The sequence below is a fragment of the Agrobacterium sp. genome (genome assembly GCF_059499945.1).
This window is the reverse complement of record NZ_JCABZP010000005.1, coordinates 1-115,343: the sequence shown is the minus strand read 5'-3', so window position 1 is coordinate 115,343 and position 115,343 is coordinate 1. Positions and strand designations below refer to the sequence as shown.

The following is a 115,343-nucleotide window of genomic DNA, read 5'->3' as shown; positions in this document are numbered from 1 at the left end:
ACTACCGTGAGCTTTCCGTCAGCGTGAACATCTTCGACGTCCAGGAGTAGCCCCTTCGCGCCAGACTGCGTGCTTTCGCCACGGTGGAAATTGAGAGAGGCAACGACATCCTCTGCCGTCAACTCTTTTCCATTGTGGAAGGTTTGACCCGAGTAGAGCTTGAAGCGCCATTCCTTGGCGTCAGGCGATGCCTCCCAGCTTTCTGCCGAGTCCGGCCCAAGCCCGTTAGTATCGGTGACCTCGGTAAGATAGGTGCGACAAATGCGGTTGAGGTGGATAGAAAAAGTACCAGCTGCCGCGCCCGGATCAAGACTGTCGGTTGTGTTGGCATCAGAAACGCCCGCTCGGAAAAATCCGCCGTTCTGAGGTGTAGCGGCCATCACCCGGCTGGACCACATAGTGCCCGCCATTGACGCCCCGACACCCAGCGCGATCGCTCGCTCCATGAACATTCGGCGAGATAGCTTGCCGTTGGCGGCGTCGATGATAGCTTTATCAATATTAATGTCAGTATAAGAGGCCATAGGTATCTCCCACATTCAGAAGTTAATCTTCGCAGTCGGCAACAAATAATTAGATTTATTGCCAATTATACCTTTTTATTATTGAGCATTTCTTTGTTTCGAAGTGCGTACCCTTGATTTTTACTGTATGGCGATTTTTGGATTGTGCAACGATTTTTTTGGTATTTCTCCTTCCTTTTGACTGTCGTCGGTCCCGGAGGACAAGACGCTCGTGCCCCATTCGAAAAGCCTTTCCCGCGCCCGACACGTTGCTCTCAACACCGTGTCAGCTACAGATGCACTTGCTGCCGCTCTTCCTCAGCGTATCCTGAACGGAGAGTTCAAATCCGGCGATTCCATCCGCGAGGTGCAGGTCGCGGAAACCTATGGCGTGGCCAGGCACACTGTCCGGTCAGCCTGCATTCTCCTTTCCAATGCAGGACTGCTCATTCGAGAGCTCAATCGAGGAGTGTTCGTCCCAGAGCTCAGCCAGAAGGACATCGAGGATCTTTTTTGGCTTCGCGCCTGCCTTGAAGTACCGAGTTTCGAAAGGCTTGCAGAAATGCGTCTTCCTTTGAACGAGGCGCAGCAATGCTTGCGATGAATGGAGGAACTCCAAGCGGGCGGCTCTCCGTGGTCCGAAGTTATCGAGGCGGATCTCGCGTTCCATCGCGCCATCATTTCCGCCGCGGGAAGCGATCGCATGGTCCGAATGTTCGAAGGCATCGCGACTGAATTGAGCCTGGCGTTCGTACAGCTCCGGCCGCGCTACGCCGGGACATTCGACCTCGCGCTTGAGCATCGCGCCCTCCTCGCTGTACTTCAGACCGGAGACCCCAAATCGGCAGCCAACGCTATCAAGCAACATCTGGATGCCGGATTGTGGGATATCATCGGCACAACGAAGCGCACGCGAACCAGAAGCTCGGCTGCATGAGCCGATGTACCTTCTGGTGTGAACCGACCCATCGCGGTCGTACATGCGTCTCTGTACCAATTGACTTTTCCTCGGTTGGGTTGGCTCTGGTCCTCTGCGTAGTCAAATATTGCGCCGCCAGTCCGGGCCATCCATGAGCATTTTCTTCATGATGGATTCGAGTGTGCGTCGTTCTTCATAGGATAGCGGCGACATCAGCTCACGCTCGCGCTCCAAGAATACAGGTATGGTCTGATCATAAAGGCGCTGGCCAATCTCGGTCAGAACCAACAACTCCTTGCGACGGTCGTTCTCAACCGCTTTTCCGTGGACTGCGCCTCGGCGCGTCAGGCGATTCACGGCGCGCGAAATGGAGTTCCTCGGTCGACTGTTCAGGGCACAGAGTTCGGTTGCCAGCGACGGGCCTCTAGCTGCTAGTGTCGACAAGACGTTGAATTCATCCCGCTGAACGTCGAACTCCTTCTCGATTATCTTCAAGCACGGCGTGTAAAGAGTGTTGGCAAAAAGACCAAGCAAAACGCTGTCTCGCATGGGCGTTTTCTCGTGGAAATCCAACACTTTATCTAACCAGTCTGTGTGATCACTCATCAATCTTAAATCCCGTCCGGCCAATCCTTTAGGCTGGCTTATCTGATTCTGAGTTCGGCAAAACATCGGGCCGACCTTCGTGGTTATGTTACTATGCTAAGCGGGGTCGCGACTTTCACTTTCATTTCGCTGTTCCTTCCCTCATCGCTTAGCCTCAAATGCCGCGAGCAATTCGTGTTCCATCGAAAATCGCGGCATGGACGTTGCGGGAAAGAACAGCGTCGCCAATTCTGAAGAGCTTGAACGTCCCGTCCGGGTTCCGGTTGATGGTCTGAAGTTCACTCCGGAGGAAGGCGGCCATGTCGAGTTCGCCATGGTTCGTCGAGCGAGGCTTCAGTTCGAAATAAAGATCCTCGACTGGTACGGTTCCCAGTTCGCTGATGACCTGGGTTACCTCACGTTCGAACTCCGAGTTCGAATAGTGTTCGCGAAGCACTGCAATGAGGCTGTTGCCTTCGGTATAGACACGGACAAGGTGATGGCTCTGTGTCATCACGACGTTGCGGGCATAAAGGCGCTTCAGGAAGCTCTTTCTAGCTGAATTGCCGACATCTTCACCAATAACCTGATCAGGCGTAACCAACTCGACTAGACTGCCGCGAGTAGAGCAGAAATCCGCCACCGTCAGGCCCTGATGCATGCCGACTTCGTCGTACACGAGGATGTTTTCACCTGGCTGGACCTCACCGGAGAGAATTTTCCACGCGTCGGTCACGAGTTCGGCGCCAGGAATACGGAATGGAGCCGGCGTCCCTCCTGTCGCAATGATAACCACATCCGGATTCTCGGCTTCAATCAATTCGCGCGTTGCCGCAGTCCCCACCCGAACATCGGCTCCAAGCTTCCGTACCTGGCCGTCGAGCCAACGTACGATCCCGTCCATATTGGCGCGCCAACCGACTTTTGAGGATAGCTTAAGCGCACCGCCAAGCTCGCCGTCCTTTTCGAATAGGACGACGTTGTGGCCTGCTTCGCGTGCACTGCGCGCTGTCTCAAGTCCAGCAGGACCACCGCCAACCACTACGACCTTGCGAGGGGTTGCAGCCTTCGGAACGATATGCGGAAGACTTGCTTCGCGGCCCGTCGAGGCGTTCTGAACACAGGCCATGGGCTTACCCGCGCTCACCCGGTCGAGACAGTAATTTGCACCGATGCACTGGCGAATATCATCCTCGCGGCCGCTGAGGAGTTTTGCAATCATGTGAGGATCGGCGATCTGAGCGCGAGTCATTCCCACGAGATCGATATGCCCGTTCTCCACGGCCCTCGCTGCTGTAGCGAGATCGCGGATACCGCCAGCATGAAGAACGGGGATATCCACCTGCGCCTTGATAGCAGCGGCTAGATACAGGAATGGCGCGCTCTCATAGTCCATGTCCGGGATCATATCGAGGAGGTAGCTTCCATAGTCGCCGCTTCCTTGCGAGATGTTCAGGAAATCGAGAAGTCCGGATTCGGCGAGAGCAACGCAGACCTCGAGTGACTCGCGCTCATCCAGTCCTCCCTTCACAAGGTCGTCGCCAGTTATGCGCACACCAAGGGCGAAATCCGGACCCACTTGCTCGCGGATGGCCTGAAGAATCTCGAGCGGAAAGCGGAGCCGACCTTCTCGGGAGCCGCCATATTTGTCTTTACGTCTGTTCAGCAGAGGCGACATGAAGCTGTCAAAGAGATGGTGCGCGATTCCGGCAACCTCCAAACCATCAAGACCACCATCCTTCACCCGCTTGGCAGCATTTTCGTAATCCCGAAGAACGCGGTCAAAATCGAAGTCCTCCATTTCCTTGCCCCACGAGCGATGCATGGGCTCGCGGTTATGTGAGGGGCTGATAAGGGGAAGGAAGGGGTCGAGATCCCAATGGCCCCGCATGCCCATATGAGAAATCTGTACCATGATTGCCGCACCCTCGGCGTGGACACGGTCCGAAAACTGCCGCAGATAGGGAATGACACTGTCATTGGCGACACTGATCTGACTGAACGTAAGCGGACTGTCTTCAGCCACCGACGAGGAGCCTCCGAACATTGCAAGTCCAATCCCGCCGCGCGCCTTCTCGACATGGTACAATTGGTACCTCTCCTTGGGAGCGCCATCCTCGGCGTAAGCAGGGGCATGGGACGTCCCGAAGATACGGTTACGGATCGTAACCTTGTTGATCTGGACAGGTTTGAAGAGCGCAGAATAATCAGACATGCAATTTGCTTTCGGTTTTGTCGGTCTGGGGCGCACCCATGAATCCGTGAGCTCGCAGATCTTCGATGATCAGTTGCGCCGCAGCCTTTGCATCGAGGTCGACGATTGGCACGCCAGTTGATTTTGGAGAAGATTTTCCCGGTCGAATTCTTGCCCCCCGTTTTCGCGCTGGTCGGGTATCGATAGCGGGAAGCTCAATCGGGGACACGGCAGTCGCCAAAACCTCGATACTGCCGCGGCGGCGGGCAGCCAGGGCGGACATTCGCGGCGAAGCAGCACCCGCTGCGACGGATAGCACCGCCGGACACCGGCCTTCATACTGGCGGCGATGCCCGCCCGCTACAGCCTGCGTCACGCGAAGCGCTTCGGAAGCAGCATCGAACGCGGTGACGTTTGCAATGACAGGCCAGCCGAGGCTTGCGCTGAGCATGTAAGGCACGAGACCTGAGCACCCACCACTCTCGGCGACGGTGCCAGTGAGCACGAGGTCCGGTGCAAGCCTCTTCAGAGCGTCACTCAGAACCGCGACCGCATCGCGATTTTCGCCATCCAGAACGAGAATCTTGGAGAGGCCCATTCCCAGGTAGTCGATCAGAACGGGATCTCTGCTGCTCCCGACGTGAACGGCCTGGACTTCCGCACCACTCCGCAGGGCAAGCTCGAGGGCAGCACGGTCGGAGGGAGCCATCCGGCCACGACCGGAAGCTGGGTGACGGCCCGCGGACAGGCATACGCAGATTTTCATTGGATGCCCTCCTCTGCGAGAAACTGGACAATCGCGGGGATTACTTCGTCCGCATTCGCGACGATCGCTACGTCTGCACGTGCCATGATTGGGGCATGTATGTCCGTGTTGACTGCGACTACACGTTGACAGCCGCGGATGCCCTGCAGATGCTGGGGCGCGCCCGAGATGCCCATTGCGATGTAACATTTGGCCTCGACCAACTGACCCGATGCTCCCACTTGGCGAGCTCTAGGCAGACTGCCCGCATCGCAGACAACACGCGAACCTCCAACCGCGGCGCCGAGCTTGTCGGCTACAGCGAAGAAGGCTGGCCAGTCACCGACCCCTGCCCCAGCCGACAGAATGAGTTCTGCTTCAGCAAGCGGGAGGTCAGTCGCGGCCATCCGCACGAGACCAAGGTCTTTGAACAGAGGCTCCGGTTCGCCGGGCAGTTCGGCCTCGAGGGGTTCTGCTGCAAAAAGCAGTTCACCCTCGTAGGCCGCACAGGTCTTCCTTGGGAGGCAGACGAGATAGGGAGCGGGCTGAGTGGTTTCCAGGCGTCCGCCATCTTGAAGATAGGTGACCTGGCCGGGTTTCTGGGCAACGATGTTGAACGCCCAGTCTCTCCCGGACCGAGCGGCAACGCGCCGAGCGATGTCGGACGAAAAGCCAAGATCACCGAAAACAACATGGGCCGGACGCTTGGCGGCAATCAGCTGCAGGATTGTGTCATCTGAAATGCGCGGAAGCTGGAGAACGAAATCTGCTCCCGTCTCTGACGGATTTCCGTCCACCTTCGTGGTCACAAGACAGATTGCATGGTTCGTGAAAATCTCGCGCGTCGTCCCGAGAAGATCCGCCGTTGCCGCTGTCCAAAGATCATCCGACGGCACAATGACGAGTACGAGGGGCGCATCAGGAGCGGGCCTGTGAACGGCATGAGTGGGTGCTGGTGCCGCTGGATCAGCGACCGATAAGGCGACGCGGGATACCTCCAAGGCGGGAGCTGCCGGACCTCGACTGCGCGAACGCGCGTTATCATGCGGGTTTGGTCGCGAGACTGTTGCCGTCCTTTCAGGCTCGGAGACCGGGGCCATCGCACCTCGGCTGCGCAAGCGTGCGCTTTCGTGCAGACTAGGCCGTGGCACGGCCGTTCGCTTCACAGGCTGAGAGACGGCCGGGCCACGGCGATCGAAAAGGGCATTTTCGTGCGGGTTCACCCTTGTGACTAGCGCTGACTTTTCAGATTCGACAGGCTGTTCAGGCTCTACGCGGCAGGTGCGTGGAATTCCAGTCGTACCCGTCGTGCCTCTGGAGCTGCGTGGATCGATGCGCTTGATCACGAACGACCCTCCACGCAATCAAGGAGCATCTCCGCAACATCACGGACATTCGCCTTTTTGTCGGCGACGCCTTCAAGCATCACCGCACAGCCAGGACATGCTACCGCGACACATTCGGCCCCAGTATCTTCGATTTGGCGCATACGCATATCCGGAATGCGGCGCTCACCCGGGATGTCGAGCAAGGGGGCGGCCCCCCCGCCCCCGCAACAGTGCGAGCGTCGACCGGATCGGTCCATTTCCTTCAGATCGGCACCGATTGCCGAAAGGATCTGCCGGGGTGCAGAGAAGACATCGTTGTAGCGACCGAGATAGCAAGGGTCGTGGTAGGTCACGGAGCATTCAAGCTTCACCTTCGGGACGATACGCTGCTCATCAAGCAGCTGAGCGAGGAGTTCGGTGTGGTGAAGCACACTGAAATTGCCGCCGAGTTCGCGGTATTCATTCTTGAGAACCTGCATCGCATGAGGATCAGCGGTAATGATCGTCCCGAAGTCGAGTTGGGACAGTGTCGCGATGTTTCTGGTCGCCAGCGACTGGAAGGTTTCTTCATCACCCATACGTCGAGCCACGTCACCGCAATCCAACTCGGCCGCACCGAGCACGTGGGGATCCAGCCCTCCCTCGCGCATCAGACGCACAAGCGATCGCAGAGTCCTCTGAGCCATCAGATCGAAGGCGCTCTCGCCGACCCAGAGAATATGTTCGGCGCGCTCACCCGGCTTTGCTTCGGGAAGCCGGAGGTCCGCTGCCCAGTCGAAACGGAATGACGTCTCAACGCCACGCTGTGTATCGGTTTCTCTCAAGGATTCGAGCGTCGCCTGAGCGTTGACCGGAACGGTGCCATCGTTCATCACGAGCGAGCGGCGGATATCGATCATCGCATCGACGTGCTCGATCATCATGGGACAGGAGTCCACACATGCCCGGCATGTTGTGCAGGACCAGATCGTCTCCGGATCAATGCCCACAGTGCCATCGCGAGAGATCAGAAGCGAGGCGCCAGGCACGAATGGCTCACTCTGCCCCGGATGCGGAGCACCCGCGTAGTGGAGCCGACCACCATGCATTGTTGCAGCAAGGTCATTGATGAAGCGCTTCGGATTGAGCGGCTGCCCTGCCGCATATGCCGGACAGACCTGCTCGCAACGGCCGCATTGAACGCAGGCATCGAAGCTTGCAAGCTGTGGGACGCTGAACTCTTCGATGCGCTGCGTGCCAAGATCCGCGCTGTCCAGATCGATCGTCCGCAGTGCGGTGGATCGGCCGCCAAACCGCTCGGGTCGAGGATGCATCACGAGGTTTGCGGTGCCAGCGAACGCATGTCGCATCGGGCCGTCCCCCGCCATCCATGCAAGCGATCCGAGCGAGAGCGTGCCAGCCAATCCCGCCAGAACGCTCAGGCCCATCCCGACGTGACTTGGCAAAAACTGGGCCGCAACCGACGCAGATACGAAAAAGACAACTCCGGCAAACAGGACGTGCAAGCGCGAGTAACGGCCCGTAGAAAGCCCAGCATCGTCGGAGCGACGCCTTGCCACGTTGGTGACGATCCCAAATACGGCCGCCATACAGCAGGCTATGGCAAGGGTCGCAAGAACCACCTGCCTCGGCACAATAAGACAGAGAACGAGAAAAATGAGCGACCCAAGCACGCCCCCGGCGAGGAGTGCGTGCATGCGGGCGTTGCGCGGCTTCCCAGCGACTACGTCGTGGACGTCATGCAGATAACGGCTCGGAAGCTCACGAAGCCCTCCCCATAAATTGAGGGATACGGACCGTCCGCGGCGCCAGTCGCGAGCCATGTTCAGGACTCGGTAGGCGCACAGCGATGCCGCAAAAATGAGCACAAAAACAGTCAAAATGCCTCGCATACGCTCACCCGTTATATTTGTTCTATATGGAACAATATGGAGATTAATCGAATTCCACCAGAGCGCAAGATGGGTTCCGCAGCAGATCCTGCTGTTGTTATAAAAACGCTGTTTATGCTGATATAATTTCTCTTTGGTCATCATTGAGCTGACAAAGAGGTGCAATCATCAGGCGTTATTTTGTTCCATATGGGAGATATTTTCGTCCGCGAGTGGTGTGAAATATGAGGCATACAACGTCACGCTCGAGATGGAGGTTGGCGGACGATTGTGGAAGACTAGATGTCGATGGTGATATGCGGGGAAGCAATGAGCAAGCGGAGCAGCAACGAGCTTACGTCCTCTGCTGACCCCACCTTTCGAGATTTCAGCTCGATCTGTGCCGCGAAGAGCGCGCATTCACGACCCGATGAGATCGCCGCCTTTTCGGAAAGCCGGAGGCGGCGTGCGAATCCATGATGAAGGCGATTGCGCTTCTTCCTGGAAACCTTACCAAGAGCGCTGCGTTTTAGTGAGTATAACGAGCTGGAAGAACAGTTTTACCGCCGCCGGCGACGATGCGCCGACCTTTGATTGTTATGAACAACAACAAAAACCAGCGTTGGGAAGTGCTTTTTGCACTACCAGGCAATCTCCCCGATACGCCGTTTTCATGGTCGGGCAAGATACCTGTCAACCTTGCAAAAGCAGTTGAATGAGGGCTTCGGTGTTCGAGACTTCGTATTTTCTAAGCAGCCGCGTCCTGTAAACGTCCACAGTACGAGGACTGATATCGAGCGCCCTTGCCACTTCCTTGCCTGTTTTCCCTTCAATGAGCAAAGCTGCGATATCCCGTTCTCGAGGCGTCAGCGACGTGCGCAGTGATTGGCCGGGGGTCTCGTTTTTGGCGATCTCAGTGAAGACCCAAAGCGTATGCGAGTGGGCTTTTTCCGGCGTATAGGTAAAGCCACGAACCCGCACCCAAAAAAGGTCGCCATCCAGCCGGCGCATCACACGATCGTCTGAGAAATTCCGGTCCTGAGACAAATAGGCCCCGACGCGCCGCCCCGTTTGCTCGAAATCGGTCTGGGTCGGATACAGGCGCTCGAAGGTCTGCCCAAGCATCTCCTGCACGGTACCACGAAATATTTTCGCGAACATATGGTTGCACGCCATGATCACTCGGTTCTGGCCTACGGCCTGACCCACGGGCGCGTTCTCAAACGCCTGTTTGTAATCAACTTTCATAGTCGCCTCCCGTGGGTCAATCGACCGGTGAACATCACCGAACACTTAAGTATTCAACACCTATAGCATTAAGTGTTTAAGTGTCATACTCTCTTCATACAAAAGTGCAGGCCGATCGATATCGCGGTAGCGCGATCGGACACGAAACAAGAAGAGCTGGCAGAAGCCAGCGGGGAACATCGTGTTAGGAAACCATGAAAACGCCACTGTTGGAGATCCACGATCTCAAGATTAGCTTCGGCGGGATACGCGCGCTCGACGGCGCCTCGTTTCACGTCAACTCAGGAATCACCACGGGCCTGATTGGTCCGAATGGCGCCGGAAAGACCACGCTTTTCAACTGTATTTCAGGTCTTTTGCCCGGTTCCGAAGGTCAGGTGACTTTCGCAGGCAACGAGATCTCGCGGCGATCCCCTGAAGCGATCTCTCGGTCGGGCCTGGTCCGCTCCTTCCAGCTTGCCCGCGGTTGCGAAAATATGACCGTCTTCGAGCATCTGATGCTTTATGGGCCGCGCCAGACCGGCGAAGGACTTATCCGAGGGGTGTTGGGCGGCAAACGCGTTCGTGAACAGGAGGAGGCTTTGAGAGAAGATGCCCTTCAAATGGCGAAACGGCTGAAGCTGTCCCACGTTCTCGATAACCTCGTGACGCGGCTATCGGGTGGTCAAAAAAAGCTTCTTGAAATCGGCCGCGTGCTTCTCGCCAAACCAAAAATGATTCTGTTGGACGAGCCGATGGCCGGGGTCAATCCGACCCTTGTGCAGGAAATTGCCGATCAGCTCATCGAGATTCAAAAAAGCGGCATCTCCATCGTTCTGATCGAACACGAAATGGAGCTGATCGAACGCCTTTGCGACGAAGTCGTCGTCATGGCGGGCGGGCGGTTCCTGACCCGAGGAACCTTTGCGGAAGTGGCGTCCAACCGCGACGTCCAAGAGAGTTATCTGGGAGTGCGTCGCCAATGACCGATTTGTACATTAGCGGCATCCGTGGCGGATACCCAAACGCTGAGGAAATCGTAAAAGGGATCGACCTCTCCGTGGCGGCGGGCGACCTTTCGGTGATCATTGGGCCTAATGGAGCCGGAAAATCGACGTTCCTTAAGCTCGTTGCGGGCCTACTCCAACCTACCGACGGTCAGGTCATGCTTCAAGGCGAGGCGCTGCCTCTCGGAAATGCACAGATCGCGTGCAGCAAGGGCATGAGCTTCGTTCCACAGGAACGCAACGTCTTCCAGAGCCTCACTGTTCGCGAGAACCTTGAAATGGGTGGCTATCTGCTTCGTAAGGGCGTCAAGGACCGCGTCGAGGAACAATTGTCTCGGTTTCCGCTGCTGAAGTCGAAACTGCGGGAAAAGGCCGGCAATCTTTCCGGTGGCCAACGGCAGGTATTGGCTATGGGTGTCGCCCTTATGACCCGGCCGAGCGTGCTGCTGCTTGACGAGCCGACCGCTGGCCTATCGCCCGCGGCGGCCGACGAAATCTTCGAGTTGGTGCAAGGTCTTGCGAAAAGCGGCTTGGCGGTCCTGATGGTCGAGCAGAATGCACTTTTGGCCCTGGAGTTTGGCACCAAAGGCCTTGTCCTCGTGGCCGGACGAAAAGTCCGTGAGGAAACAGCCTCCTCGCTTCTTGCAGACGGTGAGGTTCGCCACCTTTTCCTGGGTCGGCGAGAGCATGAAACAGTGTCAGCAATCTAACCAAAAATGGGGAACACAATGACCAAGTTTAACCGTCGTACTTTCCTTACAGGTGCCGCCGGCGCGGGCTCACTTGCGCTGACCGCCTCCTTTCCGAGGTCGCTCATGGCCCAAGGAGGCGAACCCATCAAGATCGGAATCGTCATTCCCCTGACCGGTGCGACCAGCCAGTTTGGCAAAACGATGAGCGAGGCCGCAAAGATCGCCGTAAAGGACGTGAACGCCGCGGGCGGTGTCAACGGCCGGCCGATCGATGTCATCATCGAGGACGACCAGAGCAACCCGGAGGCCGCGGTACGCGCAGCACGCAAGCTGATCGATGTGGACAAGGTCGTCTCGATCGGCGGCTCGTATGCCTCGGCTGTCACGTCAGCGATCGCGCCGCTCTGCTACGAGAGCAAAACCGCGCTCTTTACGTCTTCGGGCGCTGACAGCATTACAAAGCTGCCCCACAACGGGTTCATTTTTCGGACATCGCCCACGGTCACCCTTCAGGGCACCCGGGTTGGCCAGTACGCGTTGGAACTCGGCGCCAAGAACATGTTCTTCATGGGCCCGCAGACGCCCTTTGCCCAATCCTACATCGACATCATCTCGAAGCTCTTCAAGGATGCCGGCGGAACGGGCCAAGGCCTCATCTACGAGGACAAGCGCGCAAGCTATCGGAGCGAGGTGGATCAGGTTCTCAGAGCCAATCCCGACGTCATCGTTCTCGGCGGATATGTTCCGGATACGTCCGTCGTATTGAAGGATCTTTATCGTGCAGGCTACACCGGCAACAAGATCGGTTTTTCGTTCGGCGTGAATCAAGTGCTCGCCGATGGCGTACCGCAAGACGTTTCGGAAGGCACCGCTTCGCTCGTTCCGTCAGCGTCTGTCGACTCGTCAGCCTACAAGACTTTGATCGACAAGATGGGCCGTCCGGCGCTCGATAGCTACTCGTGCCAAGTCTACGACCACGTCGTCCTCACGGCCTTGTCGTTGGCCCACGCGGCAAGCTCTGAACCCAATGGGATTGTCGTTCATGACAATGTCCGGGCGATTTCCCAGGATGACAAGGGTGAGAAGGTAAGTGACGTCGCCCTTGGCTTGAAACTGATCGGCGAGAAGAAAGCCGTCAATTATGATGGACCGAGCGGACCGCTCTCCTTCGCTCAAAACGGTGACGTCGAAGGCGTCTTCTTCCGCTACGAGCAGGTTCAAAAGGGCAAGATGGCGCTCCTGAAGGTCGCCTGATACTGAAAGGATGGGTGCCGTGCTCACTGAACTCACGCAATATCTCTTGAACGGACTAGTGTTGGGAGCGCTCATCGCCCTCCCCGCACTAGGCCTGACACTGATCTTCTCGGTGCAAGGCTTCGTCAACTTCAGTGTCGCGGCCCAAATGACGGTCGGCGCCTACGCGGCGTGGCTCGCAGGATCCTACTTCGGTTGGTCCCCCATCCCGATGCTCATTTTCGCTTTCGCGATACCCGGCGTGCTGGGTATCGTCGCTGACAAGCTGGCGCTGGCGCCGGTCAGACGGCAATCGGGCGCACACACCGCGCTGATGCTTGCTGTCGTCTCAATCGCGCTCAACCTTGCAATCGAAAACGGCCTTCGGTTCATCTTTGGCAGCGATCTGAACAGTTTCGATGTTCCAATAGAGCGAAACTATCGGTTTATTGGTCTGAGCATCGGCCCGCAGCAGCTGCGTAACCTCATCACCGCTCTTGTGATCGCCGTGGCATTGGCGGCGTTCTTCTCGTTGACGCGATGGGGCAAGGCGATGAGAGCCGTCGCCGACAACACTGATCTGGCTAGGCTCAAAGGCATCGATCCACGCCGTCTGTCAAACCTGGCGACTTTCCTCGGCATGGGTTTGGCCGGAATTGGGGGATCCCTCTTGGCGATGGACACCAGCGTCGATCCTTCAACGGGATCCCGCCTGATCCTTATCATCTTTGCGGCAAGCGTCGTTGGCGGCCTGACCAGTCTCTATGGCGCGGTGTTGGGCGCGTTATTCATCGGCGTTGTTGGCGAAGTCGCCCTGGTGGCTTTGCCGCCTGTCTATCAATCCCTGACGGCGTTCATTGCGATCCTTGTCGTTCTGCTGGTCAAACCGACAGGCCTGTTTGCGGGCGCAGCTGGAGTGAGAAAATGATCTCCTATCTTTTGTTTATAGGCACTCTGACGGCCATTTACGCAATTCTCTCGCTCGGTCTCGTCGTTAGCTGGGGGCAAGCGGGAATGGTGAACCTCGGCCTTGTCGGCTTTTTCGGCATGGGTGCATATGCGTCGGCTCTGCTCACCAGCGCAGGCGTCCCGATGGGCGTCGCGTGGATTGTCGCAACGGGCCTCTCCGCCGCGATCGGCGTTGCGTTCTGCCTTCTGACGCGAACACTCAGGGGCGACTATCTGGCCATCGTCACCTTGGGTTTCGGTGAAGGCCTACGTCTGATCGAGCTTAACGAACGATGGCTCACCGGGGGTAGTGACGGTATTTCGGGCATTCCTGCTCCCCTTAAGCAGGTCCTCGGCGACTTCTATCCATGGTTCTATCTCGGCCTTTCATGGCTTGTGGTCATAGTTACCGTGCTCCTTCTCGCGCGTCTTTTGTCGAGCCCGTTCGGTCGAGCTCTTCGCGCGGTGCGCGATGATGAAAAAGTCGCAGCCGTCGCCGGCAAAAGCGTTCTGCGCCTAAAGTGCCAGGCATTTGGCATTGGCGCAGCTCTGTTTGGCTTGGCTGGCGCACTTTACGCGCATTTCACCAGCTATATTTCGCCCGACAACTTCGTTCTGCAGCTCACAATCTACATTTTCCTTGCCGTCACGGCCGGTGGCTACAGCCGTCTGATTGGCGCAATCCTTGGCTCCTTCACGGTTATGACCATCCTTGAGTCCTCCAGATTTGCGGCGGAATTCATTCCGAGCCTGACGGCGGTCCAGGTCGCCTCGCTTCGCGAGTTTGCGATTGCCGTCGCATTGATCGTCATTATGCAGGTTCGACCGCAAGGGCTCTTTGGTCTCAAAAACCAGCGCGCGGGTACCGACGTGGCGAATGGGTCCAACTCCGAACCTTTGTTTCCTAAAGCCGTGAAGTGGAGAATGTGATCGTGACGGATGCACAAAAGCTCCTGATTGCAGGTGACGAGTTCGCCGCAATGTTTGACGCTTCGGGACTGACCGCTCTTCGTCCGGCGACGGAACGTAACCGCGGCATCGGGCCACATCGCTACATCAAGCTGATCAATGCGCGGATCCTTGATGGGACAGGGGCGCCGCCTTGGGGGCCCGCTGATCTGATCATCGAGAACGGCCGCATTACTGGGCTTGCGAAAGCCGGCAAGGCCAAGCCACAGGATCTGTCGGTGCCGGCGGAAGAGTTCTTGGTGATCGACTGCGCAGGCAAATTTCTGACGCCGGGTTTCGTTGATTGCCATGCCCATATCGGCGCGCCGTTCCATGCAAAAAACGGCCGGCAGCCATCCGCAGACTACGTCTACAAACTCTGGCTGGCGCACGGTGTCACCACTGTACGCGAGACAGGTTGCTTCAACGGTCTAACCTGGACGTTGGAGCAGCAGAAGGCCGCAGAGGAACACCGCATCGATGCCCCTCGAATCCTCGCCTATGCTCCGTTTCCTGCGACCACCGACTATGTAAAGAGCATACACACTGCCGAGCAGGCGGCAGCCTGGGTCCATGCAGTCAAGGAAGCTGGCGGTGACGGGATCAAGTTCTTCGGCGCTCCGCCATCGATCATGAAAGCTGCTCTTGAAAAATGCCTCGAGATCGGGCTTCGCAGCTGCTGCCACCACGCTCAGCTTGCCGTTGGGCGGATGAACCCCTTGCAAACCGCGCAATGGGGATTGAGCAGCACGGAGCACTCTTACGGGATCCCGGAGACGCTTCTCGAGGATCAGACACTACAGGCTTTTCCGGACGACTATGACTACGGGGACGAGTATCTACGTTTTTCTGCGGCCGGGCAGACGTTCATGCAAGCGGCAAGACCGGGCTCAGACAAATGGCGGACGGTTCTGGCTCGCTTCCTGGACGCGGGTCATACCTTCGTGCCGACCTTCAATGTCTATGACGCCAATCGCGACCTGATGCGGACCAGGCGGGCAGACTGGCACGAACGTTTCACGGATCCGACGCTTTGGTCCTATTTCCAGCCACAGCGTGGTGGCCATGGTGCCTACTGGTATCGCTGGTCGACGACGAATGAGATCGAATGGCGCGAGACCTTCCGTCTCTGGATGACCTTCGTCAACGATTACAAGAACATGGGTGGGCGAATTGGCGTCGGAAGCGATTCAGGCTTCATGTTCCAGACCTATGGCTTCGGCTATATCCGCGAACTGGAGCTTCTGCAGGAAGCAGGCTTCAGTCCCCTTGAGGTTCTTCGGGCTGCGACATCATGGGGTGCCCAGCTCCTTGGGATCGGCGATGATACGGGAACGCTGGAGATTGGCAAACGAGCCGATATCCTGGTACACAACAAGAATCCTCTCAAGGACTTCAAATTGCTCTACGGGACCGGGGCGATGCGGCTCAACGACGAGACCAAATCCGTTGATTGGGATCGCAGCCTTGAAACAGTGATCAAAGGCAGCATCATCTACAACGCCGCGGAACTCTTGGACGACGTGGAAGCGATGGTAGCGGACGCGCGGCAGGTGGCTGAATGAGCCATGTGTTGCCGAAACCCGCGCCTCCCGAGTTCGTCCTGCTCACAGGGGCTCTCGGATCCGGCAAGACAACGCTTTTGTCGGATTATCTTACACTCGGTGCACCATCCGATACCGGTGTGATTATCAATGACGCCGGCGAAATCAATGTAGATGGCGTGGTCATCAGGGCCGACAACCGCGATCTTGCGATGGCAACGATTGGCGATGGTTGCATCTGCTGTTCGCTCGGCAATGGTGTTCAGGAGGGAATAGATACGCTGCTGCTTGCACGGGCGGAAAGAGGACTAGCGCCCCTTCGGCGTATTATCTTGGAAACCAGCGGTCTCGCGGAGCCAGCTCCCATTCTGCGCTCGCTGCGTCAAATTCGGCAGATGCGTTTCAACCTCCGCATTGTCACGACGTTCGATGCGTTCCATCCACGCGCCGGTGATGATTTTCTTACTCCCTATGCGGCGCAGCTGGCAGCGGCCCAAACTGTGGTTCTAACTAAGCTCGACCGGTTGTCTGAAGATGACTGGGCATCGGTCGCGGCGCAGGCTCGAAGCTTCAATCCGTTGGCCTTCCAACTGGTCGAGTCGGATCGACAGCGGCGTGCAAAAACTGCCTTCGATAGCGACAGCCATATGGAGCCGCCGAGGGTTTCGCAATTTGCCGCGCGAGCGAGCGAGCCATCCCGCATCAAAATAGGTTTTGCCCGTTGGCATCCCTCCGCGGCTTGGGACGAGATCAGCGTGTGGATCGAAGACATCAGCGGACACCTGGATAGTCGCCTGCTGAGAATGAAAGGGTTCGTGAAGCCCAGTGGTTTGTCGACAGCGCTGTTGATCAACGGGGTCGGCGGGATATTCGCCCCTCCCCGCTCGATCCAGGTGGATGACAACAATGACCTGGGCTTGATGATGATCCTGCGGGACGTAGATGTCGAGGAATTCATCAAAGCGTCGGGGCCAACAAACAAACTGGAATTGAGTTTCAAATGACTACTATGGAAGACATTCAGAATTTTAGTATGGATCTTTCGCGCCTACCAAGCGAGCACGCGGCTTTCGAGCTGTTCGAGGCGCAGTCAAAAACGAATTTCTCCCACATTTTATTCACCGTCCTTCGTTTCGACTATCGCGAAAATACTATGTCCCGTCTTTATTCGAATCGGGAGGATGTTAGCCCTACAGGTGGCACCAAACCGATGCCAATTGGCATATGGGCCGACCGGATCATCGGTGAGGGCCGTGCCTATATTGGCCGAAATCGCGAGGACCTCCGCAACGTGTTTTTTGACTATGAAGCACTTTGGGCTATCGGCTGTGAAAGCGTACTGAACGTTCCAGTTCGCTGGCTGGGGAAAACGGTCGGCTCTATGAACATACTGGGGCGCGAGAACCAGTTCACTGAGGAGGATGGTCGGTGCTTTGCCGTGTTGGCACAATTTGGCGCACCACTTTTTCTCGAGTCTTTTTATCATGCGTACCCCTAGGACCTCTCTTCGAGGGTACGCGCTCGCGGCCTACCGCGCGCATGGAAGCAGCATAAACTGCTGCTTCAACCTGTTCGGCCAGCGGACTTTCAGCGCCTCGGCTCACGCCCTAGGCGCGGAACCCGCTGTTCTGATAAGAGAAATGCCAAGCTAAACAAGAATCCAGCGCATTCATTAATGTGGCATGATATGCCAATTTGACCATCTTCTTCGGCAGGTCATGCTTTTTCGACTTGCGGTTCTATCCGCAACTGTTCTCGGTCAATGGCAAAATCGAAGTGTTCAGAGGAGGTGAGGCAAAATGAACCATCGAGTTGATGTTAGCCGAGCGCCTGCCCTGCAATTTACCATCTCCGACCCAAATGCAGCAATTGTGAGCGCTTAAGGGGGAGGAACCCAAAATACGCTCCCAACCTCGGGATCCATACAACGCAAGCCGTCCCATTTGACAACAAGGACCTACGCCAATGAAACTGACCGACTTCAAAGCCCTGACCTTCGACTGCTACGGCACGCTCATCGACTGGGAATCAGGCATGTTCGAAGGACTCAAGCCACTGACCAGCCGGTTGGCAACCCCGCTGACGAGGGACCAGGTGCTCGAAGCGCACGCGCGCCATGAATCCTCACAGCAGCTTCAAACCCCTGCAAAGAACTATCGTGACTTGCTGCCTATCGTCTACAAGCGTCTGGCCGAAGAATGGGGCCTTTCGGTAACGTGGCCGGAGTGCGTTGCTTATGGCAAGTTCGTCAAGAATTGGCCCGCCTTCACCGACTCCGCTGGCGCTCTTCAGTATCTCAAGCGGCACTACAAGCTCGTCATCCTCTCCAACGTCGACAACGAAAGCTTCGCCGCCAGCAACGAGAAGCTGCAGGTAGAGTTCGATGCGATCTATACCGCCGAGGATGTTGGGTCCTACAAGCCGTCGGACCGAAACTTCGAGTACATGATCAAAAAGCTCGAGACGCTCGGCATTCAAAAGCATGAGATCCTGCACACGGCGGAGAGCATGTTCCACGACCACGGCCCCGCCAATCGCCATGGCCTTGCGTCCTGCTGGATCTATCGTCGCTATGATCAGGAGGGTTTCGGCGCCACGATGCATCCCGGTGACATGCCGAAATACGACTTCCGTTTTAACAGCATGGCTGACCTTGCCAAGGCGCATCAGGAAGCTCTTCGGGGCTGAAGTTAGGAAGGAGCGCGTGAATGGTGGCATTACCAAAACTAGACCGGATCGATATCAATATTCTCGCGCAACTTCAGCAAAATGGTCGCCTCTCAAATGTCGACCTTGCCGATGCAGTGGGCTTGTCGCCAAGCCCCTGCCTTGCCCGCGTAAGGCGACTAGAGGAAGCTGGGTATATCGCTAGTTACAACGCTCGGCTCCAACTGTCGAAACTTGTTGAACATATCACTGTGTTCACGGAAGTGACGTTGAACGACCACAAGCGGGAAGACTTCATCAAATTCGAGTCGGATATCCGTCGAAATGAGGCACTGCAGGAGTGCCATCTCGTCAGCGGAGGTTACGACTATCTCCTCAAATTCGTTATCAAGAACGTTGCACAATATCAGGAACTAATGGAGTCGATTCTCGACCGTAATATCGGTGTCGAAAAGTACTTCAGCTATATCGTCATCAAGACCGTCTTTGACCGCGGCAATGTTCCACTGAGGTCGCTCGTCAGCGACAGCTGATTGAACGACCAATGAATAGAACCGATGTACAACTACCATTTGCTCGTGCAGCGCACCCAGCAGACCTATCGCTCCTATGAACGGAACACACCATGGACAACATCGAACGCGTGCTCTCCGAGCTGCCTCAAGTTATTGTGACGAGAGATCAAGACATCATCTCGGCTTATACCACCGATTTCCGTCGCCAATATACCGGTGTTGCGCGTGCGTTGCTCAGGCCCAGAACGGTTGAGGAGGTCCAAGAAGTGGTGAGTGCATGTTCGGCCTATCACGTTGGTCTCGTTCCGCAAGGTGGTAACACAAGCTATTGTACCGCTGCCACGCCGAGCGACAGGGGTGATGAACTCGTCATCAGCCTTGAAAGAATGAACCGGCTCCGCGATCTCGATGTTGGTAATCTCTCAATTACGGTGGACGCTGGCATGATTCTCAGTGAATTGCAGCAAATTGCCGCCGATACTGATTTATTGCTGCCGCTTTCTCTCGGCTCTCAACAGTCATGCAGAATTGGTGGCAATCTATCGACAAATGCCGGTGGAGTTAACGTCGTCCGATACGGAATGGCACGCGATTTGGTTTTGGGTCTAGAAGTCGTCCTCCCCGACGGCTCACTCTACAGCGAACTTAGTCCGCTGCGCAAAAACAATTCCGGATACGACATTAAGCAAATTTTCCTAGGCGCCGAGGGGACCCTTGGCATCATTACAGGTGTGTCGCTTAAACTTGTCCGCAAACCTCGACAGACGGTAACTGCGTTCCTTGCAATAAACGACATAGCAAGCCTCGCTGCCATCCTTGACGCGGCACAAATCCAGTCGGGTGAAGCCATCACATCGTTTGAGTACCTGTCGCATTCCTCGCTCCAGTTGCTTCTCAATTCCAAAACCGGTTTGCGCCACCCACTTCAAGAAAGGAGCGAGCATTACGTTCTCCTCGAGGTCGCAACAGCATCTCCAGTGCTGAACCTCGAAGATGCTGTGAATGGTCTCTTAACCGAACTCTTCGAAACCGGTTTGATCACCGATGGAACGATCGCGGCAAGCGAACAACAACGCGCAGATTTTTGGAATCTGCGAGAAAGCATTCCTGAAGCCGAAGTGCACCATGGCGGATCCGTGAAGCATGATATCGCGGTAAGAACGTCAGGTTTAGCGACTTTTATTTTTGCGGCCTCGGAGATCGTAAGACTTAATGCCCCAGAAGCGGTTCTTTCAATTTATGGCCATGTGGGTGATGGCAACGTACATTTTAATGTCGTGCCTTCTGCACAGTCGAACTTAACGCAATTCAAGTCTGCGTTTGAACGGGAGGTATCTCCAAAAATCTACGCCCTCGCATCAAAGATGGGAGGCACGTTCAGTGCGGAATACGGTATAGGACGGGTGAAAATGGATTTGCTTGAGCACTATGGGGCTCGTGGCAAGGTCGATTTGATGCGTCGTATCAAGTCAGCGTTGGATCCGCTTGGAATTATGAACCCGGGCAAAGTGATCCCTCCGATATCGGAGTAGCTGAGTGGCACCTATCGAGATCGCTCCAACCCCAAAGAATTTGAATGATATCGATTTTGAGCTCTCAAAAACTAGCAACGAGATCAGTGCGTCTCGGCGCAAGACCGCTGTCGCTTTATCCTTGAACTTTAACTATGACAAATGCAATGAGGCAAAAACATCTGACAATAAGGTGCTCGCCAAGAGAAGGGTGAATGGATGCGAGTTCGTTGACTATCTCCTACAACAAGGAATCCAGAGCTCTGCCATGGTGCTTTATGAAGCCGTCGCAGCAGTTGCGATGCAGAGTGTTTCCGATTTTTATCCTATGCTAAGCGTACGCGGCTGGGGCGTGGGATTGAGCGAACGGCGACAAAACGGTCTTATAGAGGACGAAAATGGCTCGTCTTCATTTGAGGTAGATCGTATCGAATTGCGCAGCCGATCTTCCACACGGCCGTTCCTACTATCGTTGGCATTCTTGGAAAATGTAGTGCGCGCAAAATCGGTTCGAAACCATGCGGGTAGCTATTGGATCAAACATATCGCAGAGCACTATTCCTACCGTTTTCCGTGTGGTGAATCCCTTGGTCCAATGAATGTTCCAAATGGGGTTCTAATTGCTGCTGCCATATATGCCGGGTTCGACTTTAAGACGCACAAAAATGGCTCTGGGGATGAGCTTCGAAACGTCACATTCAATATATCCCGCTCATCACTCATCCAACTGGAAAAAGATTTAAATCCAGCTGCATCTTGTTGGCGTTACACAGGTGTTTAGTCTTATCGATTGCCTCAACAGGTAGCTTCTGACGTGCCCCCGTTAAATTGGGCCATTTAGAACTGGAATTTTCCACTTATGATCCCTGGTGGGAAAAAGAGGAGAATTCGATGAAGGCCTCGAAGTTTTCGGAAGCGCAGATTGCATTCGTGTTGAAGCAGGCAGAGGATGGCACGCCGATCGGCGAGGTCTGCCGCAAGGCAGGAATTTCGGACGCGACGTTTTACAATTGGCGCAAAAAATACGCGGGCTTGATGCCCTCGGAGATGAAGCGGCTGCGACAGCTTGAGGAAGAGAATGCCAAGCTGAAGCGGATTGTTGCCGACTTGTCACTGGACAAGGCCATGCTGCAGGATGTGCTTTCAAAAAAGCTTTGAGGCCTGCCCGCAAGCGCAAGCTTGTCGACACGATCAAGGCTGACTGGAAGGTTTCGATCCGGCGTGCATGCTCGGTATTGAAAGTCGACCGGTCGCTCTATGTCTACAAGTCCAGGCGTGGCGAGCAGGCCGAGTTGAAGCTCAAGATCAAGGACATCTGCCAGACGCGGGTACGCTACGGCTACAGGCGTGTGCATATCCTTATCAAGCGTGAAGGCTGGCCCGTGAACCCGAAGCGAATCTATCGTCTTTACAAAGAGATGGACCTCCAGCTCCGCAACAAGGTTCCCAAGCGCCGGGTCAAGGCGAAGCTGCGGGCTGACCGCACGGAGCCGACCCATTCCAACCATGTTTGGGCGATGGATTTCGTTCATGACCAACTGGCCACTGGTCGCAAGATCAGGGTTCTGACGGTCGTCGACACTTACTCGCGCTTCTCGCCGGCAGTCGATGCCCGCTTCAGTTACAAGGGGGAGGATGTCGTTCAGACACTAGAGCGGGTCTGCCGCCAGGTCGGATATCCGACGACCATTCGCGTCGATAACGGCAGCGAGTTCATCTCTCGAGACCTTGATCTTTGGGCCTATCACAAGGGTGTCGTGCTCGACTTCTCCCGGCCAGGCAAGCCGACCGACAACAGCTACATCGAGAGTTTCAATGGCAAGTTCCGCGCCGAGTGCCTGAACGCTCACTGGTTCATGACCCTTGACGACGCGCGGGCAAAGATGGAGGATTGGCGTAGAGACTATAACGAATTCCGGCCACACAGCGCGATAGGCAACAAAGTGCCGATTTCGCTCATGAACGGCTCATCGGCACCACCGTCGCACTGAGTCTTAACCCCGGAAAATTCCAGCTCCCGCTGGCCCAAATTCGGGGAGCACCTCAAAATGGGCCAGAGCTTACTTCAAAATGGACTATTTCAACGGGGCAAGGTCAAACCCTGCCCCGCACCAACGCGCCTTCCAGTAGATAGGAAAAGTACTCAGCGTTCCCTTGGTCTGATTGAACATCCCGGCCCTGATACAGAATGATTGTTCCGAAGGAGTCGATGGACGTCCGACTTGTAGTGAACAAAGATGCACGTGTGGAGTCCATGTTTTGAAGCTCGCAAGCTGACATTGGTCAGCAGCCAGCCACGAAAACTGTCTTCCCCTTCGAGTGCGTAATTGATGTATGCATCGAAGACCGAGCAGAGCTTTTGCGACGACAACGTCTCCTGTGAGAGCCACTTGATAATAGCAACACTATCATGCGCTGCCGCCCGATCTAGGCTTCAACCAAATCTGCTTTCGACGCGAAGTTTTTGTAGAGGCTCATCTTCACGACCTCGGCATGTCGGGTGATTATGCCGATACCCTGCCTGTATCGGTGGCTGCAAGCACAAAATCCCTTGCGGGTACTTTTCGGCTGAGGTGTGCCTCATGTTTCTGCTCGATCTTATCCCGCGGACACGGGCGATGTAGTTGATCGCGACGGGGGGCTACATATTGGCGTAAACCGGCCCTTCGCCGCCCTGCGGCGGCACCCAGTTGATGTTCTGGTTGGGGTCCTTGATATCGCAGGTCTTGCAGTGCACGCAGTTCTGCGCGTTGATGACGTAGACCTCCTGGCCGTCCTTCTCCACCCACTCATAAACACCGGCCGGACAATAACGCGTGGAGGGGCCGGCAAAGACGTCGTGTTCGGAGCGCTTCTGCAGCTCCATGTCCTTCACCTGAAGGTGGACCGGCTGGTCTTCCTCATGGTTGGTGGAGGACAGGAACACCGAGGACAGGCGGTCGAAGGTCAGGACGCCATCCGGCTTCGGATAGGCGATCGGCTTGTGCTTCGAAGCCGGTTCCAGGCTTTGCGCATCCGTCTTGCCGTGCTTCAGCGTGCCGAAGAAGGAGAAGCCGAACAGCTGGTTCGTCCACATGTCGAGACCGCCAAGGCCGACACCGACGAGCGTGCCGAATTTCGACCACAGCGGCTTGACGTTGCGGACCCGCTTCAGGTCCTTGCCGATATCGCCTTCGCGCCATTCGGCCTCGATCTCGGCCACCTCGTCATGGGCGCGGCCGGCGGCAATCGCCACGGCGATCTTCTCCGCCGCCAGCATGCCCGACAGCACCGCATTGTGGCTGCCCTTGATGCGCGGCACGTTGACGAAACCGGCCGAACAGCCGATCAGCGCGCCGCCCGGGAAGGTGAGCTTCGGCACCGACTGGTAGCCACCTTCGGTGATGGCGCGTGCGCCATAGGAAATGCGCTTGCCGCCCTCGAAGGTATCGCGGATGGCCGGATGTGTCTTGAAGCGCTGGAATTCCTCGAAAGGATAAAGATAGGGGTTCTTGTAATTGAGGTGCACCACGAAGCCGACGGCGACGAGGTTGTCCTCCAGATGATACAGGAACGAGCCGCCACCGGTCTTGAAACCGAGCGGCCAGCCGAAGGAATGCTGCACGAGGCCCTGTTTGTGGTGTTCCGGCTTGACCTGCCAGAGCTCCTTGATGCCGATGCCGAATTTCTGTGGCTCGCGATCTTTCGAGAGGTCGAATTTGGAAATCAGCTCCTTGGCGAGCGATCCACGCACGCCCTCTCCAACAAGCACATATTTGCCGTGCAGCTCCATACCGCGGGTGAAGGCGGGACCAGGCTCGCCATTCTTCTCGATGCCCATATCGCCGGTGGCGACGCCGATGACGGCGCCTTCGTCATTATAGAGCACTTCCGTGGCGGCAAAGCCCGGATAGATCTCGACGCCGAGCCCTTCCGCCTTTTCCGCCAGCCATCGACAGACCAGCCCGAGCGAGACGATGTAGTTGCCATGATTGTTCATCAAGGGCGGCATCATGAAATTCGGCAGGCGGATGGAGCCGGCCGGGCCCAAGAACATGAACTGGTCGTCCTTGACCTCGGTCTTGAAGGGATGCCCCTCCTCTTCGCGCCAGCCGGGCAGAAGACGGTCGATGCCGATGGGATCGACCACCGCGCCCGAGAGGATGTGCGCACCGACTTCCGCGCCTTTTTCCAGAACGACGACCGAGAGCTCGGGCTCCACCTGCTTCAGGCGGATCGCGGCGGCAAGACCCGCAGGACCCGCGCCAACGATCACAACGTCGAATTCCATCGCTTCGCGTTCGGGCAGTTCAATCATTTCAGTCATGGGCGTCCTCTGGGCCGGCGCCCGGAGGCGGACGCCAGCTCGTTATGTTGATAGATCAGATACCAATCGCTTGGTATGCATCCGCGATCTTTCTAATCGCGATCACATAAGCCGCAGTTCGGAACGTCTTCATTTTCGAAGAGGATCGCTTCAACTCGGCCATCTTGTCATAGGCGCTTCGCATAACGTCCTCGAGGCCCGACCTCACCAAGTCGATCTCCGCACCGCCTTCCAGGAAATCATCCCGAATATCAGTGGGGAAAGGTCGCTCCGTCATTGCCTCAAGAGCGTGGGTCAGCTGGAGATTGCGTCGTTCGCGACGCCGACGCTCCATTAAGCCGAATGGGATGTGAGTGATGTTCTTGACCCATTCGAAATAGCTGACGACCACGCCGCCGGCGTTCACGAACAGATCGGGCAGGATAACGACGCCTCTATCTGCAAGATAATCTTCAGCCTCGAAACTGATGGGGCCGTTTGCCCCCTCAGCAATCAGTTTCGCCTTGATCCGGGAAGCGTTGCGGGCGGTGATCGCATTTTCCATCGCTGCCGGAATGAGAATATCACATTGAAGCTCTAGGCCCCCGCCAGAATCCTCGATGCTCGTGGCCCCCGGAAAGCCCAGAATGGTGCCGTTGGCCAGTTGATACTGTTTCACTGCTTCAATCGGGAGGCCATCTGGATTCGTGATGTATCCGTCCCGTTCGACAATACCAATGATCTTGGCCCCGTCGTTTTCACTCAGAAATTTAGCCGCGTGGTAGCCGACATTCCCCAACCCCTGCACGACGATGGTCATGGAGCTTAGCTCGCGACGGCCATCGATGCCGTTTTCATGGGGATCACGCAGGTAGCTTTGTATCGCGTATTGTATGCCCCTGCCGGTGGCTTCCGTCCGCCCGGCGATGCCCCCACGAGCAAGCGGCTTTCCCGTGACGCACGCGTTGGCATTTACGACATCTGATGGACCTGTACGCTTGTATTCGTCAGCCATCCAGGCCATTTCCCGCTCCCCGGTGCCCATGTCCGGCGCAGGCACGTTCCGACCGGGGCAAATGAGGTTGCGTTTTGCGAGTTCCTGCGTGAAACGACGGGTAATTCGCTCGAGTTCATGCGGCTCCCACTGAGCGGGATCAATCTTCAAGGCTCCTTTCGATCCGCCGAAAGGTACGTCAACGACAGCGCATTTAAGGCTCATCAGCGCGGCCAGCGCTTCGACCTCTTCCTGATCGGACAGGAGAGAATATCTGATACCGCCCTTTGCCGGTTCCACATGCTCGCTATGGACAGACCGCCAGCCGGTGAAGCTGTACGTCCGACCGCGGAGCCGTACCCCAAAGCGGACAGTGTAGGTTGAGTTGCAGGCTTTGATCCGTTCAGCGAGACCTTCCGATAGATCCAAGTGCTCCATTGCGCGGTCGATATACGCGTCGACACTTTCAAGGAAGGGCGTGTTGGAACTTATCGGCGAGAGGTTTTGTTGATCCATTCTACGGCTCCGGTAAAACAGGTTGCGAGAAGTTACCCCCTTCTCCGGCGTGGCGAAGGGGCTAAGAATTGGTATTCGGCTTCTATCGGCGCTTTAGGCGTTGATACACAGCGTCATCAGTGGCAGCGCCGCACAGCGCATCGTAAATCGACGGCTTTGTGGATAGAGACCGTCGAACCGGCCCGCTCGCTGAAACAGTCGCCGCCATTGGGCTGAAACTAGCCTTCAGACAAGCGACGGGCGCTCCGCAATGCGGGCAAGGAGGCCACCCACAGTGAGACTAGGACCGAGAAACAGATCCATGCAAACGCGAATGTAGAAATTGCCAAAGCAGACATATCATCGTTTCCGGCTAACCAATGGCCTCGGAAAGTTCCGGCAAGGCTTCGAACAGATCGGCGACGAGGCCGTAATCCGCAACCTGGAAGATCGGCGCTTCTTCATCCTTGTTGATGGCGACGATAACCTTCGAGTCCTTCATGCCGGCCAGATGCTGGATGGCGCCCGAAATGCCTGCGGCGATGTAAAGCTGCGGGGCAACCACCTTGCCGGTCTGGCCCACCTGCCAGTCGTTCGGCGCATAACCGGCATCGACGGCTGCGCGCGATGCGCCAACGGCTGCACCGAGCTTGTCGGCGACTGGAAGGATGACTTCCCTGAACTTCTCGGAAGAACCAAGCGCGCGGCCGCCCGAGATGATGATCTTCGCAGAGGTCAGTTCCGGACGGTCGGACGACGCCAGGGCATCGGAAACGAAGCTGGAAAGGCCGGGGTTTGCGGCCGCGCCGATGGTTTCGACCGCTGCCGAACCGCCTTCTGCCGCTGCCGCAAAGGCGGTCGGACGCACGGTGATGACCTTCTTGGCGTCGGTTGCCTGCACCGTCTGGATGGCGTTGCCGGCATAGATCGGGCGCTTGAAGGTATCAGGGCTGACGACCTCGATGATTTCCGAGACCTGGGCCACGTCGAGAAGGGCCGCAACGCGCGGCGTCACGTTCTTGGCGGATGCCGTCGCCGGGGCGATGATGACGTCATAGGAGGGGCTGAGCGAAACAACCAGCGCCGCCAGCGGCTCGGCGAGCGCGTTGGCATAGGATGCGTCTTCGGCAAGCAGCACCTTGGACACACCGGAGAGTTTCGCGGCAGCGTCGGCAGCGCCCTTGGCATTGGCGCCGGCAACCAGCACATGGACGTCGCCGCCAATCTGCGCTGCCGCCGTCAGCGTCTTCGCCGTCAGGTCGGAAAGGGTTGCGTTGTCGTGTTCTGCCAGAAGAAGAATGGCCATAAGAATATCTCCCTTTTCCGAAACCTTAGAGGACGCCGTCGGCTTTAAGCTTTTCGACCAGCTCGGCAACCGAGCCAACCTTGATGCCGGCCTTGCGGCCCGCAGGTTCTTCGGTCTTCAGCACCTTCAGGCGCGGCGAAACATCGACGCCGAAATCGGCCGGAGCCTTCTTGTCGAGCGGCTTCTTTTTCGCCTTCATGATGTTCGGCAGCGAGGCGTAACGCGGCTCGTTCAGGCGCAGGTCGGTGGTGACGACGGCGGGAAGTTTCAGCTCGATCGTCTGCAAACCGCCATCGACTTCGCGGGTGACCGCGACCTTGCCATCTGATGGTACGACCTTGGAGGCAAACGTGCCCTGGCCCCAGCCGAGAAGGGCGGCCAGCATCTGGCCGGTCTGGTTGCTGTCGTCGTCGATCGCCTGCTTGCCGACGATGACGAGACCGGGCTGTTCAGCCTCAGCGACACCCTTCAGCAGCTTGGCGACGGCGAGCGGCTCAACCGTTTCGTCGGTCTCGATGAGGATGGCGCGGTCGGCACCCATGGCGAGCGCGGTGCGCAGCGTTTCTTCCGCCTTGGCCGGGCCGATGGAGACGACCACGACTTCTTCGGCCTTGCCGGCTTCCTTCAAGCGAAGGGCCTCTTCCACCGAGATTTCGTCGAACGGGTTCATCGACATCTTCACATTGGCAAGCTCAACGCCAGAACCATCCGATTTCACGCGGATCTTCACGTTGTAATCGACGACTCGTTTAACGGGGACAAGGATTTTCATTTTGCGGTTCCCATGTTTGTATTCAGTTTAAGCAGGTGCCAAGCGGCTGCCTTACTGGCACAGTTGAGCTACAAGCCTGTCATATGCCTTGAGCGTCCTGTTCCAGAGCTCGGCATAGGCCGCGTCGGTCATGTAGGCTGCGTGGGCTGTCAGAGTAGTGTTCGCGCGCTGCGTATAAGGGTTGGGTGCCCGAAGCGGTTCTTCAGGAAACACGTCCAGAGCCACGTGGCCGACCTGTCCGCCCGAAAGCCCTTCAAGGAGAGCATATTCATCCACGAGCGCGGCGCGCGCCGTGTTCACGAGAATAAAACCCCTAGCCGGAAGCATGATCCGGCGAGAATCGATGATCCCACGCGTCTCATCGCTCAGAGAAAGATGGAGCGAGACGACGCTCGCGCCGTCGAGCGCCTCGTCAAGATCTGCGACAAAGTGCGGATTGTCCTTGTGAGTCCGGTTCCAGGCCGACACCCGCATACCGACCGAGCTTGCCAAATCGGCCATCGTCGCGCCGATCCCGCCAAGTCCGATCACGGCAATCTTCAGATTTTCGAGCTGCAGCCCGCCTAGCGGTTTCCACTCACCAGCGCGCAGTTCGCGATCCATCGTCGCGATGTTGCGGGCGGCTGCAAGCATCAGTGCGAAGGCGTGTTCCGCAACAGCTCGATCGCCGTAGCCAGGCGTAGTCAGCACATCAACCCCCCGTTGGACGGCGTCATCGAGATCGAGATAGGTTCCTGCTCCCGTTCCCATGAAGATCACGGCACGGACCGACGGGCATGCCGCGAGGACAGAGCTGGGGACCACCGTGTGTTCGACAAAAAGCACGTCCCTGTCCGAGCACAGTTCGATCAGCTCGGCTTCCGTCGGTGTGCCGTAGTTGATCCGTACAGAACTTGGGACGTGTAGGCGCTGCAATTCGATCACTCGCCGAAGTTCCTCAGTGCAATCAGCAAAGACTGCGCGCATCGCACAATTCCTCCTCTGGCACCCAAGGGCATGGCCCTGCCGCGCCGATCCTCAAAAGGATGCCCGGCAGGAACGCTGCCGGGCAATGAGATACTGACTTTACGCTGCCGACGACAGGCGCTCGCCCTCGATGGCATCCCGCACGATCCGTAGTGCCTCCTCAAGATCAGTATCCGACAGCACGATCGGAGCCAGAAACCGGACGATGTTGCGATACACGCCGCACTTGATGACTAGGAGACCGCCCTCCCGAGCGCGTTCCATGACGCGCTGAGCGCGGTCCGGATCCGGCCGCTTCGACGTTGAATCCGTCACAAACTCGATTGCCTGCATAAAGCCGCGACCGCGAACAACGCCGATGAAGTCATGTGTGGACTGAAGTTCTTCCAACGCGGCGTGGAGCGTGTTGCCGAGTGTCTTTGAGCGTTCCAGCAGGCCGTCCTGCTCGAAGGCATCAAGAACGGCGAGTGCGGCCGCGCAGGCAATGGCGTTGCCGCCATATGTGCCGCCGAGGCCGCCTGGTGTCGGAGCATCCATGATCTCCGCCTTGCCGACTACACCGGAGATGGGGAAGCCGCCAGCGAGGCTTTTTGCCACTGTCACGAGATCTGGCTGGATGCCCGAATGCTCGAAGCCGAACATCGTGCCGGTTCGGCCAAAGCCGGTCTGGATTTCGTCCGCGATCAAAACGATACCATGGCGTTCGGTAATCGCTCGAAGCTGTTGCAGGAACTCGACCGGAGCGGCAAGGAAGCCACCGTCGCCCTGAACAGGTTCGATAATAATCGCGGCGACGCGATCCGGCGCAATTTCCGTTGCAAACACTTCTTCGAGCGCTGCGATCGCCCCTTCAGTCGTCACACCACGATAAGCGTCTGGATAGGCCGTGTGGAATACTTCCCCCGCGAACGGGCCGAAGTTCTGCTTGTAGGGCTGGCCAAAGCCGGTGAGCGTGACGCCGAGCAGGGTTCGGCCGTGGAACCCGCCACGGAAAGAAATGATGCCGGGACGATTGGTGTAACCGCGAGCGATCTTGACGGCATTTTCGACTGCTTCGGCCCCGGTGGTCAAGAAGACGCTCTTGTAGGCTGCCCCCTTGCCGACCAGCTTGTTGAGGCGCTCGGCGAGCTCGATGTAAGGCTCGTAGGCGGCAACCTGGAAGGCCGTGTGGGTGACACGCTTCAACTGCTCCTGGACGGCAGCCACGACACGCGGGTGGTTGTGCCCGACGTTCAGCACGCCGATGCCGCCGACGAAGTCGAGATATCGCTGACCTTCCGTGTCCCAGATGTAGGCGCCTTCGGCACGTTCAACGAGGATCGGATGGGCGGTTAGAATACCCCTCGGGATATTGTTCTGGCGGGCGGCGAGAAGCTCTTCCTTGCTGCGCTTTGTCATAATGATTTCCTTTCTGCGTGATTGTTCTGGACAGACAGCGTTACGAGGTCGTCTTGGGACCGCCTATTGATTAGCGATCCCTTGCTCAGAGAAATGAATGGTCAGGCGAATGCGTCGAGCGTACCGACGACGGGCTTCTCGCCACTTGTGTCGACGACACATGATCGGGCCGGCGATACGTTCTCTTCGGTGATGCCCAATGCGGCTATGTCGGCGGGGATCTCAGCGCCGACGGCGAAGCTCGCTGCAAGCCGTGCGGCAGCTGCGCCGCCCATCACACCGTTGCCGCCCTGCCCCGCCAACCAGATGAAACTCTGCTCCTCGGGATCGCGGCCGATGACCGGCTCATGGTCCGATGCGAAAGTCCTGAGACCGCCCCACTTGTGCTTGACGCTCTTCACCTCCATCGTTGTGAACGTGTGGATGCGATCGATCGCGATTGCGACCTCGAGCTCGTCGGCCTGTGCATCGCAGGGCTCGGACGGTGCCATGTCGACCGGGGAAACCATGATGCGCCCGGCTTCCGGCTTGAAGTAGAAGGTTTCGGCCACATCGAACGTCATCGGCCATGTCTGGATCGAGCTGCCGGCCGGCGGGTCGAAAACAACCGCGGTACGGCGGAACGGGATGACATTGCGGTAGGAAAGTCCCGCGAGTGTCGCAACTTCCTGTACCCAGCCACCCGCCGCGTTGATCACGACTGGCGCTTCGAACGAGCCGGCAGGCGTGGATATGCGCCAGACACCATCCGTCCGCTTCAAGATCTCGACCCTTGCATTCGTGACCACTCGTCCACCACGAGCGCGGAGCATTTTCAGATAGCCGCTCAACAGCGCGTCCGTGTCGATGTCCATGCAGTCCGGCTCATAGAGGGCCGAGACAAACTCGCTTGACTTGATGACCGGGCAGAACCGCAAAGCTTCTTCGGACGATGTCAGTTCGATCGTCGCCCCTCGGCGAACAAGCTCTTCAGCCTGGGCTTTCAATTGCGCCTGCTCGCCGTCGCGGGCCAAAAACAAGGCACCACGCGGCGTGACGAGTGGCACGTCGGTAAAGCCGTCCGGAGGCGTCTCAAGGAATGAGCGCGACGCCGTAACCAGTCGGCTCCACAATGCCGGTCCGTAATTCTCTGACATCACAGCCGCCGAGCGTCCGGTCGAATGATATCCGGGGGAGGATTCCGTCTCGAGAACGATAACCTTGCCATTCCCGCTTAGTTCATAAGCGACGGATGCGCCTGCAATCCCCGCACCAATAACAATAAAGTCAGCCGTTTCCATTTTCCGTTCCCATTTATAAGCGCTCGCGCTCCGTTTCAGAAGACAGCTTCGCCGATTTCGATGTCATGCGTTGGCCGCAGGAGCTTGACGTTGCCGTTCGTGTCCTTGGCGCCCAGTATCAAGATTTCCGACTGGAAGCCTGCGATGTTGCGCGGCGGCATGTTCACCACGCAGGTCACTATCTGGCCGATCAGCTCTTCGGCGCTGTAGCTGGTGATCTGGGCGCTCGACCATCTGCGGCCGAGATCGCCGAAATCCACCTCAACCTTGTATGCCGGGTGACGTGCCCGCTCGAACGGCTGTACCGTCAGGACACGCCCGATACGGATATCCACCTTCGCGAAGTCGTCATAAACAATCTGAGCCTTTTCCATTACCAACCTCATTTTCTAAGTTTGGACCATTGTGCACCTGATCGTGCAGTGGCTTACGATGATTGACGGGGGCAATTTTGGTCGTTGCTATCAACGTTGCGGTTCGTTTCGGCAGATTGTGCCGCACAACCTGGAGAATGATGTCTCAAACACTTGGAGAACATCATGACCATAGCGCAGCAGCTGAAAGATCCGGCCCTTTTTACCGAACTCTGCTACATCGGCGGAAACTGGGTGGGTGCCGCGAGCAAAGCCACATTTGCAGTCGACAACCCTGCCACGGGTGAGATCATCGGGCATGTACCCGAATTGGGGGCACCAGAAACTGACAGCGCTATTGCTGCGGCGGATGCAGCATTCAAATCCTGGCGCAAAAAAACCGCTGGAGAACGTGGAGCGCTGCTCGAGCGCTGGTTCGATCTCATGATCGAGAATGCGGACGACCTTGCGCGGATCATGACGCTGGAACAAGGAAAGCCGCTTTCCGAGGCTCGTGGAGAAATCACCTACGGCGCGTCCTTCGTAAAGTGGTTCGCCGAAGAGGCGCGCAGGATCTATGGCGAAACCATTCCCGCTGCATCGGCTGACGGCCGGATCATCGTTCAGAAGCATCCAATCGGCGTCGTCGCTGCGATTACCCCGTGGAATTTTCCGAACGCTATGATCACACGCAAGGCTGCCCCGGCTCTTGCCGCGGGCTGCACAATTGTAATCAAGCCAGCCGAAGCAACGCCGTTTTCCGCGCTCGCTCTTGGCGTTCTCGCCGAGCGTGCGGGAATTCCCAAGGGCGTCATCAACATTGTAACCGGGAAACCCGCCGAGATTGGCGGCGCTTTGACCCGCAGCTCAATCGTCAGAAAGTTGACGTTCACCGGTTCGACCCGAGTCGGAAAACTGTTGATGGAACAATGCGCTTCAACCGTTAAGCGAGTTGGATTGGAGCTCGGAGGCAATGCGCCATTCATCATCTTCGATGATGCCGACCTCGATGCTGCGGTGACCGGTGTGATGGCAAGCAAGTTCCGCAATGGCGGCCAGACTTGCGTTTGCGCCAACCGCATCTTTGTACAGGAGGGCGTCTACGAGGCATTCGCCGGCAAATTGGTCGCGGCAACCAATAAGCTCGTTGTCGGCGACGGCCTAGCGGAAGCAACAACAATCGGCCCGATGATCAATCGCGCAGCGATCACGAAGATCCAGGAGCATGTCGACGACGCGACCGCGCATGGCGCGTTGGTCGTTACCGGCGGCAAGTTTAGGTCGGGGCTGTTCTACGAGCCGACTGTTTTGATTAATACCACAGTCGATATGAGGATCGCACAGGAAGAAACTTTCGGCCCGGTAGCGCCTCTCTTCCGCTTCAACACGGAGGACGAAGCGGTCAAATGGTCGAACGATACGCCGTTTGGTCTCGCTTCCTATCTCTACACACGCGATATCTCGCGCGCGTTCCGCGTCGCCGAGGCGCTTGAATTCGGCATGGTTGGCATCAATGCTGGATCTGTGTCTACGACGGCAGCTCCGTTCGGCGGCATCAAGGAATCCGGTCTGGGTCGCGAAGGTTCGCATCACGGGCTTGAGGAGTTCCTAGAACTCAAAACCCTTCACCTCGGCGGCATCTAAAGAGATCAATGCTATGGAACAGCGGATATGCCTCCCGAACCTCGAAGATCCCCGGAGGCTAGATCCGCGTCTACAACGGGGGGCGGCTCGCATTTATCGTCTTTGCCCTCGCCTGCGGCGCACTCGTGGTGTGGGCCCAGACCTGAATCATCACCTGTAGACGATGGAGCCCGGCGATTGACCGGGCTTCTTTTTTTCCCACTGCAGCCGGATTCGCCGAGGCGCGACACTCTTCGCACGGATCTCGCAAGCGGGATCGTCAGCTGCCGCGACCGCCCGAAAAACATCGCGGCAGATATGGATAGGTAGGCCCTGCACTTCGGCAAATGCCGCCAAGTCGATAGATTTGAACGATATAAAATGCCGAGGAGTCGCCCTAACCTTTGTGTGGCGCGCCTTGGGAGCGGTACTCCGCGAGGACGCGTCATAACGCCAATTTAGGGGAACTTTGGAACATGACGACAATCAAACATATGGGTTGGGCGCTTGTCGCTGCATCTCTGACATTCGGAATGGCGAGCACAGCTCATGCCGATAAACTGGACGACGTCCTTAGCGAAGGCAAGGTACGCTGCGCCGTCGTTCTCGATTTTCCGCCGATGGGCTTTCGGGATGCCGATAACAATCCGACCGGCCTTGATGTCGACGTTTGCAAAGATCTCGCCAAGGCACTTGGAATCGAAGCGGAGATCGTCGGCGTCACCTGGGCCGAGCGAATCCCTTCCTTGATCTCCGGCAAGACGGACGTGGTCATCGCATCGTCTTCGGACACGCTGGAGCGCGCAAAGACCGTCGGATTGAGCATCCCGTATATGGTGACCTATTTCCAGGCACTTCTTCCCGCGGATTCAAAGATCACCAAATGGGACGAGCTCAAGGACGCCAAAGTCGGTGCCGCCGTGGGCACGACCTACGAAAGCAATTTTACCGACTACAAGACGCAGCACTGGCCCGATTCCAAGGGTGAGTTCATTACGTTCCAGAGCGAAAATGAGAGCTTCATGGCTGTGGGACAAGGCCGTGTGGATGCAACTATCGGCTCCGATACGTCGATCGCAAACATCGTGAAATCCGGCAAATTCGGGAAAGTGAAACTCGGACCGATCGCACCCTTTGGAAAGGACGTGACCGCGTTCATGACGTTGCGGGAGGAGTATGGTTGGCTGAACTACCTCAATCTGTTCATCAACCATGAACATCGCAACGGCCGACTGCAGGAACTCTACGGGAAGTATGTCGGCGGCACCATGCCTGATCTGACCACTCCCGGCGTCTATCGCTAATTAATCATCGAGAGCGCGTGCAAGCGCAGCCTGCGCGCGCTTTCGGTTTGGAGACGACGCTATGAACTATCATTTTCTATGGCCCCCGGTCATCAAGGCGCTTCCTCATCTGTTGGAAGCGGCGCTCGTAACACTTCAAGTTACAGTCATCTCGATGATTCTGGGAATGATATTTGCCCTTTTGCTAGCCTACGGAAGGATGTCAAATGCGTTTCTGCCGCGAGCGTTGGCGGGGACTTGGATTGAAATCGCACGAAACACGCCGGTTTTGTTTCAGATATTTTTCTTCTATTGGGGCCTTGGCGAGTTCGGAATTTTTCTTGGCTCGTTTACCGCTGTCGTGACCGCCCTGACCTTCAACACTGCCGGCTACATGGCGGAAACTTTCCGTGGCGGTTTCAACTCTGTTGCACCAACGCAGGTTCGAGCCGCGAGATCGCTCGGCATGACAGCCTATCACGCACAGCGCTACGTGATCCTGCCGCAGGTTCTCCGGGCCATCTACTATCCAATGACTAACCAGTTCATCTGGGTCCTTCTCATGAGTTCTCTCGGTATGCTCGCCGGACTTCGCGAACTTGCGGGCGAGACACAATTCTACAACTCGCGGACCTTCAGGACCTTCGAGTTCTTCGCAGCAGCGGCGGTCATTTATTATATACTCGCAAAGCTCATCATGCTGTTGGCTCGACTCGTCGGCTGGCGATTGTTTCGGGGGCAAGCGCAACGATGAATGATCAGGCTCAATTTTTCACAAGCCTTCGTTGGGACGATCTGTGGTTCCTCGCCGAGGCGGCATTACGAACGCTCATCATATCAATCACGGCAATAACCGCCGGTACCCTGATCGGTGTCGTGTTTGGCTGGTTGCTGACGCTCAGAAACCTCTTACTGAACGCCGGCATCATGTCTGTCCTTGACGTCTTCCGAAGCGTGCCTTTGCTCATCCAACTCATCTTATTCGACAGTTTCGTGGCGATCGCAGGGTTTCCGATGACTGCATTCTGGTCGGGGACCGTTGTTCTTTCGCTCTATACCGCAGGTCTTGTCGCAATGGTCGCGAAGTCCGGTATCGAGGCTGTCAGCCCGCCGATGCGCAGAGCCGCTCGTTCTCTTGGGATGACGTATTTCCAAGACATGCGCTACGTCGTTTGGCCCATCGGGTTGCGGTCTGTTCTACCCTCCTGGATCGGGGTGGCGCTGTCAGTCGTAAAAGACTCCGCGCTGGTATCGGCAATTGGCTACGTGGAGTTGCTGCGTGCATCCCAGATCCTGACGACGAGGACACAGGAGTCGTTCAAGATCATGCTCCTTATCGGCCTGTTTTACTTCCTGCTCTCCTATCCGATCGCGCGTGCCGGAGACCTTATCGAAAAGAAGTGGAAGCGATGATTACACTTGAAAACGTACGCAAGTCTTTCGGGACGCATGAGGTTCTGAAGGGTATTAACCTTGAGGTCTCCCAGGGCGAAGTGCTCTCGATTATTGGCGCTTCCGGGTCAGGAAAATCCACACTGCTCTACTGCGTGAATGGGCTCGAACCCATCCAAGGCGGGCGGATTAGCGTGGATGGAACCGACGTTCATAGCAAGACCACGAATCTGAACAAGCTTCGTGAGAAGATTGGAATGGTATTTCAGCAATGGAATTCCTTCCCGCACCTGACGACCTTGGAGAATGTCGCGTTGGCCCCGCGCATTGTCAAAAAATGGAGCAAGGCCGATGCCCAGGCGATGGCGGAGAAGCAACTAAAACACGTCGGCCTCGGTGATAAACTCGATGCCTTTCCGCTTGAGTTGTCTGGTGGTCAGCAGCAGCGCCTCGCCATCGCTCGCGCGCTTGCTATGGAACCTAGCTACATGCTGTTCGACGAGGCCACGTCGGCGTTGGATCCCGAATTGGTGGGCGAAGTGCTCGATACCATGCGCATGCTTGCGTCAGAGGGAATGACAATGATTGTGGTCACCCACGAAATGGGGTTTGCAAGAGACGTTTCTGATCGGGTCGCTTTCTTCCACCAAGGGGTGATGGAGGAGATCGGACCGGCGAAGGACGTTATGACAAACCCCACGAGTGAGCATCTGCAGCGTTTCCTTGCCAAGGTGCGGTAGTCACCTTTGTTACGAAACGATAGATGAAAATGGTGGGGTCTGGAAAGCGGGCCCTACCACAACCGCGCGCGTGCTTACTCACCTGCCCTCGGTCGCTTCCTCCAGACCGGTCCCACCGTCTCCGGCGAACATTACCCGTCAGCAATTCAACGTGTCGATACTCGTTAGACATAAGCCTGTCCTCAAGCCTGTGCTTGAGCCTTCCTGCTTATGCCGACTGTCCGGTCGAAATGGGGGGCAGTTCACATCGAGGTGCATACACTGCTCGATCAACCGTCGCAAACCAGCGCCTATTTATTGGGTTTGGAGCCTAACATTACTTTGGTAGAATTTATTCCGGGATGATTTGGAACCGGATACGGCAGTGTGGACATCGTTGTGGCGGATGGTAGTTTGAGAGCACGGCTATGACGGCGCGTCGGATAGCTGGCAGTATCGGTTTAGGCGGGCCGTGTCTGTTCCTTTTTTTCCCGCTTTGCCTTGTATGGGCGCTGATGTTGCAGGAAGGCATATGCGATCATGGTCATCAACGTGTGTCGGTGTAGGCCTTGCCATGATCGACCTTCGAAGTGATCGAGGCCGAATTTTTCCTTCATTTGCTGATGAGCCTGCTCGCAGACCCAACGAGCTTTAATGGCCGCTGCCAACTGTCTTAATGTCGCTTCTGCTGGAAGATTGGACAGGTAGTATTTGCGTTCGTCGTTTGAGCGCCTCTCGCCAACCAGCCAGGCTTCCTCGCCTGGCATATGCTGCTGTCCCTTGTCGAGGAGGCGTTGGGGGCTGCCATCCGCAATTCGAATGCGTAGGGCAGCAAAGCGCGAGGTCAATCGGCCTTGGGTGCCACGCCGCCAGCTGAGTTTCGTCCACGTCGAGGCCGCCAGCGTATCGGGGATGGAATACTTGCGCGGTTGTCCACGGCCCGCGACAGGAAAGATCAATGCGACATCATGGGGATAAACCTTCTGATGCTTGGGAACGCCGACGGCCCAGGTGAGACCCCGCGCACTCAACCCCTGACGAAAGGCGGCCGACAGACCGTAATCTGCATCCGCGAGCACAGTACCAAACCGGACACCTGCGGCAATCAGCCGATCGATCTCGTCGAGCGCAATCTCCGGCTTGGTGCGCGATACGCGCGACAGCTCGGGAACGCCCGCTTTTGCCATTCTGTCCTGATCACAGGTCCAACTCTCGGGCAGGAACAGCCGCAAACCCAACGTGACAGGGACCTCGTCGCGTACCAGCGTCAGTGACACCAGCGTCTGGCAATTGGCGCGCTTGCCCAGCATCGACGCATATTGCGGCGCGACCCCTACCGAGTGGTCGCCCTTCTTCGGAAGGACCGTATCGTGGATCACCAGAAATGCATCTGGAGCTCCGGCTATTCTGTCCGCCTGCACCGCCAATTCCGCCTCAAGCGGACCGGCGTCCCAAGTACTATCCGAGATGAAATGATGCAGGCGGTCGTAGCGATCAGGCGCAAGGCGCTCCGACATCGACCCGATACTCTTGCGATCTCCCGGCCCGATCAGGCCCGAAACATAGATCGGGCACATCTCCCGCCGCTTCTTGTGACCAAGTTTCTCAACGAAAGGCCTCAGCCATTCCGTCAGTACAACTCCCTGCTCTGCCATCCTTCGCACCCCTGTTGGAATGCCAAAGATGGCCGATTAGCCTTAACCTAGGATTAATCTGCCAAAGTAGCGTTAGGGCGCGCCATGGTAGATCGGGCTGCGGAGCTTTCAGCATTTTTGCATCCATTCTACATAGGCTTCGACATAGGAAGCAAAGACAAATATCCCGCTTTTTAGGAGACGAAACTCTCAATCGCCTCTCAGATCAATCCAGTAGTCCTGCCAGCGCCCGCCGTTGTAGAAGAATTTTTTGAGTAGTGCTTAGTCAAGCCAACTGGTCATTTCCGGCCGATCCGTTGAGATAGCCCAACAAGCCAATGGGCTAGCTCTCTGGCCAAAATTTGCTTTTTAGCTCAAGGTGAGCTCGGAACCTCTGTAGTTCCGAGAAGCTCACCTACTCAGCCGCGTCTACCTAAATCTCGAAAGGGAGGCGAAAGCCTGTCTCTTCCCAGTCCACCGCTATAAGCAAGCCGATTCCAGAGAGTGTTATGAATGCCGTCTTCAGGTCGTTGCCGCCGAAGCAAATATTGGTGGTGAAAGGATCGCCGAAGGCGACACGGCGTTTGACCTCACCGGTTGGCCTGATAACGATCACTTCCCCGGTCATCGTAGCCGCGACATGGATGTTGCCCTCTGCATCCACCGCAAGGCTATCGAATCCCTGGTAACCAGGGAGACCGCAAATGCAACGCCCCCCATAAGGCGAGGGGAACGATTCCTTACGGACGACCCCCGGCTCGATGATATCGAAGGCAATAATTCGCGAGGGTTCCATGTCAGCGACGTAGAGTATTTTCTCGTCCGGAGACAGGCCGATGCCATTTGGCGTCAGTACAGGAAACGCTATCTCGACGATTGACGATCCGTCTGCCCGCGCATAGAAAACACCTCCGTGGTCGCGATCTTTTTCTCTGGTCTTGCCGAGATCGGTGAAATAGAAGCCGCCGGCGGAATCGAAGACGATATCGTTGGGTCCGCTCAAACGATGATCGCCGCAACGATCATAAAGGCGGATGACCTCACCCGTTTCTGGATCGACACGGTCGATGCTCCCGGTCGCATAGCTTGTCGCCTGGCCTGTCGGATGGAGAATGCCGTCACGCTCCTCCCATGTGAACCCGCCGTTGTTACACACATAAAATGCGCCGTCCGGACCAACGGCAAGCCCGTTGGGGCCGCCCGGCACCTTTGCGATAACGCTGACATGTCCGTTCATGTCGACCCGGCTCACCGTCTCGCGTTCGATTTCCACGATGGCAATCGAACCATCTTTCATCAGCGTGGGGCCTTCAGGAAATTTCAATCCCGTCGCGATAACCCGCCCAGGCACTTTGTCCACTGGTATCAGTACACTCATTCCCATCCTCCAGAATAGAGTTAAGAAGGGCAACGTTGCCCTTCCCGAAAAGCAGCGTCAGCCACCATATTGCTTGAGGATCGCAATAGCTTCAGCATCGTCCTTACGAAGCTTTGCCAGTGTCTCTGCTGCCTGATCGCGCGTGATGGCCCTGACCGGCGTTCGGAAAACGTCGTTGGGAACATTTTCTCCACGGCCCAGCGCCAATGCTAACTGAGCGGTTTTTTCACCGACAATATCCCAGGGAGTATCCGTGCTGAATGCGATCGGACTTTCCGGACGAGCCATTTCCTCTAGCAGTTGCTCAGAGAAATAGTGATTGGCAATCATGATATTGGTGCGGTTCATCTGGTTCAAACCCTGAACCGCACCGATGGACAGGGGCCACCACCAGGAGATAATGGCATTGATGCTTGCAGGGTCCGGGTTTGCCTGCAAAAGCGACAGGACGTTTTCGCGCCCTTTCGATATCTGGTCGCTGCCGGACGTGCTGCCCGACATGAACGGGAGAACCTTCATGCGCGGCTCGAAGCTGGTCATCATCTCGAGTTGGGCTGCTTCCATATCGAACGGTTGGAAAAAGCCCTTATCCTCGGCGGTTTGAACGATATTGCCCTGTCGTTTCAGCGCATTCTGCACAAAATAGCCAAGCGCGGTGGCCAAGCCCCATGTGTCTTCGACAACAGACGGAGAATCTTTCACGGTCACCTGAAATCCAACCGTCTTGATGCCGCGGCGATGAGCGTCCTCGGCGATGTAAGCGGTCTCGGACTCTGTCGCGTAATTGCCCATGCAAAGCACGTCGATTCCACGATCGAGAAGCTGGCGCATAGCGTCGAGTTCGCTCTGTTTTGTCGGCTCGCCGCGAATGGTGACCACTTCGCCGCCATTATCGAGAACGGTCTTTACCATCGTACCCATGCCGCGCCGCCAAGGCTGGTTGAACGGGCCGTAGGTCAGAGGAATGCCGACTTTCACCTTCTTCCCGCCGCTAGATACCGGAATGTTTTCCGCACTGGCGATCGACGCGACACCGGCACCTGCGGCAAGTACTGCGCCACCCAGTGCCAACGACTGTATCAACGAACGCCGGCTGAACTCGACGTGTTCAAAAATCTCTTGAATATGTGGAATCTTCGTCATGCTACACACCTCCTCTGTGTTTATTTTATAGTTGTTATGCGATCGCTTTCCTGACGGCCTGCCCGGACATGACAAGCGAGAGCACCTGATCGTAGGTGCAGTCACGCGTCGGCCCTTCAAAAATCCTCTGCCCTTTGCGGATAACCATCGTGGTTTCGCTCAGGGACAGAATTTCGTTGAGCGAGGACGATATGACGATGATTGCAGCCCCATGCTCCGCGAGCCCCAGAATCGTCGCATAAATCTCCGGGATTGCTCCGACGTCCACACCGGAAGTCGGCTCGACGAAGATATAAATACCGGATTTCGACGACATCCATTTCCCGATCACGGCCTTCTGCTGATTGCCTCCGGACAAGAACTTCATTGTGCGTTCGGGCACGCGCGGATTGATATTGAGCTGGTTCATGGTTGCCTGTGCAAAAGCCAGTTTGTGACCTGACCGGACCCAGGAAAGGCGACCGAAACGCCTTAGCACCGGCATCGCGATGTTATCCGCGACGCTCAGGTTCGGAAACAGCGCCTGCTTGCGGCGATCTTCCGGGATGAGAGCGATGCCGCTCTGTTGTGCAAGAGCGGGCGAACCAAGTTTACGTAGAGCGCCCGAGACCAGAACCTCGCCAGCATAGCCGGTCAATCCGCCCAGAATTTTTTCGACCTGCTCCATGCCCCCGCCGACAGGACCGGTGATGCCCAGCACTTCTCCAGCACGAATGGAAAAAGACAGAGACGACAATCGCGCATTGGATAGATTCCGAACCTCGAGAGCGACAGTTTGCCGGGCCAGTCCTTTGTTTCGAACTTCCAGATTTTTCTTCGACCGATCCACCATGAGTTCGGTCACACGCTCTTCGGTAATCTCTGATCGACCGAGTGTCGCAGAAACTCTCCCGCCACGAAGGATTGTGGCGCGGTCGCAGATTTTTTTCACCTCGTCCAACCTGTGTGAAATGTAGACGATCGTGATGCCTTGCGCCTTGAACCGCTCAATCAGCGTAAACAGAAGATCGACCTCGTTACCAGAAAGCCGCGCTGTAGGTTCATCAAGAATAATGAGTTTGTATCGCCGGTGAAAAAGCATCGCCAGCGTGACGAGTTGCATCTGGGCGGCGGTCAGATTGCGCGCCATCTCGTGAACATCCAGATCAAGACCGATCGTATCGACGATCTCCTGTGCCTTGCGGAATATGCCGGGGCGATCGATGAACACCCCGCCCGGCTCGTTGCCGAGCAGGATGTTTTCGGCAACGGTCAGACCGGTGACCATTTCCGCATCCTGATAGACCGCGCCCAGACCATATCCGTGGGCATCAATGGGGCCGCGAATGGACGCCACCTCCCCGTTGACCATGATTGTTCCGGCTGTCTGGGAATAAATGCCCGTCAAGATTTTGATAAGCGTCGATTTTCCAGCTCCGTTTTCGCCCAGAAGGCCGTGCACTTCAGCTCTTTCGAAACTTAGATCGACACCTTTTAGAACTGGAACTCCGCTGAAGTCCTTGGTCAATTGCCGAATTTCGACAATCGCGTTGCTCTGCGTTGCAGACATCACAGTGCTCCCTCAGATAAACTTGAGATGGATTTCTTCACGGTTGAGAAGAGCGTTGGCACCGACCGCCAGGATCAGAATCAGGCCGTTGGCAAGCTGGCGCGCTGCGAAGGGTATGCCCAGCATATTCATGCCGGCGCTCAGCATGTAGAGGAAGAAAACGCCGATCAAAGTTCCAAGAATGTGAGGTTTGCCCTTTCCGTAAATCGTCGCGCCCAGATAGACTGCTGCAAAGGATTCAAGCAGATATCCTTGTCCACCGACAGGCTGTGCCGAGGAGGAGATCGACGTGAGCAAAACACCGCCCATACCGGCAAAAACAGCAGACAGAATGAAGGCGGTGATGATCCAGAAATAGACCTTGATACCGGAATAATAAGCCGCCATCGGATTGTCGCCCACTGCAGTGATGTAATATCCCGCGCGCGTCTTCGTCGCCAGCAGATGGCCGAAGGCTGCGAGTATAAGCATGATGATGACGGGAAAAGCGATCCAGCCCACTCGACCCTGACCGATGAACCGGAAAGCAGTCTCACTGTAATCGACGGCGACTTGATAGCCGCCCGTTATGAACAAATTCATTCCACCGAGAACGAAGCTTACTCCGAGTGTGACAACGATGCCGGAAAGACGCCCGTAGGTAACGAGCAGGCCGTTTATAAGACCGATCAGACCGCTGACCAGAAGTGCCACAAGGATTGCCGCCGCCGGACCTGCAATCGGGATCATCAACGCAGTCACGATCGAGGCTGTGGTAACGGTCAGACCGATAGACAGATCGAAACTGCCCGCGACCACCACATAGGTGAGACCGATGGAGACGAGCGCGCTCACGATCATCGAAAATAGGATATTGTTGAAGTTTGCCACCGTGAAAAACCACGGGGACATGACCGAGAAAATGATGGCGACGGCGATGATAACGGTCAAAGTGCCCCATTTTCTCAAGAACCTCAGGATTAATCCTTCCTGCGATTTTTGATCATGTCTTTTCGGAGCCGTGTTCGCGCCAGACTTTTCCGATGCCGTAATGATCGACATATTATTCCTCCGCTTTTTTTCAGATTTCCGGCCCTATGCGCCTCGTATTACGACGAAGCTCAACCTCCAGTGGACTATAGAAATCTCTCGTAATAAGATGGATGTCCGCAATATTGTCAACAATAATTTCAGACAATATTGCGGACAATGATCCTTCGCTTTATCGCAGTGCCGAAAACCGGGTGGGCTCCAGCACCATATTGGTGATGGATGTGACGATAGGGCCTTCACGCTCGCTTTCCTTTCGCTTGGCGGTCCAGTCCGGATCCGCCATGAAAGCATTCCAGATCTTCTGACGATGATCCATGCTGTCCCACGCGAGAATGTAATGCAGATCATGATTGGAAGGGCCAACCGCAACTGTCCAGAAGCCGACCTGCCGGATACCGTAGGTGTCCCAGAATGCCAGCGTTGTTTCCTCGAACCGCTTAAGCAGATCCGGCAGCTTGCCCGGAGCGCAGTGATAAATCCGCATCTCGTAAATCACGATGCAATCTCCTTGGAAACGCTGAATTCCAGCTCCATCGCTCGGCGGAATTTATAAGTTTCGTCGGCCTCGTCGATTTCCACATCATCCCATGTCAAGGCGGCGCCTTTTGCCACGGGCCGGGTTAGTTTGAGATGGCTTGCCAGCCCGATCGGCAGGCCGCCGATACTGAGACTGTCTGCGGCGGGCATAAGGCGCCCCCAAACCATAAAGCCACCTTCCCCATCGAGAACATCTCCCGGCCGGAGATCTTTTTTCGCCGTGGCCACGACATCGGCGACGAAAGCAGTGGGTTTACCCGTTGCTTCACCGCGGAAAAAGGCAGCGAAAATCGAAACGTTCAGTTCCAGTCCGATAAGGTGGAAAGGACGGTGGAGCGCGGCATATTCGCCACTCTTGTCGGTCGTAACGCCATATTCCTTGAAGCAGCGCTTTGTGTATTCATTCGGGGCCTTGAAGACCACGTAGACACCCCATCGGATGTTGTTAGGTATCACCGACCCGTCGCGATAGACGCTAGAAACAACCTCCACCTGACCGTGGTGGTGCAAGCCTCCCTCATGGCTGCCGACCTGTAGGGTCTCCGCCAGCTCCTCGGCAGAGCAAGGCGGGAAGAACAGCCCCTCCGGCGAAGGACGCAGCCCGGTCGCATTGGAGACAGCCGCCATTTCGATGCCGGATTTCGTGCCGTCGATGAAAGAATTGAACATCTGGGCGTTCATGCCGCCCTTCTTGGCATCCTCTACCGCGACCCCCCGATTGGCCCAAACTGTGTCCGGTGTGGATTCGTGGAACGACGGAAGATAGCGCGTGCCTTTGCCAGCCGCCGCGATGTCAAATCCGCAGCTGCGTGCCCAGTCAACCATTTCGCATATGAGTGCCGGCTGATCGCCGTAGGCAAGCGAGTAAACCACGCCTTTGTCGTCGGCAAGCTTTGCCAGTAGCGGCCCCGCAAGCACATCCGCTTCGACATTGACCATCACAATGTGTTTGCCAGCGGCGATTGCCTTGCGGGCATGATAAACTCCGGCCGCCGGGTTGCCTGTAGCCTCGACCACGACGTCGATCTCATCAAGCGACGGCAGGTTATCCCAGCCTTCGACAAATGCGGTTCGAGCGATATCGTCCTCGTCCCATCCCACATTTCTGCAGGCCGTCTTCGCGCGCTCTGGCGAAAGATCTACGATGCAGACCACATCGATGCCTTCCGTCGTCGGCACCTGAGACAGGAACATCGATCCAAACTTGCCGGCACCAATCAGGCAGACACGCACAGGTGCGCCATTGGCAGCCGCATTGCGGGCCATTGCGGATAAATTCACGATATATTCCTCTGTTCTGAAAGTTAAGGGTTTCGCATCAGGGTCCGTAGACCGTAGCGGTCTATCCAAGCGAGACCTGCCACTGTTTTTTCAGCGGGCCGGTACTCACAGCCAACCCAGCCGGAATAGTCAGTTGCTTTGAGGCAGTCGAAAATTGCCTCAAAATCGAGCTCCCCGCTACCCGGTTCGGACCGCCTTGGCGTATCGGCAACCTGCACGTGCGCCACAAGTGGACGCAATGTCACAAATGTCTCGATCTCGTTTTCACCGGACCGGCGACAATGATAGAAGTCAAACTGAAGCCGAACGAATGGCGAATTCACACGTTGAACGATATCGGCCGCCTGTCTCTGCGTACTGATATAGTAGCCCGGAACGTCATGGGAATTGAGTGCTTCAAGAGTAAGCGTCAGTCCGGCTGACCTCGCCAGCCCGGCAGCCCATGACAGATTCTCCAGCAGAATGTCTTCAACCGCTTCGCGAGGCAAATCGGGATCTGGAACTCCGGTGAGCAGATGCACAAAACGGACGCCCAGCGGAAGAGCATAACTCAGCGCCTCATCCACACTTCGGCGAAACTCGTCTTGCCGTCCGGCGAGGCACGCTAAACCCTTCTCGTTTCTAGTTGGTTCGCCCACGGGCGAATTTACCAAAATCAGGTCGAGATTGTTGTCGTCCAACTGCTGCCTGATCTCGCTGATATCCAGACCGTAAGGGTAAAGGAGTTCAACCGCCCCAAACCCTGCCTGGCGTGCCGCAGCAAACCTTTCCATGAAGCCGTACTCTGTAAACATCATGGAAACGTTCGCGCACAGGCCAAACGACCGCCCTCCTCCCGCGCGCCGCTCCACTTATTTCGGAGCCTCACCCATGAGGTCTTTGGCAGACAGGTGTTCCACCTCTTCATCACTTCCGGCGAAGGTTCGCGTTACTTTTGCCGAGCTGTAGATCCACAAGATCCGCATGGGCGCATCGCCAGTGTTGCGGAAAGCATGAACCAGACCCGCAGGGATATAAGTGCTGTCGTAGGGGACCAGCGGAGTGATCTTTCCATCAACTTCGACCTCTCCAATCCCTTCGAGTAACGTCACTTGCTCATCGCAGTTGTGGATATGAAGTGGCGCTCCTCGGCCTTTGGGATAGACACTCATACCGGTGGTAAAAAGCGCACCGGGCGAACTCATGTGCGTCACCAGTGGCGTCGTCTCTATTCCGCTTCCGCGCTGGATGCGCTTGATATCGTCCACCTTTAGAATGGTAACATTAGCTCCCACGTTTTCCTCCAGATATTCAAGATAAGATGTGTGGTTTTCAGCGACCCCAACCGCCATGGGCTGCCCGGAAGGCATCAAGCGCCGGCTGCATGTGCGCTATGCACAAGCGCGTAAACTCTGCCCTGTCGCCAGCCTGCAATGCATCGATCATGGCCGTGTGCTCGTCGATCGAATTTCTCGCCAGGTTAGGCAGACCTATAGCGTAACAGTGGATTGATGCGGTCTTTTGCCAGTAATTTTCAATATCGGCGGCAAGAAAGCGGTTCCCGCAAGCTCCAAACAGCGTGGCATGGAACTTGTCGTTTTCAGATGCCGCACCGGCAAGGTCTCCAGCTTCGATACAGCGCAAATAGCCGTCGTTGATTTCCTTCAATCTGGAAACGAGATCTTCGCTTCCTGGCATGGGAATGCGCTGGGCAGCAGCCGTCTGAAGAAGCGTGCGCATTGCATACAGCTCGTCCACCTCATCGACACCGTAATCCGAGATTACGACGCCGCGATTAGGACGCTGCTGCACAAGGCCAAGCCGCGCAAGATCGTCAAGCGCTGCGCGTATGACGTAACGTCCCACGCCAAACCGCTCCGTGAGCTCACCTTCCAGCAATCGCTCACGCGGACGAAGTCGCCCAAAGATAATATCAAGCCGCAGAGCTTCGAACACGTCTTCCCGTCCGACGTCAGCCTCGTTCGAGTTTTTCATTTCTCTCATGTCTGGCCCATCTTTCATGTCAGTTTCCAATCAATAATGGCAGCCAACATCTATGTCAATTATTTTGTTGACATTGATGTTGGCGTTATCCATTTTCACTTTATCGGAACGGGATCGTGCCGATTTCCTACTCAATAGCCTAGAATATTGTCTCCGGGGAGTTACCGTGACTGTTTTCGATTTCTGCGTGATTGGAGGCGGCATCGTCGGGTTGGCGACAGCCCATGAGCTTCTTAGTCGCACCAATGGTGCCAAAGTCATCGTTATTGAAAAGGAAACCGTGCTGGGATTCCACCAGACCGGACACAATAGCGGCGTGATTCATGCCGGCGTCTACTACAAGACAGGCAGCCTGAAGGCGCAACTATGCGTTCAGGGCGCCAAGGCCACCAAGGATTTCTGTCTCGAGTACGGTATTCCGTTTGCAACACCAGGAAAACTGATCGTCGCCACGGACAAGCTCGAGCTGGAGAGGATGAGAGCGTTGAAAATAAACGCTGAAGGGAACGGAACGGTGGTGGAGGAACTTGACACCGTCGCTCTCAGACAATGCGAGCCTGAGATTGCGGGCGTTGCGGCTCTAAGGGTCAAATCGAGCGGTATCGTCGACTACCAGAAAATCTGCATTCAGCTTAGCAATTTAATCAGGCAGGCAGGTGGAGAGATAGTTTTTGGCGACGAGGTGACCGCCCTTAGAGAAACCTCTGACGAAGTGGAAGTCGTTTGCCGCAACAAAACCTATCGTTCGCGAAAAGTCATTGCCTGTGCCGGGTTACAAGCAGACAGGATCGCGCGGCTGTCTGGCGTAGGCGGCAGTTTCCGTATCGTCCCCTTTCGCGGTGAATACTATAGAGTCCGGGAGGAAAAGAAGATCGGTGTCACCCACATGATCTATCCCGTTCCAGACCCCGCATTACCTTTTCTCGGCATTCACCTGACGCCCACCATCCATGGCGAAATGACGGTAGGACCGAACGCCGTTCTGGGCTTTTCAAGAGAAGGGTACCAAAAGCTATCCTTCAACCTTCGCGATGCACTCTCGATAGCATCTTTCAGCGGATTCTGGGGCGTGGCGCGCAAGAACTGGCGAACAGGGCTGGAAGAATTCAGCAACTCCATGTCCAAAGCGAAGTACATGCAAAAATGTCAGAAATATTATCCAGATCTCGTGTTGGAAGATCTGGTCCCCTATCGCGCAGGCATTCGCGCGCAGGCAATCACCGCGAAGGGCGATCTCCTTCATGACTTTTTGTTTCTCAACACGAAACGGACGCTGCATGTGGGTAACGCTCCCTCCCCCGCAGCAACTTCGGCTATTCCGATTGCCCGAATGATCGCCGAGCGAATTACCAACTGAGATATAGTGCCGGGAAGAATCCCTTCGGTACGGCATAGACAGCAGAGGAGGAAGAGCGATGACAGCCGAGGCAGCGCAAGAATCGTTCGATTACATTATCATTGGTGGAGGATCGGCGGGATCGTTGCTGGCGGAGCGGCTTTCGGAGGATGGTCGCTCTCGAGTGTGTGTGCTGGAATCCGGCCCGACGGACTGGCATCCTTTTGTCAGCATCCCGGCAGGATACATAAAGATCCTTTTCGACCCCAAGATGACATGGGGGTTTCCGACCGAAGCAAGCGCCGGGACCAACAGCCGCTCGATCGTTCTTCCGCAGGGACGTATGCTTGGCGGGTCAAGCAGCATAAATGGTATGGTCTATAGCCGCGGGCAACCGGGTGACTTTGACGAATGGGCAAGGCGCGGGAATGCAGGATGGGGCTATGATGACATACTGCCCTACTTCAAGCGCACCGAGAGACGTATCGGCGATGGTGATGACAGGTATCGAGGTCGTACGGGAGCGTTGCCGGTTACCGACCTGGATGGCGACTATCCATTGTGCGAAATTTTTGCAGACGGGGCGGAAACGCTGGGTTTACCACGCAACCGCGACTACAATGGCGCAACACAGTTTGGCACCGGATATTCGCAGCGTGTCATTTACCGCGGCAGGCGCGTCAATGCCGCAACCGCTTTCCTCAAGAAAGCTCGCAAACGGCCAAACGTCGAAATCCGCACGCACACCCATGTCACACGTATTCTTTTAACCGGTAAACGCGCAACGGGCGTGCGGTATCTGAAAGGTGGCGAGGGAGGGCAGCCTGTGGATATCCACGCCACACGCGAAATCATTCTCAGCGCCGGAGCGATCAACTCCCCGAAAGTTCTGCAACTTTCGGGCATTGGCGAAGCAGGATTGCTGAACGGCCTCGGCATTTCCGTCACGCATGACCTGCCGGGTGTTGGCGAAAACTTCCGTGATCACTATGCTGCGCGACTGGTCGCCCGCGTCAAGAATATCCCGACCCTCAACAGTCGTGCCAGAGGCATTCCGCTTGGCTTGGAAATCCTGAAATGGGCGCTGGGTAGGCCAAGCATCATTTCCGTCACGCCTGCAATGTTCTACGCCTTTGGCAAATCCTCGCCGGAACTCGATGCACCTGACATTCAATGCTCGTTTACGCCAGCGAGCTACAAAGAGGGTTATCTGGGCGTTCTCGAAGATTACCCCGGCGTTACCTGCGGGCCGTATCAACAGCGACCGGAAAGCCAGGGTTACGTTCGCATTCGCGCCACCGAGCCATTCGAAAAGCCTGTCGTTCAACCGAATTATCTCGCCGATCCTCTCGACCAAAGAGTAATCGTGGCCGGGATCAGGATTGCGCGAAAGCTTTTAACATCCCCCGCCATGCGGCCCTATTTCGACTGCGAGGAAATCCCTGGACCGGATTGCCAAACCGACGAGGAACTTCTGGATTTTGCCCGGAGCAAGGGATCGACCGCTTACCATCTGATCGGAACTTGCCGCATGGGCAAGGCCGATGACCGTTTGGCCGTCGTAGACGATCAGTTGCGGGTGCATGGCATTTCTGGACTTCGGGTCGTCGACGCCTCCGTCATGCCGACAATGCCATCCGCCAATACCTACGCCAGCACCCTTATGATTGCGGAAAAAGCCGCCGACATGATCCGCGGACGCGCGCCGTTGTCCCCCGTTATCTAGTTCCAATCCGATTTCATGCCTATACAAAGGAAAAACCCGTGACCCACGTATACAACCAACCCTCTTTGTTCATCGACGGAGAGTGGATTGAAGGCGGCGACCGCGAACTCTCCGCTGTCGTCAACCCAACCGATGGCTCGGAGCTGGCACGTATGCCCAGAGCCACTGCCGCCGATCTCGACCGCGCACTGGAAAGCTCGCAAAAGGCCTACAAACTCTGGCGTCATGTGTCGGCCTACGACCGGGCAAAAATCCTCCGCAAAACGGCGGAACTCATCCGCGAGCGCCGCGACGATATCGCCGTACAGATGACGCTTGAGCAGGGCAAGGTCAATGCGGAGGCCCGAATGGAGGTCGATGCCGCAGCCGATTTCTTCGAATGGTATGCCGAAGAGGGCCGCCGCGCTTATGGCCGCATCATTCCGCCGAGGGTTAAAGGCGCGCGCCACGTCGTCCTGCGTGAACCTGTGGGGCCCGTTGCGGCATTCTCTCCCTGGAATTTCCCGGCTGTTGCCCCTGCCCGCAAGATCGCGGCGGCTCTCGCCGCTGGCTGCACGTGCATTGTAAAACCATCGGAAGAAACACCGAATACGGCTCTGGCGATTGCCCGCGCTCTGGCGGACGCCGGACTTCCCGCAGGCGTGCTCAACGTGGTGTTCGGAAACGCGGCGATGATTTCGGAAACATTGATCCGCTCGCCAATCATCAAGAAAGTAACGTTCACCGGCTCGACTGGCATTGGACGTCATATCGCGCATCTTGCCGCCGAGGGGGTAAAGAAAATCTCTCTGGAGCTTGGAGGGCATGCGCCGGTCATCATCTTTAATGACGCGAACCCCAATGCGGTCGCATTGTCGGTCACTTCCAAAATTCGCAATGCGGGCCAGGTTTGCGTGTCTCCTACCCGATTTATCGTGCAGGAAGATCGATACAAGGAATTTGCAGCAACGTTGTCCGAACGTATCGAAAGCATCAACGTCGGCAATGGTCTTGACGAGAACACCCAGATGGGGCCGGTCGCCAACGATCGCCGCCTTCAGTCTATGGAGGATCTGGTGTCCGATGCGAGAGCGAAAGGCGGAAAAGTTGCGGCTGGCGGCAAGCGGATTGGCAATCAGGGCTACCATTTTTCCCCGACTGTCCTGACCGACCTCCCGGCCGATGCCAGAATTCTGTCCGAAGAGCCCTTTGGCCCCATCGCCACCGTCACACCGTTCAGGCATTTCGATGAAGCAATCGCGGAGGCTAACCGCCTTCCATTCGGCTTGGCCTCCTATGCGTTCACAAGCTCGGTTGCAACGGCCACGGATGTCGCGGACTCCATCGAGAGCGGCATGATCGGTATCAATAGCTTTGCAATCTCGATGGCTGAAACGCCGTTCGGAGGTGTAAAGGACAGCGGCTATGGATCAGAAGGCGGCCCGGAAGGGCTTGATGCCTATCTGACAACCAAATTCATCGCTCAGCACCCGTGAAGTGTCGGGTGGACGGCTTTCATATCCGCCCTCCCTGACAACTATTCGGCGCCCCCCGATGACCATGAAGCACGATTTCAATGCTGAACTCCATGCCAGGCCGTCGATCTATTTTGTCGGCCCGGCACTGGTGGAGCATATCGCCATAATGCCCGCGGCTCCATCAAGGCCATTGCCTTGTGTTATCCAGGAGCAGATTGCCGGAAGTCCCGACGTGCGGACCCAAGTGGAACATCACACCGAATTCGTGACCGTAACACGCGTTATCCAATTGGCTTCAGTACCTGAGACATGGCCCGAACTCACACTCACGGAACAGGAAGCCCTGAAGATTATAGGGTTGGACAGGGGAACGCTTGTTAATCGTCTCGCGCTGCTGGTGCTGGAAAATGGACCGGCTGAACTGGGCATGACCCTGAAAGCCTTCGGTCTGGGCGATACGGCCGCATCCGAGGTCGGGAACGGAGACGCCAGAATTTGCTCCAACTTTCGTGTCCAGCCCGACAATTCCAGCCGTATTATTCTCTTCAACGCCCAACTCAACGCATACCGGTTGGGACGGATGGTAAGGCGTCTGTGCGAGATCGAAACCTACCGCGCGATGGCATTACTTGCGCTACCTGAGGCGCGGTTGCTTGGTCCCATGCTGGCGTCCTACGACACGCAGTTGACGGCGTTGGCCAATCACAATGCGACAGTCGGAAGCGATGGCCACCGCGCGCTGCTGGACGACATCTCGCGCCTCTCCGCACAAATCATCTCGGCCGCGGCCCGCACCCGCCATCGGTTCGGAGCAACGGCTGCATACGCCAAAATCGTGGAAGAGCGGATCAAGGAACTCCGAGAGAGCCATGTTCCCGGTTTTCAGAGATTTGGTATTTTCGTTGATCGCCGCTTCAAGCCGGCTATCAGGACCTGTGACGCAACAGCCCTGCGGCTGGATCAACTGTCCCACGCCACTATGCACCTCATCGATCTGCTCCAGACGAAAATCCAGGTCGAGGTCGAGTATCAGAATGCCGTCCAGATCAAAGCAATGGCTGAACGTGCTGCTGTTCAGCTGAAAATCCAGCGTGCTGTCGAGGGATTTTCGATTATTGCGATTACCTATTACATAATTGCCTTGTCAAAGGTCATAATCGAGGCGCTGGAACATGCAGGATTGCATCTCCATCCAATGGCGTTCCTGACTTTCATTCCCGTTGCCTTGTGCGCGGTTGCCCTTGCGATATTCCGTGTCAAAAAGGCTTTGAAAGACTGATACATATGCCGCTTGCAACCCGCGGACAGAGGTCGACTGAACACCTCTAAATAGTACGCGCCCAAGCAATCATCCTCATATCTGCCATCATACCGCTCGCTTGAAGCGGAGAAATCCCGCTCAGGGGTAACCTGACCGGGATTTCCTTTCAGCTTGTTTTCAGGGCGCTTCGTTGTTTACATCCACAACATCTTGCGGCGAAGGTCGATATCGTTGGCGATCTTGCTGGAGGCAACCTCATGCAACACACGGCCCATTTCCAGCACGATCGTTCTGTCCGACAAGGCAAGTGCCAGATCGAGATTATGATCGACGATCACGATCGACAACACGTCCCTTAGTTTGTCGAAGGTGATGAAGAGCTGCTCAACGACAGCAGGTGCAAGACCTTCAAAGGGCTCATCGAGCAGGAGGATGCGGGTATCGCCCGAAAGTGCACGCGCGACGGCGGCCATCTGCTGCTCCCCGCCGGACAGACGGTCAGCGGCCGTATCCAGACGTTCGCCAAGGCGCGGAAAATATTCGAGGATCTGTTCCATCGACCAGTGGTTCCCCTCACCCGTCTGACGGCGAATTCTGCCCAGTTCCAGATTTTCGCGGACAGTCATGCCAGCGAACAATCCGCGACCCTGCGGCACATAACCAACTCCTTTTCGCGAAATTTGCGCGGATGAAAGGCCCGCCAGTTCACTGCCAAGCAGGCGGATGGACCCCAAAGACGGTTTGACGATACCGGTCAGTGCCTTCAGCAGAGTGGACTTTCCAGCCCCGTTTCGGCCCAGCAATGCAAGGATTTCTCCTTTATGGACATCGAGCGAGATATCGTGCAGGATGTGGCTCTTGCCGTAATGAACATTGACCTTCTCGAACTGTAGCATCAGATCGGTTCCGGCCTGTCCCTGCCGGGAAAGGGCGGCCACCGCGGACGTTCCGGAGCCAATATAGATCTCCTGAACCTTCTTTGAACTCCGCGCGTCCTCAACGCTGCCATCCAGAAGTACCTGCCCCTCGGCCATCACGGTTACGTGGTCGGCAAGTTCGAAAACGCGATCAATATCGTGTTCCACGAGCAGGACGGGAATGTTTTGCGACACCTCCTTGATAAGATTGCCCACCCGTTCACGTTCGGCGACGGAAAGGCCTGCGAGCGGCTCGTCCGCCAGCAGTATGCGCGGTTCGGTTGCCAGCGCCAGTCCGAGATCCAGTAGGCGTTGCCCTCCATAGGACAGTGATCCCGCCGTTGCTTCCTCCATGCCTGCGAGGCCGACCCAGGTGAGAATCTCTCCGGTCTTGGCATTGACCTTCGATAGCCCATCGCGATCCGCAATCAGACCGAACCTTTCCTCACTGTGTGCCTGCACCGCAAGACGCATGTTTTCGAAGACGGATAGCTCTGGAAAAAGGTTTGTGATCTGGAACGAACGGCCAAGGCCCAAATGCGCGATTTGGTTAGGCGATTTGCCCGATATCTCCTGCCCCATCAAAAGCACCTTGCCTGCCGTGGCTGGTAAAATGCCGGTCAGCAAATTGAATGCTGTCGTCTTGCCCGCCCCATTAGGGCCGATGAGAGCATGGAGCGTGCGGTCCCGAACGGCGACGGAGACACGATCGACCGCCTTGAACCCTCCAAACCTCTTCACGATACTGTCTGCTTCAAGAACCGCACCCTCGGCAGTCGACTGCGGCTTTAGCCCGGCTGGAAGGGGATGTTTCTCCGCTCGCCGTCCGGCCATTGCAGCAACGCCATCCGGTTCGGGGAAAAATCGAGCCCGGACCTGCGCTCCTATACCGATGATCCCGCCCCGTGCCCCAAGCACGAAGGACAGAAAGATCGCGCCGAACCAGAAAAGCCAGTTTTCCGTATATATCGACAGATATTCCCTGAATATAATATAGAAACAGGCACCGATAGCTGGCCCGAGAAACCCGCGCATCCCGCCGATGACGACCATTGCAAGCAACTCGCCAGAGAAAACGATAGACATCGGCTCGGCCGATGTGAACCGATTCTGGTAAAGCAGCAGTACACCGGCAAGTCCCGTGATGCTTGCCGATATCATGAACGCGATCAGCTTGTAGCGAAACACGTCATAGCCGAGAGCTTGGGCGCGCGCCTCATTTTCACGGATGGCAACGAGAACCGATCCCACGGGGGAGCGGATAAACCGAAGCACAAAGGCCAGCCCCAGCCAGGCGATAACCGCCACGGCGATGTAATAGCTGCTGTTGCTTTCCAGAAAAGCCGGACGCTCGATTCCGCCAAGGCCGTTCTCTCCGCCCGTGACATCCGTCCACCGGTAGGCGAGTTGAAACGACATCGCCGACAATGCGAGCGTCATCAGAGAAAAGTAGACGCCTCTTCTGCGAAGCATAAGGGTGCCGACCAGCAGTGCGAGCAGTGCAGTGCACCCTATGGCGAGAACGGCGGACGCCAGCATGCTGCCGTTGTTCATCGACAAAGCCGCAAGGCCTGCGACATAAGCGGAAAGCCCGAACCATGTTCCATGGCCGAATGAGACCAGCCCGGTATATCCGGCCAGAATATTCAAGCCGGTTGCAGCAAGTGCAAAAATGACAAGTTCTGTGGCCGAGTTGGTTCCGAGCCCGAGAAACTCCATGACAAACGGCAGCACGAGGAGCATCGCCGCGAACGTGGCGAGAAGTTTGTTGTTGTGCATTGGAAAATACCTATTCGAATCTGGTGATGCGTTCGCCCATCAGCCCACGCGGACGGATGAGAAGAACCAGGAACATCAGAAGATAGATCGCCAGCATCGAGTATTGGGAAAGCCCGATAGCGATCATGAAACCCTTGACAATGCCCACGAGCAGCGCCGCGATAACGACACCCCAGAACGAGCCGAGGCCACCGATCACAACGACGACGAAGGCCGCTGTGCCAACCTCTGCCCCCATGAGCGGATGGACTGGCTGGATAGGGGCCAGCATAACGCCCGCAAGGCCTGCGATACCGATTGCGATCGCCGATACACTTGTGAGATACGGTCTGAGCGATATGCCGAGGGTGCCGAGAATATCAGGGTTCTGGACCCCCGCCTTTACAATGCGGCCAAACGCGGTCTTGTTCAGCAGCACCCAGACGAGTGCGACCATCATCAGCGCAACGCAGATCAGGAACGTCCGGTAGCGTGAATAAACGAAGTCACCGAGGAAAAACTGGCCGCGCAAAGCGTCTGGAATGGAGTATGCGTGCGGCGCAGAGCCGAAATACCATCGTAACGATTGTTCGATCATCATCGACAGACCGAACGTCAGGAGCAATGAGTAAAGTGGATCGATGCGATAGAAACGTTTGAAGAGCAGGCGTTCGACGAGAGCACCCAGAGCGGCCACCAACAGCGGCGCCACGATGAGGGCACCAAAAAATCCGAGATAGGGCGTCAAGACCAGCGCCAGATAAGCACCGATGGCAAAAAACGCGCCGTGGGCAAGATTGACGATGCCTCCAAGTGAGAAGATTAACGACAATCCCAGCGCGATCAGCAGGTAGTAAACGCCATCGAGAAGGCCATTCAAAAGCTGAGACACGAAAAGTAGTACGGACATTACAAACCCCGCTTGCAAGAGACTACCGCAGCGAACGAACATTCGCGGCGGTAGCAAAAACTCTCGACATTCCTGATCAGGTAAACTGGCAAACACCACCGACCGCGTCATGACGCAAATCGGCCAAGTCGTCATTGGGACCTGGAACAGGGTCGGACGTCGTAAAAATGTCCCACTCATTTTTTGCGCTCTTTGGATCGACCGCCGTTACCGTGTACATTTCTTGCAAAAGTTGATGCGAGCCGGGGTCGAAACGCCCCTTTCGCGCCTTCAGGATATCGAACTCCGTTGCCGGGTTCTCGAAATAGGCTATCAGGGTCTCGGTATCGGTTCCGCCAGTCGCCTTGATTGCCTGTGCGGCGATATGGGTTGCGATGTAGTCCGTATACGCTTGGTTTTCCGGTGGTTTTCCGTAACGATCCTTAAAGGCCTTCACGAAGGCCTGCGAACCTTCCGTTTTAATCTGATGCGTCCAGATGCAGGGCCAAGTGCCCTTGAAGTTTTCGATGCCGGCAGCCCAGGCGAAAGCGCTGTTGTAGTCGAACCCACCCAACGGGATATCCATCCCGAATTCGCCGTATTGCTTAAAGAAAGTTGCGGCGCCTGCCCCGGCGAGGTTCAAGATAATCAGATCAGGTTTCGCTGCGCGGATTTTCAGAAGGTAGGACGAGTAATCCGTTGTATCCGTGGGAATCAGCTCATCGCCGATCGTTGCGCCGCCGTTCCGCTTCAAAAACGCCATGGCTCCATTGCGCAGATCGTGCCCGAAAGAATAATCGGCGCTGAGCATGTACCACTTCTTGCCCTTTACCATGTCGTGGTCGAGGAAGTACTGGCCAACAGCGTTGACGTTCATAATGTTATGAATTTCGGTATGGAACATGATGCGCTTGCAATCCTTCCCGCGAAGGAAGTCGGAGTTAGCGCCGGTGTTGATGAAAATCTTGTTCGCCCGCTGGCAGACCTGCGAGATGGACAAGGCCGACGCCGACGAAGCTTCGCCAATGATCATCACCGCCTTGTCACGCTCGATTAACCGCTCCGCCTTCGTTGTCGCGGTCTGAGGATTCATGGAGTCCTCTTTGATAAGTTTGATTTGGCGTCCGCTCACCCCGCCTGCCACATTGATCTGCTCGACTGCGAGATCCTGAGCCATAACGGCAAGGTCTCCAAGAGGACCAAGGGGACCTGTTCGCGGGGTCAAATGACCGATGATAATAGGATCGGAAGCCGCTCTCAGGAGAGAAGGCGTCGCCAACGCTCCAACTGTTACGACCGCACTTGTCCGCAGAAAATCCCTGCGGCCTAGAAAAATTTTGCCCACTTATTCTCCTCCCAGAGCCAGCATTGTGCAATATTTGCACATAAAATGACTATGACGAACCGGAGTGAATTGTCAACATTTTAATAGACATTATCGTTGACGTCGCGAATGATGCGTCTCGCATCTCTGATGTGTGCTGCCTCTGTGAAGGCCCACTAGGGCCATAACAGTTGACCGAGCTACGATTGACAGCTCAATCGGCGGCGTCGATCCAGGTCCATTCACCAGCAGCGTGACGCGGTCACCTTGCTTCAGTCTTCCGCCGGCCTTCATTGTGTCCAGGAGAAGCCTGGCAAGTTCGTCTGCAGAGGCGAATGCATTCTCCGAACGCCCTGCTCACCATGGATACCAAGGCTCAGTTTGGCAATCTTGGCTTCGATCTCGCCGACGCGAGCAAGCGTCTTATTCCAGTGCGCTTCGAGCTCCGACGTCACCAGCCTGTTCTCCGGATCAGACGCGTCGTATTGTCTGAATGCCCGCTCAGTGGCATAGCGCGCTGTCTCGAGGTCGTGTAGAAGGGCATCCTGAACCTGGTCGCGTTGGCTGGCCATATTGCGTTCTGCTTCGATGGCGGCGGTGCCGGCTCCTGGTTCGACCACGCCGAGCAGTGCCTCTTCGATCGCGTCATCGACCCGCAGTCCGCCGAAAGCAATGCACCGGGGCTCGCCATTTTCGAGCAGACCACGCCAGCAGGAATAGCGCGGAATATTATGATTGTTTCCGGTGTACCGAACCGTCAGCTTTCGATCGCACCTTTTGCAACGGAAAAGGCCGGCAAGCAGAGCGTAAGCATGCTTCGGCGCTCCATGATCGCGACTGGCCGGTACATTGTCGCTGACCATCTTGCGGATCTCCTCCGCCCGTTCCCAACGGATGTAACCTTCGTGCGCATCCGGGATCAGGGCAAGCCATTCATCACGCGCCTTGCGGCGAATTCCAGATCAGCCATCATATCCCGGCACGGAGCGACTCTTACCATAAGCGTAGGCTCCGCCGTAGATCGGATTCACAATCATCCGGTGAATGGTAGCATAATTTGGCCTGCGCCAGATGACCTCGCCATTGGCGTACCTGACCGGCAGGTCCAACCCCTGTTCGAGGAACCATAGCAGAGCTTGCCGTGCACTGCCGAGTTCATCGACCTAGTTGAAGACGAGTGCAATGGCCTTCTGGATGCGTTGATCTGAACCTGGAAAATTCCAGTTCAAAATGGCCTAATTTATTGGGGGCACGTCAATGCCAGTCCAACTCCTCCACCACAGTGTTTGCAGGGGACTACATTCTCAAAAACTGCTCATTTTATCGAAAACCGATCAAAAACGGCGGGAGTACAATATTGAAATTTTGAAATACTTTGAGCCGGCGAGCAAATGAAATAGGCTATTTAATAAACATGTGTTGGTTTCGTCGATGGTGGCAATCGTGCATCATGTTGTTTGATATAAATCGCAGCACCGTTCTTGGGGACGCTATTCCAGGCTGATGGCCGGGGACTGGGCGTGTCGGGTGAAAGGACTTAGATGAGGCCCTTCTTGTTCATGTCGACCTCTGTGACGTGTCGGACTCGAGTGCTTTGGGCCCTGCGTTAGCGCAGAGCATCGCTAGAGGAAACCAGACGTCTAACAGGCTGTACGGCGTCACACACCCTATCATAAATATCTCGTGACGCGACTGATACGTTTTCGGTGAACGTTATTTCTATGCGTACCTCACGGTTTCCGCAGCGAAAGCGAGCGGCGTCACCACGCTGGCTTGCCCTGCCACATGTTGACCAGGGTGCCGTTCGCAATGGTTCCTGCCGGTTCTGCTGCTTGTCGGCTCGCCAATGCGCACCAGCCTGAAACAGAAATAACTAACAATCAAACATTCAGACGAGGATATATAAATAGTTTTTTGAAAAAAGGGGTATACATGGAGCAACGGAAGAAAACTGGTGAGCAACTCTCTCGCATTTTACAATCTAAAACTTTCCAAAATTCAGATAGACTAAGAAAGTTCTTGAATTATGTTGTTACCGAGACAATTGAAGGACGTGAGAACAAAATAAAATCCTACTCGATAGGAATAGAAGTCCTTAACCGAAGCAGTGATTTCGATACCGCCCATGATGGGATCGTACGCACGACGGCAAACCGGTTGCGGGCCGCACTCGAAAAATATTATCAAACAGAAGGTCGCGATGATCCGATTGTCATCTCCTTGCCAAGAGGACGATACCTTCCGGTTTTCATCGACAAACGTTCTGCCCCAGAAAACAAATCGGACGACGTCGAGCCAGTTTCCGGAACGGCACCCTCAATGGATGCCGAGGCCGGTAACATGGAGAGAACGGTTCACCATTTTCTGGCCTATATCGCCGCAGGCATTTCACTCGCCGTTCTAGCCCTGCTTCTGGGATGGTTGCTGCTTTTTGGGAATGCCCCTCCATCCCGCCAGCCTCCCATTATTCTCATTCAGGCGACAACAGCACTGACCGACGACGAGCGTACGGTCACGTTCGCACGCGGCTTCCCCGTTCGTCTCTCAAGCGCTATGTCATTTTATGACGTGAACAGCGTTGTCAGGACCAGCGACTTTGCTGAAGCTCATAGCTATGCGGCTGGGATCACGAGCCTGCAAAGTGTATATGTTGTCACGAGCGAGGCTGGCGCAGAGGCCGACGGTCTTGCGCTGCATTGGCAGTTGGTCGATGCTAGAACCGGCGTCGTGCTTTGGTCCTCGAGAATCGCAGGGCAAAGCGATGGACGGTCCCTGGATATTCTGGTGCAGGAACTCGTGGGTGAAAATGCAGCGATCCGGTCTGCTGAGCAACGCAACTTGCCGACTGAACCGGTCGCGGGTTACGTCTGCGTAACCCATAGTCTCAATAAACTCACAACGATGACGGATAGGGACCGTCTATGGATGTCCAAATGTTTGACCGATACGGTGGGTGCACAACCCGACTATGCTGGGGCATGGGCCTTGCTTGCCCTTGTTCGTATCGAAGACAGTATTGCAGAAGCTGATCAAAACAACCGGGTAAGGAGCCAACTTCTCCTTGAAGAGGCCCGGAAATCCTATCAGAACTCTCAAAGACTTGCTCCTGGGTCATGGATGACACTCCGCGCAAAAACGATGCTGGAATTTCAGCTAGAGGATACAAGGGGCTTTGAGACGTCGGCAATCAGGGCCTTCGCGGTACTCCCCGAAAATGCCCGGGAGCGCGTGACAATCGCAAGCCGGCTCTTTGCGTTAGGGGCTTATGGTCAGGCAGACGCCATGCTCAGGAAAACCATTGGGCTTATGACTGTTCCGCAGCCGTCCGATTACACCTTTCTGGCAGCCGGTTTGTACTGGCGCGGGGCATATGACGATGCCTTGAAGCTGCTGCGGGATCAACCGGTTCCTGATAGCCCATTCTATTGGTGCCTGTTGACCGCGGTCGCCGGCCAGATCAACGATACACAGACAGCAAAAACTGCGCTGCATTCACTGGAGAAGACGAGCCCGCAGTTTTCAAACATCCTGGAGGTTGATCTGCGCAACCGGCACTTTCGTAGCGACTTCATTAGCAAAATTCTGTCAGGGTTCAACAAGGCCGTAAAAATTGCAGGTTAAAGGCTAATCGCATTAGTTTAAGATCGGCAGCATTCATGACCACGAATGCCGACTTATTCCTGCAAACTCTCCCTCCTCAACTCGCCCGGGGTTATCGACCAAGACTGGCGCATAGCTGCGGTCATGTGACTCTGGCTCGAAAAGCCTGTACGCCGCGCCACTTCGCTGAGCGGCATATTACCGCTTGTTACCAGTCGTTCAATTTCGCGCAATCGGAGGCTAAGGATGAACTCATGGGGGGCCTGACCTGTGCTCTGACGGAAAGCACGAGTAAAGTGGCTTGGTGAAAACCCAGCGACCGTGGCCAGTTCGACCAGATTGATTTTCTCAGCCATGTGCGCGTGAATGAAGTCGATCACCCGCGCCAGGACCTTTGGAGGAAATCCGCCTTGCCTTCGTGGTATTTTCTGCCGGCCGAGAGGAGAATAGTTGCGTAGCAGATGGGTTGCAAAGACTGTGATCAATGAATCTACATAGAGTTCGTTTGGAGCTGAATGTCGTATTCGTGTGAATTCGCTGTCGAGCATCTTGGCGAGCCGCAAGGCGCTGTGATCGACATGGCCCGGTCCGGGCAACTCCAGATCGACAGTTTGCTGATCAAACTCGGCGATCGCCAGTTGCTGCAACCTTTCAGGCGACAGAGCGAAGAGAAAATTCTCCTTGGGCGTCTCCCACCTGGCGAAAAGCTCGGACTTAACAGGTACGAGTTCAAGTGTTCCCGCGGTCGCAGTAAACGTCTTGCGGCTGTCACTGTTGAGGCCGACGATCCGTCGCGGTTGGGCGCTCAACATGACGATGGCGAAATGGCTCGGCGCCATGAACGAAATTTGGCTGGGACCGGTTCGCGTCCGCGTAACGCTGCCGGCAGCAGAATGAAGCTTGGGTCCCCAACCGTCCGGCACCATGCTAAGCATCGATTTTCACCGCCATCCGCAGCCCCCCAAACATGACATGCCCTGATATATTCAGTTTTGTCTCGACCCTGGCCGGCAACGCAGCCGCATACAAACAAAATACGACGAACGCTGATGCTCTTGCGTTGAATAAGCCTCTAGCACAGATTGTCCATCAAGCGAATTTAGCGAACACCGTCCACCTTGCGACAACGGTTTCCAATGCTGCGGCTACATTAGTGCATAATGGGCGTCTCATTAACAGAGCATCGACGCTCCATGCGTGCCTTTATCGCTCAATTCGGTCGGACGCCCTGTTCCTGATCGGCATAAATGCGGCGCACAGTCCGAAAATTCCGCAAGCAACTGCTGCAAAGAGCGGGAGGCCGTGCAAAGTCATCTCCATGGCTATACCGGACAAGAACGGTCCGGTAAAAGCGCCCACTCCCCATGCCACCGAGAGCAGCGCATAAATGCCAACAAGCTCGCTCCCTTCGTAAAGATCGCCGAGCATCACAACCGTCGTTGTGTAGATTCCAACGAATACGCCGCCCCATACGAACAGCAGTGGATAGGCAAGCCATGCATGCGCGAGCGCCATTGGCCAGAACGCCGCTCCGACGGTCGCTAGCAGTGCCAGCAACGCCAGAAGCTTCGATCGTGGCATTCGATCACCCAGCCAGCCGATGGGCAATTGCAAAGTGATCGAACCGATAAGAAGCACGGTTAGAAGGAGCGTCGCTGATTGCTCCGGCCATCCGAGGCTCACTGCATAAATCGGCAGAAGGCTAAGCCCCGCTGCTTCCAGGGCTGCGTTGAGCGCCGCGGACGCCACGGCAACCGGCGCCAGCCCGAGATATCGAAAGGGATTGCCAATATCTTCATGTTCCGCCTTCGGCTCTTGCGGCCTGCCGAAAACAAGGACAATGCAGGCGGCAAATGTCATGAGGCCGCCTATGACAAACGCCCAAAGCTCATGCCTGCCAACAAAAGCGAGAATGGTGGGGCCGAGGGCTGTCCCACACGAGAGCGCGGTCATGTATATGGCGATCAGACGCCCGCGTGACGCTTCGCTTGCCAAGTGGTTGAGCCAGGTTTCCGAAACGACGAACAGGGTCTCGGATACGGCGCCAAGAGCTGCGCGCAGCGGAAACCATATCCAGATGAAGGGAGCGGCAGGGAACAGGAGAAGTATGCTGCCCGCTCCGAGAAGGGCGCTTTTCGCGAGGCGTCCAAAGCCAAACCGACCGAACAGGCGCGGCATGAAGGGGGCAGCCAGCAAGACACCAACGGCATACATGGCACCATTCGCGCCGATGAAACTTTCAGAATATCCTGCCTCGGCGAGCTCGAGCGCAATCAGGGGCGCACTCAGGCCATAAGTCAGGCCGAAAATCGTCGCCGTCACGGTGATGACCACAGCGGTTCGAGTGGCCTGGTTCATGGTTGCCTCGTCACGCCTTCGGCGCGCTCGTCTTGATGCGCAAACGTTTGGCGTGTCTGTAGCGCCCGACGAAGCTTCCTGCGCCAGCGACCCTGATTGTTTTCAAGCACAGCGAGCAGCAGGCGTGAATAGTCAAGCACCAGCCCCGGCGTCCAGGTCATGGTCTCCGCACGACCGCGGACAAGGCGCAACAGCCAGAACTGAGGATTGGTCAGAAGCTTGAAGAGATCACGCCAGACGTGACCGCTATGGCTGCTCCCTTCCAGAGCCGCATCCAGTGCCTGGATGACGGTCGTCGAGCAGTTGCGCGCGGTCAGATTGTAGGTGTTGTCCTTAGAATAAGCGGCCCAGAAGCGGCGCAGCGCTTCCGGCTTGAAACGCCGGAATGTCACTCTTTGATCCGGCATGCACCAATTGGCCACCTCCCACTCGAGCGACGGGTTGAACCGACCAGGCACGTCGTTCTCGTGACCTGCCCGAAGCAGAGCCCGAAAATCGTCGGGGTTATGGTCAATATCGTCTGCGGGATAATGGCTGACATAGAGATCCGGCGGCATTTCGAGTGCAGCGTGTCCGGTGGAAATCACCCCATTCTTGTCGACCGCCGCGACATACCGGTCGATTAGCACCCTTCGCTCAGGGCTTCCGATCGCGCCGGCCGCTGTCCAGACATGGATGTTGAGAAGCTCATCACCCGAACTCCAGACGTCCTCGTCGGGTGGAACGACCGGGCGCGTCACACCGCCTTGCCAGTTACGGGCGGCATAGAGCGGAAGAGCGGTCACAGATCCGCCTTCGGGGAGCTCACGCAGCGGCAGAGCCATTCGCACAATGGCGTATCCCGAGGTCAGCAGCAAAAGCGCGAAGCAGAACGGCACGGTCAAAAGATGAGGAATAGGCCATGACATCAATATGGCCACTGCGAGACACGTCTCGATCAATCCCGCGACGATACCGACGCGCCAGCGTGAGCTGTGGACGACAAACGCCGTAGCGATCCGAAAAAGCCCATCTACCAGAAATGCGAAGCCGAACACAATCGCGGCCCCGATATTTCCATCCCAGGGGACGTTGAACACGAGAAAGGCCGCGATCAGGAAGGCGACACCACGGAACGCATCAATCCAATGCTGCCGAACACCGATCGAAAAAGCGGCTGCCAGTTCGATCAGTCCTTCAACGATGAGGAAGATGGCGAACGTGTCGAGCAGCAGGAACAGTTTGCCGTCGCTCAGATCGAACAGGATGGCAATGCCAAGCGTCATCCAGGTGACCCCGGCGGTTACCAACACTTTCCAGGCAGGTTTGAGCGCCTGGGCTCCGAGAAGCAAAAAAACAAGTTGTATCATGATAATCCACCTGGAAGAGTTCTGCCCTCTTCAGGGTCGGCTTTGAGGGGTCTTATCGGCAGGATGCTGCCGAATGGTCCGATAAATTCCAAGGATCAGAACCAATCCCGGAGGGTGCCTTAGCTAGTTGCGTCGGCGATATTGGAATGAGGCGACCATCGATATGCCGTGAAGGAAACCTGACCCGCTACTGGCTGAAGCCTTTCGCCTTCATGCAATCCCCGACCAGTTTTTCCCTGTCCAGTTCCTGCTCTATTCCATTGGCAATACCGGCCTCTATTGCGCTGCCATAACTTTTGTAGTGGCCACCGCCCGACCCTATCGTGATGGTGGCCGCCTCAGCCTGGTACTTGCACTCCGCCATGGCCTGTTCGGCTTCGGACTGAGGAACGTCGCTTTTGACCCATGGCTTCTTGCTGCTGTTGCAACCAGCCAGAAGAATTGAAGCGGAAAGTAGAATAACTGAGTTTCTGATCAACACTGTAATTTGTCCCTCGATCATTGTTGCTCACCATCGTGCAAAAGCTGACGGTGCTGTCTATTGCCCTTCAAAAACAACGAAGCCGATGTCCTCTGTGGGTGTGAAGTCTTTTCGCCTTATCTCGAAGGCCGTCGGCCCGGACTTGTTGAGGCCGCTCATGCACAATGACAGGACGGCATGGGGCTTCTCCTTGTCGATCGTCAGATGAAAATCCCCGATCGGCCCCTTCCAGTTCGCCCCCGTAGTCAACACGTAGCTCACTTCGTTAGGTGCAATTCCAAACGGCTTTTCCGGATCGGCTTTCGCAGCCGCCCGGGCCTGCTTCAGGAGATGCCGCACCCCCGCCTTGCCCTGCTCGTCCAGGCAGTAGCTCGCATAGTCCTTGAACTGCACTTCATCCGCGAAAATCGAAGCTCCGCCGACGATGGGCTCGTAGCGATGGTCTATGACGACGCTTTTCTCAGCCGGAAAAATCTGTTCCCAGTGAAAGGTCGCGCGCAGGCTCCAGTTAACAGTGAAGTCGCCCGATCGGTCGGACGGGTTCTCCTCTTCAATAAGCCCCTGCGCTACAAGCTCTCGCCAGACCTTCTCCGGCAAGCCGCGCGCCTTGCCTTCCCATCCTGGCAGCCTCGCATTGACCGGCAACCCTGCTTTCTCGATCACGGCTGTCACGTCGGTGCCATCGTCGGTAAATGCCTTCTGCTCCAGTTTGGGATGGATGGTCTTACCGTCCGCGCTCACCTTGAAGCCAACGAAATTCTCCTGATCTTCGACCGGCAGGAATACCGTTGCGAAGGCGCTTTGATCGATGTCCGGCAGGGGAAAGGCGACCGTTGTAGTGATGTCCCGGTCGCATTCATTGCGAAAGACGTAATGTATGCGGACCTCGCTCGGCGACAGATAGAGATCTTCACTCGCCATTGCGATATGGTCCGAAGTCGTCAGCGACAGCCCGCCGGCACCCAGCACCGCACTCGTATCGTTGGCATGGACCGGGGTGGACATCAGCGAGGCTACAGACAGCGACGCGAATAGTGCTTTAACCAGGACATGGTTGGCATCGATGGTTGCTTGCCCTCTCATATCACGTAGCGTCGCCTGGATCATCGATGAGGCAGCCGGGGCAAAGGCAGCCCTGGTAGTTGCCATGCACCTCGAAGTTCGGTTCTTCCTGTCAAATTGCGACCTCGTATCGATGGCCTCTGCCGGAGCGACCATTGTAGCCGTCGTCGCGGCGGTAGTTGCTTGTGGTATGCCATCAATTGCACCTGCCATCAGCCATCCTCTCGATGAGCGCGCCTAAGATGGCGCGCCAACGACAACCGCGCCGACATCATGACCGCGATGGTCATACATGCGGGCATTTGGATCGAAAGTGTCGTCACGGCCACGATGGCAGCTTCCGAAGTCGGCGAAAATGCCCGAGCAGCCCTGAGCAACCCGGATGTATTTGCTGCATGAATTGTCGCGCCAGGTCCGGTTCAGAATGCATGGACTGCCGGAAGTCTGAAGAGTAAGCTGCGATTTGCTCAGCGACCCTGTCCAGCATTCACCATACTGATTGTGCCTCGATTGGCATTCGACGGTCGATTGCGCGCGGGCGTCAGAAATTGCCCACGACGAGCCGAGAACGAGCGAAGCGATGAACACGTTTCTTAGCATCAGGCCCCCTCAGAATGGTCGATGATCGGTTGGGCTGGTATCCCCGGAAACGATCCTGACCCGTCAGATGTCAATCGTTGATCGCAGTGATCTTGATAGTATGGCCGTTCCCCACGCCAGAAAACCAGACCTCGCCATCGCCAATCGACACTCCTTGCCAATTGACGAACAAGGTTGAGTAGGTTTGCCTGACGATGGCCTGCTTGACCTTCATCGCCTTGCCGTCGATCCGGGCGAGGAACGGGTAGTCAACCATCGATGCGACAGTACGCTTATCGCTGATGCTGACAGCTTCTTGCAGCTTGCCAAAAAAATGCTGGTAGGGCGCGTGGCTCCCGAACAGCGTGTCAAGTGTTCTGTTTGTTTCGACGGCCGTTTGCGCCGCAGCAGAGCCTGCAACGCACCAGCTCAATAGAACGGCAGAAACCAGCATGAAAAGGAATCTCTTCAATATTATCTCTTTCGTCTGTAATACTTAGGTACCCGAATAGCAGATCAGCCTTGTTTTTCGAATGCCACAGATGTTGCTGTGAGTTGGCGTCAGCAAAAACGCCAACGACATCTCGTCGATAACAGGTCGGTCACATAGAAGACCCGTTGATCCAGTCTATTTCATCGCCCCGGCACCTTAAAGCATTGCGAGTATTTAGTGCGTGCCCCCCTGTCGATTCTGGTCGGATTTCAACATAAAGACCGAATTATGACATGCCGTGTTGCTGCGAATTGGCTTTGTATGCGGCGTCAATCGCTTCGCCAAAAAACAGACTGAGAAAAGGCGGCAGGTATTTGTGTTTATTGGATTTTGGAGCAATCCTGGCGCAAAGCATTGGAGGCGCCGTCAGCGGTACCCCGGCGTGGCAAGGTTATCAAGGATGAGGATCTTGGTAACACCGGCGACCTCATCGTCGGCGTGATTGTTGGTTTTGGCGGCGGCTCGCTGCTGTATTCGGTCCCTCGGGCGACGACAGGCGACGCTTCAACGGTCTCGACATCGTAGCCGTGTTGGCCAACTGGTCGACGGTGGTGTGGACAGAAAAGTCGTCCAAATCGTCGGTGGCTTAGTCAAGAACAGGCCCGCCGGCGGACGTTAACGCTCTACCAGACCTCAGAGTTTTCTGAGCTGGGCAATTTGGCTGGCGCACCCCAGCAAAAAGGAAATAGCAGATGTATAAATTCGAAGTTTATCAGGATAGAACGGGTGAATACCGCTTTCGTGCCTCGAGCGGTGAGACAATGTTCAGTTCCGAGAGTTATGTCTGCGTTGAAGTCGATCGAGTCATTGAAGAAGAATGTTCCAGCGGCCGCAATCGAAGACCAGACGACAGCCACTGCCTGAACGAAGAGGAAAGGCGGGCAGGCTGATCTCTGCCTGCCATCCCGGAAATGTCAATGTAGATCACGGGTGTAGACAAATTTCGGCATGCTCCAGTTAAAGCGCAGCGCAAGCAGGCGTAGCAGCAAACCTACCGCCATTGCGATGAGCATAACAGCGTCGTGATTGAACCCGGCACGCAGGCCAGCGACGTAAATGCCACCGGCGACAACCGAAACGGCGGCGTAAAGCTCGCTACGAAAGAGCAACGGAACATCAGCGCAAAGGATGTCACGGAGTACGCCTCCCACACACCCGGTGATCATGCCGGAGGCTATGATGATCAAGACAGGAAGGTCAAGCGCCAGCGCAACATTGCAGCCGATCACCGTAAAGACGACGAGCCCAATCGCGTCCAGAAGCAGAAACAGCCTGCGCAGGTGGTGAACGAAACGAGCGATTGCGATCGTTGCAAGTGCTGCGCCGCCCGTAATCAGTAAATAGGATGGATGTTCGATCCAGGACAACGGATGATGCCCGAGAAGGACGTCACGGGCAGAGCCACCACCAAGGGCTGTCACGCAGCCCAGCAGCCCGACGCCGACCCAGTCCATGCTGCGTCGGCCTGCAGCGAGTGCGGCTGTCATGGCTTCGGCGACAATTGCAATCAGATACAGCGAATGCATCAAGAGGGGAAGTTCTGCTGAAAGAGTCATGGCGAATATTCACCTCAATTTGACTACAGTAAGGACGATTTCTATGACAGTTTGCATGGTGTCAAACGCCGAGGAGCTAGCGGTGCAATTTCAAACGTTGAGTTCGTATTTCAAGACGTTGATTTCCTCAAGCAACCAAGCCCCGGAGACGCAGGCGGCGCCTGAACCCTTTCTCCTCCTTGACGCTGAAATGCGCCAGATGAGGGACTGGAAAGCTCAGAGTACGCCACCTTTCTCTTCGCTGGACAATACAGTCTCTGGGAGCATCTGGAGGGAAATTCCCGGGGGGCATAAATGGCTCGACTACTTTGATGTTTACGACAGTGAGTTTTCTCGCTTCCGCAATCAGCGCCCAAGGGTTTTAGAAATTGGGGTGTACAAAGGAGCTTCACTCAAACTTTGGAAAGAGTTTTTCGGCGATGGGGCTACAATTGTTGGTGTGGATATCGACCCAAATTGTCGCACATATCATTCTCCCGAAAACGATATTTTTGTTGAGATTGGTTCCCAAGATGAGGGCGCCTTTTTACAGAAGGTGATAGCTGACTATGGCCCGTTTGATCTGATCATTGACGACGGGAGCCACATTGCATCCCATCAGATAGCATCCTTTAATGCTCTGTTCCCAACAGGCCTGAAAGATGGCGGTGTGTATTTCGTTGAGGATCTGGAGTGCATGTATTGGAGCAATACCAATGAATATCGCGATCAGACAACCACCTCGGTTGGCTTTTTCAAGATGCTGATCGACGTTCAAAACAGCATATTTTCTGACTATGAATATAACGACTTCGCTATCCATGCGGGAACCGTTCGCGACAATTATCTTGCTATCAATGTGGCCCAAAGCATAGCGGCAATTAAGTTCTATCGTGGTATCGCACTCGTCGAGAAAAAGAAGCAACTCCCCCCGTTAACATTGCATCTTTAAAACCGTAACATTCCAGAGCCACTCATTATCGGTCCCGCTCAGGCATTTAGCCTGTCAAATGCAGCTTTCCAGAATGCCTCATCTCTCGCGAGCGCCATCAGACGCTTGGACTTTCGCGTTTTCTCACTCTGCCGTGCAGCAAGAACCAAGCGTGACGCCGTTATCCCCGCTGTATCTGAATGCGACAAACCAGCCAGCAGACGCAGTTCATCCGGAGTTGGGTTGTTTACCAGCCTCTCAAAGGGGATGGACCATGCAGTATGGCTCAGAAGCAGTGGGCTGAAATAATCGAGCAAATATTTATTGTCCGCAACAAATTTTTGTATGCCTGTCTGCACCTTCATTGCCTTCTCCCGATAAGATGCCTCCTCGGGAAGTAATTCTTCAAGAACAGGCAAGATATTGCCCGCACCATCCTCTTTGAAGCCAAGCGTCGTGCCGTGATCAGCAGTCAGTGCAAACTCCAACAACTCGACACCGCCGGATTGTAAGTAATCCTGCACGTGTGGAAGGCGTCCGAAGTTTGACACCCATCCCTCCATAACCAGCCCTCGGTCTCTGTTTGAATGCGCCGATGAATGTAGTCCCAGGTAAAGTCCTAAAAATTGATCCTTCGAATAGCGACCATCAAGCGCACCGATAAGGTATCGCTGAATGTTTCCATTCCAGCCTATGTCGACCAATCCGATTTTTTCGTCGGGTGAAAAATGTGCGTCAAAGAACCTCTTGAATTTTTCACGCTGCGCGGTCGCAGCTCTTAAACCATGATTGAACGTGGTAGTGGCGAGTAAGTGCGCACCCGATCGCCTGCTTTCGTTGACGGGAGAGCCGACCTCAAAGCCAAACCGCTCAAGCAAAGGGCGCATAGATTTTGCGTCATAACCGAGCGTGGCCAAGCACTCTTCGATCGGCCTGGGGACTTTGCCGCCGAACGCCATCCACAACTGGTCGACATCCCATTCCTTCAGGCCAAGCTGAAGGCCGGCTCGCCTGGAGAAATGTACATATGAGCTGGAAACATTACTCAGCCCGGCCTGATTTTTTAACGTTTCAAAAAGCTGATGCGGCAACCATCCGTCTCGCGCGATGAATGCCAGCCTATCTAGCTTCGCTTCTTTAGTTCGCGCGATGACCCACATCATGAAACCGAAAATTAACGGGCCAAACACTTTGTAGCCAATGCTGGCGTACTCATCATCCGGCAAGAAATGGCGAGACTGGGGCAGATCGACAAAGTCAACAATACTTCTGATCAGATATTCTCTCTGCGGAGAGTCTGTAACGACTCGGCGGTTATCGACCTTCGCCCAATCTGCAAATCTTGTACTTATCGAGTGCTGGCGCGCTTTCTCTATATCCGAGTGGGGATTATCGCCAATATGCAGCCACGCAGCGGAGGGCGTCACACCAAGAGAGCGCGCGACTTCGTGATAGAGAGTTCCACGATGCTTGCTTTTCCGGTGCTCTCCAGAAACAAAAATTGGCAACTCCGAAGCACCCTCAAATCCTTTTTCTTCTAACATTGTACGCAACCAGTCGCTGGGCAGATACATGTCTGAAATGAATGCGAGCCGTTCGGCTGACTGCTTCATTTCATGAAAAATCTTCAATCCACTATCGCTCGCAAACAGGAATGCCCTTTCGAGCTCCAGTTCCTTGGTCTCAAGCAGTCGCCTTAAGTCTGGTCCACAATCGGTAATTTCTTCATAACGGTCGTAAATTTCTGCGAAATTGACCTCCCCCTCCCCTCCTATGGTTTTTTCCAGGCGCTCACGAGCTTCCGATTCAGCTTGAATCCGGTCATGGGTAAATGATGCTAAAACGTCGTGCTTAAGAAGTGCAATTTTGCTCTGCATGACGGACAGCCGCACGGCCTCAAAGACATCAACAGGTGCGCGAAGCCGACGATGAACCAGCGTGTCGAAAATATCAAAGGTGACCAGCTTGTATTTCATTGTTCAGTTACCCCGCCTCAGTACAAAATTACGAACGCGCCGAAAACCCGTTGAGAGTTTTCTACGCCACTTCGGCCGTTCGACCTTCCTGTTATTGATTGCCCACTCCAATTGTCCCAACTTCCAGAGAATGTGGTTAAACTCGTTTTGAGTTAACTCTTGGATTTCACTGGGAATAGTTACGCTAAATCTGTAGTGACCATCTTCGCCAACCGCTTTTCGGATCAGTTCATTGCGGATTTGTTGGCTATAAAGCCGGTGACGATTTTGGCCGGCATGCACAGTATTACCAAGTGCACCGGAGGCTGATACCCGATGATGATAAAAACTAAGATATTCAGGCAGTATCCAAATATCGTGTTTTAGAATAAAACGCGCATGAAAGTCCCAGTCACCAAGGACAGGCAAGCTTTCGTTGAATAATCCCAAAGATCGTGCTTCTGACAGATCAAACATAAAGGCGATCGGTGGGAATTGATTTCTGACGAGCATCTTCTGCGCGCTCAGGAACCCTTCTTCTAGAGTATCTGAGTGCCAAGACCGCCAAGGCTCAACACGATCGGTTATGATTTCGTTTCCGTAAACCGTCTCGTAAACATTGTTGACGCGACATGCGATTCCTTTAATCGACGGAAATATCGAGATTTTTTGGTTGATCGAGGTGATCATGGAAGACATGAATTCCGGTGACCAACTGTCGTCGTCGTCGTGGATGACTGCATACTGGGTATCAAGCATCGCGATACCGGCATTGGAGGCGGCTTCCATACCCAAGGAAATCGAATGATGGACGACTTGAACCCTCGCATCCCCTGCAAAAATTTTGCTTACGAGCCAATCGACGTCTTCTGTGTCGCCCCCGTCATTTACAACGACAAGTTTCCAGTTTTGGTGGGTTTGATGCTGCACGCTTTCCAGCGCCCGTCGTAACAGAACCGCCCGATCCTTGGTTCTCATCACAACGCCGACACTACCAAATTGATTACGCATTCCCAAACGCTCCAGATATTTTATCATAACCGCCGACAACCAGAGCACCGGCGATGCCCAGAATGCCGATTGCGATCATCAGTGCCGTGAGTTTCACAATCCGCATTCGCTTCTGCCGGCGAAGAACACGTTCGCCGGTCCAATCGTACGGTCTCCGACGTCTCATTGGTACCTGAACTCGCCTTCAAGAATCGCGCGATCAAGGATGTGGGGGGCTGCTATCGATAGCAACGCATAGACCACTTGATCGCGACTCCAGCCCGCATCAATCGCGAGTTCAATCAGCCTGGTCACGGACGGCTCCAAGGCGAATTGGCACTCCTTCTGGTATTTTAGGCTTTTGTCGGACGTTCCACTGGGTCCGTTAATTCTGACGGTCTTCATCATTGCTAAGTGCCTTCAAGTATCAAAACCGCTCTAGATTCGGTAAGGTTCGTCGTGTTTATTTGAACGACAGCCACTTCTGTCGGTCGAAAACCGCGTAGGGGTAAGACCAGACAAGCAGATGTCACTGCCTTGGGGATGCGCGTGTGTTGAAATCACCGGATTGAATGGAGTGAAACGCTAAGTCGCCTCTATTCCATAGACTGTTTGTGCCTGATCTCCGCAGAACAACCGAATGTCATGATTTCTCTCGGGTCGCATGTGACACACTAAAGAACGCATTTTCCGACAGCTTCCCGTGGGTTAGCTTTTGCCGAAAAACGGTCGGCGGTCGGGCTAGGTCGCAGTCGTCACAAGCTCTCGCAATCTTCACAGCTGCAGCGCAATAGGACTTCGCCAGTTGCGCCATCAGCTGAGACCAGTCCATGCAGGCTCGTCCGGCTTGCCTTCCCCGTCCCTGCGCCCATACAAGTTCCGTTCGGTCTGTTTGATTCAGGAGTTCTTCGAATTCGTGGCGAGCATCCATGAATCAGGTGCAGACCCATTCCCGGATGTGGCATTGGCCACCATTCGTCTCGCAGGCTTTCAGCGCCAAATCCTCAGCCTGCTTTCTGGTCTCTGCTGATTTCGCACCCCAGATGGACATGCTGGCACCTTTGCGATCGGCAACCGCCAAAGCGGCACAATGATTGTACGGAAAACCGGTCCCGTCATCATCGTTCCAGTGCCGGTGGTTCCGGAACACGGTAACAACCGCGCAGGAGCGGCCACCCGCTTTCTCGCAATGCCGAAGGGCCGCGTGTTCAGCCTCTGGCCGCTTGTCAGCCCCCCAGAAGAATCCGTGCTTGCCGTCGGCCTTGGAATAAGCGATCGCAGCCCATATTCCCTTTTGGTCAGCACTTTCGACAACCGCAGGCGGTGTGGGCGTATCTGGATCGGAAGTGGCAAAATCAGCGGCAAAGCCGTTTGATACGCTCAGCATTAACCCGACCACAGTGACGATCATCCTTACCGCGTTCATAGTTGAGACTCCCTTTCTTGAATGTTCGGCGGACGTTCCGTCGGCCTGCAGCGAATGCGCACGATGTTGCATTCGCGGCAATGCTGCGACACCAGCACTTCACCTCTCGATTGATTGTTCGCCAGTACGGCTTCTTCCTGATCGGGCGCCGCTGTGGTGCCGCTCGGATACAATGCGGCCAACACCAACAACAAGAGAACCAAGGCGGCATCCAGTGACCGACCTGATGCTTTACTCGCGCACGAACAACGAAATGTTCTCATTGCATCACCCGGCCGCCTGGGTAACGGAGATCACGATACAAGACTGGTCTGACGGCAGCAGAAGAACCTGCCCACCGTTGTTCGCGATGTTATAGACAGGGATGGGACCCAAGGTGCTGGAGAGCGTGCTTCCTGACGGTAGCGCCGCAGGCATGTCGGCACACTTGCGCGGGAAAGGTGCGATCCGGACCATCGATCCCTCGCAAGCTGCCCCATTCGGAGCGGCGAAGACAAAACCTGCTGCCGGGCCGGAATAAGCGGAGGTCGCATATTTCATGCCGACAAGCGCTTGCACGGTATGCTTGTCGGGCTCCGTATTGTGCCATTGTGACTGCACATTGTATTCTGTCCCGTCTGCGACCAGTTGGCCAAGAACCGGGAAAACTGTGCCGCAGGTTTTGATTCCGGCTTGCTTGACATGCGTGAGAAATGGGGTTGAGGGCAGCCCGGGACTAGCCTTGGTCTCCGTGGGCGTCCCTTGTGCGAATACGCTGACCACCGCTGGAAACTGAAATGCGGCCAGCCCTATCGCTCCCACGCCCAGGATCACCAATCCGCTGGTAAGCGCTATCCGCCCCCATTTCTTTCTCGGGGCAAGGGGCGGTTCAGCCGTTCCGGCGTCCCCGCCTTGTGCGGCATCTCTGGTCATTATCCGGTCATGAATGGATTGCTGCGTCATCTTGGTGCTCGATTCAATTGATTGCGGACAAGGCCGTCGCCAGCCCTTTGAGGGACGCCGTCACGGAGATGCTCTCTCCTGACGTCGTCGAATAGGAAATTTGTGGATCTGATTGCTTAGCGATCTGCTCGCGAAGGATCGGACCGACAGGCAGTTTCCCAACGCAGACGACCGTATTGCAGCCGTCAAGCACGATATCGACGGGGGTCGCCCGGCCAGGAAATCTCAAGGAAATCTTCCCGTCGGACCGCGCGTTGGGTGATGTACGAAAGATCATGAAGGGCTTGCCATCCTGCGTGGCGGCAAGCGACCAGCTGAAAACCAACTTGTCAGCCTGATCGACAATAACCTGACTGATGTTGCACACCCTTTGCTTTGCATGGAGGTTCTCGTCGCAAATCAGTGTCCAACTTCCGAACGGCTGAATGCTGCGACGATACTGGCCCATGGGAACATTTGCAGGAATTGCAACCTCGGAGGACTTGATCCGATAGCTGACCGAAACAGGCGGCGAAACCTCCTGTCCGACAGCGGGCGGGCTGCCGGACAGGAGAAGACAAGCCACGATTAAAGCGGTGGGTGTGACTTGCCTAAGCATTGCGACCTCAATTCAGTGTAAAGCTCAAACCAGCGCCAACACCCCAGTTCCCGTCAGTAACAGTACCGGACAGGTTACTACGCAACCGACCATCCTCGCTGGTATAGCCGGCGCCGAATGCAAGAGCTCCCTCGCCGCGCCAGAAGCCGCCACCCATTGCCACGCTCGCCTTGCCCGGGCGGTCGTCATAGCGAAGGGATGCCGCGGCAAGGCCGATAGCTGCTGCCTGACGGGCTTCTGTGCGGACGTTTCCTATCTCTTGGTTCAACTGACCGAATTTATAATCGGTGTAGTTGTTGGCCTGGTTGAGTGTCGTAACTGCCTTCTGGTCGGTATAGGTATTGGCCGTCTCGACCGCGTAGTTAACGCGATTGTCGGTATAGGTGTTGGCCGACTTGATGCCATCGTTGAGCTGACTGACATTCACTGCATCGGTTGGCGCCTTGCCTGCGGCGACATTCGAGATCAAGACCGGCGCATTCGGATCCCCGCCTTCAAGCGTGACGGTGTTGAACTTTGTCGTGCCGTCGTTGTCGTACTTGACCGCGAATTTATCGAGCTCGCCGATACCCGTATCGAGGTCTTCAATCGCCTGATTGGTCGCATGAAGCTGCGAGCCGTTGACCGCATCCGTCGAGGTCTCGTCCAGCCGTCCAGCAGCAACGTTGGTGATCGTGCGCTCTTCGTCCGCGGAGCCGACGGAAACCGTTCCTGTCGGAGAGGCACCCGCAAAGGCATAGTACTTGTCTTTGATCGTGGTTCCGGCTGTGCCGGCAGCCGCCGCAGTGACCGAACCCGCACCCAGCGCCACGCTGTTGGCGTTCGAGGCGGTTGCCCCTTCGCCGATTGCGACGCTGCTCGCGGCCGAAGCCGTCGCGCTGCTGCCGATTGCCGTGCTCGAGGCCCCGCTTGCTACCGCATTCACGCCCGCCGCCATGGCGTTGAACCCGGAGGCGCCGTTGTTGGCGTAGTTGCCGCCGATCACGCCGCCGTCGTTGACGCTGTAGTAATGCGTCTGGCCGGCCACGACGAAGCTCTGAAGGCCCTTCAGCTGGCTGACGTTCACCGCGTCGCTGTCGAAGGTGCCAGCAGCGACGCCGGTAATCTGGCGAAGCTGGCCATTCGCCGCATCCCCGATGGAAAGCGCCGCCAAGGTGCTGGTCGTGGCGTTGATCGCCGTGGCGTCCGCCCCAGCCGGGACATAACCGGCGACGCCCGCCGCCCTATCCGCCACTGAGAACGAGCCGAGGGCTATGGAGTCTGCTTCGAGAGCCAAACTCATATAACCTGACGCTATGCTGAAATCTCCAACAGCCGTGCTGTAGAACCCGATTGCACTGCTGCCCAAACCTGAAGCGATATTGTTTACACCAACAGCGGAACTTCCAACACCGGTCGCAGCATTGACCAATCCAAGCGCGACGCTTTGATTCGCGATGGCCGCGTTTCCTGCACCGAAGGCGACCGAAGATAGACCTTGTGCAACGTTACCGAAACCGAATGCACTGCTACCTTCGCCAAGCGCCTGGTTCACGTTGCCGACCGCGCTGCTGCCGCCAGCCGACGCGATATTCTCACGGCCCAGAGCGCTGCTATAATCTCCTGTTGCTTGATTATGATAACCGACGGACGTGCTTTCAATCCCACTTGCCACAGCCTCAACGCCGGCCGCCATGGAGTTAAGGCCCGTCGCACCGTCATTATTGTAATTGCCGCTGGCAGTGCCACCGTCGTTGACGCTGTAGTAATGCGTCGCGGAGGCGTCGACATAATCACCAAGTGATTTGAGCTGGGCCACATTTACTGCATCGCTGTCAGCGGTACCGGCTGCAACACCGGTGATCTGACGGTACTGGCCATTAGCCGCATCACCGATCGAAAGTGCGGCCAAAGTGCTGGTCGTGGCATTGATGGCGGTCGGATCTGCACCGATAGGAACATAACCAGCGATCCCGGCAGCTGTATTCGCGACCGAGCCTGCACCGAGCGCCACGCCGCCCTCTGTGGAAACACTCGTGTTCATACCAAGAGCAATGGCATAGTTCGCGTCAGCCCGGGCCAGGGCGCCAAGCGCCGTAGAGAACATGCCCGTTGCCGAGCTACGGAAACCACCCGCAAAGCTTGCCATTCCGGAAGCAGTGTTCTCACTACCCACAGCGGTACTGCCCAGCGCGGACGCAGTGTTGAACAGGCCAATAGCGTTACTTTGTTCTCCGACTGCCTGGTTGGCGAAACCGATCGCGGACGCAACGGCACCAGAAGCGTTATTTGCCGAACCAATGGCGCTGCTACTGTCACCCGCTGCGGTGTTGTTCGTTCCAAATGCCGCGCTTCCTGACCCTGATGCAGTATTGTTTTGTCCATAGGCCATGGCACCAGGGCCTGAGGCCTTGTTGAAACCGCCAAAGGCTTGGCTATTCTGGCCTGTCGCCTCGTTGTATCCACCTACAGCATAGGCGGCCACCTCGGTTGCCTTGTTGTTGTAGCCGACGGCAACGCTTGCATCCCCCGATGCTTCGTTCATGTTGCCGACCGCGGTGCTTGACCAGGCAGAGGCCGTGTTGCCGAAGCCGACCGCAGTCGACCGCTCTGCGCTTGCTACGGCATTGACGCCGGCGGCGAGTGAGTTCAGGCCCGTCGCGCCATCGTTATTGTAGTTGCCGCCAGCTGTTCCGCCATCGTTGACGCTGAAATAGTGCGTGGCTGATGCATCAACATATTTGCCGAGGGCTTTGAGCTGAGCCACATTCGCCGCATCGGTATCCGTCGTTCCTGCAGCAACGTTCGTGATTTGTCGTGTCACGCCATTTGTCGCGTCGCCGACACTCACTGCACTTGAGGTGCTCTGCCACGTCGCCGACGTATCGGTCGAGGCCAGACCCGTCATCGGATCGTAGCCAGTAACGCCGGCTGCCGTGTTGGCGATCGAGCCGGAACCGAGAGCAATGGAGCCATCTATCCTCGCCGCGGAATTAGTGCCCAGCGAGACAGTATCACTGGCCGTCACGAAGCCGTTGGCATTCACCCCGAGCGCGACATTTCGCGAGCCATTGGCAGCAAACCCGGCGGTTTGGCCGACATAGGTATTGCCCGAACCGACTGCGCCAATGCCTGCAAGAAGTCCAATTGCAGTGTTATTGTCCCCAGTTACATTGCCACCCGCCAGGTTACCGAAGAAAGCATTGTTGTTACCGTCCGATTGACTGCCTGCTCCCAACCCGGTGAAGACATTGCTGCTGCCGGTACTCGCAAAACCTGCTTGATAGCCAAAGGCTGTCGTTGACGAACCGTTTGCTTCGCTAAACGCGCCAACAGCAATCGAGAAATCACCATTAGCAAGTCCACCACCAAGAGATATGCTGCTCAGCCCTGATGCACTGCCTCCACCTATAGCAATAGAGTTGATACCAGATGCATTGGCACTGAAGCCCAGAGCTACACTTTGCTGACCGCTCGCCTCCGCACCGACGCCGCCTGCAAGGCTATTTACACCCGTCGCACCGTCATTGTTGTAGTTGCCACCGATGACGCCACCGTCATTGACGCTGTAGTAGTGGTTCTTGTTTGCATCCACGACATCACCGAGGGCCGCCAGCTGCGCGACGTTCACCGCGTCGGTATCTTGCGTACCGGCCGCCACGTTGGTGATCTGGCGGGTCTGGCCGTTGCCACCGACAGAAACTGCAGCAAGTGTGCTCCGCCAGGTGGAAGACGTGTCGGTCGAGGCGAGACCGGTTACCGGATCATAGCCAGAGACCCCGGCTGCCGTATCGGCAACTGAGCCGGAACCAAGAGCAACACTGTTCTCGATGGTCGCTTGGCTATTCTGCCCCAGCGCAGTGGCCCCTACCGCCGTCGCACTGGCCAATTGACCAATGGCCGTCGCGTTCGCGCTACTTGCCATGGACGAGTGACCCACGGCAACAGAGTTGGCGTCCAGTGCCTTGCTGAATTGCCCCAAGGCAGTTGAATTCTCACCCTTCGCCTCGGCGGCCTGTCCAAGCGCCGTGGCGTAGGCGGCATCAGCCACACTATACTGACCAATAGCGGTGCTATAGGTGCCTGTGGCCTCCGCGTGCTGGCCGACGGCGGTGGTGTTCTCACCCGATGCAATGGAGCCTTCACCCACTGCGGTCGTCCAGATATTCGTTGCCTTGCTATTCTGGCCCAATGCCGTGGAATGGTCCCCCGATGCTTCGGCGACCTGGCCCACGGCCGTGCTGGCCAGACCGCTGGCCACTGTGCCCATACCTACGGCGACCGACGTTTCTCCGGTCGATTGGGCTTCCTGACCCAGCGCCGTGGAGAAGTTACCGTCCGAACGCGAAGCCATGCCCACGGCTGTCGAGCGCTCACCAATGGACTGGCTGAACTGGCCCACGGCGGTGGAATAAACTCCCGTGGCCTGAGCGGCCTGTCCCACAGCGGTGGTGTTGTAGTTGTTGGCGAGCGAGCCCTCGCCTACCGCAGTCGAATATTCCTGCGTGGCCTGGCTGAACTGGCCCAGTGCCGTGGCGTAACTGGCCGTCGCATGGCTGTCCTGCCCCACGGCAGTTGTATACGACCCCGTGGCCTCGCTGAGCTGGCCCAGAGCAGTCGATGCCCCGCCTGCTGCGTTGGCTTGTTGCCCCAGCGCCGTATCCCCAGTGCTTGCGGCCATAGAACCCTGACCTACCGCGGTCGATTGATAACCGGCGGCACGGCTGAACTGGCCCAACGCCGTGGCGTGATCGTAGGCCCAGCTGGCTGATCCCACAGCCGTACCCAGCTCGCCATAGACGGCCGAGGCTTCGCCAAGCGCGGTCGATGCAAATCCCAGCGCCTGCGCGCCTCGACCGATAGCGGTCGCGGCCACATCCCCTGCATAAGCATCCGTGCCGACCGCCGTACCACCCCACATGCTGGCACCGGAGCGTGTACCCACAGCCGTCGAGACATCGCCACTCGCCTGGGCGTCAAGCCCGGCCGCCAGCGCGTCCACGCCCGTCGCACCGTCGTTGTTGTAATTTCCGCCGGCTACGCCGCCGTCATTGACGCTGTAGTAATGCGTCTGGTTGTCCGCGACGTAATCGGACAGCGACTTCAGCTGCGCAACGTTGACCGCATCCGTATCCACTGTACCGGCCGCAACGCTGGTAATCTGGCGCGTCATGCCAAAGCCAGCGTCCCCGACTGAGACCGCCGCCCTGCCGCTGCGCCAAGCACCGTCGAGATCGGTGTCGGTTGCGGCCAGACCCGTCGCTGGATCGAAGCCAAAAACACCCGACGCCGTGTTGGCCAAGGATCCCGAACCGAGTGCGACGCCACCCTCGACGGTCACGCTGGCCCCATTGCCAACGACAAACGCATCACTGGCGATTCCTTGACTGCTATTACCTATGACGTAGGTGCCAGTCGCTGAGGCTTCAATTGTATTGTTGAAGCCGAATACACCCGCCCTGTCCGCCCAGACCCAGTTGCTGTCGCCAACGGCCGTGCTGCCCGCGCCGGACACATGGTTGCCCGCGCCAAGCGCGTTGCTCCTGTTGCCCGAAATCTCGTTCCCGCCGCCGATGGCAACAGAAGTCTCACCAGATACCTGATTGAGCGCTCCAACTGCAGTTGCGGTAAAGCCCGACACTATGTTCTCATCACCGACTGCGACTGCCAGTCCGCCCGACGCATTGGCGCCGTTTCCGATCGCCGTGCTGCCTATTCCGGACGCGTAGGCGGCGCTACCGACCGCCAGCGCGTTCTGGCCCGCAGCACGCGCACCCAAACCAACTGCCGTGGCGCCTTCACTTGTGGCATCTGCCCCATCGCCGATGGCAAGTGCGCTTCGAGCTGCCGCCAAGCTAAAACTGCCAATAGCAATTGCTTGGTCCTCTGCCACGTAGCTGCCGTTGCCGATTGCAACCGTATTATTCAACGAGGCGAGCGTTTGGTTGGCAGGATCGGTTACCAGCACGCCGTTACTATCAGTCATCGCACCGGTGGCAACGTCGATGGAAAAGCCTGTGCCGGCGCCGGCGCCAAGAGCAATGTTGCCGCTACCGCTCGTGAACGCACCTGCGGCTCTGCCACTAGAAACGTTGTTTTCACCCTGACTGTAAAACCCTGCAGCCGTGCCGCTACCCACGTTGTTGTCGCCCTGAACACCCGCCAATGCCATGAGGCCGCTGCCCGCGTTATAGCTACCGCGAAGTCCCGCACCCGATGACGTTCCGAGCGTTAAATTCAAATCGCCATTTACCCCCGCCCCGGCAAAGCCGCCCATCGCAGTATTGCCCGTGCCTGTCGCGCCGACGCCGGCTTGATAGCCGACAGCAAGCGCTTGATCACCGTTCGCCGATGCACCAGATCCGATTGCCACTGCGCCCATGCCAGGCCCGCCCGTCCCAGCGCTCAACCCACCTGCCTGCGTGTTCACCCCAATAGCGATTGAATCGAATCCATCTGAGTTAGCGTTCGCGCCTGCAGCAAAGGAATTCAGTTCGCTCGCCCTTGCCCCGACACCCGCCGCCACGGCATAGGCGCCGGTCGCTCCATCATTGTTGTAGTTGCCGCCGGCCGTGCCGCCGTCATTGACGCTGTAATAATGTGTCGCGGACGCGTCCACCACTTCACCCAGTGCCTTGAGCTGCGCCAGATTGACGGCATCGCTGTCGATACTGCCCGCCGCGACATTGGTAATTTGGCGGGTGTTACCCGCCGAGCCTACGGAAACAGCCGCCAGCGTACTCTGCGTTGCATTGATCGCGGCGGCGTTGGCGCCACTTGGCACATAGCCAGCGCTTCCTGCTGCCGTACTCGCAATCGCGCCAGAGCCCAGTGCGACGCCGTCCGCTACGGTCACAGAGGCATTTGTGCCAAGCGCCGTTCCGCCTGAAATATCGGCAATGGCGTTCTTGCCAACCGCCGTGCCGGCGACTGTGCCAGCGGCGGTCGCGCCGCCAAGATAGGTCGCAATCGCGCCGTCGCCGAAGGCCGAGCCACCATTGCCGGCGCGAGCAACCGCACCCATCGCAACCGATCCGGTGGCGATGGCCTCGCGGCCAATAGCGATGGAGTCGACGCCGGTGGCCTGCGCGCTCGTGCCTATGGCGATGGCGTCATCCTTCAACGCCAGCGCAGACGTACCGATGGCCACGGTGTCGTTAACGGCCAGATTTGCGCCACCGAGCCCAAGCGTACCCGCCATGCTGCCCAGGGCGACGTTGTTGTCGCCAGACACGCCAAGGCCGGCCATGTAACCGGAAACATTGTTGAAGTTGCCGGTCATCGAATAACCCGCCATCGGGCCCGTGGCGACGTTGTAGTCACCGGTCACGCCAGCGCCGGCCATCCCGCCCGTAGCGGTGTTGCCAGAACCAGAAACAAGAACGCCCGCCCCGGCGCCCGTGGCCGTGTTAGAATCACCCGTGACGTTTCGTCCGGCACCGCTGCCCGTGGCGGTGTTGCTGTAACCGCTGACGGAACGGCCCGCCCCGCTGCCGCCGGCGAAGTTGTTGTCGCCGGTCACGTCTCGACCTGCCTGTGCACCGGTGGCGGTGTTGCTGGAGCCGCTGACGGTATGGCCCGCGAAGTTGCCGCCGGCAACGTTGTTGTCACCGGTCACGTAGCGGCCCGCGTTAGACCCCGTGGCGGCGTTTCTCGAGCCAGTCGAGTTGCCACCGGCGGTATAGCCCAAGCCGGTGTTTTCGTTACCGGTAACGCTACTGCCTCCACCCCAGCCGACGCCCGTGTTGTGGCTGCCCGTCACAACGTTTCCGGCCGCAGTACCGAAAGCAGAGTTGTTGTCCCCAGAGACACCGAAGCCAGTGAGGAACCCTACGCTCGTGTTGCCCGCACCCGTGCTACCATTGCCCGAACCGGAGCCGATGGACACGCTGCCTTGGCCTTGGGCCATCGTCCCCCTGCCAATGGCAACGGCATAACCACCAGTGGCGCCATCATTGTTGTAGTTGCCGTTGCCGATGCTACCGATGCCGTTCGGATTGACGCTGACATAGTGCGTCTGGCCAGCCTTCAACTGCGCCACGTTCACCGCATCCGTATCCGTCGCGCCGGCTGCAACACCGGTGAGGCGGCGAGATCCGAAATTCGCTTCACCTTGAGCGCTTCCACCAACCAGATAGGCCTGAGCGCCGAGCGTAGTGCCTGTCGCCGCAGAGTTCGCGCCAACAGCAACGCTACCCGCATGGCTGACAGTGGCGTTCTGACCAATGGCCGTGCCACGGTCGGCACCGGCTTGAACCGTAGCGTTCTCACCAATCGCGGTGCTGTTGTTGCCTTGAGTTCGCGCCGCCTTGCCCAGGGCTGTCGATGATTGTCCGCCAGCTCGAGACCCTGATCCCAGAGCCGTACTCTCGTTCCCGGTAGCCTGAGAATCGTTGCCGAGCGCTGTGCTGCGATCCGTGGTCGCCTGGGCAGATGTGCCGATTGCAACCGTACTTGTCCCAGGTGCCTTCGCACTGACACCAATAGCAACAGCGTTCTGTCCGGCCGCCGAGGTGGACATATCTCCGATTGCTACCGCACCGGTACCGAGATTTGCGGCTGTCCAGGCATTCAACGTGGCCAAGTCAACGCCAGGTCCGCCATCGGAGGGGACCCCGCTAATTGTAGCATGACCACCACCGGCCTTCGGCACGTTACAGGTCCACGAACCAGATCCGCCAAAGCCAGGTCTCGAACAAAGCCCGCTGGGGGTAACGGCAACATCTGCCAGCGCCGGAGCAACAGCGCCGAAACCTATCGCGACGGCAACTCCCGCGCCCAATGAACCGAGACCGAGCCGTTTCCGGCCTAAACCCAGTGACAGGCATGACAGTCGCAATATCGCAAAAAGCCTTCGGCGCAGCGACCGGGAATCCGGCGCGCCCGCCACCCAACTGCGAACAAACCCGCAGCGGCCGTTCGAATCATTGAACTCATTGTCAATAAAAATATTAGTCATGCTGATCCTCCCGCATCATGCCCGGCGTCAGCTCGAACATGCTCAATTTCTGGTGTGTTTTCTGATGCTGTTCGAGCAGATCGCGCCCGTCTTTCATTCCAAGCTGCTCGATCTGGCCGAAAGCCTTTTCGACCCATGGCTGAGTGGCGGCCGGCACCCTGCGTAGGGCACGCTGCACCCGGGTGTCCTCGAAAGTAAGCAACAGCAGCTTCTGGCAAGTCTCAAGGCGATATTGCGGGTTGTCGTGGCCAATAAACGGCTCGGTCAACCCCAACACGAACAACGCCAGCAAATGATCAAGCTCATCGAGCGTTATCTGGGATCCGCACTTGGCATCAAGCGTCTTCCAGACACTTACCACCTTATGCTCAAGGGACGTGACCAGATCAGTAGTCATGATTGGAAGGAGGGCGACATTCATGCCTGCCCTCCTTCCTGCCCAGTGCCCTGCCAGTAGCTTCTGAGCCTATTTCTGATTGTTCGCAGCGAGATACCAAGCATCTCGGACGCCCGTGTCCGGTTGCCGCGGCAAAAACGCAGTGTTTGAAGGATGACTCGGCGCTCGACGTCCGCAAGTGTCTCCCCGACAAGCATCTCAGCCGCCTTGTTGGCCGCCTCCGAGCCCGACATTTTTCCACTCGCTGCCAGATGGCAAACGACATGATCAACGAGCCGTTCGTCACTAGCGGTCACGACGATCAAGCCGGCATGCGTAGCGAACTCGTTGAACACGAGGTATCCCGTTTCTCCGTCGATTGTGACGACAGCGCTATCCCCGACCAGCAGGCGCGGCACCTCCCTGTCGAATTCCAACGCAAACGGTAGGGCATCTCTTGGAAAAGCCCTATCTTCGAACAGGACCAGCAGTTCCGAATATAAAAAGGAAAGCCGCGCCTCCTGGAGAGACACGCTTCGACCCGGCTGCTGTGCGCGCTTCCCAAAAACAGCTTCAGCACCGCTGCCGACCGACGATTGGGCACCATTGTTACGTCTTCCAAACAGCAGCAACGCGGAGCGCACGCCATAAGAACCAAACAGGGAACTACGATCCGTCATTGAGCCCCCTTGCCCACCAACCAACCCAACCGGCCAACAGAACTGAAACCAACAGGAGGGCGCTGGCGTAGATATTCCCCGCCACGAGAAACCCGACGACTGCGCCAGAGATGGCGGAACAATTGGCAAGCACCAGAGTCGACGACGCCGGCTCCTCGCTGTCGGTAACCTTTGCGCAACCTGGACCAATCTGGGATGCCGGTGGAGATTTTTCGCGAAGGCTCATGAAACCTCTGCGTTGCGAGGCGCGGCAACAATACGTGCAAGCGGCGTAGCAAAGAAATGACCTTGAATGTGCGTAGCGCCAGCTGCTCGCGCGGTATCAACGTGCACCGCGGACTCAACGCCTTCCACAACCACGGCGGGGGCAAAACACGATGCAAATGCCACGATATGACGTAAGCTGCTGGAGCCTTCCGACGAAGGGCGAATATCGTGGATGAACGCCTTGTCGATTTTCACGATGTCGAAATCGATCAGTTGGACAAGCCGTGGCGAAGCAAACCCCACACCAAAATCATCGAGCGCAACACGACAACCCAGATTCTGGACGTCGGCAATTTTTCGAGCGCTGAAGGATAGGTCCGCGATGGCGCTCGACTCGGTAACCTCCAGTATCAGCCGCGGCGCGAGGTACGCGCGACATTGGATCTGCTGCAGCACACCGCCCCACGCAGTCGCATCTGCAAAGTTGTCTGCAGATATGTTGCAGCCGAGCACCGCCATCGGGTCCGCCTCAAGACGATCCAGGACCAGCTTGAGCATATGGCGGTCAAGCATGGGCGCGGCGCCACGCGCCTCAAGGCGCGAAACGAACGCGCCTGCCGCGACCACTTCTCCGTCGAGATCAATCATCCGCGCGAGGCATTCACCGTATAAGACGTCTTCAGGGACGTTCAGGGACCAGACCGTCTGAACGACACAGCCGATGCGCTGGTCGGCAATGGCGCTCGCAACTATTTCGATGCACGTCTCATCGTGCATGCCAAACTGCTCAAACATTCGCGCCCCCGATATCCTCGCCGAATTGGCCGCGGCAAAGCCGTCGGCCAGAAGTCAAAACAGTCTAGACAGTCCTGATGATGGCGCATGCGCTTACAAAAACACGACTGGGTAATTTGAGGATTAAATTGATCAGGAAAGGGGCAGCCGCAGTAGGTTACAAACGGTTCGGAGAACGGGATACGCGACGATACAAACAGATACGGCGAGAGATTTAGGTGTTGCGCGACCGTTTGACGGCAAGCAAATCTTCGACAGCGAAAACATAAATATTCCGGTGATTACCCCGCGAAATTTATACTTTGTGATCCTGTATAACGAGGATGTCATGGAACGTCATAAACAGACGCGGGCACAACTTGCTCGTATTCTAGAATCGAAAACATTTGAAAATTCGGAAAGACTGAGAAAGTTCCTGAGTTACGTCGTCACAGAAACGATCGAAGGGCGCGAAGATAAAATAAAATCTTATTCGATTGGCATAGAAGTGCTCAACCGCAGCAGTGATTTTGATACCGCGCATGATGGCATCGTACGGACAACGGCAAACAGGTTGCGGGCGGCCCTGGAAAAATACTACCGGAGCGAAGGGCGCAATGATCCGACAATCATATCATTGCCAAAAGGACGGTACGTCCCCACCTTCACGGACAACGTTTCTGAGCGCGACAAAGCCTCACCTGATGACGACGAGCCTGCCGTTGGCGTTGCCGGCCCAAGTGGAAACAAAAAGCCCGGCGTACCGTCAAACGTGGTCCGCGTCGCTTATCGCCGGACTGCCGGAGTTTTGTTCGTCGCCTTGATCCTGCTGGCGGGATGGTTATTTTTCGCCGGACATACCGCCGCCGTTCGCGAGCCGCCCATCATCCTTATTCTGGAGACGACGGCGCTGACCGACGATGGGCCTGCCGTCATCTTCGCGCGCGGCCTTCCTGTGCGTCTGTCAAGCGCCATGGCATATTATGACGTAAACGGCGTTGTGCGAACAAAAGATTTTGCCGAGGCACACCGTTATGCTGCCGGTGTTTCAAACCTGCACAGCGTTTACGTCGTTACGAGTGAAGTTGGTGCGGAGGCACAGGGGCTCGCCGTACATTGGCAGTTGGTCAATGCCAGGACCGGCGTCGTACTCTGGTCATCAAGAATTGTGGGGAAGAGCGAAGAACGGTTCGTTGACACCATGGTGCAAGAACTCGTCGGCGAGAATGCCGCAATTCGCTCTGCCGAACAGCGCAGCCTCCCAGTCGAGCCGGTGACCGGTTATGTCTGCGTAACTCACAGTCTCAACAAGCTGACGACGATGTCCGATGCTGATCGGCAATGGATGTCGGATTGTTTGGCCGACACCGTTGGAACGCAACCTGATTATGCCGGTGCATGGGCCTTGCTGGCCCTTGTCGCGATTGAGGACAGCGTTGCGGCCGCTGACCGTGGTGATCGCAAGGGCAGTCAGCTTAAGCTCGAAGAAGCGTGGCGTGGATACCAGAATGCTCAAAGACTTGCGCCTGCGTCCTGGCTTACGCTTCGGGCCAGAACAATGGTTGAATTTCAGGCCGAGGACGAGAAGGGCTTTCAGGCGTCGGCCGCAAAAGCACTCGCGGTGCTTCCTGAAAATGCACGGGAAAGGGTCTTGATTGCCAGCCGGCTCTTTGCTGTCGGAGACTATGAGCAGGCAGAAGCGATCACCAAAACAACAATCGCACTGATGGCAGTTCCGCAACCGTCCGACTACACGTTTCTCGCGGCCAGTTTCTACCAGCGCGGTGCTTTTGATGACGCATTGAAGATGCTGCAGGATCAGCAGGTTGCCGACAGCGCATTCTACTGGTGCCTTCTGGCGGCCATCGCCGGTCAGCGCGACGATGCATCACTGGCAAAAATGGCGCTTCAATCACTTGAGCGGACACACCCGGGTTTTTCGCATATCTTGGAAACGGATCTCCGGAACCGGCACTTTCGTAACGAGTTCATCACCAAACTGCTGTCCGACTTTAACAAGGCCCAGCGGATTTCGAGCTTTAGGCATCCTGAATATTAAAGAGAACGGATATACGGGTGGATGGATCAGAGAGTGAGCGGGATGGCCCGGGATCCGTTTTCGCCGATGGCTAGCTTATCCTCCCAGAGGTGGGTGATCAGATCGGCGGCAGCGCACGTTCGTTTAGCTGCTTTTACCGCGGCAGTCTGGATGAGTTCATCCCAGCTGGTGACGGCCGAAACTGCTTCATTTGGGGAAAGCCCGGTTTCCCTCTGGCGGCGATGGCATAGCCGAAGCTCGCGAAGAAATCGAAGCCAGAGGATGCAATCATGGCGGTTTCTAGCATCTTTTGGTCACGCAATGATTCCGCCTGACTGAAGCTCTTGCCGATCAATGTCTCGAACATGGCGATCGTCGCATCGGTGAGCGCGATCCCCCTTTCGAGCAGAAAGGCGCCAAGTCTCACATGCCTGCGACCGAGTTCACGTCTGTTCGAAGTTCTGTGTCACGAGGCGGCCGCTTTCCTGTGCCATCTGTCGGGGGTGGTGCGTCAGGACCGCCTGAAGCACTTGGCCGGATATACAGATATGTCGCACGGCCACCATCCGATCTATCAGTATTCACATAGACGAAGCCCCGGCCTTTCCGGGGCACAGCCGGGATATATCGCTTTGCCGGTGTCGAGGCCTCATGCCGAGTAGTGCTTCCATCCGAACGACGAGATCGGGTGCCAAGCATCTGGCTGTTGATTGCCACTGAGAACTGACCCGGTAGCACAGGATATTTCCATCGAGAATTGACCCATATTTGAACCGGGTCAGTTCTCAGTGAAAATCAACACTAAGCGGTTCATTATCCTTTGTGTCGCTGCTGAACGCATCGATCGACTCGTAAACACGGATTTCGGCGTCACGGATCTTTCCGTCAAGCTTCTTATCTTCAGTAACGAAGAACGAATAAACGTAGTTCTTGTTCAATAAACCGACACCCATTACGACGTCCGTTGCATGGCCTGCCACCGTGTCTTTGGTCGAGAAATAGTAGTCATCCGCTTCAAAATAGAGTTCTGCGGGCTTCGTGCCGACCACATACGTATAATAATGGCTTTTCAGGCTCTTGTGACTTTCAGGATCTGCAATTTCGCAAAACTCGGCACGGGTGCTCTAACCCGATATGTCGCAAGCAAACAATTTCTGATGCAACTAGAAGAGATTCCGGCATTCGTCGATGATGTCATCAAGGCCGGATGCGACATTTGTGCGATAGGTCATGACGGGCACGTGATAGGAGACATCCAGAGCGCAGCGGCCTGACGGTCAATTTCTCCGAATTTTCGATCGGATCGGAAATCACCGCTGACCTTCACGATCTAAGCTGAGAAGGCCGTGATCCGAGCTTCAACGTCCCGATCTACGCCAACATCGTCGGACGACGAGGAAGTCGACACCTCTACTCGCTGATATGGTCACGGCCTAACGGGCGGCGCGACGCCACCCGCAGAAGGCCACCGGCCGATCAGGCCTAGGCCTTTTTCAACTTGACCTCGCGGATGTCGTTCAGCGGCAGCGCGTGTATAGCACCGGCTTGCCCATGCCAAACCCCTCGGGGTTGTAGATCATCTGATCCTTGTCGGAGGCATACTCGAAATTGTCGACGTTTCCCTCCTGCACATAGTGGATAGCTCCGTACCCACGTGGGCTTTCCTTCGGCGTGAAATACACCGCCTCGGGTTTTTCACCCTTGTACTGGAGCGTGTTGGCAGTGAAGGTCACGGTCGAACCGTGGCACTTGCCGCCTTCAGCCCACACCCCTTGCGCTGCATGTGGAACCTTGGCGTCCTCAGCGAAAGCGGCGCTGGAGACAAAAGCCAGGCCGAGCAGTCCCGCAGTGATGAAAGAGCGTTGCATTCTTTACTCCTGTGTAAGATCCGTTGGTTGAAATCCACCTGATGTGAATGCGCCGTTGAGGCGCGAGGTATAGATCCAAGTCAGATCAGGTGCCGACGTGATCAATATTCGTCGAGGGCTTCGAGCACGAGTTCCGCCGTCAGCCCGCTGCTGTATTGCTGCTGCCCGGTAATCAGGCGCCCGTCGCGAATGGCGAACGGCTCATTGGCGCTACGGCACAGGAAGCTCGTACCCTCGATCCCGGCAGCCTCGCTCTGGATGGTGTAGTCGTTCAGCGTCATGCCGAAGGCAACATTGACCTCTTCCTCCTCTTCATCAGTGAAGCCCGTCCATTTCTTGCCCTCGGCCAACAGCTTTCCGTTGGACAGGCGGGTCCACAAAAGCAGCGAGGACCCGTGGCAGATCAGCGTGACGATCTTGCCCTGCTCGTAGAAGGCCGCGATCAGGGCATGAAGCGCGGTATCGTCCTTGAACGTCAAAAGAGGGCCGCCGCCGCCGGCGACCCAGACCGCGTCATAGTCGTTGACCGAGACGGTGCTGATCGGAAGGGTGTCCTTCAGGAGCGCCCCGAATTTCGCGTGTTGGACGAAGCCGAGACTGATCAAATCGTCGGCATAGGCGCCGCCGGGTGTGCGCGGATCGCTATGGGTGTCGAACATCACCTCGCCGCCCTTTGGGGAGACAAGATCCACCCGGTGCCCGGCTTCGGTGAACATCAGGAAGGCCCGCGTCATTTCCTCGGCGAAAAAACCGACCGGAAAGCCCTTGAGCTCGGTCGTATTGGAGACGATCGAAAGAATGCGGCGCGGCTTGCGCTTTACGCCGATCCGGGTTTCGACCTTGATATCCGATGCTGCCATTTTTTTATTGCTCCTTGTTGCTGCGTCGGCGGAGCGAACATTCGGCTCCCGCCGTCACTGATGTCTTTCCTAGTCCTGGAAGCCGCCTCCCCTGAGATAGGCCTCCTCTTCCGGGAAAGTGGCCCGGCCGAGTATGGGATTGCGGTGCGGGAAACGACCAAAGCGGCGGATGATGTCGCGGTGGCCTTCAACATGGTCCAGCCAGGGCTGGCCCAGTTCGGCGTTGAGCCTCACAGACAGCTCCTGATCGGCCATATCCTCTGAATGGGCGAGGGGCAGACAGAAGAACAGCCGCAGGTCCGGTTCGACGCGCGCCCGGTGCCCTGCATCCAGCGCTTGCCGGGCATAGTGACGGGCGAGCAGGTCGGTGGCGAACATATGCGCCGTGCCGCGAAAGGCATTGCGCGGGAACTGATCGGTCAGGATCAGCAGCGCGAGCGCGCCATGCGAGCGTTTCCATCCAGTCGTTGTATCGACGCGCAGCGATGGCCATGTGGAGATCGAGAAAGCGGTCACGGAGCGCCGCATCGAAGGCGGCGTCCTTTTCGAACCATCGGTGGGAAGATGCCCTCCAGAACGCCACGACATCGTCGGGCGCGGTGTGCCTACCGGCGTTAGGCCGCCAGTTGCCGAATATCCGCATCGCTCCGCCCCTCAATTCGTAGCCTCCGGCTTGCCTGTTTCCCGCCGCCTGCGGACCAGCCGGCCTTCCCAGAAGCCGGCTGCCAGCATGACGATCGTCGTCAGCCAGCCCATGGTTAGCAGATCGGTGTTCTGCGCAACCGCAATAAGGGCGAGAAGCACGACGACTCCTATAATGTGCGAAACCGGCAGGACGCCATAAACCACCTTCTTGTAGATGGCGCTGCCGAGAAGATAGAGCACCGGTCCACCCGAAAGTATCAGTGCATAGGCCGTTTTCAGCCCGTCATGGGGATGCGCGAGCACCAGATCGTTTCCGACTGCTGTCGCGATGATCCCGCCCACCAGAATGGCATGGACGTAGTGAAAATAGGCGCCGATTCGGCCGGGATCGTCGGAATGGGTAATGGCATCGGTCGCGTCCTTGCTCGACGTCCCGAAATACAGCCACCACATGGCAAGCGTCCCCAGAAACGTCGCCAGCAGTGCCGAAAGTATGGCCAAGTCCCATGTCTCAGCCCCGGCCAAGGTTGCACCGGTCGCCAGAAGCGTCTCGCCGAGTGCGACGATGCAGAAGAGCTGGCAGCGCTCGGCGAGATGCCCGCCTTCGATCGTCCAGTCGCTCGTCCTGGACCGGCCGAGGCCGGGAACAGGAAAGCCGAACATCGGCGAGACATATTCGCAGGCGACCGCGATTGCCCACAGGCCCATGCGTGTTTCATGCGATGCGAACGCGCCGGCGATCCAGAAGACGGCAGAGATCGAGACCCAGCCGAGCATACGCCGGTAATTGGCCGAAAGCGGATGATCTGGCCCCAGCTCCCAGACGATATAGGCCGTGCGCCCGACCTGGATTGCGACATAGGCAATCGCAAAGATGAGCGCCCGTTCGCCGAAAGCACCCGGGATTGCCGAGGCCATGATCAGGCCAGCCAGCATGACGGCAAAGATCAGCCCGCGAATGCGGGGGGCCTCGGGGTCGAACCAGTTGGTGACCCAGCAGGTATATTGCCAGCCAAGCCAGACTGCAAACCACAGGATCAGGGTCTCAACGACGCCGGTCAAGGTCAGATTGTGCAGCAACTCGTGGCTCAACTGTGTAACGGCAAAGACATAAACGAGATCGAAGAACAGTTCCTCGAAGGTGACGCGGGCGTGGTGGCCGTCACGGCGACGCAGGAGGGGATGATGCTGAATGGGCTGTTCGGTCATGTTTCTCAGGTCCTTACCGTGCAAGTCGCCAGATTACCACGCCGGCGAGTGCCGCGGGAACCGCGAAGACGACGAAGAGGATTGGTAGTTCCTCGCGCACGGAATAACCGGCTTTCGCCACGCCGATCCAGAGATTGACGGTCGCTATGACGAGCCAGACCGGAATGAAGACCCTCGCAGCCAATGCAACGCCCGTGAAATCGCCGCTCCACAACTTCCCGAGAAGGGAAAACACACAGAGAAGCAAAGCCCCTGCCAGAATCATGAGAACCATATGCATTCGTGTCCCGCTCCGTTCTTTTTTACTGCGTCAATCCCGGCTCCAGGCCGGCTTCCTTCGTTGCTTTCAGCATCGTTTCAGCGGCTGCGACCGCAGGCAATCCCATCCCTTCGCGAACCGTTACCGCGTTGGAGGCAAGCTGCACGCCCGCTGCCTTGAGAGCCACAAGCAACTTCTTCATGCCTTCGCGTTTCAAGAGGCTGGGATTGCCCGGTTTCGAGGTGAACTTGAACCGGACGACCATCGAGGTCTCAGTGATATCCTGAATGCCCTGCATCTTGAGGGGAACAAGAAATTCATCGGCGAATTCGGGGTCATCAAGCATGGCAAGCCCGATCTTCTTGGCTGTCTTTCGAATGATCTCGGCATCGGCATCGCGGTCGAAGCGCAATTCAAACTTGGTGGTTCCCCAGTCGCGGCTGTAATTGGTCACTGAACTGATCTGGCCGAACGGGATCGTATGAACCGGGCCGTTGTGATGGCGCAGCCGGATGGACCGCAGATTGATCCGCTCGACCGTTCCCTTGAGTTTACCGCTGTCGATATATTCTCCGACGCGGAATGCATCGTCGGCAATGAAGAAAATGCCCGAAACGATATCCTTGACCAGCGTCTGCGACCCGAAGGATAGCGCAAGGCCAAGCACGCCGAAACCTGCAAGCAGCGGCGCGACATCGACGCCGATCGACGACAACACCACCAGCCCGGCAATCGCAAGCACAGCGCCCAGCGTCAGATTGCGCACGACAGGCATGACCGTGGAGAGGCGGCTGGCCTGCTTGTTCTCCACTTCACCATCCTCCTGCCCCGGCAAGGCGATCACGGGGGCGGGTGCCACCGCCTCGAAATAGCGCCAGACCAGCGTGCAGAATGTCCAGCTTACGACGATGGCAAGGCTGATGCGCTCCAGCCACAGGAGTGGCCATGTCACAATCGCGAGCTGGCCGGACATAAGCGGCTGCCACAGGGACACGATGAGGTGCAGCCCGACAAGCCAGACAGCACCCGATGTTGCCATGCGCGCACCCCACAACAGCGCGGTGACCATATCCGCAGCACCTGCTGCCTGCCGACTGCCGGCAAGCTGACCCATCATCGCCCACATTCCGAAGGCCGCCGCCGGAACGACGACGAGAACGATCTGCGTCGTTCCGGCGGCAAAGCTCCATGCCGCGCTCTCAGGCCTTCCGGCCACCAGAAAACCGGCAAACCAGATGAGAAGGGCCGACAATGCGTAAAATTCCGGCAGGACATATCCAACCAGTCTGCGAACGATACCCGGCGAAGAACCGGTGAACACGTCCCTGATGTCCTTCGCCCCTCCAATGAACCACCATAACTTCAATATCGTCAGTACAGTCGTGCAAATAAGGAACCATCCTTCGATTGCGCCCTTGTCCAGACCGCGGGCACTCCCGAACCTGACGGTTTCGCCGGTAACGGAGCCTATGGTGCCATAAGCGACCAGCATGGCGAGATGCCAACGGGCGTGCGCGATGTCGATAAGCGGCCGGCTATTGGGAAGTGATGCGAGAAGGAAACGACCGAAGGATGCGTAAAGGGCCATGACCACCGCAATGGTGATCACTGCCCTTGTCAATTGGAGGGACAACGTGCCGGCCTCCAGCATAAGGGTCGGAAGGACATAACCGCACACAGCCAGGAGGCCGGTGGAAAGCAGGTCAACGACAAGACGCCGAAATGCCGCACGAGCTTTCGAGAAGATATCAGTATCCTCATGGCGTGCGGCCGGGCGGCCCTTCCCCATGCGACGGAACAGGGCAGCTGCCATGAGACCAATGGCGATTGCCATGCCGGAAAGCGCGATGACGGAAAGCGGGCTCCTTCCCTCGTTGGCCAGCATCGCAATGATATTGGCACCGAGACCGGCGATGCCCGACAGGCCTTCGAGAGCAAGCCGGGCTCCACGCATAAATGCATCCCAGAGGCCACCCAGTCCCGGTTCTGCAGCCTCCGTCATGGGAGTAGCAACGTCGGAGGCGGGTTGGGCTGCTTCTTCACTGTCGCGCCACTCCACCAGCACTTCTCGGCCCGATTGTGTGGCCGCGCCGATGATACGGCCGATATCGGCATCGCTTTGTCCAGGATGAACGACAATCCGTACGGGTGCCTCCTGCGCGGCAACCAGCGGCCACGCCAGCAGGGTAAAGATAGCTGTGACAATCGCGAGAGATACGGCCCTCATGAAAACACACTCAGATTCTTCGCGATGTCCTTGCCGGCATAGGGCGGGAAGACATCGAGATCGAGATCGGGATTGCCGACCAACATCGCCTTGGTGTTGCTGAGCGCGTCGAACCCGGCCTTGCCGTAATATTTGCCCATGCCGCTGTTGCCGACGCCGCCGAACGGCAGGCTGTCGATCCAGCAATGAAGATTGGTCTGGTTGATGCAGCCGCCACCGAACGAAAGCGATCCGAGCACGAAGTCGATCGCCGCCTGGTCCTTGCTGAAGATATAGGCAGCCAGGGGCTTCGACTTGCGCTTGATTATGTTCACGATCTCCCTGAGGTCGGAATAGGCCATCACCGGCAACACAGGGCCGAACACCTCCTGCTGAAGCGCCGGATCGTTCCAGGTCGAGGGGTAGAGCAGCGTCGGCTCGACATAACGCGCCTTGACGTCGTAGCGCCCGCCATGGACGACCTTTTCGGGCAGGATGTAGGAGGCGACCCGCTCCGCGTCGTGTTCGCTGATCATCCGCGCAAAATCCGGGCTTTTGCTTGGATCCTCGCCGTACATCCTGACGATCGATGCCTTGAGCTTGGCGATGAAAACGTCAGCGATGCTCTCATGAACACAGACATAGCCCGGTGCGATGCACCATTGCCCGGAAATGGCGTTGTGGCCCCAGGCGATGCGGTCAGCGGCGATGTCGAGATTGGCGGTGGCGTCGACGATGGTCGGGTTCTGGCCGCCAAGTTCGAGAATGACGGGCGTCAGGTTCTCGGCCGCCGCGCGCATCACCACCTTGCCGACGGTGGACGAGCCGGTGAAGAAGATGAAGTCGAAGGGCAATGCCAGGAGTTCGCCAATCTCCTCGCGCCCGCCGGTCACGACCGTCACGTTCTCTCGTGCGAAATAGCGCGGCACCAACTGGCTCAACAGCGCTGCCGTCGCCGGCGTCGTGTTCGCGGGTTTGAGGATTACCGGGTTGCCGGCGGCGAGCGCCGCGATCGCCGGATCGAGCAGTAGCAGGATCGGCGCGTTGAACGGGCCGATCACCAGCGTCACGCCATACGGTTCCTTATAGATGACCCCCCTGTTGCCGGTCGCTTCCAGCCCGGACGGAATGGGTGTGGGCTGCGGCATCATCAGAGATTGCAGGTTCTCGCGATAATATTTGATCACGCCACAAGGCACGGTGATCTCAAAGAGCTGCTCGAAGGGCGGCTTGCCGAAATCCTGATAGAGCGCGGCGCAGAGCGCATCCCTGTTATCGAGCAATAGACGCTCCATGCGGTCGAGCTGATCGATCCGCCATTCGTAGCTTTTGGTCGCGTCACTCAGGAAATGCTCTCGCTGCACGTCGAAGAGAGGCTGAAAACGGTTGGTCATGACGGGACTCCCGGAGCTGCGACTCGACGTGGGCTCCAAATGGGCTGGGGCGGAAACGGGAGCGGCCGGGTGTTTGCCCAACCGCGCCACAAATTACTTCGTCGTGTAGCCGCCGTTCACGAGAATGGTCTGGCCGGTCATCCACCAGCCATCCGAGACGAGGAAGCGGATGAAAGGGACGATGTCTTCGATGTCGGTAAGGCCGGTCTTGGAAAAATTCGACAATGCCGCCGCTGTCTTGTGATAAGCAACCGCATCAGCACCCTCGGCCGGATAGAAGAACGGCGTGTCCATCGGGCCGGGACCGATCGCCGTCACAGAGACGCCGCGCTCGCCGAATTCCTTTGAGGCCGCCCGCGTGAAATGCTCCACCGGAGCCTTGGTACCGGCATAGGCGGCATAGAAGGGCGTATAAGCGCCAAGCAGCGAGGTGACCAGGGTGCAGACCTTGCCGTTGTCACTGACGTGTTTGCCGGCCTCTTTCAGGAAGAAGAAAGCGGACTTCGAATTGACGGCGGTCATCTCGTCATATTCGGCTTCCGAGATCTCGACCATCGGCTTTTTCAACACCTTGCCGACCGTATTGATGGCGATATCGATTCCACCCATCGCCGCCTTGGCGTCGGTGAATAATTTCTCGGTGGCGCCCGCTGTGGTGAGGTCGGCCTGAAACGCGAAGGCCTGCGAGCCCGTCGCCTTGATCGCCGCCACCGTCTCGTCAGCCGCCGGCTTCGTGGCGCTGGTATTGTAGTGAACGGCGACCGCTTTTGCGCCCTGCGCGGCGAGGTCGCGTGCGAGCAATCCGCCGAGGTTCTTCGCGCCACCGGCGATGAGAACGGTTTTTCCGTTTATGCTGTGATCGGTCATTGATGTCGGCTCCTGGTTGCCTTGCGGTCGGTCGGACGACCGCTTCCTGAAACGCACCATATAGGCTATGGTAACGTCATAAAGCTGCCGGTTCTGACATCACCTGTCAGAAATAACGAACAATCAATAGGGTTGATTTCCTTGGACCGTATCGATCTTTTCCGTGCCTTCACCCGTGTCGTCGAATGCGCGAGCTTCACTCGCGCTGCCGACACGCTCGGGTTGCCGCGTTCGTCAGTATCGGCCGCCGTAATCGATCTCGAAGCGCGGGTCGGAGCCCGCCTTCTGCATCGCACTACCCGAAAAGTCTCACCGACCCAAGACGGCGCCGCCTTCTACGAGCGCTGCCTGCGGCTGATCGCCGACGTCGAGGAGACCGAGGACTTATTCCGACAGACATCGATCGGGCCGAGTGGGAAGCTCCGCATCGACATGCCGGGCCGAATCGGCCGGCTGATCATCGCGCCCTACCTACCAGAGTTTCTTGCCCATCACCCTCAACTCGACATAGAGTTACGGGTTACCGATCGGTCGGTCAACCTCGTGGAAGAAAGCGTCGACTGCGTGCTGCGTGTCGGCCCCTTGAGCGATTCCGGCCTCATCGCCCGCAAGATCGGCGATCTCCCTCTGATCAATGTCGCCAGTCCGGATTATCTTGCCTTATATGGCACACCCCACGCCCCGGACGATCTCAGCAAGCATCTGGCGGTCAACTATGCCTCGCCATCAACCGGCCGTATTGAGGAGTGGGAATGGATCGAGGATGGCGAAATGCATACACTTCCCATGCGCGCGCGCGTCACCGTCAACAGCGCCGAAGCCTATATCGCCTGCTGTCTTTCAGGTCTCGGGCTTATCCAGATCCCGGCCTATGACGTCAAACAACACCTCGACGCCGGCGAACTCGTCGAGGTCATGCCCGGTCATCGCGCCGCGCCGATGCCGATGACGCTGCTTTATCCACACCGTCAGCATCTTTCGCGAAGGCTTCAGGTCTTTGCGGATTGGCTGGATGAATTGTTAAAACGCGAGATTCTGTAGAGACAATCCAGAGCAGAAGGTCGTTCTCGATCGAAACGCCTCACGTTTTTAGTGCGGTAGATGGATTAGACCTGCGGCAGCCATTAGAGGGATGTTACCGTTCCCGCGATAGTCCCGACGACTTCTGCATTTATCACAGTCTTCTCCATTCAGCGTACCGGCCTGCAACATACGTGATTCTGTCGCGATCCTGCGCGGATCAGGCACCGGCGCCCCCTCCGCTCATGCCCCTTCCCGTCCAATTATTCGATTGAACCGCAGTATGCCCGAACGCTATGTTCCGCGAACCACCTGCTACAACCGATTCATACGATGGCGGAAAGCAGGCGTCTGGGACCGAATGATGGACGCCATCACTGCTGCCCATGATGGCGACATCCAGATGATCGACAGCACTTCCGTTCGCGCCCACCAACAGGCTGCGACGGCAAAAAGGGGGATCGAGATCATTGTCTCGGCCGTTCCCGAGGCGGGCTCACGACCAAAATCCACGCGGTCGTCGATGGGCAAGGTCTCCCGATCAGGCTGAGCCTAACCGCTGGGCAAAGCCACGACGGGCAAGCGGCTGACGGTTTGCTTGACCATGTGGGTGCCGGAACCATCGTGCTCGCTGACAAGGCCTATGATGCCGATCGCATCCGGGCGTCTCTCCGCGAGAAGGGGGCGTTCGCCAATATTCCGCCCAAGGCAAACCGTAGGTCAAAACCGTACTTCAGCACATGGCTATATCGCGAACGGAACCTGATCGAGCGGTTCTTCTCCAAGCTGAAGCATTTCCGTCGGGTCGCTACCCGCTACGACGAGCTGGCGGAAAACTTCCTCGCCATGGTCCAGTTGGCGTCAATGCGCCTGTGGCTGCGGGCTTATGAGTCTACGGTCTAGGAAATCAGCATCTGGGCGACATTGCTTCAGTCGTAATATTGCCTTCAATAAGCCTTGCCGGGGACGAAGCCTGAACACCCTCCGTACAGGCCCGGCAAGCATACTTTGGGCGGCGCACGAAAAGAACGCGGAATTGGGCGGGCACAAGGTCCGGCTTCTCGCTGCCATCGTCGGCGATGCGATGCAGGTCGTTGTGGCAGCAAGGACAGGCGTGGTCATCAGTAGCGACCACGATTTCGATTCCCGGCAGATGGGCTGGCACCTCAAAGCAACCCTTAGCAAGAATCGCCCCGTTGCCCGGGGCGGTAAAGCAGTCTTAACACCGCAGGGCGCTTATTCACCCGCTCGGCTGGTATCGTAACCACCAAGGCCTGGCTTGTAGCTCTTCTCGTCGATGAACTGGCGGATGCCTTCTTTCCGGCCACCGGCATCGAACGAGTTCGCGGCCTCCTGTGCACGCACGAGGAAATCCTCGGCGTTGTCGTAGGTCATTTCGCCAACACGGCGCACTGCGTCCTTTGTGGCCTTCAGAGCCGTCGCGTTCTTGCTAGTCAAAATCTTCGCAACTTCCTCGACGCGATCGCGTAGCTTTTCCAGCGGCACGCTCTCATTGACCAGTTTCCATTCTGCCGCCTTGCGGCCGTCGATCAGTTCGCCGGTCAGGGCATGATACATCGCGTCGCGCATAGAAAGCAGTTCGACAACCACTTTGGTTGCGCCACCGCCGGGCAAGATGCCCCAGTTGATTTCAGACAAGGCAAACTGAGCTTCGTCGGCCGCAAACGCCAGATCGCATGAGAAGAGCGGGCCGTATCCTCCGCCAAAGCACCAGCCGTTGACCATCGCGATGGTCGGTTTCTGATACCAGCGAAGCTTGCGCCACCAACCGTAGCTTTCGGCCTGCGCCTGACGAACAGCGCCAAGGCCTTTGGCCTCAGTTTCGCGGAAGTACTCCTTCAAATCCATACCGGCAGAGAAAGCAGCCCCCTCGCCCGTCAAAACAAGGACCTTCACGTCATCTCGAAATTCCAGATCGGTGAGAGCTTCCATCATACCCCGATTCAAAGCCGGGTTCATGCAGTTGCGCTTTTCAGGGCGATTGAACCGGAGCCAGGCGATGCCATCCTTCACATCGTATGCAACAGGTCCGCTCGTAGCAGTCGTCTCGGTCATGAGTTTTCCTCCTTAGGAATAAGGCGCGCACAGGCGCAGAAGATCGTTCCAAGAAACACCGTTTCTCGTTTGATGGATCGTTGTTTGGGTCGATATTTCCGGTTTAGCTTGCGGCCTTGTTCACAACCGTATCGAACATGGGTAATTGACTGAACGGGGCTTCTTTGAGGGCTGCCTTGCGGATTTTATTCGATGGCGTCCGAGGAAATCCCTCAACGAAAGCGAAGTAGCGGGGCCGTTTAAATGTTGCCAGCCTGTCTTTGTAATGGTCGGCAAGTATGTCGATGACCTCCTGACCTGAGGGAGCGCCATCTTTCATCTGGATGAAGATTTTCACTTCTTCGCCACGCGCATCGTCCGGTATTGGAACAACCGCAGCATCTTCGATGCATTCCAGCTCTCGGGTGACTTCCTCGACTTCCTTCGCGGAAATGTTCTCATTGCTGCGACGAACAATGTCTTTGAGCCGACCGACGAAATAGAGATATCCATCATCACCGACACGAACCAGGTCGCCGGTCCGGAACCATTCACCAACGAACACCTCTGCCGTGGCTTCTGGCCTGCCGAAATATTGCGTCGTCATGGAAGGTCCAGCGACCCACAATTCACCAGATTCCCCTGATTGAACTTCTTTACCGGTTTCGTCCCGGACAGATACAGCCCGGCCAAGCATGGGAACTCCTAGCCGGCCTGATCCGACAAAGCTGGCGTCCCTGCTGTCACCGGCAAGAACCGCTCCGATCTCGGTCATTCCGTAGAGCTCCCAGGAAATTACACCGAAGCGACGTTCAACTTCGCGATGGGCATCTGCGGACATGGCGCTTACGGCCACTTCCTTCAGAGTAGTTTTGCGATCGTTGGGCCGTTCAGGCTGCTTAAGAATGAGCTGGGGAAACAGCGTGAAATCAATCGACTGCTCGTCAATCCATCCCAGGAACCGGGTCGAACTGATGCGCCGGGCAAGAAACAGCGCAGCGCCTCGCTCCATTGCTGTCAACAGGAGGTTCCGACCATTCATGTAATTGAACGGATTCGGCGAAAGGATGCGACCGATGTCTGATCGGATCACCGCACCGAGCGAGCGACCAAGCAACATCCAGTAGTCTTGCGATACGACGCAGCCCTTGGGCGATCCAGTAGTTCCAGAGGTGTACTGCAGGCCGACCGGGTCATCCGGGCCGATGTTCTCCAGCGACAGGGGCTCGGAAGTCTCGATCAAAATCGAATGCCAATCCCGGTACTTGTCCGTCGCAGGGCTGTTGCGGACGACGATCCGGCTCGCCGGAACAAGGGTCGAGCAGTCAGAAATATGTTCGAAAAGCGAAAGAAAATCCTTGTCGATAACCAGATAGGTCGCCTGGGAGTCGCGGATGATGAATTCAAGTTCGCTGTGAGTGTAGGTTGTCGGCACCGGGACCATCAGCGCACCAAGTTTGGCGATTGCCACCCAGACCAAAGGGTATTCGGCCCGGTTCGGCAACATCACTGCCACCCGATCGCCTTTGGAGACCCCCATCGCTGCCAAGCCCCGCGCCGCATGATCAGACAGCGTTTCCAACTCGCGGTAGGACAGAGTTTCATTGTCCTCGAAACAACTCAGGACAAGCCGGTCTTCGAACTTGTCGGCCATCGCGCGCACAAAAGCGCCTATGCTCGGAAATTGCGGCTCAATCGTCGTGCCCGGAAATTGGGCCAGGTCAACGTTTTGATACTTACTGCTCATGCAGATCTCCTAGATGTGAGCCAAATGCTCACAAGCACAAGAATTGTCAGGAAAAGGAGGAAGGTGGTGGAAACAGCCGCCAGAAGCGGCGTGAAACCAAGCGTCGCATTCTCCCACATCATTTTCGGCAAAGTTGACGCCAAACCACCGGACGTGAAGAGCGCAATGTTCAATTCATCAAGCGAGATGATGAACGCGAATAACGATGCTGAAATTAGTCCCGTCATAATCAAGGGCAGGGTAACGTAACGAAGGGTTTTCCAGGGCGAAGCGCCGAGCGACGCTGCAGCATGGTCGAGTCGCTTGTCGTAGGTCCGCAGGACCGCGAGGGTCGAGATGAAGAAGAACGGCAGTGCGACAACGATATGGCCCAGCACGAGTCCAGCGTCCGTTCCGACAAGACCTATCTTTGCGTAAAGATAGAACAGTCCTACCGCGATGATCATTTTAGGGAGGATCATTGGTGAAATCACCAGAACGAACAGGGCACCAGCGGTCTTGCCAGACATCCGCATCGCTGCGAGAGCAGTCGGCACTCCGAGAACGAAGCAACCTGCAGCAGTCAATAACGCCACCCGGAAGGAGCGGAACGTAGCGTCCAGCCACATGGGATCGGTGAAATACTCGCCGTACCAGCGTATACTGAAACCGGTTGACGGCCAGACAACGAAGCTGCCATCAGCCACCGAAACCGGGACGAGGAAGAGAACAGGAACGTTCAGCGTGAACAAGACGATGAATGCAAAGACCTTGGTCGAACGTCCAGCGCCGAGACCATAACCACGACGCGCCCTGATCCTTTTCAGGGGTGCCGCGATCACATCCCCGATCAAGCCAACAGCATCCCGCAAGAACTTGGAAGCAAGACCTGTTTCTTTGGCCCCTTGCTGCCTGGGCTCTCCAACCAGAGATGACAGACCGACCGTGTAGTTGAAGATCGCGAAGACGACGACCGTCGCAAGGAAAAGCACACAGCACAGAACGGCTGCAAATGGCCAGTTCGCGAGGTCGATCACCTGCTGGATAATCGGTTGTGCCATCATCGTTTCGCGTTCGGAGCCGAGCAGCGCTGGCGTGATGAAGAACCCGAGCGACGTGATGAATACCAGCAACGATGCCGCGGTCACGCCGGGCATGGACAGTGGAAGAAAGACCCGGAAAAAGCCCTGCACAGGGTGCGCGCCCATGGACTGCGCCGCCGAGATCAACCGTGGATCGATCCGTTCCATCACGCCGATCATCGTGAGGATCGCAAATGGCGTCAGAACGTTGGTGATGCCAAACAGAACGGACCCGTAGCTGTAGAGAAAGGTCACGGGACTTTCAGATAGACCGAGCTTCAGAACGAGGTCGTTGAGAGGCCCGTTTCTCCCAAGCATGACGATGACTGCGAAAGTCCTCACCAGAAAGCTCGACCAGAAAGGCAGCAGCACAAACAAGGCCCAGTACGACTTTGAAGATCGATCCGCACGAGCCAGCACGTACGCCACAGGATAAGCGACAATGATCGTGATGACCGTGACCCAGAAAGATATCTTCAAGGTCTGCCACATGACGGTTAGGTATGACGTATTCGCCATGAGGCGCTCGATATTCGCGAGTGTCAGACTTCCGTCGTTTGCTTGAAATGCCCGAAAAAGGAACTGTATGGTCGGAATAACGAAAAGGAACGCTAAAAGGACCACGACCGGGAGCACCATCAAGGTGGTTTCGGCCCGCTTTGACATCCGCCGCGGCGCAGGAGCGTGTTTTGTGTCCTGGACGATGGTCATGCTGCTTCGCTCGTCTTTTCTGAGAGAGAAATAGGGACCACATCGCTCGTATCGATGGACAATCGAACGCGGTCACCTGGCCATACAGGCATAGCGCTTTGACCAAGAGCGGAGACCTTGACTTCCTTCCCGTTGGAAAGCACGCATGTAATGCGGTACAGGCCACCAAGATTGATGATACCCTTAACTTCCGCGTCAAGTTCAGCGCCAACGGCAATCGATGCGGCCGGGACAATTCCGATTCGCTCTGGACGAACGAGCAGTGTTTGCCTGCCAGTCGTCGAGGAGGGCGCGCCGTGCGAAGACCAAAGCGTGGGACCGTTTTCAGAAAGACTGAACGCAGTTTTTCCATCTTGAGACAGCTGCACGGTCGCATCGAACAAGTTCGACTCGCCGATAAATTCAGCCGCAAAAGTGGATTGCGGTCGATTATAAAGGTCCGATGGACTGTCGATTTGGACGATCGCCGCGTCATTCATGAGACAGATCCGGTCAGACAGCATCATCGCTTCGTCCTGATCATGCGTGACATATATAACCGTGGTGCCTAGCTCACGATGCAGGCGGCGAATTTCTCCCTTCAACTCGTCACGCAGCTTCTTGTCCAATGCCGCGAGCGGCTCGTCCATGAGAACAAGCGAAGGCTTGAACACGATAGCCCTGGCAAACGCAACGCGCTGCTGCTGCCCACCTGATAGTTCCAACGGCTTGCGTTGCGCGAGATGTTCAAGCCGAACGATGGCCAAAGCGTCGGCGACCGCGCTCTTGATCTGACTGCCGTTCAATCCTCGCATCTTCAAGGGAAACGCAATGTTTTCCTCCACGGTCATGTGAGGAAACAAAGCGTAATTCTGGAAAACCATGCCTAGATTTCGCTGATAGGCCGGACGGTCGGTTATGTCCACTCCGTCTAGCCTGATGTTCCCCCCGCTCGGTTCGGTGAGGCCCGCGATCATCATAAGAAGTGTAGTTTTCCCTGAACCGGATGGGCCGAGAAGGGTGAGAAACTCACCCATCTTGACCGTCAGATCAGTTGCTTTGAGGGCGTGGATGACACGGTAGTCTTTTCGAAGACCGACGGTCTCCAGTTGCACTTGCTGAGAATTCACTTCGACCTCCGTATTATGTTGCCATCAGCCAAGGAGCCACTGATTGAACCGATCAATTGCCGGATCGCGGGCCTTGAGCCAGAAGCGGTAGTCGATCACGGCCACGCTCTTTGCATGGTCGGGATGCGTCGGCAGCTTTGTGGCGACTTCCGGGCGGATGAATTTCAGGGCATCAGGGTGCGTGTAACCCAAGCCGGTCGCGTTCGAGTAGGCGGCTTGCTGCTCGGGCTGAATGCAGAACTTGATGAACTCCCGGCAAATATCGGCCTTCGGGCTGCCCTTCAGGATTATGAAGCCACTACCGCCCCATAGCGACTGGTTCCACATGATCTTGACCGGCAGGCCACCATCGATAAGAGGCTGAACGCGACCGTTCCAGGAATTGATGTAGTCGACCTCGCCGGATTGCAGAAGCTGCGCGGTCTGCGCCCCGGACGTCCACCAGACACCGATATCCTTCTTGATACGGTCCAAAGCCTTGAATGCGCGGTCGATATCGCAGGGGTACAGGTCCTTGATATCCACGCCGTCCGCCAGAAGCGCAAACTCGATGACTTCCTGAGGGTTCTTGCGGAAACCTCGAATTCCTTTAAAATCACTGACGTTGAAGAAATCAGCCCATGATGTCGGCTCTTTCACCTTGGTGCTATAGCCCATGATGGAAGCGACGACATTTGTCGCAACAAAGTGTTCGGTTTTGAAATCGTCGCTGATTTTATTCCAGCTCGCGTCATTTGAAATATTCAATGGGTCGCAGAAACCGCCGTCTTGGGCGAGTTGGAAAGCCGGACCATCCTGAAGGCCGCTCGCCATGTCCCAGGTGTAAGACTTGGTTTCGACCATTTGCTTGATAAGGCCGGTGGGCTCGGTCTGACTGACGACCGGAACCACCTCGATACCAGTGGCTTTCTTGAAGGGTCCGGCCCAGGCATCCTGGAAGCTGGTACCTATCCCGGCGTCGCGGCAGACAATTCGCTTGTCCTGCGCGTTCGCCGAGATGACGAATGGCGAGAATAAAGATGTCGCGCCTGCAGCCACGACGGTTTTCAAAGCATTTCGACGGCTAATCGTAAATTGTGTCACGAGCAAACTCCCTCTAGTGACGGGTCCCCCGCTCTCTTTCTTGCTATTATTGGCGGCAAGCAGAAAGTTGACGCATATTTGACAATCTGTCAACTCTGTGTTTAAATTTTCTCGAAAGACTCGACGGCAAGCATCTCCGGCGATAGGCCTGGATGCACAGGCATAGGAGCAGGCACATTCTTCCTTTAAGAGATTTTTCTGCATCACAGGGCACGGATCAGGATTTCGACAGCATGGCCACCCCTCAAGCTTATTCCACCAGCTACAGCGATTGGCTGCTGCAACAGAGTAACGACCCATCGGTGCAGAAAAGCGACCGCACACGATATACGTTGCTTGCGGCTGCGGCTGCCGCGCTACAGGAAAAGAACCTGAACGAGGTTTCCGTCGCGGAGATTGTTGCGCGCGCAGGGACGTCGAGACCAAGCTTCTACACGTATTTTACTGACCTAAACGAAATACTAAAAGTCCTGCTGCTCGAATTTTCTCAATTAAAATGGTATGATAGATCGTATATAGATCCGCACCCACAGACAGTTATTGAAGGAATCAGGCAGGCAAACATTAGATATTGCCGCATGTACGAGCAAAATTCTCGCCTGTGCGGGACACTTGCTTATTTTGCATTGAACAGTGATGAGGTCCTCAGCAACAACATGCAGCTAAACGCTCGGTTCGCACATCGCACAATCGAACGCATGGTTCGCAGCGGCATCGCCATGACGGACGAAGACGCCCTGCGATACGAGGCTTCAGTGCTGATGCTGATTGCCATGACTGAGGGCACACTCCGGCTACGGTACATTTACAACGACCCTACCCTCGCCAAAGCCTTTCCAACACCGGAAGCAATTGCGGCCTCGATCAACGAAATCTGGCACAAAACGCTTTCGGTCAGAATGATTGCCCTCTGAACTTTTATTGACATCTTGTCAAAAAAGACGCATCCCTTTGCTACAGTACCGACTACCGGGAGATGCGCGAGTGCCGATTAAATTTGAGCGAGTTGAAAACATCGCGGTGATTACCATCGATAATGGGCCACTGAACCTCCTTACTCCTGAACTCCATCGCGACCTCTACAAGTCCCTGCGAGTTCTGGAAGAGGATCAGTCTCTGCAAGTGGGTGTTCTACAAGGGAACGGTTCTCGCGCATTTTGCGCTGGAGACGATATCAAATCACCCCGCCCTACACTAAATCCTGAGCAACAGGTTCGCCGCGACCTGTTTCCGCGCCAGGGTGACGTCACAGACTATGAGCAAGCCCCATGGGAACGCGACATCATGGCCATGCCGCGCATGAAGCCGATCATCGCTGGAATTCGTGGCTGGTGCATTGGCCAGGGTTTCATTTACGCCAGCCATCTCTGTGATATCCGCATCGCTTCAACGGAATCGAAGTTTGGCTTGCCAGAAATCGCATACGGGATGTCCGGCGCTGCCGCCATCTCTGGCGTCTTGAGACACTTCCCACGATCGGCTGCAATGCAGCTTGCGCTGACAGGTGATCCTATCGATGCACACACAGCGCTTCGTATATTTTATCTAAACGAAGTCGTTGACGACGAAACTGTCCCGAATCGGGCAATGGAAATCGCAAAAAGCATAGCACGCCATCCGCCTTTGGCGTTGCGTGCCGAGATGGAGTCTCTTCAGCGGTCGGAATTCCTCGACCCTCAGGCCACCTATTCCGTCGCTCGATCCCTTGATCGACTTCAGCGGCTGGTCGCGCCGATAGAACAGTCATCAGTTTCGTTCGTTTATTCGACCAAGAAATCACAGTGAAGGAGCGCGGCAGTTTTACATGATGCTGCGACACATACCTACGTTAGGAGGATACGTTGGAAAATATTGCTCTCATCATCAATAATAAAAGTCGGCCCGCGAAATCCGGGAAGACATTTGATCGGATCGACCCAGTCAACGGTGAGATTGCGACACGAGCTGCAGCTGGAAACGTCGTAGATGCAATTGCGGCATGCGATGCAGCAGCGGCTGCTTTTCCGAGTTGGTCGTCGACCACGCCGACCGCCAGAAGAGCCCTTTTGCTGAAAGCAGCAGACGTAATGGCTTCGAAAGCAGGAGCGTTTGCGGCATTTATGACAGATGAGACAGGGGCCACAGGTCCTTGGGGTGAATTTAATGCCATGCTGGCATCGAATATTCTCCGTGAAGCCGCATCCATGACCACGCAGATCGCCGGTGAGGTCATTCCATCTGACAAGCCCGGCACCTTATCGATGGCCATTCGCCAACCGGCAGGCGTATGCGTAGGTATCGCCCCATGGAACGCACCTGTCATCCTCGGCGCGCGAGCGATAGCAATGCCGCTTGCATGCGGGAATACCGTAGTCCTGAAGTCCTCGGAACTTTGCCCTGCTACGCACCACCTGATCGTCGATGTCATGCGCGAAGCCGGTTTCCCTGACGGTGTCGTCAACGTCATTTCGAATGCGCCAGCGGACGCACCGGCCGTGGTCGAGGCCTTGGTCGCACATCCCGCCGTTAAGCGAATCAACTTCACGGGGTCGACCCGCGTCGGAAAAATTATCGCGAAGCTCGCCGCTGAGCACCTGAAGCCTGTCGTGCTTGAACTGGGGGGCAAGGCACCATTGATCGTTCTCGATGATGCCGATTTGGACGGTGCCGTGAACGCGGCGGCATTCGGTGCATTCATGAACCAAGGCCAGATTTGCATGTCGACAGAGCGGATCATCGTCCAGGAATCGATTGCAGACGAGTTTGTGGCCAGGCTCTCGGCCAAGGCAGCCGCTCTCCCTGCTGGCAATCCGCGCGATCATGTCGTTCTCGGGTCCATGGTCACGGTGGAAGCCGCCGAAAAGATATCGCAGCTGGTTAATGATGCCGTCTCGAAAGGTGCCAAGGTCACCGCAGGTGGCAGGCGTAACGGTGCTATTGTCGAGGCAACGCTTCTGGACCAGGTCAATGCTGACATGCGGATTTACTCCGAGGAGTCCTTCGGTCCCGCAAAAAGCATCATCCGGGTGAAAGATGACGAAGAAGCGATCCGTGTTGCTAACGATACGGAGTACGGTCTTTCGTCGGCGGTATTCAGCAGTGATATTCAGCGTGCGATGGCTGTCGCTCGCCGCATCGAGGCTGGTATTTGCCACATCAACGGACCAACGGTTCAGGACGAAGCCCAGATGCCGTTCGGGGGTGTCAAATCGTCGGGTTATGGCCGTTTTGGTGGCCGTGCGGCGATCAACGAATTCACAGACCTTCGCTGGATCACGGTTGAAGACCCGCAGCAGCACTACCCATTCTGATTTTGTAAGGAAAGGCTTCGGCAAGGAGCCATCTCCTCTTTCAACCAATCGTAACTCAAGCGGCCCCGGCCGCTTGAGTGCGATGGCGTACGTCCGCACATGCGACGTTAGGCCATCAACATTTTATTATTCGAAAGGACGCCCAGGTGCGAACAAAGGTAGTTATTGTCGGATCAGTGTTGATTTCCACTGAGAGCTGACCCGGTGCAGCCCGATATTTCCATTGAGAATTGCCCCGTGTTTCAACCGTCCCTCGCATGTTTTCAGCGGGGGCCCTGGAGTGATCGACATGGCGTTACTGAGCGTGATCCGACGCTGGCATTTTCGAGAGCATCTATCGATCCGGGAGATTTGCCGCAGAACCAGCCTATCCCGGAATACCATCCGCAAATACCTGCGTGCTGGCGGCGTGGAGCCAAAGTTCAAGGTGCCAGAGAGACCGAGCAAGCTTGATCCGTTTACGGATCGGTTGTCGGCCTGGCTGAAGACGGAATCGGAGAAGGGCCGCAAGCAGAAGCGGACGACCATGCTGACTTGATGAGCCTCGGCTACGAGGGCTCCTACAACCGGGTGGCGGCATTTGCTCGGGAATGGCGTGATGACCGGCAGAGAGAACTGCAGACGACGGGCCGCGGGACATGTGTGCCCCTGGCGTTCGACCCCGGCGAAGCCTTCCAGTTCGATTGGTCGGAAGATTGGGCCAATGAGCGCACAAAACTGTAGGTGGCGCATACGAAGCTGAGCTACAGCCGCGCGTTCATCGTGCGGGCCTATCTCCTGCAGACGCACGAGATGCTGTTCGATGCCCACAATCATGCATTCCGCGTGTTCGGAGGCATCCCCGGCCGTGGCATCTACGACAACATGCGCACCGCGATCGACAAGGTCGGCCGCGGCAAAGAGCGTGACGTCAACGTCCGCTTCCAGGCGATGGCCAGTCATTAGCTGTTCGAACCCGAGTTCCGCAATCCGGCTTCCGGCTGGGAGAAGGGACAGGTCGAGAAGAACGTTCAGGATGCGCGTCATCGCTTCTTCCAACCGGTCCCGCGCTTTCCATCACTGGAAGTCCTGAATGACTGACTTGAGCAGCGTAGCAAAGAGTTCTGGGCAAAGACGCCACATGGTCAAATGCGTGGCACCATCGCCGACATCTGGGCCGAGGAGGCTCCCACGCTTATGCCTGTTTCCAGGCCGTTTGACGGGTTTGTCGAATACACAAAGCGGGTCACACCAACCTGCCTCGTGCATCTGGAGCGCGACCGCTACAGCGCTCCGGCATCCTTCGCCAATCGACCGGTAAGCCTTCGCGTTTACCCGGATCGTGTTGTCGTCGCGGCGGAAGGTCGGATCGTTTGCGAGCACCGTCGCGTCATCGATCGTTCCCATGATCTGCCGGGACAGACCATTTACGACTGGCGGCATTATCTGGCGGTGGTGCAGCGAAAGCCCGGCGCTCTTCGCAACGGTGCTCCATTCGTCGAGCTTCCCGAAGCATTCCGGACCTTGCAACAATATCTGCTCAAGAAGCCAGGTGGCGACCGCGAGATGGTCGATATCCTGGCACTTGTTCTCCAGCACGACGAACAGGCAGTGCTCTCGGCCGTCGACATGGCGCTGAAGTCCGGTGTTCCGACGAAGACGCATGTTCTGAACCTGCTGCATCGCCTCGTCGACGGCAAAACCTTCACGCCGCCAACCCTCGACGCACCTCAGGCCCTGACGCTCACCAATGAGCCCAAGGCCAATGTCGAACGATACGATACCTTGAGAAAGACGGAGGTTCGCCATGCGTCATAACCCGGCAAGCGGCGCGATCGTCATCATGCTACGGCAATTGAAGATGCATGGAATGGCCCACGCCGTCGGTGATCTGACCGAACAGGGATCGTCGGCGTTCGAGGCTGCCATTCCAATCCTGTCCCTGCTTCTCAAGGCGGAAACGGCCGAACGAGAGGTCCGATCGACCGCATATCAACTCAAGACGGCACGCTTCCGGGCCTATCGTGATCTGAACGGCTTCGACTTCGCCAGCAGCGAGATCAACGAGGCGCTCGTGCAGCAACTCCATGGCTCCGACTTCCTCGACGATGCCAACAACATCGTCTTGGTCGGCGGTCCCGGCACTGGCAAGACGCACATTGCCACGGCGATCGGTGTCCAGGCCATCGAGCACCACCATAAGCGGGTCCGGTTCTTCTCGACGGTCGAGCTGGTCAACTCGCTCGAGCAAGAGAAGGCGCAGGGACGCTCCGGCCAGATCGCCAATCGACTCGTCCATTCCGATCTCGTCATTCTCGACGAGCTTGGATACCTGCCGTTCAGTGCATCAGGCGGTGCATTGCTCTTCCATCTGCTGAGCAAACTCTACGAGCGCACCAGTGTCATCATCACCACCAATCTCAGCTTCAGCGAATGGGCCAGCGTGTTCGGCGATGCAAAGATGACCACTGCGCTGCTCGACCGGCTTACCCACGACTGCCACATTCTGGAAACCGGAAACGACAGCTTCCGCTTCAAGAACAGCTCGGCGCATGAGCCCAAAAAAACGAAGGAGAAACGCAGGAACTTGACCACTACGACCAACACAAACGATACCTAAAGGCGGGTCACTTCTCGGTGGAAACGCCGGGTCAGCTCTCAGTGGAAATCCCATCAACTTTGATGAGAATGTCGGACTTGCCCTCATAATTGAAGGTTTCACCAGTTGCGTCGCCCGAAAAGTGGCCATTGAGCTATACCAAGAAATGAGTCCGTAAGCTCTCTTCGTCGATTTCCCGAAATGCGCCGGGACTTTGCCCCATCACGCCGACCATATTTTCCAATACGGACAGGATATGCTCGTAATCTTCGATGCTGAGTATTGGCCCAGGCTTGAAGGGCTCACGAGAGGGGACAGGCTTCGGTACGGTGGGACAGCTTTCGTCGCACAGATGGAGCGACAAAGGTCTGGCTTGCGCCCGGGCGCTCCTTTATTTTGAATCCAAGTCCTGCGACAGGGGATTTGTCTTTAAGCAGCTTCTCCTTGCACCGCTCAATCTTGCGTCGCCAAGCTTTCCAAGCCGCTATTATACGACTTTGCATCGTTCGCCGGCACATTCTATTTTTAAGTGCGACATGGGAGGAGGCCTCGTACGCGACCCTGTAAAACCGGCATAGTGCACTTGTCGGAGATTCTCCAAAAAAGTAGGAAACTGTCTTGCCCGGTTAGGCCCCCATCGGGGCAGATGGCAGATCGCACAATCAAGCCGCAGGCGGCCATAGGCATATTGATTTAATCCAGCGTTGCGAAATTAGCCGGTAAGTCCCGACATTTGCAACAATGCTATTCCGATCGCGGCGGAAATCACCGTCAGCGATATACAGGCAAACAGCTGGTAAACCTTCTCTTTTGACGTCAGGAGGAGATAGATAGACGCAATCAAGAGAAGGCAAATCACCGCAAGAGCGCCATACGCCCGATATTCGACTGAATAAAGCCAGGTTCCCAAAGCTACAAAACCACAAATCACGAAACCAAGTTCGAGTTTTTTCAAAACGACACCTCGGAAAAATCTGCCTGCAATTCTACGACATCCGTCTCGCAGGTCAACATTGCCATAGCGTTTCACGCGGCGGAGCCCGGTGTGTGCGGGCCTACCTCTACCGCCCTCCCCGCCTCCTCGGTCGCAACCAGCGAATGCGCGATTGCGGGTCAATCACAGACCATTTCGGCTGGATAAGCTCGTGCAGCATAAAGCGCAGATACGGCCACGGCGCTTCTTCCTTCCGCAGTTCCGGATCGTAATTTACCAGCATGTAATGCAGCTTGGCGGCGATGTCGTTGACATGACGGGGTTGCAGCGAAATGAGGATGCGCCCGGCAATCCCCTCAAACTGGGCAATCTGCTGCGCCCTCGCCCGGCTTGCGCTGTAGCCTATACGCTCGTCGGCGGCATTCCACGCCTGCCTGCGCCGGCGCAACTCGCGGCGCGCACTGGCGGCAGCCTCGGCGCCGATGCGTGGTGTCAGCTGCCTGATCTCGTCAAAGGTGGAGACGGTGCCGGGCAAGGACGCATCACCCTCGGTTCCGATGACGACGCAGGGACGGTAATCCCCCCGCCGAATAACGGGCTTCAAAAGTAGAATTTTCTCGGGCTTAA

94 protein-coding genes and 7 pseudogenes (1 of these 101 running past the window's edge) are annotated in these 115,343 nt (G+C 56.6%); 36 read left to right on the top strand and 65 right to left on the bottom strand.

The window, feature by feature from the left end:
• Nucleotides 1-524 carry the beginning of an ABC transporter substrate-binding protein gene (locus AC5I5B_RS05790; RefSeq protein ID WP_495752459.1) on the bottom strand. 1,081 nt of this gene lie to the left of the window's left edge, so the window shows 524 of its 1,605 coding nt (coding positions 1-524); it begins with the start codon at nucleotides 522-524; its stop codon lies off the left edge, out of view.
• 211 nt (nucleotides 525-735) lie between these two features.
• Here AC5I5B_RS05790 and AC5I5B_RS05785 point away from each other — a divergent pair, with 211 nt between their 5' ends.
• On the top strand, nucleotides 736-1,107 hold the full coding sequence (locus tag AC5I5B_RS05785) for a GntR family transcriptional regulator (protein ID WP_495752458.1): 372 nt from the start codon (nucleotides 736-738) through the stop codon (nucleotides 1,105-1,107).
• Nucleotides 1,108-1,440 (top strand): FCD domain-containing protein, encoded by a 333-nt coding sequence (locus tag AC5I5B_RS05780; protein ID WP_495752457.1) that lies wholly within the window; start codon nucleotides 1,108-1,110, stop codon nucleotides 1,438-1,440. It begins immediately after the preceding gene.
• A 102-nt stretch (nucleotides 1,441-1,542) separates the two neighbouring features.
• Here AC5I5B_RS05780 and AC5I5B_RS05775 read toward each other — a convergent pair whose 3' ends face one another.
• From AC5I5B_RS05775 to AC5I5B_RS05750, 6 genes are all read right to left on the bottom strand, one after another.
• Nucleotides 1,543-2,028 (bottom strand): MarR family winged helix-turn-helix transcriptional regulator, encoded by a 486-nt coding sequence (locus tag AC5I5B_RS05775; RefSeq protein ID WP_495752456.1) that lies wholly within the window; start codon nucleotides 2,026-2,028, stop codon nucleotides 1,543-1,545.
• Between the two features lie 154 nt (nucleotides 2,029-2,182).
• Nucleotides 2,183-4,222, bottom strand: coding sequence for an oxidoreductase (locus AC5I5B_RS05770; RefSeq protein ID WP_495752455.1), 2,040 nt, complete (start codon nucleotides 4,220-4,222; stop codon nucleotides 2,183-2,185).
• Nucleotides 4,215-4,967 (bottom strand): hypothetical protein, encoded by a 753-nt coding sequence (locus AC5I5B_RS05765; protein WP_495752454.1) that lies wholly within the window; start codon nucleotides 4,965-4,967, stop codon nucleotides 4,215-4,217. The genes AC5I5B_RS05770 and AC5I5B_RS05765 overlap by 8 nt, the downstream gene beginning before the upstream one ends.
• The gene (locus tag AC5I5B_RS05760; protein ID WP_495752493.1) at nucleotides 4,964-5,353 is read right to left on the bottom strand and encodes an FAD-binding protein; all 390 of its coding nucleotides are present in this window, start codon (nucleotides 5,351-5,353) and stop codon (nucleotides 4,964-4,966) included. The genes AC5I5B_RS05765 and AC5I5B_RS05760 overlap by 4 nt, the downstream gene beginning before the upstream one ends.
• 935 nt (nucleotides 5,354-6,288) lie before the next feature.
• Nucleotides 6,289-8,310, bottom strand: a complete 2,022-nt coding sequence (locus AC5I5B_RS05755) for a DUF3483 domain-containing protein (protein WP_495752453.1) — start codon at nucleotides 8,308-8,310, stop codon at nucleotides 6,289-6,291.
• A 528-nt stretch (nucleotides 8,311-8,838) separates the two neighbouring features.
• Entirely contained in the window at nucleotides 8,839-9,393 is a 555-nt protein-coding gene (locus AC5I5B_RS05750) for a helix-turn-helix transcriptional regulator (protein WP_495752452.1), read from the bottom strand.
• Nucleotides 9,394-9,587: 194 nt separating this feature from the next.
• Here AC5I5B_RS05750 and AC5I5B_RS05745 point away from each other — a divergent pair, with 194 nt between their 5' ends.
• From AC5I5B_RS05745 to AC5I5B_RS05685, 13 genes are all read left to right on the top strand, one after another.
• On the top strand, nucleotides 9,588-10,358 hold the full coding sequence (locus tag AC5I5B_RS05745) for an ABC transporter ATP-binding protein (RefSeq protein ID WP_495752451.1): 771 nt from the start codon (nucleotides 9,588-9,590) through the stop codon (nucleotides 10,356-10,358).
• Nucleotides 10,355-11,089: an ABC transporter ATP-binding protein gene (locus AC5I5B_RS05740; RefSeq protein ID WP_495752450.1), complete on the top strand. Its 735-nt coding sequence runs from the start codon at nucleotides 10,355-10,357 to the stop codon at nucleotides 11,087-11,089. Before AC5I5B_RS05745 ends, AC5I5B_RS05740 begins: the two co-directional genes overlap by 4 nt.
• Before the next feature lie 18 nt (nucleotides 11,090-11,107).
• The gene (locus AC5I5B_RS05735) at nucleotides 11,108-12,325 is read left to right on the top strand and encodes an ABC transporter substrate-binding protein (protein ID WP_495752449.1); all 1,218 of its coding nucleotides are present in this window, start codon (nucleotides 11,108-11,110) and stop codon (nucleotides 12,323-12,325) included.
• Between the two features lie 19 nt (nucleotides 12,326-12,344).
• A complete protein-coding gene (locus AC5I5B_RS05730; protein ID WP_495752448.1) occupies nucleotides 12,345-13,232 on the top strand; it encodes a branched-chain amino acid ABC transporter permease in 888 nt (295 codons plus the stop codon).
• A complete protein-coding gene (locus tag AC5I5B_RS05725; RefSeq protein ID WP_495752447.1) occupies nucleotides 13,229-14,182 on the top strand; it encodes a branched-chain amino acid ABC transporter permease in 954 nt (317 codons plus the stop codon). Before AC5I5B_RS05730 ends, AC5I5B_RS05725 begins: the two co-directional genes overlap by 4 nt.
• A 2-nt stretch (nucleotides 14,183-14,184) precedes the next feature.
• The gene (locus AC5I5B_RS05720) at nucleotides 14,185-15,765 is read left to right on the top strand and encodes an amidohydrolase family protein (protein ID WP_495752446.1); all 1,581 of its coding nucleotides are present in this window, start codon (nucleotides 14,185-14,187) and stop codon (nucleotides 15,763-15,765) included.
• Nucleotides 15,762-16,748: a CobW family GTP-binding protein gene (locus tag AC5I5B_RS05715; protein ID WP_495752445.1), complete on the top strand. Its 987-nt coding sequence runs from the start codon at nucleotides 15,762-15,764 to the stop codon at nucleotides 16,746-16,748. Before AC5I5B_RS05720 ends, AC5I5B_RS05715 begins: the two co-directional genes overlap by 4 nt.
• Nucleotides 16,745-17,242, top strand: a complete 498-nt coding sequence (locus tag AC5I5B_RS05710; RefSeq protein WP_495752444.1) for a GAF domain-containing protein — start codon at nucleotides 16,745-16,747, stop codon at nucleotides 17,240-17,242. Before AC5I5B_RS05715 ends, AC5I5B_RS05710 begins: the two co-directional genes overlap by 4 nt.
• 467 nt (nucleotides 17,243-17,709) lie before the next feature.
• On the top strand, nucleotides 17,710-18,432 hold the full coding sequence (locus AC5I5B_RS05705; RefSeq protein WP_003508927.1) for a haloacid dehalogenase type II: 723 nt from the start codon (nucleotides 17,710-17,712) through the stop codon (nucleotides 18,430-18,432).
• A 20-nt stretch (nucleotides 18,433-18,452) separates the two neighbouring features.
• Nucleotides 18,453-18,944 (top strand): Lrp/AsnC family transcriptional regulator, encoded by a 492-nt coding sequence (locus AC5I5B_RS05700; protein ID WP_003508929.1) that lies wholly within the window; start codon nucleotides 18,453-18,455, stop codon nucleotides 18,942-18,944.
• A gap of 92 nt (nucleotides 18,945-19,036) precedes the next feature.
• Nucleotides 19,037-20,458, top strand: coding sequence for an FAD-binding oxidoreductase (locus tag AC5I5B_RS05695; protein WP_495752443.1), 1,422 nt, complete (start codon nucleotides 19,037-19,039; stop codon nucleotides 20,456-20,458).
• Nucleotides 20,459-20,462: 4 nt separating this feature from the next.
• Nucleotides 20,463-21,218: a hypothetical protein gene (locus AC5I5B_RS05690; protein ID WP_495752442.1), complete on the top strand. Its 756-nt coding sequence runs from the start codon at nucleotides 20,463-20,465 to the stop codon at nucleotides 21,216-21,218.
• Between the two features lie 110 nt (nucleotides 21,219-21,328).
• A protein-coding gene (locus AC5I5B_RS05685; protein ID WP_373426364.1) for an IS3 family transposase occupies nucleotides 21,329-22,428 on the top strand; the annotation gives its coding sequence in 2 pieces (ribosomal slippage) (nucleotides 21,329-21,590 and nucleotides 21,590-22,428; 1,101 coding nt in all).
• 650 nt (nucleotides 22,429-23,078) lie between these two features.
• Here AC5I5B_RS05685 and AC5I5B_RS05680 read toward each other — a convergent pair.
• The 8 genes from AC5I5B_RS05680 to AC5I5B_RS05645 all read right to left on the bottom strand — a co-directional run bounded on the left by AC5I5B_RS05680 (nucleotide 23,079) and on the right by AC5I5B_RS05645 (nucleotide 32,307).
• Nucleotides 23,079-24,743, bottom strand: a complete 1,665-nt coding sequence (locus AC5I5B_RS05680) for an electron transfer flavoprotein-ubiquinone oxidoreductase (protein WP_495752441.1) — start codon at nucleotides 24,741-24,743, stop codon at nucleotides 23,079-23,081.
• 55 nt (nucleotides 24,744-24,798) lie between these two features.
• Nucleotides 24,799-26,154, bottom strand: coding sequence for a Glu/Leu/Phe/Val family dehydrogenase (locus tag AC5I5B_RS05675; protein ID WP_495752492.1), 1,356 nt, complete (start codon nucleotides 26,152-26,154; stop codon nucleotides 24,799-24,801).
• A 430-nt stretch (nucleotides 26,155-26,584) separates the two neighbouring features.
• Nucleotides 26,585-27,517 (bottom strand): electron transfer flavoprotein subunit alpha/FixB family protein, encoded by a 933-nt coding sequence (locus AC5I5B_RS05670; protein WP_495752440.1) that lies wholly within the window; start codon nucleotides 27,515-27,517, stop codon nucleotides 26,585-26,587.
• Between the two features lie 25 nt (nucleotides 27,518-27,542).
• Nucleotides 27,543-28,289: an electron transfer flavoprotein subunit beta/FixA family protein gene (locus tag AC5I5B_RS05665; RefSeq protein ID WP_080864778.1), complete on the bottom strand. Its 747-nt coding sequence runs from the start codon at nucleotides 28,287-28,289 to the stop codon at nucleotides 27,543-27,545.
• A 51-nt stretch (nucleotides 28,290-28,340) separates the two neighbouring features.
• Nucleotides 28,341-29,213, bottom strand: a complete 873-nt coding sequence (locus tag AC5I5B_RS05660) for an NAD(P)-dependent oxidoreductase (RefSeq protein ID WP_495752439.1) — start codon at nucleotides 29,211-29,213, stop codon at nucleotides 28,341-28,343.
• A 141-nt stretch (nucleotides 29,214-29,354) separates the two neighbouring features.
• Nucleotides 29,355-30,653: a 4-aminobutyrate--2-oxoglutarate transaminase gene (gene gabT, locus AC5I5B_RS05655; protein ID WP_495752438.1), complete on the bottom strand. Its 1,299-nt coding sequence runs from the start codon at nucleotides 30,651-30,653 to the stop codon at nucleotides 29,355-29,357.
• A gap of 101 nt (nucleotides 30,654-30,754) precedes the next feature.
• Nucleotides 30,755-31,933: an NAD(P)/FAD-dependent oxidoreductase gene (locus AC5I5B_RS05650; protein ID WP_495752437.1), complete on the bottom strand. Its 1,179-nt coding sequence runs from the start codon at nucleotides 31,931-31,933 to the stop codon at nucleotides 30,755-30,757.
• Nucleotides 31,934-31,968: 35 nt separating this feature from the next.
• On the bottom strand, nucleotides 31,969-32,307 hold the full coding sequence (locus AC5I5B_RS05645; RefSeq protein ID WP_495752436.1) for a tRNA-binding protein: 339 nt from the start codon (nucleotides 32,305-32,307) through the stop codon (nucleotides 31,969-31,971).
• Nucleotides 32,308-32,472: 165 nt separating this feature from the next.
• Between AC5I5B_RS05645 and AC5I5B_RS05640 the strand changes: the two genes are divergently transcribed.
• From AC5I5B_RS05640 to AC5I5B_RS05620, 5 genes are all read left to right on the top strand, one after another.
• Nucleotides 32,473-33,930, top strand: a complete 1,458-nt coding sequence (locus AC5I5B_RS05640) for an NAD-dependent succinate-semialdehyde dehydrogenase (protein ID WP_495752435.1) — start codon at nucleotides 32,473-32,475, stop codon at nucleotides 33,928-33,930.
• A gap of 473 nt (nucleotides 33,931-34,403) precedes the next feature.
• Nucleotides 34,404-35,213 (top strand): transporter substrate-binding domain-containing protein, encoded by an 810-nt coding sequence (locus AC5I5B_RS05635; protein ID WP_495752434.1) that lies wholly within the window; start codon nucleotides 34,404-34,406, stop codon nucleotides 35,211-35,213.
• A 61-nt stretch (nucleotides 35,214-35,274) separates the two neighbouring features.
• Nucleotides 35,275-35,946, top strand: coding sequence for an amino acid ABC transporter permease (locus AC5I5B_RS05630; protein WP_495752433.1), 672 nt, complete (start codon nucleotides 35,275-35,277; stop codon nucleotides 35,944-35,946).
• Nucleotides 35,943-36,605, top strand: a complete 663-nt coding sequence (locus AC5I5B_RS05625; protein ID WP_495752432.1) for an amino acid ABC transporter permease — start codon at nucleotides 35,943-35,945, stop codon at nucleotides 36,603-36,605. The genes AC5I5B_RS05630 and AC5I5B_RS05625 overlap by 4 nt, the downstream gene beginning before the upstream one ends.
• A complete protein-coding gene (locus tag AC5I5B_RS05620) occupies nucleotides 36,602-37,324 on the top strand; it encodes an amino acid ABC transporter ATP-binding protein (protein WP_495752431.1) in 723 nt (240 codons plus the stop codon). The genes AC5I5B_RS05625 and AC5I5B_RS05620 overlap by 4 nt, the downstream gene beginning before the upstream one ends.
• A 443-nt stretch (nucleotides 37,325-37,767) precedes the next feature.
• Here the strand turns inward: AC5I5B_RS05620 and AC5I5B_RS05615 are convergent.
• The 10 genes and pseudogenes from AC5I5B_RS05615 to AC5I5B_RS05570 form a co-directional block, all read right to left on the bottom strand.
• Nucleotides 37,768-38,958: pseudogene (locus AC5I5B_RS05615) on the bottom strand (IS701 family transposase); the annotation flags it as partial.
• A 412-nt stretch (nucleotides 38,959-39,370) separates the two neighbouring features.
• Nucleotides 39,371-40,315 (bottom strand): SMP-30/gluconolactonase/LRE family protein, encoded by a 945-nt coding sequence (locus tag AC5I5B_RS05610; protein ID WP_495752430.1) that lies wholly within the window; start codon nucleotides 40,313-40,315, stop codon nucleotides 39,371-39,373.
• Between the two features lie 57 nt (nucleotides 40,316-40,372).
• Nucleotides 40,373-41,458, bottom strand: coding sequence for a sugar ABC transporter substrate-binding protein (locus AC5I5B_RS05605; RefSeq protein ID WP_495752429.1), 1,086 nt, complete (start codon nucleotides 41,456-41,458; stop codon nucleotides 40,373-40,375).
• A 34-nt stretch (nucleotides 41,459-41,492) separates the two neighbouring features.
• Complete coding sequence (locus AC5I5B_RS05600; protein ID WP_495752428.1) at nucleotides 41,493-43,007, bottom strand: sugar ABC transporter ATP-binding protein; 1,515 nt, start codon at nucleotides 43,005-43,007, stop codon at nucleotides 41,493-41,495.
• Between the two features lie 12 nt (nucleotides 43,008-43,019).
• Nucleotides 43,020-44,048 (bottom strand): ABC transporter permease, encoded by a 1,029-nt coding sequence (locus AC5I5B_RS05595; protein ID WP_495752427.1) that lies wholly within the window; start codon nucleotides 44,046-44,048, stop codon nucleotides 43,020-43,022.
• Between the two features lie 160 nt (nucleotides 44,049-44,208).
• A complete protein-coding gene (locus AC5I5B_RS05590) occupies nucleotides 44,209-44,535 on the bottom strand; it encodes an NIPSNAP family protein (protein ID WP_495752426.1) in 327 nt (108 codons plus the stop codon).
• Nucleotides 44,532-45,857: an NAD(P)H-dependent oxidoreductase gene (locus AC5I5B_RS05585; protein WP_107676497.1), complete on the bottom strand. Its 1,326-nt coding sequence runs from the start codon at nucleotides 45,855-45,857 to the stop codon at nucleotides 44,532-44,534. The genes AC5I5B_RS05590 and AC5I5B_RS05585 overlap by 4 nt, the downstream gene beginning before the upstream one ends.
• Before the next feature lie 23 nt (nucleotides 45,858-45,880).
• Nucleotides 45,881-46,654, bottom strand: a complete 774-nt coding sequence (locus tag AC5I5B_RS05580) for a hydroxypyruvate isomerase family protein (protein ID WP_495752425.1) — start codon at nucleotides 46,652-46,654, stop codon at nucleotides 45,881-45,883.
• 54 nt (nucleotides 46,655-46,708) lie between these two features.
• Nucleotides 46,709-47,188, bottom strand: coding sequence for a cupin domain-containing protein (locus tag AC5I5B_RS05575; protein WP_495752424.1), 480 nt, complete (start codon nucleotides 47,186-47,188; stop codon nucleotides 46,709-46,711).
• Nucleotides 47,169-47,858 (bottom strand): GntR family transcriptional regulator, encoded by a 690-nt coding sequence (locus AC5I5B_RS05570; RefSeq protein WP_107676500.1) that lies wholly within the window; start codon nucleotides 47,856-47,858, stop codon nucleotides 47,169-47,171. The genes AC5I5B_RS05575 and AC5I5B_RS05570 overlap by 20 nt, the downstream gene beginning before the upstream one ends.
• Nucleotides 47,859-48,006: 148 nt before the next feature.
• Here AC5I5B_RS05570 and lhgO point away from each other — a divergent pair, with 148 nt between their 5' ends.
• The 4 genes from lhgO (at nucleotide 48,007) to AC5I5B_RS05550 (ending at nucleotide 53,638) form a co-directional block, all read left to right on the top strand.
• Nucleotides 48,007-49,197 (top strand): L-2-hydroxyglutarate oxidase, encoded by a 1,191-nt coding sequence (gene lhgO / locus AC5I5B_RS05565; protein ID WP_495752423.1) that lies wholly within the window; start codon nucleotides 48,007-48,009, stop codon nucleotides 49,195-49,197.
• 58 nt (nucleotides 49,198-49,255) lie between these two features.
• Nucleotides 49,256-50,902: a GMC family oxidoreductase gene (locus tag AC5I5B_RS05560; protein ID WP_495752422.1), complete on the top strand. Its 1,647-nt coding sequence runs from the start codon at nucleotides 49,256-49,258 to the stop codon at nucleotides 50,900-50,902.
• Nucleotides 50,903-50,940: 38 nt separating this feature from the next.
• Nucleotides 50,941-52,377 carry an NAD-dependent succinate-semialdehyde dehydrogenase gene (locus AC5I5B_RS05555; protein ID WP_495752421.1) on the top strand — a complete coding sequence of 479 codons (1,437 nt, stop codon included), beginning with the start codon at nucleotides 50,941-50,943 and terminating at the stop codon, nucleotides 52,375-52,377.
• 64 nt (nucleotides 52,378-52,441) lie between these two features.
• Nucleotides 52,442-53,638 (top strand): DUF3422 domain-containing protein, encoded by a 1,197-nt coding sequence (locus AC5I5B_RS05550; RefSeq protein ID WP_495752491.1) that lies wholly within the window; start codon nucleotides 52,442-52,444, stop codon nucleotides 53,636-53,638.
• Nucleotides 53,639-53,814: 176 nt separating this feature from the next.
• Here AC5I5B_RS05550 and AC5I5B_RS05545 read toward each other — a convergent pair whose 3' ends face one another.
• The 4 genes and pseudogenes from AC5I5B_RS05545 to AC5I5B_RS05530 all read right to left on the bottom strand — a co-directional run.
• Nucleotides 53,815-56,316: a branched-chain amino acid ABC transporter ATP-binding protein/permease gene (locus AC5I5B_RS05545; RefSeq protein ID WP_495752420.1), complete on the bottom strand. Its 2,502-nt coding sequence runs from the start codon at nucleotides 56,314-56,316 to the stop codon at nucleotides 53,815-53,817.
• Between the two features lie 10 nt (nucleotides 56,317-56,326).
• Nucleotides 56,327-57,205: a branched-chain amino acid ABC transporter permease gene (locus tag AC5I5B_RS05540; RefSeq protein ID WP_495752419.1), complete on the bottom strand. Its 879-nt coding sequence runs from the start codon at nucleotides 57,203-57,205 to the stop codon at nucleotides 56,327-56,329.
• A 76-nt stretch (nucleotides 57,206-57,281) separates the two neighbouring features.
• Complete coding sequence (locus AC5I5B_RS05535; RefSeq protein WP_495752418.1) at nucleotides 57,282-58,529, bottom strand: ABC transporter substrate-binding protein; 1,248 nt, start codon at nucleotides 58,527-58,529, stop codon at nucleotides 57,282-57,284.
• 156 nt (nucleotides 58,530-58,685) lie between these two features.
• Nucleotides 58,686-59,713, bottom strand: a pseudogene (locus AC5I5B_RS05530) (recombinase family protein); the annotation flags it as partial.
• A gap of 727 nt (nucleotides 59,714-60,440) precedes the next feature.
• Here AC5I5B_RS05530 and AC5I5B_RS05525 point away from each other — a divergent pair.
• Nucleotides 60,441-62,129, top strand: coding sequence for a hypothetical protein (locus AC5I5B_RS05525; RefSeq protein ID WP_495752417.1), 1,689 nt, complete (start codon nucleotides 60,441-60,443; stop codon nucleotides 62,127-62,129).
• Nucleotides 62,130-62,182: 53 nt separating this feature from the next.
• On the opposite strand, the gene AC5I5B_RS05520 is transcribed toward AC5I5B_RS05525, so the two are convergent.
• The 7 genes from AC5I5B_RS05520 to AC5I5B_RS05490 form a co-directional block, all read right to left on the bottom strand.
• Complete coding sequence (locus AC5I5B_RS05520) at nucleotides 62,183-63,043, bottom strand: helix-turn-helix domain-containing protein (protein WP_495752416.1); 861 nt, start codon at nucleotides 63,041-63,043, stop codon at nucleotides 62,183-62,185.
• Between the two features lie 268 nt (nucleotides 63,044-63,311).
• Nucleotides 63,312-64,466 (bottom strand): MFS transporter, encoded by a 1,155-nt coding sequence (locus AC5I5B_RS05515; RefSeq protein WP_495752415.1) that lies wholly within the window; start codon nucleotides 64,464-64,466, stop codon nucleotides 63,312-63,314.
• Entirely contained in the window at nucleotides 64,463-65,815 is a 1,353-nt protein-coding gene (locus AC5I5B_RS05510; RefSeq protein ID WP_495752414.1) for an HdeD family acid-resistance protein, read from the bottom strand. The genes AC5I5B_RS05515 and AC5I5B_RS05510 overlap by 4 nt, the downstream gene beginning before the upstream one ends.
• Before the next feature lie 187 nt (nucleotides 65,816-66,002).
• On the bottom strand, nucleotides 66,003-66,317 hold the full coding sequence (locus AC5I5B_RS05505; protein WP_495752413.1) for a hypothetical protein: 315 nt from the start codon (nucleotides 66,315-66,317) through the stop codon (nucleotides 66,003-66,005).
• Between the two features lie 36 nt (nucleotides 66,318-66,353).
• Nucleotides 66,354-67,571, bottom strand: coding sequence for a DUF4424 domain-containing protein (locus AC5I5B_RS05500; protein ID WP_495752412.1), 1,218 nt, complete (start codon nucleotides 67,569-67,571; stop codon nucleotides 66,354-66,356).
• A 24-nt stretch (nucleotides 67,572-67,595) separates the two neighbouring features.
• Entirely contained in the window at nucleotides 67,596-67,958 is a 363-nt protein-coding gene (locus AC5I5B_RS05495) for a DUF3011 domain-containing protein (protein WP_495752411.1), read from the bottom strand.
• Between the two features lie 70 nt (nucleotides 67,959-68,028).
• Complete coding sequence (locus tag AC5I5B_RS05490; protein WP_495752410.1) at nucleotides 68,029-68,391, bottom strand: hypothetical protein; 363 nt, start codon at nucleotides 68,389-68,391, stop codon at nucleotides 68,029-68,031.
• 731 nt (nucleotides 68,392-69,122) lie between these two features.
• Here AC5I5B_RS05490 and AC5I5B_RS05485 point away from each other — a divergent pair.
• A pseudogene (locus AC5I5B_RS05485) lies at nucleotides 69,123-69,294 on the top strand (YegP family protein).
• Between the two features lie 50 nt (nucleotides 69,295-69,344).
• On the opposite strand, the gene AC5I5B_RS05480 reads toward AC5I5B_RS05485, so the two are convergent.
• Entirely contained in the window at nucleotides 69,345-69,986 is a 642-nt protein-coding gene (locus AC5I5B_RS05480) for a trimeric intracellular cation channel family protein (protein ID WP_269830002.1), read from the bottom strand.
• On the opposite strand from AC5I5B_RS05480, the gene AC5I5B_RS05475 reads away from it, so the two are divergent.
• The gene (locus tag AC5I5B_RS05475) at nucleotides 69,985-70,917 is read left to right on the top strand and encodes a class I SAM-dependent methyltransferase (RefSeq protein WP_495752409.1); all 933 of its coding nucleotides are present in this window, start codon (nucleotides 69,985-69,987) and stop codon (nucleotides 70,915-70,917) included. The genes AC5I5B_RS05480 and AC5I5B_RS05475 overlap by 2 nt on opposite strands.
• Nucleotides 70,918-70,955: 38 nt before the next feature.
• Here the strand turns inward: AC5I5B_RS05475 and AC5I5B_RS05470 are convergent, their stop codons facing one another.
• The 10 genes from AC5I5B_RS05470 to AC5I5B_RS05425 all read right to left on the bottom strand — a co-directional run bounded on the left by AC5I5B_RS05470 (nucleotide 70,956) and on the right by AC5I5B_RS05425 (nucleotide 87,803).
• Nucleotides 70,956-72,872: an HAD family hydrolase gene (locus AC5I5B_RS05470; RefSeq protein WP_495752408.1), complete on the bottom strand. Its 1,917-nt coding sequence runs from the start codon at nucleotides 72,870-72,872 to the stop codon at nucleotides 70,956-70,958.
• Between the two features lie 3 nt (nucleotides 72,873-72,875).
• Nucleotides 72,876-73,862 (bottom strand): glycosyltransferase family 2 protein, encoded by a 987-nt coding sequence (locus AC5I5B_RS05465; protein ID WP_495752407.1) that lies wholly within the window; start codon nucleotides 73,860-73,862, stop codon nucleotides 72,876-72,878.
• A gap of 162 nt (nucleotides 73,863-74,024) precedes the next feature.
• The gene (locus AC5I5B_RS05460) at nucleotides 74,025-74,249 is read right to left on the bottom strand and encodes a hypothetical protein (protein WP_495752406.1); all 225 of its coding nucleotides are present in this window, start codon (nucleotides 74,247-74,249) and stop codon (nucleotides 74,025-74,027) included.
• Nucleotides 74,250-74,775: 526 nt separating this feature from the next.
• Nucleotides 74,776-75,267, bottom strand: coding sequence for a DUF4189 domain-containing protein (locus tag AC5I5B_RS05455; RefSeq protein ID WP_495752405.1), 492 nt, complete (start codon nucleotides 75,265-75,267; stop codon nucleotides 74,776-74,778).
• A 267-nt stretch (nucleotides 75,268-75,534) separates the two neighbouring features.
• Nucleotides 75,535-76,209, bottom strand: a complete 675-nt coding sequence (locus tag AC5I5B_RS05450; protein WP_495752404.1) for a hypothetical protein — start codon at nucleotides 76,207-76,209, stop codon at nucleotides 75,535-75,537.
• Between the two features lie 13 nt (nucleotides 76,210-76,222).
• Nucleotides 76,223-76,807: an invasion associated locus B family protein gene (locus tag AC5I5B_RS05445; RefSeq protein ID WP_262576151.1), complete on the bottom strand. Its 585-nt coding sequence runs from the start codon at nucleotides 76,805-76,807 to the stop codon at nucleotides 76,223-76,225.
• Nucleotides 76,808-76,814: 7 nt separating this feature from the next.
• Nucleotides 76,815-85,745 (bottom strand): hypothetical protein, encoded by an 8,931-nt coding sequence (locus tag AC5I5B_RS05440; RefSeq protein WP_495752403.1) that lies wholly within the window; start codon nucleotides 85,743-85,745, stop codon nucleotides 76,815-76,817.
• On the bottom strand, nucleotides 85,738-86,166 hold the full coding sequence (locus AC5I5B_RS05435) for a hypothetical protein (RefSeq protein WP_495752402.1): 429 nt from the start codon (nucleotides 86,164-86,166) through the stop codon (nucleotides 85,738-85,740). The genes AC5I5B_RS05440 and AC5I5B_RS05435 overlap by 8 nt, the downstream gene beginning before the upstream one ends.
• A complete protein-coding gene (locus tag AC5I5B_RS05430) occupies nucleotides 86,163-86,801 on the bottom strand; it encodes a helix-turn-helix domain-containing protein (protein WP_495752401.1) in 639 nt (212 codons plus the stop codon). Before AC5I5B_RS05430 ends, AC5I5B_RS05435 begins: the two co-directional genes overlap by 4 nt.
• 222 nt (nucleotides 86,802-87,023) lie before the next feature.
• Nucleotides 87,024-87,803 (bottom strand): EAL domain-containing protein, encoded by a 780-nt coding sequence (locus AC5I5B_RS05425; RefSeq protein ID WP_495752400.1) that lies wholly within the window; start codon nucleotides 87,801-87,803, stop codon nucleotides 87,024-87,026.
• Between the two features lie 328 nt (nucleotides 87,804-88,131).
• Between AC5I5B_RS05425 and AC5I5B_RS05420 the strand changes: the two genes are divergently transcribed.
• The gene (locus AC5I5B_RS05420) at nucleotides 88,132-89,841 is read left to right on the top strand and encodes a hypothetical protein (protein ID WP_495752399.1); all 1,710 of its coding nucleotides are present in this window, start codon (nucleotides 88,132-88,134) and stop codon (nucleotides 89,839-89,841) included.
• Between the two features lie 133 nt (nucleotides 89,842-89,974).
• On the opposite strand, the gene AC5I5B_RS05415 is transcribed toward AC5I5B_RS05420, so the two are convergent.
• Nucleotides 89,975-90,247, bottom strand: a complete 273-nt coding sequence (locus tag AC5I5B_RS05415; protein WP_495752398.1) for a hypothetical protein — start codon at nucleotides 90,245-90,247, stop codon at nucleotides 89,975-89,977.
• 358 nt (nucleotides 90,248-90,605) lie between these two features.
• Entirely contained in the window at nucleotides 90,606-90,869 is a 264-nt protein-coding gene (locus AC5I5B_RS05410; RefSeq protein ID WP_495752495.1) for a hypothetical protein, read from the bottom strand.
• On the opposite strand from AC5I5B_RS05410, the gene AC5I5B_RS05405 reads away from it, so the two are divergent.
• The gene (locus tag AC5I5B_RS05405) at nucleotides 90,789-91,094 is read left to right on the top strand and encodes a Y4lK-related protein (protein WP_495752397.1); all 306 of its coding nucleotides are present in this window, start codon (nucleotides 90,789-90,791) and stop codon (nucleotides 91,092-91,094) included. The genes AC5I5B_RS05410 and AC5I5B_RS05405 overlap by 81 nt on opposite strands.
• A gap of 243 nt (nucleotides 91,095-91,337) precedes the next feature.
• Here the strand turns inward: AC5I5B_RS05405 and AC5I5B_RS05400 are convergent, their stop codons facing one another.
• The 8 genes and pseudogenes from AC5I5B_RS05400 to AC5I5B_RS05365 all read right to left on the bottom strand — a co-directional run bounded on the left by AC5I5B_RS05400 (nucleotide 91,338) and on the right by AC5I5B_RS05365 (nucleotide 99,128).
• Nucleotides 91,338-91,688: a hypothetical protein gene (locus tag AC5I5B_RS05400; protein WP_495752396.1), complete on the bottom strand. Its 351-nt coding sequence runs from the start codon at nucleotides 91,686-91,688 to the stop codon at nucleotides 91,338-91,340.
• Nucleotides 91,689-91,789: 101 nt separating this feature from the next.
• Entirely contained in the window at nucleotides 91,790-92,548 is a 759-nt protein-coding gene (locus AC5I5B_RS05395; protein WP_495752395.1) for a type 1 glutamine amidotransferase domain-containing protein, read from the bottom strand.
• Nucleotides 92,549-92,617: 69 nt separating this feature from the next.
• A pseudogene (locus tag AC5I5B_RS05390) lies at nucleotides 92,618-93,191 on the bottom strand (DUF924 family protein).
• 11 nt (nucleotides 93,192-93,202) lie between these two features.
• Nucleotides 93,203-94,402 carry a low temperature requirement protein A gene (locus tag AC5I5B_RS05385; protein WP_495752394.1) on the bottom strand — a complete coding sequence of 400 codons (1,200 nt, stop codon included), beginning with the start codon at nucleotides 94,400-94,402 and terminating at the stop codon, nucleotides 93,203-93,205.
• Between the two features lie 13 nt (nucleotides 94,403-94,415).
• Nucleotides 94,416-94,682: a hypothetical protein gene (locus AC5I5B_RS05380; protein WP_495752393.1), complete on the bottom strand. Its 267-nt coding sequence runs from the start codon at nucleotides 94,680-94,682 to the stop codon at nucleotides 94,416-94,418.
• A 22-nt stretch (nucleotides 94,683-94,704) separates the two neighbouring features.
• Nucleotides 94,705-96,888, bottom strand: a complete 2,184-nt coding sequence (locus tag AC5I5B_RS05375; RefSeq protein WP_495752392.1) for a mechanosensitive ion channel family protein — start codon at nucleotides 96,886-96,888, stop codon at nucleotides 94,705-94,707.
• Nucleotides 96,885-98,261, bottom strand: coding sequence for an aldehyde dehydrogenase family protein (locus AC5I5B_RS05370; RefSeq protein WP_495752391.1), 1,377 nt, complete (start codon nucleotides 98,259-98,261; stop codon nucleotides 96,885-96,887). Before AC5I5B_RS05370 ends, AC5I5B_RS05375 begins: the two co-directional genes overlap by 4 nt.
• Before the next feature lie 93 nt (nucleotides 98,262-98,354).
• Nucleotides 98,355-99,128 carry an SDR family oxidoreductase gene (locus AC5I5B_RS05365; protein ID WP_495752390.1) on the bottom strand — a complete coding sequence of 258 codons (774 nt, stop codon included), beginning with the start codon at nucleotides 99,126-99,128 and terminating at the stop codon, nucleotides 98,355-98,357.
• 141 nt (nucleotides 99,129-99,269) lie between these two features.
• Between AC5I5B_RS05365 and AC5I5B_RS05360 the strand changes: the two genes are divergently transcribed.
• Together AC5I5B_RS05360 and AC5I5B_RS05355 are read left to right on the top strand one after the other, a co-directional pair.
• The gene (locus AC5I5B_RS05360; protein WP_495752389.1) at nucleotides 99,270-100,169 is read left to right on the top strand and encodes a LysR family transcriptional regulator; all 900 of its coding nucleotides are present in this window, start codon (nucleotides 99,270-99,272) and stop codon (nucleotides 100,167-100,169) included.
• Nucleotides 100,170-100,293: 124 nt separating this feature from the next.
• A protein-coding gene (locus AC5I5B_RS05355) for an IS5 family transposase (protein ID WP_495752490.1) occupies nucleotides 100,294-101,051 on the top strand; the annotation gives its coding sequence in 2 pieces (ribosomal slippage) (nucleotides 100,294-100,594 and nucleotides 100,594-101,051; 759 coding nt in all).
• On the opposite strand, the pseudogene AC5I5B_RS05350 reads toward AC5I5B_RS05355, so the two are convergent.
• From AC5I5B_RS05350 to AC5I5B_RS05325, 6 genes and pseudogenes are all read right to left on the bottom strand, one after another.
• Nucleotides 101,051-101,313 (bottom strand): annotated as a pseudogene (locus tag AC5I5B_RS05350) (IS66 family transposase zinc-finger binding domain-containing protein); the annotation flags it as partial. The gene AC5I5B_RS05355 and the pseudogene AC5I5B_RS05350 overlap by 1 nt on opposite strands.
• A 71-nt stretch (nucleotides 101,314-101,384) precedes the next feature.
• Nucleotides 101,385-102,224 (bottom strand): p-hydroxycinnamoyl CoA hydratase/lyase, encoded by an 840-nt coding sequence (locus AC5I5B_RS05345; RefSeq protein WP_495752388.1) that lies wholly within the window; start codon nucleotides 102,222-102,224, stop codon nucleotides 101,385-101,387.
• A 103-nt stretch (nucleotides 102,225-102,327) separates the two neighbouring features.
• Nucleotides 102,328-103,950, bottom strand: a complete 1,623-nt coding sequence (locus AC5I5B_RS05340) for a class I adenylate-forming enzyme family protein (RefSeq protein ID WP_495752387.1) — start codon at nucleotides 103,948-103,950, stop codon at nucleotides 102,328-102,330.
• Nucleotides 103,947-105,722 (bottom strand): ABC transporter permease subunit, encoded by a 1,776-nt coding sequence (locus AC5I5B_RS05335; protein ID WP_495752386.1) that lies wholly within the window; start codon nucleotides 105,720-105,722, stop codon nucleotides 103,947-103,949. Before AC5I5B_RS05335 ends, AC5I5B_RS05340 begins: the two co-directional genes overlap by 4 nt.
• Nucleotides 105,719-106,831: an ABC transporter ATP-binding protein gene (locus tag AC5I5B_RS05330; RefSeq protein ID WP_495752385.1), complete on the bottom strand. Its 1,113-nt coding sequence runs from the start codon at nucleotides 106,829-106,831 to the stop codon at nucleotides 105,719-105,721. The genes AC5I5B_RS05335 and AC5I5B_RS05330 overlap by 4 nt, the downstream gene beginning before the upstream one ends.
• Nucleotides 106,832-106,855: 24 nt before the next feature.
• Nucleotides 106,856-107,914: an ABC transporter substrate-binding protein gene (locus AC5I5B_RS05325; RefSeq protein ID WP_495752384.1), complete on the bottom strand. Its 1,059-nt coding sequence runs from the start codon at nucleotides 107,912-107,914 to the stop codon at nucleotides 106,856-106,858.
• 233 nt (nucleotides 107,915-108,147) lie between these two features.
• Here AC5I5B_RS05325 and AC5I5B_RS05320 point away from each other — a divergent pair, with 233 nt between their 5' ends.
• The 5 genes and pseudogenes from AC5I5B_RS05320 to istB all read left to right on the top strand — a co-directional run bounded on the left by AC5I5B_RS05320 (nucleotide 108,148) and on the right by istB (nucleotide 113,803).
• Entirely contained in the window at nucleotides 108,148-108,828 is a 681-nt protein-coding gene (locus AC5I5B_RS05320; protein WP_495752383.1) for a TetR/AcrR family transcriptional regulator, read from the top strand.
• Nucleotides 108,829-108,898: 70 nt separating this feature from the next.
• Nucleotides 108,899-109,699: an enoyl-CoA hydratase/isomerase family protein gene (locus tag AC5I5B_RS05315; RefSeq protein WP_495752382.1), complete on the top strand. Its 801-nt coding sequence runs from the start codon at nucleotides 108,899-108,901 to the stop codon at nucleotides 109,697-109,699.
• A 56-nt stretch (nucleotides 109,700-109,755) separates the two neighbouring features.
• Nucleotides 109,756-111,204, top strand: coding sequence for an aldehyde dehydrogenase (locus AC5I5B_RS05310; protein WP_495752381.1), 1,449 nt, complete (start codon nucleotides 109,756-109,758; stop codon nucleotides 111,202-111,204).
• A gap of 289 nt (nucleotides 111,205-111,493) precedes the next feature.
• Nucleotides 111,494-113,001: pseudogene (gene istA, locus AC5I5B_RS05305) on the top strand (IS21 family transposase).
• On the top strand, nucleotides 112,991-113,803 hold the full coding sequence (gene istB, locus AC5I5B_RS05300; protein WP_495752380.1) for an IS21-like element helper ATPase IstB: 813 nt from the start codon (nucleotides 112,991-112,993) through the stop codon (nucleotides 113,801-113,803). The pseudogene istA and the gene istB overlap by 11 nt, the downstream one beginning before the upstream one ends.
• Nucleotides 113,804-114,494: 691 nt before the next feature.
• Here the strand turns inward: istB and AC5I5B_RS05295 are convergent.
• Nucleotides 114,495-114,737, bottom strand: a complete 243-nt coding sequence (locus AC5I5B_RS05295; RefSeq protein ID WP_495752379.1) for a hypothetical protein — start codon at nucleotides 114,735-114,737, stop codon at nucleotides 114,495-114,497.
• Between the two features lie 106 nt (nucleotides 114,738-114,843).
• Nucleotides 114,844-115,343: pseudogene (locus tag AC5I5B_RS05290) on the bottom strand (hypothetical protein); the annotation flags it as partial.

What these genes read in the sequence shown, in the direction of transcription:
- AC5I5B_RS05780 (WP_495752457.1), top strand. Translation starts at nt 1,108, where the DNA reads ATGGAGGAACTCCAAGCGGGCGGCTCTCCGTGGTCCGAAGTTATCGAG.
- AC5I5B_RS05775 (WP_495752456.1), bottom strand. Translation starts at nt 2,028, where the DNA reads ATGAGTGATCACACAGACTGGTTAGATAAAGTGTTGGATTTCCACGAG.
- AC5I5B_RS05770 (WP_495752455.1), bottom strand. Translation starts at nt 4,222, where the DNA reads ATGTCTGATTATTCTGCGCTCTTCAAACCTGTCCAGATCAACAAGGTT.
- AC5I5B_RS05765 (WP_495752454.1), bottom strand. Translation starts at nt 4,967, where the DNA reads ATGAAAATCTGCGTATGCCTGTCCGCGGGCCGTCACCCAGCTTCCGGT.
- AC5I5B_RS05760 (WP_495752493.1), bottom strand. Translation starts at nt 5,353, where the DNA reads ATGGCCGCGACTGACCTCCCGCTTGCTGAAGCAGAACTCATTCTGTCG.
- AC5I5B_RS05755 (WP_495752453.1), bottom strand. Translation starts at nt 8,310, where the DNA reads ATGATGACCAAAGAGAAATTATATCAGCATAAACAGCGTTTTTATAAC.
- AC5I5B_RS05750 (WP_495752452.1), bottom strand. Translation starts at nt 9,393, where the DNA reads ATGAAAGTTGATTACAAACAGGCGTTTGAGAACGCGCCCGTGGGTCAG.
- AC5I5B_RS05745 (WP_495752451.1), top strand. Translation starts at nt 9,588, where the DNA reads ATGAAAACGCCACTGTTGGAGATCCACGATCTCAAGATTAGCTTCGGC.
- AC5I5B_RS05740 (WP_495752450.1), top strand. Translation starts at nt 10,355, where the DNA reads ATGACCGATTTGTACATTAGCGGCATCCGTGGCGGATACCCAAACGCT.
- AC5I5B_RS05735 (WP_495752449.1), top strand. Translation starts at nt 11,108, where the DNA reads ATGACCAAGTTTAACCGTCGTACTTTCCTTACAGGTGCCGCCGGCGCG.
- AC5I5B_RS05725 (WP_495752447.1), top strand. Translation starts at nt 13,229, where the DNA reads ATGATCTCCTATCTTTTGTTTATAGGCACTCTGACGGCCATTTACGCA.
- AC5I5B_RS05715 (WP_495752445.1), top strand. Translation starts at nt 15,762, where the DNA reads ATGAGCCATGTGTTGCCGAAACCCGCGCCTCCCGAGTTCGTCCTGCTC.
- AC5I5B_RS05710 (WP_495752444.1), top strand. Translation starts at nt 16,745, where the DNA reads ATGACTACTATGGAAGACATTCAGAATTTTAGTATGGATCTTTCGCGC.
- AC5I5B_RS05705 (WP_003508927.1), top strand. Translation starts at nt 17,710, where the DNA reads ATGAAACTGACCGACTTCAAAGCCCTGACCTTCGACTGCTACGGCACG.
- AC5I5B_RS05700 (WP_003508929.1), top strand. Translation starts at nt 18,453, where the DNA reads ATGGTGGCATTACCAAAACTAGACCGGATCGATATCAATATTCTCGCG.
- AC5I5B_RS05695 (WP_495752443.1), top strand. Translation starts at nt 19,037, where the DNA reads ATGGACAACATCGAACGCGTGCTCTCCGAGCTGCCTCAAGTTATTGTG.
- AC5I5B_RS05680 (WP_495752441.1), bottom strand. Translation starts at nt 24,743, where the DNA reads ATGACTGAAATGATTGAACTGCCCGAACGCGAAGCGATGGAATTCGAC.
- AC5I5B_RS05675 (WP_495752492.1), bottom strand. Translation starts at nt 26,154, where the DNA reads ATGGAGCACTTGGATCTATCGGAAGGTCTCGCTGAACGGATCAAAGCC.
- AC5I5B_RS05670 (WP_495752440.1), bottom strand. Translation starts at nt 27,517, where the DNA reads ATGGCCATTCTTCTTCTGGCAGAACACGACAACGCAACCCTTTCCGAC.
- AC5I5B_RS05665 (WP_080864778.1), bottom strand. Translation starts at nt 28,289, where the DNA reads ATGAAAATCCTTGTCCCCGTTAAACGAGTCGTCGATTACAACGTGAAG.
- gabT (WP_495752438.1), bottom strand. Translation starts at nt 30,653, where the DNA reads ATGACAAAGCGCAGCAAGGAAGAGCTTCTCGCCGCCCGCCAGAACAAT.
- AC5I5B_RS05650 (WP_495752437.1), bottom strand. Translation starts at nt 31,933, where the DNA reads ATGGAAACGGCTGACTTTATTGTTATTGGTGCGGGGATTGCAGGCGCA.
- AC5I5B_RS05645 (WP_495752436.1), bottom strand. Translation starts at nt 32,307, where the DNA reads ATGGAAAAGGCTCAGATTGTTTATGACGACTTCGCGAAGGTGGATATC.
- AC5I5B_RS05640 (WP_495752435.1), top strand. Translation starts at nt 32,473, where the DNA reads ATGACCATAGCGCAGCAGCTGAAAGATCCGGCCCTTTTTACCGAACTC.
- AC5I5B_RS05635 (WP_495752434.1), top strand. Translation starts at nt 34,404, where the DNA reads ATGGGTTGGGCGCTTGTCGCTGCATCTCTGACATTCGGAATGGCGAGC.
- AC5I5B_RS05630 (WP_495752433.1), top strand. Translation starts at nt 35,275, where the DNA reads ATGAACTATCATTTTCTATGGCCCCCGGTCATCAAGGCGCTTCCTCAT.
- AC5I5B_RS05625 (WP_495752432.1), top strand. Translation starts at nt 35,943, where the DNA reads ATGAATGATCAGGCTCAATTTTTCACAAGCCTTCGTTGGGACGATCTG.
- AC5I5B_RS05620 (WP_495752431.1), top strand. Translation starts at nt 36,602, where the DNA reads ATGATTACACTTGAAAACGTACGCAAGTCTTTCGGGACGCATGAGGTT.
- AC5I5B_RS05610 (WP_495752430.1), bottom strand. Translation starts at nt 40,315, where the DNA reads ATGAGTGTACTGATACCAGTGGACAAAGTGCCTGGGCGGGTTATCGCG.
- AC5I5B_RS05605 (WP_495752429.1), bottom strand. Translation starts at nt 41,458, where the DNA reads ATGACGAAGATTCCACATATTCAAGAGATTTTTGAACACGTCGAGTTC.
- AC5I5B_RS05600 (WP_495752428.1), bottom strand. Translation starts at nt 43,007, where the DNA reads ATGTCTGCAACGCAGAGCAACGCGATTGTCGAAATTCGGCAATTGACC.
- AC5I5B_RS05595 (WP_495752427.1), bottom strand. Translation starts at nt 44,048, where the DNA reads ATGTCGATCATTACGGCATCGGAAAAGTCTGGCGCGAACACGGCTCCG.
- AC5I5B_RS05580 (WP_495752425.1), bottom strand. Translation starts at nt 46,654, where the DNA reads ATGATGTTTACAGAGTACGGCTTCATGGAAAGGTTTGCTGCGGCACGC.
- AC5I5B_RS05575 (WP_495752424.1), bottom strand. Translation starts at nt 47,188, where the DNA reads ATGGCGGTTGGGGTCGCTGAAAACCACACATCTTATCTTGAATATCTG.
- AC5I5B_RS05570 (WP_107676500.1), bottom strand. Translation starts at nt 47,858, where the DNA reads ATGAAAGATGGGCCAGACATGAGAGAAATGAAAAACTCGAACGAGGCT.
- AC5I5B_RS05560 (WP_495752422.1), top strand. Translation starts at nt 49,256, where the DNA reads ATGACAGCCGAGGCAGCGCAAGAATCGTTCGATTACATTATCATTGGT.
- AC5I5B_RS05550 (WP_495752491.1), top strand. Translation starts at nt 52,442, where the DNA reads ATGAAGCACGATTTCAATGCTGAACTCCATGCCAGGCCGTCGATCTAT.
- AC5I5B_RS05545 (WP_495752420.1), bottom strand. Translation starts at nt 56,316, where the DNA reads ATGCACAACAACAAACTTCTCGCCACGTTCGCGGCGATGCTCCTCGTG.
- AC5I5B_RS05540 (WP_495752419.1), bottom strand. Translation starts at nt 57,205, where the DNA reads ATGTCCGTACTACTTTTCGTGTCTCAGCTTTTGAATGGCCTTCTCGAT.
- AC5I5B_RS05525 (WP_495752417.1), top strand. Translation starts at nt 60,441, where the DNA reads ATGGAGCAACGGAAGAAAACTGGTGAGCAACTCTCTCGCATTTTACAA.
- AC5I5B_RS05520 (WP_495752416.1), bottom strand. Translation starts at nt 63,043, where the DNA reads ATGCTTAGCATGGTGCCGGACGGTTGGGGACCCAAGCTTCATTCTGCT.
- AC5I5B_RS05515 (WP_495752415.1), bottom strand. Translation starts at nt 64,466, where the DNA reads ATGAACCAGGCCACTCGAACCGCTGTGGTCATCACCGTGACGGCGACG.
- AC5I5B_RS05510 (WP_495752414.1), bottom strand. Translation starts at nt 65,815, where the DNA reads ATGATACAACTTGTTTTTTTGCTTCTCGGAGCCCAGGCGCTCAAACCT.
- AC5I5B_RS05505 (WP_495752413.1), bottom strand. Translation starts at nt 66,317, where the DNA reads ATGATCGAGGGACAAATTACAGTGTTGATCAGAAACTCAGTTATTCTA.
- AC5I5B_RS05500 (WP_495752412.1), bottom strand. Translation starts at nt 67,571, where the DNA reads ATGGCAGGTGCAATTGATGGCATACCACAAGCAACTACCGCCGCGACG.
- AC5I5B_RS05495 (WP_495752411.1), bottom strand. Translation starts at nt 67,958, where the DNA reads ATGCTAAGAAACGTGTTCATCGCTTCGCTCGTTCTCGGCTCGTCGTGG.
- AC5I5B_RS05490 (WP_495752410.1), bottom strand. Translation starts at nt 68,391, where the DNA reads ATGCTGGTTTCTGCCGTTCTATTGAGCTGGTGCGTTGCAGGCTCTGCT.
- AC5I5B_RS05475 (WP_495752409.1), top strand. Translation starts at nt 69,985, where the DNA reads ATGGCGAATATTCACCTCAATTTGACTACAGTAAGGACGATTTCTATG.
- AC5I5B_RS05480 (WP_269830002.1), bottom strand. Translation starts at nt 69,986, where the DNA reads ATGACTCTTTCAGCAGAACTTCCCCTCTTGATGCATTCGCTGTATCTG.
- AC5I5B_RS05470 (WP_495752408.1), bottom strand. Translation starts at nt 72,872, where the DNA reads ATGAAATACAAGCTGGTCACCTTTGATATTTTCGACACGCTGGTTCAT.
- AC5I5B_RS05465 (WP_495752407.1), bottom strand. Translation starts at nt 73,862, where the DNA reads ATGCGTAATCAATTTGGTAGTGTCGGCGTTGTGATGAGAACCAAGGAT.
- AC5I5B_RS05460 (WP_495752406.1), bottom strand. Translation starts at nt 74,249, where the DNA reads ATGATGAAGACCGTCAGAATTAACGGACCCAGTGGAACGTCCGACAAA.
- AC5I5B_RS05455 (WP_495752405.1), bottom strand. Translation starts at nt 75,267, where the DNA reads ATGAACGCGGTAAGGATGATCGTCACTGTGGTCGGGTTAATGCTGAGC.
- AC5I5B_RS05450 (WP_495752404.1), bottom strand. Translation starts at nt 76,209, where the DNA reads ATGACGCAGCAATCCATTCATGACCGGATAATGACCAGAGATGCCGCA.
- AC5I5B_RS05445 (WP_262576151.1), bottom strand. Translation starts at nt 76,807, where the DNA reads ATGCTTAGGCAAGTCACACCCACCGCTTTAATCGTGGCTTGTCTTCTC.
- AC5I5B_RS05440 (WP_495752403.1), bottom strand. Translation starts at nt 85,745, where the DNA reads ATGACTAATATTTTTATTGACAATGAGTTCAATGATTCGAACGGCCGC.
- AC5I5B_RS05435 (WP_495752402.1), bottom strand. Translation starts at nt 86,166, where the DNA reads ATGAATGTCGCCCTCCTTCCAATCATGACTACTGATCTGGTCACGTCC.
- AC5I5B_RS05430 (WP_495752401.1), bottom strand. Translation starts at nt 86,801, where the DNA reads ATGACGGATCGTAGTTCCCTGTTTGGTTCTTATGGCGTGCGCTCCGCG.
- AC5I5B_RS05425 (WP_495752400.1), bottom strand. Translation starts at nt 87,803, where the DNA reads ATGTTTGAGCAGTTTGGCATGCACGATGAGACGTGCATCGAAATAGTT.
- AC5I5B_RS05420 (WP_495752399.1), top strand. Translation starts at nt 88,132, where the DNA reads ATGGAACGTCATAAACAGACGCGGGCACAACTTGCTCGTATTCTAGAA.
- AC5I5B_RS05405 (WP_495752397.1), top strand. Translation starts at nt 90,789, where the DNA reads ATGGCCTGCCACCGTGTCTTTGGTCGAGAAATAGTAGTCATCCGCTTC.
- AC5I5B_RS05400 (WP_495752396.1), bottom strand. Translation starts at nt 91,688, where the DNA reads ATGCAACGCTCTTTCATCACTGCGGGACTGCTCGGCCTGGCTTTTGTC.
- AC5I5B_RS05395 (WP_495752395.1), bottom strand. Translation starts at nt 92,548, where the DNA reads ATGGCAGCATCGGATATCAAGGTCGAAACCCGGATCGGCGTAAAGCGC.
- AC5I5B_RS05385 (WP_495752394.1), bottom strand. Translation starts at nt 94,402, where the DNA reads ATGACCGAACAGCCCATTCAGCATCATCCCCTCCTGCGTCGCCGTGAC.
- AC5I5B_RS05380 (WP_495752393.1), bottom strand. Translation starts at nt 94,682, where the DNA reads ATGCATATGGTTCTCATGATTCTGGCAGGGGCTTTGCTTCTCTGTGTG.
- AC5I5B_RS05375 (WP_495752392.1), bottom strand. Translation starts at nt 96,888, where the DNA reads ATGAGGGCCGTATCTCTCGCGATTGTCACAGCTATCTTTACCCTGCTG.
- AC5I5B_RS05370 (WP_495752391.1), bottom strand. Translation starts at nt 98,261, where the DNA reads ATGACCAACCGTTTTCAGCCTCTCTTCGACGTGCAGCGAGAGCATTTC.
- AC5I5B_RS05365 (WP_495752390.1), bottom strand. Translation starts at nt 99,128, where the DNA reads ATGACCGATCACAGCATAAACGGAAAAACCGTTCTCATCGCCGGTGGC.
- AC5I5B_RS05345 (WP_495752388.1), bottom strand. Translation starts at nt 102,224, where the DNA reads ATGACCGAGACGACTGCTACGAGCGGACCTGTTGCATACGATGTGAAG.
- AC5I5B_RS05340 (WP_495752387.1), bottom strand. Translation starts at nt 103,950, where the DNA reads ATGAGCAGTAAGTATCAAAACGTTGACCTGGCCCAATTTCCGGGCACG.
- AC5I5B_RS05335 (WP_495752386.1), bottom strand. Translation starts at nt 105,722, where the DNA reads ATGACCATCGTCCAGGACACAAAACACGCTCCTGCGCCGCGGCGGATG.
- AC5I5B_RS05320 (WP_495752383.1), top strand. Translation starts at nt 108,148, where the DNA reads ATGGCCACCCCTCAAGCTTATTCCACCAGCTACAGCGATTGGCTGCTG.
- istB (WP_495752380.1), top strand. Translation starts at nt 112,991, where the DNA reads ATGCGTCATAACCCGGCAAGCGGCGCGATCGTCATCATGCTACGGCAA.